Here is an 87,781-nt window from a genome sequence, read left to right as displayed (position 1 = left end):
CGGGGGGGGGGGTGGTCCACGTTTTTTTTGTTTTTGTTTTTGGGCCGCGGGGGGGCGCCTTTGCTGTGGGGGGGGCCCCGGGGGGGGGGTTACCGCGCCCCGGCCCCGGGCCCGGACTCGTTCTGCGCAGCCCCACGCCCACGCCAGGTCAGGGACCGGGCAAGGGTCCGGTCTCGAACCGGGGCCGGGCCGGCGATGACGGGGCGCGGGTCAGCCGAGGCAGCCGGGGACCGGGCTCGGGCTGTTGAGGCAGTTGTTCGGGGTGTTGGCCCCCACCCGGCTGAAGCGCAGGGTCACGGTGCCGCCGTTGTTGTAGACGCCGCCCGGGTTGGTGGCGTCGGCCGCGTTGTTGCTGATGTTGCTGGCGGTCACCGTGGAGGTGCCACCGGCGGCGGCGGGCACACCGTTGGCCAGGCCGGCGCCCGTCTGCGCGGTGTTGCGGACGATACTGCTGGTGCCGACCGTCAGCACTCCGATGCTGGCGATGCCGCCGCCCGCGGTGCCGGCGGTGTTCCCGCTGAACTGCGACGTTCCGACGGTCACCGCGCCGTCGCTGACGAGGCCCCCACCGTTCTGAGTGGCGCTGTTGCCGGTGAAGACGCTCTGACCGACGGTCACCTGCGAGCCGTTGAACACGCTGAGGCCACCGCCGAAGCCGGCGTGGTTGTTCCGGATCACGCTGCCGGTGAGGTTCAGGGTGCCCCCGCCGGTGACGACGACGCCGCCGCCGGCGCCGTTCGCGACCGGGCTGCCCGTGGCGTCACCGTTGGCGAGCGTGGCCGATCGCAGGGTCAGGGTGCCGCCGTTCACCGTGAGGATGCGGAACGTCCCCGCCGTCCGGACGAGGGTGGCGCTGTTGCCGTTGACGACGATCGGAGAGGTCACGGCGGGCAGTTCGGTGGTCAGCTGGTACCTGCAGCCACGCGCCAGGTTCAGGGTGTCACCGGCGGGTGTGCTGTTGGCCGCGTTGATGGCGGCCTGCAGGGCGGTCTCGCTGCACGCCACGGGCAATGTCGCGGCCGAGGCGACAGGGGCCACAGCCATCGGGACGAGTGTGGCGGCGGTGCCGATGCAGAGCACTCTGGCGGTCCGGACGAGAGACTTTCGTGTGAGCATGTCACTCCTTTGAAGGTGTCTGCCGCGCATGCTCAGCCACGAGGATTCGTCCTGCGGCGCGCGGGCAGATGGTCGACCGAGAAGTGCCCGAGGTGTCGTCCCATACAAACTGCGCACCGATTTGCACCCTATGGCCCTTCGCGGTGCCTCTCCCAGCCGAACTCGTGTGGCAGGAAGCCGCGCAGGATGCTGGAGCGCCCGGCCGACACGCTCTGCGGGCTCCGATCCGCACCCCTGCGCGCGACCGTCCGCTCCGAGCCCGAGACCCGAGCTCACTCACAGAAGGCGCAACCCTGTGGAAAGCGCTGTGCGGGCGTAGGCTGATCCTCATGGACGACACCGGCAGCGGCGAACACCGCAGCAGCAGCGAATCGAACGGCTGCCAGGACGACCGGCTTTCCTTCGACGTGTACTCCAAGCAGTGCCCCTCGCGCACCACCCTGGAGCACGTCACCGGCCGCTGGGGCAGCCTGACGCTCGGCGCGCTGTACGAGGGCAGCCTCCGGTTCAACGCGCTGCGGCGCCGGGTCGACGGGGTGAGCGAGAAGATGCTCTCCCAGACACTGCACGCGCTGGAGCGCGACGGGCTGGTGCACCGAGAGGCCCAGCCGACCAATCCGCCCCGCGTCGACTACGAGCTCACACCGCTGGGACGGCGGGTCGCCGAACAGCTGCTCGACCTCATCCAGCTGGTCGAGGGCCGGATGTCGGAGGTCCTGGCGGCGCGCGGCCGGTACGACGAGGCCCGCGCCGGCAGCTGACGAGACCCCTACGGTCGCGGCGGACGCTGGCAGCGGGGGCAGAAGTAGCTCGACCGGTTCATCCAGGCGCGGCGCCGCATCGGCGTACCGCAGCGGTGGCACGGCTCGTCCTCGCGCCCGTAGGCGTCGAGCGAGCGGTCGAAGTAGCCGGACTCGCCGTTCACGTTCACGTAGAGGCTGTCGAAGCTCGTGCCGCCCTGTGCCAGCGCCGCGTTCATCACGTCACGGACATGGCCGAGCAGCTCGGCCGATTTGGGGCGGGTCAGGGTCGCCGTCGGCCGGTCGTAGTGCAGCCTGGCGCGCCAGAGCGCCTCGTCCGCGTAGATGTTGCCGACACCGCTGATCAGCGACTGGTCGAGCAGAGCGCGCTTGACCGTCGTGCGGCGCAGCCGAAGCGCGGTGTGGAACGCGGCGTCGTCGAAGGCCGGGTCCAGCGGATCGCGGGCGATGTGCGCGATGGTGTCGGGCAGTCCCTCAGCGGTGTTCTCGTGGAGGGAGAGGCCGCCGAAGGTGCGCTGGTCGACGAAGCGCAGTTCGGTGCCGACGGTGTCGTCGAAGCAGATCCTGATCCGCAGATGCTTCTCGTCGGGTGCGCCCTCGGGCTGTACGAGGAGCTGGCCGCTCATGCCCAGGTGGCCGAGGAGCGAGGTGGCCGCGTCGTCGAGCGGCACCCACAGGTACTTGCCGCGGCGCATGGCCGTCCCGAGACGGACACCGCCGAGCCGGGCCGCGAAGTCCGCACCACCCGCGAGATGCCTGCGGACCGCACGGGGGTGCAGGACCTCGACCTCGCCGACCGTGCGCCCGGCGACCCAGCGTTCAAGACCTCGCCGGACGACTTCGACCTCGGGCAGCTCGGGCACGGTAGCGCTCCTGACGTGGGGGCCGAAGCGCCCGGAGGACGGTTCGGAAACGGGTCGGGACAGAGAGAACCCCCCGGTGCGCAGGGCGCCGGGGGGTTCTCGGGTTCAGGCAGGAGCAACGTCCGTGGACGCCGGGTCGGCAGGGGGGTCGGCGGCCCCTCCGTCGGCAGCGGACTTCTCCGCGGCCTCCCGTGCTTCCGCGGCTGCGCTGATCTCGCGCCAGGCGGACTCGGCCGCCTGCTGCTCCGCTTCCTTCTTGCTACGGCCGGTGCCGGTGCCGTACGAGACACCACCGACGCGAGCAGCAGCAGTAAAGGTCTTCTCGTGGTCCGGGCCGGTCTCCGTGACGAGGTACTCGGGGACTCCGAGGCTCTCGCTCGCGGTGAGCTCCTGGAGACTGGTCTTCCAGTCCAGGCCGGCACCGAGGTTCGAGGACCTGTCGATCAACGGGTCGAAGAGCCGGTGAACCAGCTCCGAGGCCACGTCAAGGCCCTGATCGAGATAGACGGCACCGATCACCGCTTCAAGGGTGTCGGCGAGGATGGACGCCTTGTCCCGGCCACCCGTGCCCTCTTCACCGCGGCCGAGCCGGATGAAGGAGCCGAGTTCGAGGCCGCGGCCCACTTCCGCAAGCGCACGCGAGTTGACCACCGCGGCCCGCAATTTGGCCAGCTGGCCTTCAGGCAGGTCGGGGTGTGTGCGGTACAGCGTGTCCGTGACCACCAGTCCGAGCACCGAATCGCCGAGGAATTCGAGCCGTTCGTTGGTGGGCAGACCGCCGTTCTCGTACGCGTACGAACGATGGGTCAGCGCACGCACCAGAAGGGCGGACTCGAGGTGGTACCCGAGCCGCCCTTCCAGAAGCGTGTGGGACGAGGCTGTGTTGACGTTGTCTGCCTGCTTCTTGGCGTGGGACAACTCAGACATCGGGCCTCTCACCAGCCGCTCAGACCTCGAGGACCTGGCGCTTGTTGTACGTGCCGCAGCTGGGGCACGCGATGTGCTGCAGCTTCGGCTCCTGGCAACGCTCGCACGAAACCAGGGTGGGGACCGCAGCCTTCCACTGCGACCGGCGGTGGCGCGTGTTGCTGCGCGACATCTTCCGCTTCGGAACAGCCACGGCTACTTCTCCTGCTTCTCGTCGACGCCGGGACCGGCGCCGCCCATGTTGTCCTTCTCGCCGTCCTGAACGGTCTCGGCGAGTCCTTGCAATGCCGCCCATCGAGCGTCGACGACATCGTGGTGGTGGCCCGGATTCTCGTCCAGCCTGATTCCGCATTCGGAACACAGGCCGGCACAGGTCTCCGTGCACACCGGCTGCATCGGCAGTGCGAGCACCACCGCATCACGCAGCACCGACTCGAGGTCGAACAAGCCGTCCTCGAGGAAGAACCTGTCCTCGTCGTCCTCGGCGTCGTCGACCGGGTCCGCGGTCTTGCTGCGGTTCCGGTCATCGGCGTCAGGGTACGAGAACATTTCCTGGAAGTCCGCCTCCACCTGAAGGCTCAGCGGCTCCAGACACCTTACGCACTCCCCCTCGGCGGATGCACGGGCGGTGCCTGTGACAAGCACACCTTCCATGACCGATTCGAGGCGGACGTCCAGCTCCACCGGCGCACCTTCCGGTACACCGATGACCCCGTCGATACCGAGATCCTTGGGGGCGTCCGCCGAGCGGGTCAGCCGCTTGAGGGCACCCGGACGCCGACCCAGCTCGTGCGTATCGAACACGAGAGGGTTGCGGTGGTCGAGGTGGCCGTTCAGGGCTTTTCCTGCTTTCGAATCATGCGCATCACGCGTGGTGGGGGTGGGCCGACCGGTTCGGAGTCGAAGCGGGCAGCCGGGATCGCGGACATACGCGCGACCGAAGAGCCAGGATACTGGACACACCGCCCAGCTCCCAATCCGGCCCTGATCCTGGACCGGGACCGGACCCCCGGAAGCGCTCAGCGCTCCTGTTCGTAGCGCCGGAGCTGTTCCAGGTCGATCATGCTGGTGTCGAAGAGACTGGTCTCGTCCAGTGCGCCCTCGCCGTGCTGCTGGAGGGGCTGCTGCGGGGCCTGTACCGGCTGCTGCCAGGCGTCGTAGCCCGGCGCCGGCATGGGGACCTGGACCTGGTTCGGGTCGTAGCCCTGCTGCTGGTACCCCGCGTACGGGTCGGGCTGCTGCTGATAGCCGGCGTACGGGTCGGACTGCTGGGCCTGGCCCTGGTACGCGTCGTGCGGCTGCTCCTGGTACGCGTACGTCTGCGCATACTGCGGCTCCGGCTGCGCCTGGTACTGCGGCTCGGCGTGCTGCTGGGGCACCGGAAGCGGTTCCGGGGTGGCGATCTCGGCCAGACCGGCCCAGTGGTCCTCGTCACTGGTGTGGCCCTGGGCTCCCGCGGCGTCCTGCGCGGCGATGTGCGCACCGAGGTCGTCGGTGGCGACCCGGCCGTGCAGCTTCTGCCGGCCCCGGCCGACGGCCTCCAGGGTCTTGGCGAGCACCGCCTCGAACGCGCCGAGCTTGGTGTCCACGTACTCGTCGGCCCGGCGCTGGAGCGTGGCCGGGTCGGCACTGCGCTCGGGGGCCTCGGCGAAGTCCGGGTCCTCGTAGCCCTGCTCGTCGAAGCCCTGGCCGCGGCCGAGGAGCTTCTCTCGGCCCCGGTCGACCGAGCCGATCGTCTTGGTGAGGACGACCTCGAAGTTGGCGAGCTTGCTGTCGACGTACTCGTCGGCCTCGGCGCGGACCTCCTCGGCGTCCTTGCGGGCCTCACCGAGGATCCGGTCGGCCTCGGCCTGGGACTGCCGGGCGATCTCCGTGCCGGAAATGAGCGAACCGCGCTCGGCATGGGCGCTCTCGATGATCCGGCCGGCCTCCTGGCGGGCCTGCTCGACGAGTTGCTCGTGGCCGCCGATGACCTGCGCGGCCTGGGCGAGCGAGCCGGGCAGGGCCTCGCGCACCTCGTCCAGCATCGAGAGCAGTTCGGCGCGGTTGACCACGCAGGACGCCGACATGGGCATGGACCGGGCGTTCCCGACCGCTTCGACGATCTCGTCGAGCTTCTTCTGCACGTCCACCGTGTGCTCGCCACTCTCTACTGCCGATTGGAGACGGACGGGACGACTGTACGGCCAGTCGGCGCCCGCCCGACACCTGGAGGGCTCTGCATGGGGCCGGGCCGGGCTCGCATGCGCCGGCGCCGCTCCCCGACCGACCCGGCCCCGGGGAAAGCCCTGGTGACGGACCGTCAGTGACTCACTGCTGAGCGAGACGCTCGGTCAGTGCCTCGTGGACCAGCGGAGGCAGCAGGTGCGAGACGTCTCCGCCCCAGGTCGCCACCTCCTTGACCAGGGAGGACGACAGGAAGCTGTAGGTCGGGTTGGTCGGCACGAAGAGCGTCTCGACGCCCGAGAGCCCGTTGTTCATCTGGGCCATCTGGAGTTCGTAGTCGAAGTCGCTGACGGCCCGCAGGCCCTTCACGATCGCCGGGATGTCGCGCTGCTTGCAGAAATCGACCAGCAGCCCGTGGAAGGCCTCGACCTGGACGTTGCCGAAGTCCGCGGTGACCTGGCGGATCAGATCGATCCGCTCGTCGACCGTGAACAGGCCCTTCTTGGACTGGTTGATCATCACCGCGACATGTACGACGTCGTACAGCTTCGAGGCGCGGCCGATGATGTCGAGATGTCCGTTGGTGATGGGGTCGAACGACCCCGGGCATACGGCGCGGCGCAACTTGATTCCCTCGCTCTCCGGTCCGGTCATCGTGCGTCTTCGCACGTAGCGGCGGCGCGACCGTACCAAAGCGTTCCCTCGCCGTAGCGACGGGCCCGCAATGGCTCGAATCCCTTGGGCCAGCTGAATTCTCCGCCTCTGGTGCTGCGTTCTACCGTGACGAGCGCATCGCCCGTGAGCCACCCCTGGGCACGGAGTGTGAGCAGGATCTCGCCAAGATCGTCGTCGGTGACGGCGTAGGGAGGATCGAGGAAGACCACGTCGTAGGGATCGGCGGGCGCCGGTCCTGTCACGATCTGTTCCGCTTTGCCGGCGCGGACCTCGGCGCCGGGCAGGCCCAGGGTGCGGACGTTGTCCCGGACGGTGCGGACGGCCTTGGCGTCGGCCTCGACGAGCAGGGCGTGGACCGCTCCGCGGGAGAGCGCTTCGAGGCCGACGGCTCCCGAGCCCGCGTAGAGGTCGGCGATCCGGATGCCGTCGAGGGTGCCGAGCAGTGCCTGCCAGGTGGAGAACAGGCCCTCGCGCGCCCGGTCCGAGGTGGGGCGGGTGCCGGTGCCGGGCGGGACGGCCAGGCGGCGTCCGCCGGCCACCCCTGCGATCACGCGGGTCATGGGTGTCTGGTCCTCGGGTCGGGGGCGGCGCGCAGGGTGCTGCGGGCGCCGTGCCACCCACGATATGGCGTCGGGGCGGGCGGGGCTCCCGCGGGCGCCCGCCCTCCCCTCGCACGTCACCCCTTGTCGAGGTACTCCTCACGGTCCTTGTCGAGCAGGGCGTCGAGCGCGATCCGCAGTTCGGGCAGGTGCTCCAGGTCCGGGTCGGCGGCCACGACCGTGACGGCCTCCTGGCGGGCGGCGGCGATGACCTCCTCGTCGTCGATGACGCTCAGGACCCGGAGCGAGGAGCGGACCCCGGACTGGGCCTGTCCGAGGACGTCGCCCTCGCGCCGCTGTTCGAGGTCGATCCGGGAGAGCTCGAAGCCGTCGAGGGTGGCGGCGACCGCGGAGAGACGGGCTCGGGCGGGGCTCGCCTCGTGGGCCTCGCTGACCAGCAGGCAGAGCCCGGGAGCGGATCCGCGGCCGACGCGGCCGCGCAGCTGGTGAAGCTGGGAGACGCCGAACCGGTCCGCGTCCATGATCACCATCGCGGTGGCGTTGGGGACGTTGACGCCGACCTCGATGACGGTGGTGGCCACCAGGACGTCCACCTGGCCCGCGGCGAAGCGGCGCATCACGTCGTCCTTGTCGTCGGGGTGCATCCTGCCGTGCAGCACCTCGATGCGCAGCCCTGTCAGCGGGCCCTTGGCCAGTTGCCCGGCGATCTCCAGGACGGCGAGCGGCGGGCGTTTGTCCCCCTCCGTCTCGGCCTTCTCCTCGGCGGCCTTCTTCTTCCCCTTCTTCTTGGCGGCGTCGTCCTCGTCGTCGTCGCCGATGCGGGGGCAGACCACGTAGGCCTGGTGGCCGTTCTCCACTTCTTCGCGCACCCGTTCCCAGGCCCTGCTGAGGAAGTGGGGTTTGTCCTTGGCCGGGACGACATGGCTGGCGATCGGCGAGCGCCCGGCCGGCAGCTGGTCCAGGACGGAGGTCTCCAGGTCGCCGAAGACGGTCATGGCGACCGTCCGGGGAATGGGGGTGGCGGTCATGACGAGCAGGTGCGGCGGCTGCTTGCCCTTGGAGCGCAGGGCGTCGCGCTGTTCCACCCCGAAGCGGTGCTGCTCGTCGACCACGACCAGTCCCAGGTCGTGGAACTGCACCTTGTCCTCGATCAGGGCGTGCGTCCCGATGACGATCCCGGCCTCGCCGGTGACCAGGTCGAGCAGGGCCTGCCGGCGGGCGGCCATGCCCATCGAGCCGGTGAGCAGCACCACCTTCGTGCCCTGGTCGGAGCCGCCCAGCATGCCGCCCTCGGCCAGTTCCCCCATCATCTCGGTGACCGACCGGTGGTGCTGCTGCGCGAGGACCTCCGTGGGCGCGAGCATGGCGGCCTGTCCGCCGGCGTCGACGGTGCCCAGCATGGCGCGCAGGGCGACCATCGTCTTTCCCGAACCGACCTCCCCCTGGAGCAGCCGGTGCATGGGGTGCTCGGTGGCCAGCTCGTCGAAGATCTCCTTGGAGACCTTGAGCTGGCCGTCGGTGAGGGTGAACGGCAGCTTGGCGTCGAAGGCGTCGAGGAGTCCGCCGGGGACCGGCTTGCGGGCGACGGCGGGCAGCTGGGTGTCCGCGTATCTGCGGCGGGCCAGGGCGACCTGGAGGACGAAGGCCTCGTCCCATTTCAGCCGGTCCCTGGCGGCGGCGACGTCGGCCTTGGTCTGCGGCCGGTGGATCTTCACCAGTGCCTCGGGCAGCGGGGTGAAGCCGCGGCCCTCGCGCAGCGTGGCCGGGAGCGGGTCCACCGCCTCCTGGGCGCTGGGCAGCACGGCGTCGACCGCCTTGGCGATGCGCCAGGAGTCGAGCTGTTTGCAGGCGGGGTAGATCGGCAGCAGCTTGCCGGCGAACGCGTCGACGGCCTCGGTCGCCCCGGCCTCGTCGGCGGACTCGGCGTCCAGCAGCTGGTACGTGGGATGGGCCAGCTGCATCTTGCGGTTGAAGACGGACACCTTGCCGGCGAACATGGCCCGCCGGCCCGGGAGCAGCTCCTTGTGCGGCTTGTGGACGCCGTGTCCGAAGAAGACCAGCTGGAGCCGGCCGTGCCCGTCGGTGAGGGTCACTTCGAGGCGTTTGCCGCGGCCGCCGTTGAACGTCATCACGCGGGCGTCGTCGACCTGGGCGACGACCGTCACGTGCTCGTCGAGCGGGAGGTCGGTCAGCGCCGTGAGCCGGCCGCGCTCCTCGTACCGCCGCGGGTAGTGATGCAGGAGATCACCGACCGTGTGCAGGTCGAGGTGCTCGGCCATCACCTTCGCGGTGGCGCCACCGAGCAGCTTCTTGAGGGGTTCGTCGAACGCAGACACGCGATCCATTGCACACCACACCACTGACAGTTGTCCGCCGGGCACCACGGGACCGCTCGAAACTCCTGGTCAGAATGGTGCCCGCAACTCTAGGATCGGCTCCCACGCCTCTCGTTCGCGATCACCCGTCGAGGGATCGCCCGACCCGCGCTGTCGCCCCCCACCGGCGCTGCGACGATGACATCTGAGACCTCAGCGAATTCCGCTTCCACCGAATCCGACGCCGTCCAGGAGCCGCACACCTTCCAGGTGGATCTGCGCGGACTGGTCGACCTCCTCTCCCATCACCTCTACTCCTCTCCCCGGGTCTACCTGCGCGAACTGCTGCAGAACGCCGTGGACGCCATCACGGCCCGACGGGCCGGACAGCCGGACGCGCCCGCTCTCGTGCGGCTGTACGCCGAGGACGGCCGGCTGCGCGTCGAGGACAGCGGCATCGGGCTGACCGAGACCGATGTGCACAGCCTGCTCGCCACGATCGGCCGCAGCTCCAAGCGGGACGGGGCGGAGGGTCTCGCCTCGGCGCGCCGGGAGTTCCTCGGCCAGTTCGGCATCGGGCTGCTGGCCTGCTTCGTCGTCGCGGCGGAGATCCGGGTGGTGAGCCGTTCCGCGCGGACGCCCGACGCGCCGCCGGTGGAGTGGTGTGCCCGTGACGACGGTTCGTACACCGTCCGTACGCTTCCCGGCAGTGCGCGTCCCGAGCCGGGCACCACCGTTCATCTGACGGCCCGGCCGGGCAGCGCGGAGTGGCTGTCCGAGGAGCGGGTGCTCGCACTGGCCCGGGACTTCGGCTCGCTGCTGCCCTTCGACGTACGGGTCGGCGACGCGGCCGTCACCGAGCTGCCGGCGCCGTGGGACCGCGCGTACGCGAGCCCGGCGGGGCGGCGGGTGGCGCTGGCGCGCCACTGCCACGAGCAGTTCGGCTTCACGCCGCTCGACACGATCGATCTCGATCTGCCGATCGCCGGGATCCGCGGGGTGGCCCATGTCCTGCCGTCCGCCGTCAGTCCGGCGCAGCGCGCGGGCCACCGGGTCCATCTGAAGGGAATGCTGCTGACGGACCGGGCGGACGAGCTGCTGCCCGAGTGGGCGTTCTTCGTGCGGTGCGTCATCGACACGGACAGTCTGCGGCCCACCGCCTCGCGGGAGGCGCTGTACGCGGACGAGACCCTGGCGGCGGTACGGGACGCGCTGGGCGAGCGGATCAGGGACTGGCTCACGGGGCTGGCCGCCGGCGATCCGGAGCGGCTGGCGGAGTTCCTGTCGGTGCACCACCTCGGTGTGAAGTCGCTCGCCCGGCACGACAGCGCCATGCTGCGCACGATGCTGCCGTGGCTGCCGTTCGAGACGACGGACGGACGGCTGTCGCTGGAGGAGTTCGCCCGGCGTCATCCGGTGGTGCACTTCACCCGGACCGTGGAGGAGTTCCGGCAGGTCGCGCCGATCGCCTCCGCGCAGGGCATCGGCGTGGTCAACGGCGGCTACACGTACGACACCGAGCTGGTCGAGCGGCTGCCTTCCGCCAGGCCCGGGACGGTGGTCGCGGAGCTGGACGCGGACACGGTCACCGCACACCTGGACTCCGTCGACCCGCAGGAGGAGCTGGCGCTCGGCGCGTTCCTCACGGCGGCGCGCGCCCGGCTGGATCCGCTGGGCTGCGACGTGGCGTTGCGCGCCTTCCATCCGCTGACGGTGCCGGCGCTGCACCTGGACGACCGTTCGGCCCGCCACGAGCAGGCGCGCGCCGAGGCCGAGGAGCAGGCGGACGATCTCTGGGCGGGCATTCTGGGCTCGCTGCGCGGCAGCGCGCCCCGGGCCCGGCTCGTACTGAACCATCTCAATCCGCTGATCCGCCGGATCAGTTCGCTGGACAGCCCGGAGCTGGCGGTGACCGCGACGGAGGCGCTGTACGGGCAGGCGCTGCTGATGGCGCAGCGGCCGCTGCGGCCGGCCGACTCGGCGCTGGTGAACCGGGCGTTCCTCGGCCTGCTGGAGTGGGCCACGCATCCCGCCGCCCCGGGGCACTCCCCCGCGAACCCTGAGGAGGACGGCCGATGAGCGCCGATGTCACGACGATCCGCCAGGCGCTGCGGGACAACCAGGAGGAGCCGGAGGGGCCCGCGCGCAACGCCCGGGCGGAGCGGCTGCTGGCCGATGCGGAGCAGAGCGGGGACGCGGCGCTGCTGGTCGAAGCCCTCGTCCATCAGCTGCAGGTCTACAACTACAGCTCCGAGAAGGACAAGATGTTCGTCCCGTTCGCACGGCTGCTGAAGCTGTGGGACGAACGGCCGGGCGACTTCGACCCGTTCATGACCCACCATCTCTTCTGGATGTTCAAGTGGGTCTCCAGCTCCATGGTCGACCAGCCGCACATCCCGCTCGCCGCCATCGAGAAGTGGCAGGGCGAGATGGAGCACCGCTACCGGCTCGCCGGGCATTCCGAGCGGGCGGTGCGCCAGGGCGAGCTGGAGATCGCCCGGCATCTGGGCGATCTGGAGCGGGCCGGGCGGGCGTACACCGCCTGGCAGGCGGCGGACCGGGACCGGATGGCCAACTGCCACGCCTGCGAGCTGCACGAGCAGGGCAGCTGGCAGGCGCTGCGGGGGCTGGACGAGGAGGCGCTGGCGGCCTGGGCGCCGGTGCTGGAGGGTGAGCACGTCTGCGCGCACGAGCCGCACGCGGTGCTGGCCGCCTCCCTTCTTCCGCTCCTGCGGACGGGCCGGGCGGAGCAGGCCCGCGCGCATCACCTGCGCGGGTACCGGATGGTGCGGCCGATGGAGAGCATGCGGTACTCGGTCGCGCTGCACGTCGAGTTCTGTGCGCTGACGGGCAACGAGCCGCGCGCGCTGGAGATCCTGGCGGACCGGCCCGCGTACTTCACCGACCGCGGGAATCCCGGGAGCCTGATGGACTTCCTGGCCGTCACCGCCGTGCTGATGGACCGGCTGACCGGACTGGGGCACGGCGCGCAGTCCGTACCGGGCCCTGCCGGTACGGACTGGACCGCCGCGTCGCTGGCCGTCGAGGCCAGGGACCGGGCACTGGCCCTGGCGGCCCGTTTCGACGCCCGCAACGGCAACGGCTACGTCGGCGAGCAGGTGCGGGAACGTCTGGCACGCCGTCCGTTGCTGGACCGGCTGCCTCTGGGCGTACGGGCGGTCCGGCTCGCGGCTCCGTCCGCTCCGCCGGTCTCCGCGGTGGCGCCCGCCGCGGCGGAACCCGCGCCGGACCTGGCCGGGCTGCTGGCCGAGGCGCACCGGCTCTCGGACGCCCGGCATCCGGATGCCGGGTCCGCCTGGCGGGCGGTCGCGGAGCGGGCCGGGCAGCCCGGTGAGGCCGGCGCCCTGACGGCCCGCGACCGGGCGAACGTGGAGGACCACCGTGCGATGGACGGCTCGCTGCCTCCCGCCGAGGCGGCCGATGCCTTCCGGACGGCCGCCCGGCTGTACGGGGAGGCCGGTGACCGGGGCGAGGCCGTCGCGGCGGAGGCCAGGGGTGTCTTCCTCCGCTCGATGCAGGACGGCGCCGTCGACGAGGCGGCGGCGGAGATCGTCGGGCTCGTGGAGCGGGCTCTGGCCCTGCACGCGGAGGGCGTCGCCACGGGCCGGCAGGCGAGCGGCGTGCTGGTCTGCCGGGCCCGGGTCCTCCAGCAGCGGCTGTTCCGGGCCGTGGACGAGGAGTCCGGGGACGCGGCGGCCGCCGCCCTGGAGCAGGCTGCCCGCGAGGTGCTCGCCTTCGCCGAACCCCTGCCCGGGCGGGAGAGGGTGGCCACCCGCATCTCCGAGGCGCTGGGCTTCCTCGCGGACCTCGCGGCGCACCGGGGCGACGGTCCGGCGGCGGTTGATCTGTACACACGGGCGGCCGCCGAGCTGACCGAGGCGGAACTGCCGTGGTACGCGGTCGAGTACGAGGCCGGGGCTGCCCGGATCGCGGCGCAGCTCGACGACCACGGGACGGCGGAGCGGGCCGCGCGGGCGGCCCTGGAGCACGGAGCCGGGTCGTTGTCCGGCGCGGGGCGGAGCCGGCTGCATCTGATCCTCGCCGAAGCGCTCGGCGCGACGGGCCGGTTCGACGAGGCGGCGGAGCAGGCCCTCGACGCGGCGCACTGGGCGGACGAGGCGGGCGAGAGCGCCACGGTGGGGGTCCACGCCCGGCATCAGCTCGGCGGCTGGCTGCTCCGGCTGGGCCGGGCGGCGGAGGCCGCGGCCGTGCTGGAGGCCGTGCTTCCCGATGTCTCGGCCGAGGACCACGGGGAGGGCATGGTGGTCCAGACGCTGTGGTGGCTCGGCGACGGGCTGTCCACACTGGGTGAGCCACGGGCGGCGGCGGAACACTGGCTGCGGGCGGCGGAGATCGCGAGCGGCTGGCCGGAGCAGCATGACCACGCGATGCTCGCCCAGCTCGCCGGACAGGCGCTGTACCGGGCGGACATGAATCCGGAGGCCGAGCAGGCGTACGAGCGCGCCGGGGAGCTGTGGCGGGCGCTGGGCGACGTTCCCGCACTGGTCCGGACGTTGCGGGTGCGTGCCTGGATCGCGGTCCGTGAGGGACGGCCGGGGCTCGTCACGGCGCGGGCGTTCATGGCCGAGGCGGAACGGGAGTGCGAGAACGCGCGGCTCCGGGCCGATCTGGCGGACACGTACCGCCAGACCGCCGAACTGCTCGCCCACGCGTGCGAGGGCGAGCCGGCCGAGGCCGCGGACGATCCGGCGCGGCTGGCGTACGAGGAGGCGCTCGGCTACGCGGGCCGGGCCTCGGCGGCCTTCGCCGCCGCCGGCGAAGGCCATCTGGACCAGCGCACGGCCGCCGACCTGATGGCCGCCTGGCTGGAGGCGGACCTGGGCCGCACGGAAGCGGCGCTGGGCCGGACCGCCGAGGTCCTCGCGGCGTACGAGGGGGTGCCTGCGGGCACGGACGAGACGGCGGACGCGCGGCGGTCGGAGGTGGAGTCGCTACGGGGTTACGTGGCGGGGGCGTAGGCCGCCTCCGCCTCGGCGGCCGCTCCCGCCCCCGCCATGGCTGGGCGGCCCCGGGCGCTGTGCCTTCGCCTGGCCCGGGCGGCCCAGGCCGCGTCCGCCCTCGACTCGACCGCTCGGCACCCGCCCCCGCGCGTAACGCCCAGCGCGGTCCGGCCGTGGCAGACGCGGAGGCGTAGCGCCCAGCGCGGTCAGCCCGTGGCGGACTCGGAGGCGTAGCGCACAGCTCACCGTCCGGCCTATCCGGCTCAGGCGAAGGCACGTGTCCCCGTCCGCCCAGCCGTGGCCTGGGCGCACCGGGAGAGGTAACGCCAGGGTTCGCACAGCGCAGAGGCCCGGCCCATCCGGCCCAGGCGAAGACGGCCCCGGAGGCGTGACGCCCAGCGCGGTCCGCCCTGACGGCCCCGGAGGCGTAACGCCCAGCGCGGTCCGGCCCAGGCGGACGCGGAGGCGGATCCCTACCGCCCGACGCAGCGCCCGTGAGAGGTAACGCCAAGCTTCGCGCAGCGCGAGGCCGACCCACCCGGCCCAGGCGAAGGCGTAGCGCCCGGGGCCGTAAACCCCGGGCGTCCGGCCGAGGCGCTACGGCCCATCCGGCCGTGGCGGGGGCAGCCGGGGACGCGTAACGCCCGGGCCGCCAAGGCGTAGCGGGGCAGCCGCCACGGCGTAGCGGCCGGGGCGGGGCGGCCCGGGCGGCCCGGCGGGGCGGGCGTTACGCGGCCCCGCCCTGGCCGTGGCGGGGGCGGCCGCGGACACGTAAGGCCCGGGTGAGAAAGGCCGCCAGGGCCCAACGCCCCGGAGCCCTCCGGCGCGACGTCTCGCGCAACGCCCGGCGCGTCCGGCGCGACGTCTCGCCCTCATCGCCACGGCCCGTCCTCCAGCGCCGGACGGGCTCGTCCCGAACCCCGGTCCGCGACGGACGGCTTCGTCCTCACTCGCCGGACGGGCCTGTCCTCCGCCCCGGTCCGCTACGGAACGCTTCCGCCTCCCACGCGGGGCGGGCTCGCCGGGTGCGGCCGCCCCCGGCGGGAAACGGCCGGTGCCCGTTGGCCGGACGCCGGCCGACGGGTGGGGACGCGCCTGCGGGCGGGGCTACTCCACGCCGATCAGCAGCGGAGCGCACTGGTGGCCGCCGCGGTAGACCACCGTGTCCACCGCCAGGTAGCCCTCGCGGACGTGCTCCTCCAGCATGTCGGCCAGGGTGCCGGGGACGTCCTCCCCGAGGACCAGGGTGACCAGTTCGCCGCCTGCCGCCAGCATCCGGTCGAGGACCTTCCGGGCCGTTTCGGGCACGTCCTCGCCGATGACGGCGACATCGCCGTCGATCAGGCCCAGGATGTCGCCGGCCTGGCAGATGCCCGCCATGGTCCAGGACTGCCGTTCGGCGACGGCCAGTTCGGCGTAGCGGGTGGCGCCGGCCGCCGCGGTCATCGCGACGACGTCCTCGTCGAAGCTGCGGTCCGGTTCGTGGACGGCCAGGGCCGCGATGCCCTGGACCGCCGCCCGGGTGGGGATGAGGGCGACCCGGATGCCCTCGGCCCGGGCCTGCTCGGCGGCGGCCGCCGCGGTGTGGCGCAGGTCCCCGTCGTTGGGCAGGAGCACCACCTCGCGGGCGTGCGCGCGGCGGATGGCGTCCACGAGTTCACCGCTGGCCGGGGGCTCCCCGGGCCGCGCGAGCACCGTCGTCGCCCCGGCCTCCGCACACAGGCCGCCGAGGCCGTCGCCCGGGACGACCACGACGACGGCGCGCTGGGCGGGCTCGGGGCGGGCGTGCAGCCGGTCCGCGGCGAAGTGGGTGATCCGGATGCGGTACGGCCGCCCGGCCTCGACACCGGCCTCCACCGCCGCTCCCGCGTCGTCGACGTGCACATGGACGTTCCACAACCCGTCGCCGCCGACCACCACGAGGGAGTCGCCCAGCCCGTCGAGCCGGGTGCGCAGCCGCTCCACCGCCTCGTCCCCGGCCTCCAGCAGGTAGATGACCTCGAAGGCCGGCCCGTCCTGCGGATCGTCGCCCGCAGGGCAGTCCGCGACGGCAGCCGGAACGGGAGCGAGGGCCGGCGTCTCGTAGGTCCGTTCCGGGGCCCGGCCCGACACCGCCTCGACCAGCGCACCGAGCACCGCGACCAGCCCTCGCCCGCCGGCGTCGACGACCCCGGCCCTGCCGAGGACGGCGAGCTGCTCCGGGGTCGCGTCCAGGGCCGTCCGCGCCCCTTCGTACGCCGCCCGCACCACGGCGGGCGCCCCGGCGCCGGCCGCCACCCGTTCCGCAGCCTCGGCGGCCGCGGCGGCCACGGTCAGGACGGTGCCCTCGACCGGGTGCGCGACCGCTTCGCGGGCCGAGGCGGCGGCCCTGGTCAGTGCGAGGCACAGCCGCCCGGCGCCCGCTCCCTGGGCCAGCACCTCGGCCATGCCGCGCAGCAGCTGCGCCAGGATCGTGCCGGAGTTCCCCCGGGCCCCGATCAGCGCCCCGTGCGCCATGGCGCGGACCGCGTCGGCGGTGGAAGGGGCCGAGAAGCCGGTCTCGTGGGCGGCGAAGACGGCCTCGACGGCCGCCGCCGCGGATTCCACGGTCAGGTAGAGATTGGTGCCGGTGTCGCCGTCGGCCACGGGATACACGTTGATCGCGTCGATGGCCTCGCGTTCCCGGCCCAGTGCGTCCAGCGCCAGTGAGCACCAGGTACGCACCGCGACGGCGTCCAGGTCGTCGGCGGTCTGCGGCACCTGATGGTCCTCCTCGAAACACGTACCGGGACGGCGGGCTGCACCGCAGACTAGTGCGCGGCACCGGCTCCGGCCGACGGAAGGGGCGGGGCGGGTGCCTGTGCACCCATGGTAGTTTCGTATCTCCGACGCAGCCGTTGTATGCTGCTTCGGTTGCCCGACGAAGTCGGGAACATCCCCCGGTACCGCCACTTCAGTCAATGAATCCGGCGTGCCGGAATTCACTGTAAGTGCATCTGAAGTTTTGGAGTGACCCGTGGCTGCCAACTGCGACGTTTGCGGCAAGGGGCCGAGCTTCGGCAACAGCATTTCGCACTCGCACCGCCGTACGTCCCGTCGCTGGAATCCCAACATCCAGCGCGTGCGTGCCGTGGTCGGGCGGACGCCGAAGCGGCTCAACGTCTGCACCTCGTGCATCAAGGCCGGCAAGGTCGCGCGCTGACGTTCCCGTCGTAGCGCAGCCCTACCGGTTGCCCAAAAAGCCGGTCCACCTCGGTGGACCGGCTTTTTGCTGTGCTTCCGCGCAGGAGCCCGCGCTCCCACGCAGGAGCCCGTGCTTCCGCGTGGAAGCCCGTGCCTCCACGCGGAAGCGGGTCAGCGGTCGTCCCGCAGCCGCCAGGCGTGGTCGACCGGGCCGATCCCCGATCCCAGCGGGAAGCCCGCCATGATCGCGCCGGTGACATAGGTCTTCGCTGCCCGTACCGCCGTGGGCACGTCCTGGCCCAGGGCCAGTCCACAGGCGATGGCGGAGGCGAGCGTGCAGCCCGTGCCGTGGGTGTGGCGGTTGTCGTGACGGGGCGCGCGCAGCCAGTGTTCCTCGGTGCCGTCCGTGAGCAGGTCGACGGGTTCGCCCGGCAGATGACCGCCCTTGACGACGACCCAGCGGGGCCCGTACCCGAGCAGCGCGGCCGCGGCCTGCCGCATTCCGGCCTCGTCGGCGACCGTGATGCCGGTGAGCTGTGCCACTTCGTCGAGGTTCGGGGTCGCCACGGTCGCGACGGGCAGCAGTTTCGTACGGACGGAGTCGAGCGCCTCGGCGGCCAGCAGCGGGTCCCCGTGTTTGGAGACGCCGACCGGGTCGACGACGACGGGGGCGTCCGTATCGGCGAGGAGCGCGGCGACGGTCTCGACGAGCGGCGTCGACGACAGCATGCCGGTCTTGACCGCGCTCACACCGATGTCGTCCACGACGCTGCGGTACTGGGCCCGTACGGCCTCGGCGGGCAGTTCCCAGGCGCCTTGCACGCCCAGCGAGTTCTGCGCGGTGACGGCGGTCAGCACGCTCATGCCGTGGGTACCGAACGCCAGCATCGTCTTCAGGTCGGCCTGGATGCCCGCACCGCCGCCGGAATCGGATCCGGCGACGGTGAGCACGCGGGGCGGTACGGCGGAGGGTGCGGAGGGTATCGGCATACGCCGCAATCTACTGGGCGTCCTCGATGTCACCGAAGTGGTCCCAGCCGCTCTTGTTCGTCCAGGGCGCCCCGTCGACCGTCACCTGCGGCAGCGCGGAGGGGTTGAGGACCTCGCCGATCACCTTCCAGCGGGCCGGCAGCTTCACGTCCGGCGGGAACGTCGCGACGATCGCGTGGTCCTCGCCTCCGGTGAGGACCCACTGGAGCGGGTCCACGCCGACGGCCTGCCCGATGTCCGACATCTGGGACGGGATGTCGATCAGCCCGGAACGCAGGTCGATGCGGACCTTGCTGGCCTCGGCGATGTGGCCGAGGTCGGCGACGAGCCCGTCGCTGACGTCGGTCATCGCCGTGGCGCCGAGTCCGGCCGCCGCGGGACCCGCGTGGTACGGCGGTTCGGGGCGGCGGTGGGCCTCCACGAAGGCGCGGGGCGAGCGGAATCCGCGCGAGAGCACGGCGTACCCGGCGGCGGACCAGCCGAGCCATCCCGTGACCGCGACGACATCTCCGGGCTGGGCGCCCGCCCTGGTGACGGGCTCGTGGTTGCGCAGATCGCCGAGCGCGGTGATCGCGACGGTGATGGTGTCGCCGCGCACCACGTCGCCGCCGACCACGGCCGCCCCCGCGACCTGGCACTCGTCGCGGAGGCCGTCCATCAGCTCCCCGGCCCAGGTGACCGGGAGTTCGGCGGGGACGACGAGGCCGAGGAGCAGCGCGGTGGGCACGGCGCCCATGGCCGCGATGTCGGCGAGGTTCTGCGCGGCGGCCTTGCGGCCGACGTCGTACGCCGTCGACCAGTCACGCCGGAAGTGCCGTCCCTCCAGCAGGATGTCCGTGCTGGCCACGACCCTGCGGTCGGGAGCGGTGATGACCGCGGCGTCGTCGCCGGGGCCCAGCCGTACCGCCGGAGTGGTGGTGAGCCGGGAGGTCAATTCCCTGATGAGCCCGAACTCCCCCAACTCGCCCACGGTTCCCTTCACCGAGTCTCACCTCTCATCTATGGGGCCGGACACGCGTCCGGCCCTGCTTCAGCGGCCGGGTGTCCGGACCGTGCACCGCCCTGGCGGTCACGGGCACACCTGTCCCGCCTGTCCCCCGTCCGCGCCGCTGAGCTTGCGGTCGCGGGCCGTCACTGCTGTCGGTACTGTCAAGAGATACGTCAACTTGTGTGTTGTGTACGCCACGCTGTGGGCGTCATCCGGCCCGCAGGTCTCCCCGCGGCCCACGGCAACGCGATAACGTGGCGTCCCTTTCCCCCACATGATCCTCGTGGCCGCCCTGGAGGTTCCGTGGTACAGGCGTACATCCTTATCCAGACCGAGGTGGGCAAGGCGTCGACAGTCGCCGAGACCATCTCCAAGATTCCGGGAGTGATCCAGGCAGAGGACGTCACCGGCCCCTACGACGTGATCGTGCGGGCCCAGGCCGACACGGTCGATGAACTCGGACGCATGGTGGTCGCCAAGGTCCAGCAAGTGGACGGCATCACCCGAACCCTGACCTGTCCGGTCGTTCACCTGTAGCCCCCGTCTACGCTGGACCGGTGACATCTTCCTGCCGCCGGCTCCCCCACCCCGTGCTCCTCGGTCCGACCGCCGCCCTGGTGCTCCTGGCCGCGGTGGGCTGCTCTTCCTCGGATCCGTCGGCATCGGTCACGGTGCCCACGCCGTCCTCGGAAGCCGCAGCCTACTGCCGCGCCCTGCACAAGGAGCTGCCGCGTTCCGTGGCCGGTCTGGAGCGCACGGATCCCGCGCCCCGTTCGGATCTGACCGCCGGGTGGGGGGACGGGGCGATCGTACTGCGCTGCGGTGTCGCGCGCCCCGCGAAGATGAACGACTCACAGGCGAAGGCAACCGAGGCCGACGGCGTCAACTGGCTGCTGGAGCAACGGGAGGACGACGGCCCCAGGTTCACGACCACGCTGCGCAAGGCGTACGTCGAGGTCACGTTCTCGGAGGCGTACGCGCACGACGCGACGCCGCTGGCCGCCTTCGCCGCACCGGTCAAGAAGACCGTTCCCAGCGGTCTGTAAGGGCTGCGAGGGGGTGCGCTCCGCCCGGAGCGCACCCCCTCGGCCGTCCCGGTGCCGCTCAGCGCAGGCCGGTCGGGCGGTCCAGCGCCGCCTGGATGAGCCGGTCCACCAGCTGCCCGTAGCTGACGCCGCTCTCCTGCCACATCCGCGGGTACATGGAGATCGGGGTGAAGCCCGGCAGGGTGTTGATCTCGTTGATGACGAAGCCGCCGTCCTCGGTGAGGAAGAAGTCGGCACGCACCAGCCCCTCGCAGGAGGCGGCCTCGAAGGCCTCGACCGCGAGCCGCTGGACCTCGGCGGTCTCCTCGTCGGTCAGCGGGGCGGGCACGATGCCGGACGCCGCGTCGATGTACTTGGCCTCGAAGTCGTAGAAGTCGTGCGAGGTGACCGGCGGGATCTCGGCGGGCACGCTGGCGCGCGGACCGTCCTCGAACTCCAGCACCCCGCACTCGATCTCGCGGCCGCGCAGCAGCGACTCCACCAGGAACTTGGGGTCGTGGCGGCGGGCCTCCTCGATCGCCTCGTCGAGACCGGAGGCGTCGTCGACCTTGGTGATGCCGATGGAGGAGCCGGCCCGGGCGGGCTTGATGAAGAGCGGCCAGCCGTGCTCGCCGGCGAAGTCCGTGATGCGCTCGCGGGCACCCCCGGGGTCGCTCTCCCACTCGCGGGGGCGCACGACCAGGTACGGCCCGACGGGGAGCCCGAAGGAGGTGAAGACGCGCTTCATGTACTCCTTGTCCTGGCCGACCGCCGAGGCGAGGACACCGGCGCCGACGTACGGCACACCGGAGAGCTCCAGGAGGCCCTGGAGCGTGCCGTCCTCACCGTAGGGACCGTGCAGGACGGGGAAGACGACGTCGACCTCGCCGAGCGCCTTGGGGACCGACCCGGGCTCGCTGTAGACCACTTCACGGCTGCCGGGATCGACGGAGAGCACCACTGCGCCCTCTTCGGACTCGGCCAGTTGCGCCACGTCGGGCATCTTCCGGTCCGTGATGGCCATGCGTTCGGGTGCGTCGGCGGTGAGCGCCCAGCGGCCGTCCGTCGTGATGCCGATCGGCAGGACGTCGTACTTCGTCCGGTCGATGGCGTTCAGGACCGCACCGGCCGTGACCACCGAAATGCCGTGTTCGGAGCTGCGGCCGCCGAACACGACGGCCACACGCGCCTTGCGGAGCTGCTGCTCCGTACTCTGGGGGAGGTTCTCGCTGCTCATATCGCGATGAGCGTACCTGCTGGTACGGGCCGCGTCAGCGCGGCCGGGGCCGTCCGGGGCCGAACGGGGTCAGCTTCTCAGTGCCGTTCGGCCTTGGCGCTGCGCGCCATCAGTTCCTTGACCGCGACCATCGGCGGCTTGCCCTCGTGGACGATGCTGACGACCGTCTCGGTGAGGGGCATCTCGACTCCGTGCCGGCGGGCCAGGTCGAGCACGGATTCGCACGACTTGACGCCTTCGGCGGTCTGCTTGGTGACGGCGATCGTCTCCTGGAGCGTCATGCCGCGGCCGAGGTTGGTGCCGAAGGTGTGGTTGCGCGAGAGCGGCGACGAGCAGGTCGCCACCAGGTCGCCGAGGCCCGCGAGTCCGGAGAAGGTCAGCGGGTCGGCGCCCATGGCCACACCGAGGCGGATGGTCTCGGCGAGACCGCGGGTGATGAGCGAGCCCTTGGTGTTGTCGCCGAGCCCCATGCCGTCGGCGATGCCGACGGCCAGCCCGATGACGTTCTTGACGGCGCCCCCGAGTTCGCAGCCGACCACGTCGGTGCTGGTGTACGGGCGGAAGTACGAGGTGTGGCAGGCGGCCTGGAGACGGCGTGCGACGGACTCGTCCTGGCAGGCGACGACCGCTGCCGCGGGGCGGCGTTCGGCGATCTCCTTGGCGAGGTTGGGGCCGCTGACGACGGCGATGCGGTCGGCGGAGACCTGTGTGACGTCCTCGATGACCTCGCTCATCCGCTTCGCGGTGCCGAGTTCGACGCCCTTCATCAGAGAGACCAGGACGGTCTGCGGCTCCAGATGCGGGGCCCAGTCGGCGAGGTTGGCGCGCAGCGTCTGGGAGGGCACGACGAGCACGGCGAAGTCGGCGCCGCGCAGCGCCTCGGCGGCGTCCGTGGTGGCCCGGACCGATGCGGGGAGTTCGATACCCGGCAGGTAGTCGGGGTTGGTACGGGTCGTGTTGACGGCCTCGGCGACCTCGGCCCGGCGCCCCCAGAGGGTGACCTCGCAGCCCGCGTCGGCGAGGACCATGGCGAAGGCCGTACCCCATGAGCCGGTTCCGAAGACGGCTGCCTTCACGGGGTGCGTCACTTGGTTCCCTCTCCTTCGGCCTTGCGCCGTTGTTGTGCACGGGCCTTGCGGTGGTCGTAGGGCGCGGCGGGCGCCTTCTCGCCGCGCACCTCCTCCAGCTGCGCGGTGACCGCGAGCATGATGACCTCGGTCGCCTCGCGCAGCACGTCGGGCGTCGGCTCCAGGTCGTAGAACCGGGAGAGGTCGACCGGCGGTCCCGCCTGGACCCGGAGGGTCTTGCGGGGGAAGAGGCGGACCTTCTTCTCCGTGGCGTAGGGCGGCACCGCCAGGTTGGCGCCCCACTGGGCGACGGGGATGACCGGGGCACGGGTCATCAGCGCGACCCTCGCGGCGCCGGTCTTGCCGGCCATGGGCCACATGTCGGGGTCACGGGTGAGGGTGCCCTCGGGGTAGAAGGCAACGCACTCGCCGCGCTCGATGGCGTCGACGGCGGCCCGGAAGGCGTCCAGCGCGTTCGTGGTCTCGCGGTACACGGGGATCTGGCCGGTACCGCGCAGCATCATCCCGACGAAGGGCGTCTTGAAGAGGCCCGCCTTGGCGAGGAGCCGCGGCACCCGTCCGGTGTTGTACTGGAAATGCCCGTAGGAAAGCGGGTCCAGGTAGGAGTTGTGATTGACCGCGGTGATGAATCCGCCGTCGGCCGGAATGTGATCCATTCCCCGCCAGTCGCGCTTGAACAGAATCACCAGCGGCGGTTTCGCGATGACCGCTGCCAGGCGGTACCAGAAGCCGATTCTGCGGCGGGACACTCGGACACCTTCCTCTATGGCCTGACTGTGGAGCCGACTGCTGACCGACTACCGACGGTCAAGTCTCGCCCCAGGCCCCTGCTCTGTCGAGAACACCGTACGCCTCACCTTCGGGACCGACCCTCCGGGTTGTCGCACCGGCAGGCGAGAATAGGCGGCCATGCGCACCGAGGGGGAGACCGCCACGAACACCGACCCGACCGGCCCCTGGTCACTGGTCGTCCCGTTGAAGCCCTTGGCGCGGGCGAAGAGCAGGCTGACGCCCGCTTCCGGCGCCCTGTTGCGGCCCCGGCTCGCCCTGGCGTTCGCCCGGGACACGGTGTCCGCGGCGCTGTCCTGCCCGGAGGTCGCCGATGTGGTGGTCGTCACGGACGACACGGCGGCCGGGGCGGCGCTGGCGGCGCTCGGGGCCAGGATCGTGGCCGACGTCCCGGCGGCCGGGCTCAACGCCGCGCTCGCACACGGTGAACGCGTGGTGCGCGCGGGCCGGCCGCGGGCCGCCCTCGCCGCGCTCAACGCCGATCTGCCCGCGCTCCGGCCGGTGGAATTGTCTCGCGTACTCGAATTTTCTGCCGCTTTTCCCCGGGCTTTCGTGTGCGATGCCGCGGGAATCGGGACGACATTTCTCGCCGCCGGCCCGGGAGTGGAATTGCGCCCGCATTTCGGCGGCCCGTCCAGGGCCCGGCACCTGGCGTCGGGTGCGGTGGAGATCACGCTCTCCGGAATCGATTCGGTACGCCAGGACGTGGACACCGGCGAGGACCTGCGGGCCGCGCTGGCGCTGGGCGTCGGCCCGTACACGGCGGGACGCTGGGCCGCGGGGGTCCGGGCGGCGGACCGATAGGCTGCCGCCCATGCAGGCGACCTCGTACACGTACGACCCCGAGACCCGCACCGGCAGCGTGCTGCTCGACGACGGCACCCCGGTGGACTTCGACGCACCGGCCTTCGACGCCGGCGGCCTGCGGCTGCTGCGTCCGGGGCAGCGCGTGCGGATCGAGGGGCAGGGCGAGGGTGCCGCGCTGCGGATCACCCTGGTCACGCTGCAGACGTTCTGAGCGCCCCGGAACAGCCCGCGGGCCGGGCTCCCCGAGGGGAGCCCGGCCCGGCGCGTGTGTGAGGAGCCCTGAGGTTCCGGTCCTCACTTCTTGCGTGCAGTGGCCTTCTTGGCCGTGGTCTTGCGCGCGGTGGTCTTCTTCGCGGGCGCCTTCTTCGCCGTGGTCTTCTTGGCGGGCGCGGTCTTGGCCGCGACGGCCTTCTTGGCGGCCGTCGTCTTCTTCGCCGCCGCCGGGGTCGCCTTCTTCGCGGCCGCCGTGGTCTTCTTCGCCGCCGCGGACGTCTTCTTCGCGGTGGCCTTCTTGGCGGTGGCCGTGGCCTTCTTCGCGGGCGCCACGGCCTTCTTGGCGGTGGCGGCCTTCTTCGCCACGGCCTTCTTGGCGGTGGCCTTCTTGGCTGCGGCCTTGGCCGTCGTACGGGTGGAAGAACCGCCCGAGAGGCTGCCCTTGGGGGCCTTCTTCACGGCCACGTCGTTCTTGGGGAGCTTCTTCGAGCCGCTCACCAGGTCCTTGAAGCCCTGTCCCGCACGGAAGCGGGGCACCGAGGTCTTCTTGACCCGTACGCGCTCACCCGTCTGCGGGTTGCGGGCGTAACGGGCCGGGCGGTCGACCTTCTCGAACGAGCCGAAGCCGGTGACCGAAACCCGGTCACCTGCGACAACCGCACGAACGATCGCGTCGAGCACCGCATCGACGGCGTCCGCGGCCTGCTGACGGCCGCCGACCTTGTCGGCAATCGCTTCTACGAGCTGCGCCTTGTTCACGTCTTCCCCTTCGGAGACATCGCCCGAACGAAACTGTTCAGGCTTTTTCGCACGTTAGGCAGATATATACCGCAAATCAAACACGAAACGGGCTAATCACCCTAGTGCCGCAACGAAGTCGACCGCTGCGCAGTTCCGCAGAGTCAGTCACCTTCGGGGAATCGGCCCTCATCGAGGTCCTTCATCAACCGGTCCAGACGCCTTGCCGCATCCGGTAGATCGTGCTTTGCCGCGGCCGTGACGACCAACAGCTTCCGGTTCAGCGCCATCCGTACGCTCTCCGGGACTTGCAGTGCACGCACTCGTGAGTGCGCTTCCTTCAATTGGTCGGCGACTTGGCCGTAAAGCTTGAGTTGGCTGTCGCGTTCCATGCACCGATTGTGCCATCTGGGGCGAGTTGTCGCCCGACGGGGTCTCAACAAGCGACTGCGCCCCCTACCAGAAGGCAGGGGGCGCAGTCCGGGAAACGCGCTGCTCAGGCGTTAATTGTACGGGGCTTGTGGGCCGGCCTGGCCGCCTCGTAGGCCGCGATGTCCGGTTCGTTCTGAAGGGTGAGGCTGATGTCGTCCAGCCCGTTCAGCAGCCGCCAGCGGGCGTTCTCATCGAGCTCGAAGTCGGCGGTGACGCCCTCCGCGAGGACCTGCCGCTTCTCCAGGTCGACGGTGATCCCGGCCGTCGGGTCGGCCTCCGTCAGCTCCCAGAGGGCGTCGACGACCTGCTGGTCCAGGACCACGGTCAACAGCCCGTTCTTCAGCGAGTTACCGCGGAAGATGTCGGCGAACCGGGAGGAGATGACGGCCTTGAAGCCGTAGTTCTGGAGCGCCCAGACGGCGTGCTCGCGGGACGAGCCGGTGCCGAAGTCGGGACCGGCCACCAGGACCGAGGCACCCTTGCGCTCCGGGCGGTTGAGGACGAAGTTCTCGTCCTTGCGCCAGGCCTCGAAGAGCCCGTCCTCGAAGCCGTCCCGGGTGACCTTCTTCAGCCAGTGGGCGGGGATGATCTGGTCGGTGTCTACGTTGCTGCGGCGCAGCGGGACGGCCCGGCCGGTGTGTGCGGTGAAAGCTTCCATGATTCTCAGACTCCGGCGGGCGTACGGACGTCGGACAGGTCGGCCGGCGAGGCCAGATGGCCCAGCACGGCGGTGGCGGCGGCGACCTGCGGGGAGACCAGGTGCGTACGGCCGCCCTTGCCCTGCCGGCCCTCGAAGTTGCGGTTCGAGGTCGAGGCGGAGCGCTCGCCGGGGGCCAGCTGGTCGGGGTTCATGCCCAGGCACATCGAGCAACCCGCGTGCCGCCATTCGGCGCCGGCGGCGGTGAAGACCTTGTCCAGGCCCTCCTCCACGGCCTGCAGGGCGACCCGGACGGAACCGGGGACGACCAGCATCCGTACGCCGTCGGCGACTTTGCGGCCGTCCAGGACCGCGGCCGCGTTGCGCAGGTCCTCGATCCGGCCGTTGGTGCAGGAGCCTACGAAGACGGTGTCGACGTTGATCTCGCGCAGCGGCTGCCCGGCGGTCAACCCCATGTACTCCAGGGCCTTTTCGGCGGCGTGGCGCTCCGAGGCGTCCTCGTACGAAGCAGGGTCGGGGACGTTGGCCGACAGCGGCGCGCCCTGACCGGGGTTGGTGCCCCAGGTGACGAACGGCGCCAGTTCGGCGGCCTCGATGACCACCTCGGCGTCGAAGACCGCGTCGTCGTCCGTGCGCAGCGTCTTCCAGTACGCGACGGCCGCGTCCCAGTCCTCGCCCTGCGGGGCGTGGTCCCGGCCCTGCAGATAGTCGAAGGTGGTCTTGTCGGGGGCGATCATGCCCGCCCGCGCACCGGCCTCGATCGACATGTTGCAGATGGTCATCCGGGCCTCCATCGAGAGCTTCTCGATGGCGGAGCCGCGGTATTCGATGATGTAGCCCTGGCCGCCGCCGGTGCCGATCCGCGTGATGATCGCGAGGATCAGGTCCTTGGCGGTGACGCTGTCGGGCAGTTCGCCGTCGATGGTGATCGCCATCGTCTTCGGGCGGGCCAGCGGCAGCGTCTGGGTGGCGAGCACGTGCTCGACCTGGCTGGTGCCGATACCGAACGCGAGGGCGCCGAACGCACCGTGCGTGGAGGTGTGGGAGTCGCCGCAGACGACCGTGGTGCCGGGCTGGGTCAGGCCCAGCTGCGGGCCGACCACGTGCACGACGCCCTGCTCGACGTCGCCCAGCGGGTGCAGCCGGACGCCGAACTCCGCGCAGTTCTTGCGCAGGGTCTCCAGCTGAGCGCGGGAGACCGGGTCGGCGATCGGCTTGTCGATGTCGAGGGTCGGGGTGTTGTGGTCCTCGGTGGCGATGGTGAGGTCGAGGCGCCGCACCGGGCGTCCGGCCTGCCGCAGACCGTCGAAGGCCTGCGGGCTGGTCACCTCGTGCAGCAGGTGCAGATCGATGTAGAGGAGGTCGGGCTCACCTTCGGCGCGCCGGACGACATGGTCGTCCCAAACCTTCTCCGCGAGTGTCCTACCCATCGCTTTCCCTCCGGCCGGCGTCGTCGCCGGCCCAACTAGAGATTCGGTGCGCCCCCGTCCGGACCCCCGTGCGGGGCGGTGGCTACGGGCCGTTGTGGGGCCGCCCGTACAGGTTCGCAACTTCCCTGGAAAATTGAACTTGCGTTTCACAGAGTGAGACGGGAGTATCGTCGTATGGACAACTCTAGCGGCGTCGGCGTTCTCGACAAGGCAGCTCTGGTATTGAGCGCCCTGGAGTCCGGACCGGCCACCCTCGCCGGGCTGGTAGCGGCGACCGGGCTCGCACGACCCACGGCTCATCGGCTGGCCGTGGCACTGGAACACCACCGCATGGTGGCAAGGGACATGCAGGGCCGTTTCATTCTCGGCCCCCGCTTGTCGGAGCTCGCCGCCGCGGCGGGCGAGGACCGGCTGCTCGCCACGGCGGGACCGGTGCTCACCCATCTCCGCGACATCACCGGCGAGAGCGCCCAGCTCTATCGCCGGCAGGGCGACATGCGCATCTGCGTGGCGGCGGCGGAGCGGCTGTCCGGCCTGCGGGACACCGTGCCGGTCGGCTCCACGCTCACGATGAAGGCGGGATCCTCCGCCCAGATCCTGATGGCCTGGGAGGAGCCGGAGCGCCTCCACCGGGGCCTCCAGGGCGCCCGCTTCACGGCGACGGCGCTCTCCGGCGTACGGCGCCGGGGCTGGGCCCAGTCGATCGGCGAGCGGGAACCGGGCGTCGCCTCGGTCTCCGCCCCGGTTCGCGGCCCCTCGAACCGGGTGGTCGCGGCGGTCTCGGTCTCCGGACCGATCGAACGGCTGACCCGCCACCCGGGCCGGATGCACGCCCAGGCCGTCATCGACTCGGCCGCCCGGCTGAGCGAGGCGCTCCGCCGCACCGGCTGAGCGACGCTCCGTACCCCTTCACCCGAGGCCGCCCCAGCGTCGTGGCGGCCCCCTTCAGAACCTCACTTCGCGCCGGAACGATGCGCGAGCCGGTCCGCCGCACGGCGGCCCCGCCCCTCGATCGGCAGCGACCCGGTCGCCGCGGCCAGTCCGTACGCCGGCATATCGGCGTAGATGGACTCGTAGCCGCCCTCGGGCACCACATAGGTCTCGTGCCACAGCCCCACGTGCTGCCGGGACTTCTTCTCCTTGCGGTTGATCATCGCCCACGCCTTGCGGTGGAGCATGTCCGGTGCCACGGCGTACGCGTAGAGCTTCTCCTTCGACTCCCAGTACTGGACGACGTAGTACGTCCTCGGCGAGCCGGTCAGCAGCTGGTACCCGAGCAGGCCCCGGCTCTTGTCCCGGCCCAACTCCCGCAGCAGGCGCGGCATCGCGAGGAGGACCGGGAGCCAGTGGTGCACTCCCCGGAAATGATTGATGCGCATGCCGATCAGCAGGATCACCACCTCCCCTTCGGCCGCCGCGGTCGTCCGTCCCGGAATCGGTTTCGCAAACATGCGGGCCCCCTGACTTCGTTGGAGAGTGGAACTATCCAATGGTTGGATCGTGGCACCGCACGTGAGGCGGCGCAAGGGAGGGGACAGAATGCGGCTCTCGGAGCTGAGTGAGCAGAGCGGCGTCAGCACGGCGACGATCAAGTACTACCTGCGCGAGGGACTGTTGCCGCCGGGGCAGCGGGTGAGCGCGACACAGGCCGAGTACGGCGACAGCCATGTGCGCCGCCTGCGACTGGTCCGGGCGCTCCTCCAGGTGGGCCGCCTGCCCGTGGCCACGGCCCGCGAGGTGCTGAAGCACGCGGACGACGAGTCCCTGGGCCGGACGATCCGGCTGGGCGCGGCCCTGTGGTCGCTGCCGCACGGCCCCGAGCCCGACGAGGAGGCCCCGGAGACGGCGCTGGCCACCGCCGAGGTCGAGCAGCTTCTGGAGCGGCTGGGATGGTCGACGGCGCGGGAGATCGGCTCGCTCTCCCCCTCGCACCGCTCACTGGTGGCGTCCCTGGCCACCCTGTTCCGCCTCGGATACCCGTGCCCGGTCGACCGGATGGTGGAGTACGCACGCCTCATGCACGCGGCGGCGGTGCGCGATCTGGACCTGATGGAGACGTACCCCACACAGACGGAACAGGTGGAGATGGCGGTCGCCTCCGCGGTGCTGTACGAACCGATGATGGCGGCGCTGCGACGGCTGGCCCAGGAGGAGGAGTCCGCCCGGCGGTACGGGCTGTGAGCCGGCTCACGCACGGGCCGTGAACGGCCCGCGCACACAAGCAGAAGGCCCCTCACCGGAGTGAAGGGCCTTCGCCTGTTGCTCTGTTGTACCCCCGACCGGATTTGAACCGGCGCTACTGCCGTGAGAGGGCAGCGTGCTAGGCCGCTACACAACGGGGGCTTGGATACTGCGACTTGCTTGTGTTGCGCTGGGCTACCAGGACTCGAACCTAGAATGACGGAACCAGAAACCGTAGTGTTGCCAATTACACCATAGCCCATGGTGTTACAAGTACCCCCGACCGGATTCGAACCGGCGCTACTGCCGTGAGAGGGCAGCGTGCTAGGCCGCTACACAACGGGGGCCCTAGCGATCCTGCATCAAGAACATGGGTGCGACCCAGGTGTTCTCGCGGGAAGGATCTGTACCCCCGACCGGATTTGAACCGGCGCTACTGCCGTGAGAGGGCAGCGTGCTAGGCCGCTACACAACGGGGGCTTGTTCCTGCAACTTACTTGTCTTGCTGTCTTGCGCTGGGCTACCAGGACTCGAACCTAGAATGACGGTACCAGAAACCGTAGTGTTGCCAATTACACCATAGCCCACTGAAACGCAACCCTTGAGGGGTATTGTCTCTGTCTGCGCTTCCCGTCCGGATCTTTCGTTCCGCTTGGGCGGCGCAGGAAGAACATTACCCGAAGGTGTCCGGCGCTCCAAAACGGGTATTGCCTGACAGCAGGCCGGGCAGTTGATCGAGGGCCGTGATCCGGACGAGTTCGGGCCGTCCGCCCCGGCCGTACCGGTCCAGCCAGATGCCCGCGAGACCGGCGGCCACCGCGCCGCGGGCGTCGATGTCGGGTTCGTCCCCCACGTAGACGACCTCCTCCGGCGGCAGGTCCAGCGCCTCGCAGGCGGCCAGGAACGCCTCGGGGGCAGGCTTGGAGACGCCCAGCTCCGCCGCGCACAGGACGGTCTCGAAGCGGTCGCGCACCCCCAGCACGGTCAGCTTGTGGTGCTGCTGTTCCAGGGCGGAGTTCGACAGCACGGCGTGCCGGTAGACCCCGCTCAGCGCGTCGAGCGCGGGAACGGCGTCCGGGAAGAGCGCCCAGGCGGCCTCGTAGTGGGCGATGTGGCGCTCGAACCAGGCGTCGGCCGCCGCGTCGTCCAGCGGGCGTGAGAGGAAGGCCCTGGCCCGGTCCCGGCGCTGGCCCTGCCAGTCGGTCTCCCCGTCGGAGAACCGCTGCCAGTGGATGCGCGTGAGCCGTGCCCACGCTTCGAGGGCCTCGTCGGCGGTGGTGTAGCTCTCGGGCAGTCCCTCGGTCGCGAGATGCCGGGACATGCCGGTGGCGGCGGCCGTCGTGTAGTCGAAGAGTGTGTCGTCCACGTCCCAGAGGACAGCTCTGATCGGCATGATCCGACTCTACGCGCCGGCCACCACGGACGGACGGACCCGGCGGCCGCCGTGCGCGGCTGCCGGGCCCGTCCCTTTGCGGTCTTCCGCGTCGCTACGCGGCCAGCTTCGCCAGTGCCGCGTCGATGCGGGCGATCGTGCGCTCGCGGCCCAGGATCTCCAGGGACTCGAAGAGCGGCAGGCCGACGGTGCGGCCGGTGACGGCGACGCGGACCGGGGCCTGCGCCTTGCCGAGCTTCAGTCCGTGCTCCTCGCCGGCGGCGAGGACGGCGGCCTTCAGCGCGTCCGCGTTCCACTCGGCGGCGATCAGCTGGGCGCGGGCCGTGACGAGGAGGGCGTCGGAGCCCTCCTTCATCGCCTTGGCCCAGGACGCCTCGTCGGTCGCCGGCTCGTCCAGGAAGAGGAAGTCGACGTTGGCCGTGATCTCGGAGAGGACCGTGACCCGGGTCTGGGCGTGCGGGGCGATCTCCGCGAACACGTCCGCGTCGAAGGCCTCCGGGGCCCAGGGGGCGAACGGGGCCTGCAGCCAGGGGCCGCACGCCTCGGTGAACGTCTTCACATCCAGCTTGCGGATGTGCTCGGCGTTGATGTGCTCGGCCTTCTTGAGGTCGAAGCGGGCCGGGTTGGCGTTGACGTCCTTGATGTCGAACGCCGCGACCATCTCGTCGATGTCGAAGATGTCCCGGTCCTCGGCGATCGACCAGCCGAGCAGCGAGAGGTAGTTGAGCAGCCCCTCGCGCAGGAAGCCGCGCTCGCGATACAGGTTGAGCGAGGCCTGCGGGTCGCGCTTGGAGAGCTTCTTGTTGCCCTCGCCCATGACGTACGGCAGGTGGCCGAACTCCGGGGTCCGCTTGGCGATGCCCAGCTCGGTGAGCGCCGCGTACAGGGCGATCTGTCGCGGGGTGGAGGAGAGCAGGTCCTCGCCGCGCAGGACGTGGGTGATCTCCATCAGCGCGTCGTCGATCGGGTTGACCAGCGTGTAGAGCGGGGCGCCGTTGGCGCGGACGATGCCGTAGTCCGGCACGTTCTCCGGCTGGACGGTGATGTCGCCGCGGACCAGGTCGGTGAAGGTCAGCGCCTCGTCGGGCATCCGGAAGCGGACGATGGAAGTCCGGCCCTCGGCCTCGTACGCGGCCTTCTGCTCCGCGCTCAGGTCACGGCAGTGGCCGTCGTAGCCGGACGGCTTGCCGGCGGCGCGGGCGGCGTCGCGGCGGGCGTCGAGCTCCTCGGTGGTGCAGTAGCAGTGGTACGCGTGGCCGGCGGCGAGGAGCTTCTCGGCGACGTCCTTGTAGATGTCCATGCGCTGCGACTGGCGGTACGGGGCGTGCGGGCCGCCGACATCGGGGCCCTCGTCCCAGTCGAGGCCGAGCCAGCGCATCGCGTCGAGGAGCTGCTCGTACGACTCCTCGGAGTCGCGCGCCGCGTCGGTGTCCTCGATGCGGAAGACCAGGGTGCCCTGGTGGTGCCGGGCGAAGGCCCAGTTGAAGAGAGCCGTCCGGACGAGGCCCACGTGGGGGTTGCCGGTCGGGGAGGGACAGAAACGTACGCGGACTGGTGCGTTAACCACGCTTGATCACCTTGTTGGTGAGAGTGCCGATGCCTTCGATGGTGACGGCGACCTCGTCGCCGACGTGGAGGGGTCCGACCCCTGCCGGAGTGCCGGTGAGGATCACGTCGCCCGGAAGCAGCGTCATGGCTTCCGTGATGTGGACGACCAGGTCCTCGATGGAGCGGATCATGTCGCTCGTCCGGCCGAGCTGGCGTTGCTCGCCGTTGACGGTGGCCTGGATGGCGAGGTCGCCGGGGTCGAGGTCGGTCTCCACCCAGGGGCCCAGCGGGCAGGAGGTGTCGAAGCCCTTGGCCCTGGCCCACTGCTTCTCGCGCTTCTGGGCGTCGCGCGCGGTGACGTCGTTGGCGCAGGTGTAGCCGAAGATGACGTCCTTGACCCGCTCCCGGGGCACCTCGCGGCACATCCGGCCGATGACCACGGCCAGCTCGGCCTCGTGATGCAGCTCTTCGGAGAAGGAGGGGTACTCGATGGCGTCGCCGGAGCCGATCACCGAGGTGGTGGGCTTGAAGAAGGCGACGGGGACGTCGGGGACCTCGTTGCCGAGTTCCGCCGCGTGCTCCGCGTAGTTGCGGCCGATGCCCACGACCTTGTTGGGGAGCACCGGCGGCAGCAGCCGGACCTTGCTCAGCGGGACCTTGGTCCCGGAGAGCTCGAAGTCGGCGTACGGGATGCCCTTGATGATGTCGAGGACGAGACCGTCGGGCCCGTCGCCCTCGACCGCGCCGAAGGCGACATTGCCGTCGATGGAGAACCTGGCGATGCGCACGGGTTGCTGTCGCCCCTCACTTGCTGGGTGGCTGAAGACTGACACTCCAGGCTATCGCCTCGCCCGGCGGGGTTTGCCCCGGAAGGGGCGTGGTCCGGCGCGTGCGATCGCAAGGGGCCGAGCGCCCTGGTGGCGGAGCCACGTGGGCGTTTCGGCGACGGGCGCGCGTGCCGGGCGGCTCGACGGGGCAAACCCCGCCGGGCGGGGCGCCGGCGCTCGTGAGGGGCCGAGCCGCGTGCGTTACTCCGCGGCGGCGGTGACGGCCGCGGGGGCGGTCATGAGGATCGTGCGGCGCGGGTTGGCCGTCTGCGTCGGCAGGTCGACTGCGTGCTCCGGCTGCTGCGGCGTCTGCAGCGCTTCGGCGTCCTTGAGGTGCGCCAGCGTGGTGCGCCGGGGGTTGGCAATGTTGCGGAACATCATCGTCGTCTTCATCTGCCGTACGGACCCTGTCGGTAGGGGCGCCCCCGGAGGGGCGCCGGTTGTCGGTTTTGCCATCCCTGTAAAGCGTCAGGCTAAACATCCAATTCCCTCCGAAGGTCCGGAAGAGACGGCGATCATCCTGTGAGTTTGCTCACGAAGCGGCGGGCAATCCCGTCAATTCGGGCGGCCGGTGCGCCAGGAAGAAACGGACATTGCATCACTGAATGATCCATTCCGCTCCTGATCATGTCGACTGGGACACCGGCCCCGCCGACCTGATTCACCCTCAATCGTCCGGTTTGACAGTGAACGGTCTCCACGTCTTGTTACACCCCCATCACAACGTGTCACCCAGGTCACAGCCCGGTACCTGGGCCTTGTTGGAGATCCGGCACTGTGCTGGAATTCCACGCACCGCCGCGGGTTTCAAACCGGCGCGCAGGGGCGCTACGCAGCGCCGAGTGGCGGCGGAAAGGGGAAGAGCGCCGGTCACTCACGACCACCATGGGGCGGCACATCGCCCCACGACGCCGACACCGTTCCTTCCGTCCATGACGGGAGAACGCCTGGTCCAGAGGTTGCGACGCTAGTGCAGGGACGTTTCAAGAGGGATGGCAGCGCTGCGGCGGAACAGGAGCCGCGCGGCGGGACCGACCGCGGTTCCTCGCCCCAGCACGCCCAGAACCCCGGACCGGCCGCGGCCGGCGACAACAGCGAGCGCGACCGGCGCCCCGGCTCGACGGCGGGCGGCGGGTCCGATCCCGTCTCCGCGCTCAAGCCGCGCGGCCCGGTCAACACGGGATCGCGCGTAGCCCTTCGCAACTGGCGCATCAGCACGCGTCTGGTCTCCCTGCTCGCCCTCCCCGTGGTCGCCGCGACCACGCTGGGCGGTCTCCGCATCAACGACTCCATGAACGACATCCAGCAGCTGGAGCACATGCAGCTGCTGACGAAGATGACGAAGCAGGCGACCTCGCTGGCGCAGGCGCTCCAGGAGGAGCGCGACCGGTCCGCGGGACCCCTGTCCAACGGGGTTCCGGCGGACGACTTCAAGGTCACGGAGCCGCGGAAGAAGACCGACCGCGCGAAGAAGGCGTTCTTCACCGCGACGAACGACATCGGTGACACCGAGGGCGACGAGGCCCTGGAGAGCATCCACTCCAGCGTCCAGCAGATCGCCTCGCAGCTCGGCAGCATCCGTGACATCCGCAAGCAGGCGTATGCCAAGAACAGTCCGAGCCTCCAGACCGTCGACGCCTACAGCCAGCTGATCGCCTCGCTGCTGAGCCTCTCCCAGGACATGGCGCAGGCGACCAGCAACCCGGAGATGATCAAGCGGACCCGCGCCCTGGCGGCCTTCTCCTCCGCCAAGGAGTACGCGTCGGTCCAGCGCGCGATCATCGCCGCCGCGCTGCCGGGCGGCAACGACAAGCAGCCCCATCTCGACCGCAACGACCAGCAGTTCGGTGAGGCCGCCCTGAACAAGGAGGACGCGGCCCGCCGCTCCTTCGAGGCGATCTACACCACCACGGGCCAGAGCGCCGACGAGCTGACGTCCACGCTCGACGAGGGCCAGCCCGAGATCAAGGCGGCGGACACCTACGCCAAGAAGGTCCTCACCAACACGAACGGCATCAGCAGCCCCGGCGCCCGCCGCTCGTACATGGACTGGTACGACCAGGACTCCACCAAGATCCAGGCCATGAAGCAGATCGAGGAGACGCTCCTCAGCGACATGGAGGGCAAGGCGCGCGAGCTGCGTGACGAGTCCCAGCGCGAGGCGATCATCTCCGGTGCGCTCATCCTGCTCGTGCTCGGTGTCTCGCTGGTCGGCGCCTTCGTCGTCGCCCGGTCCATGATCCGTTCGCTGCGGCGGCTGCAGGACACGGCCACGCGCGTCGCCCAGGACCGGCTGCCCGAGCTCGTCAAGCAGCTCTCGGAGACCGACCCGCAGGACGTCGACACCTCCGTCGAGTCGGTCGGCGTGCACTCCCGTGACGAGATCGGCAAGGTGGCGGCGGCCTTCGACGACGTGCACCGCGAGGCCGTCCGTCTGGCCGCCGAGCAGGCCCTCCTCCGGGGCAACGTCAACGCGATGTTCACCAACCTCTCGCGCCGTTCCCAGGGCCTCATCCAGCGTCAGCTCTCGCTCATCTCGGAGCTGGAGTCGCGCGAGGCCGACCCGGACCAGCTGTCCTCGCTCTTCAAGCTCGACCACCTCGCGACCCGTATGCGCCGTAACGGTGAGAACCTCCTCGTCCTCGCGGGCGAGGAGCCGGGCCGCCGGTGGACCCGTCCGGTGCCGCTGGTCGACGTGCTCCGTGCCGCCGCCTCCGAGGTGGAGCAGTACGAGCGCATCGAACTGGCCGCGGTACCCGCCACCGAGGTCGCCGGCCGGGTCGTCAACGACCTCGTGCACCTCCTCGCCGAGCTGCTGGAGAACGCCACGTCGTTCTCCTCGCCGCAGACGAAGGTCCGGGTCACCGGTCACGCGCTTCCCGACGGCCGGGTGCTCGTCGAGATCCACGACACGGGCATCGGCCTCTCGCCCGAGGACCTCGCGGCGATCAACGAGCGGCTCGCGTCGCCGCCCACCGTGGACGTCTCGGTCTCCCGGCGCATGGGTCTGTTCGTGGTCGGCCGGCTGTCGCTGCGTCACGGCATCCGCATCCAGCTGCGCCCGTCCGACTCCGGTGGCACGACCGCGCTGGTCATGCTCCCGGTCGACGTCGCGCACGGCGGCAAGCAGCCCGCTCCGAAGCAGGCACCCGGCCAGCAGTCCCCCGCACCCGGTGGGCTCCTCGCCGGCGGCAACCCGCCGCGCTCCGGCCTCGAGAGCGCTCCGTCGGCCCCGGCCGGGCGGCTCGCCGCCGGTCCCGGTGGCGCGCGGGGCCAGGTCGGCGCGGGCTCCGGTCCGCGTGCGGCCCTGCCGGCCCGCGAGGGCGGCGCGAGCCGCCCGCCGAACCAGCCCGCCCAGCCGGGTCAGCCCGGCCAGCCCGGCGGCCAGCAGAACTCCGGCTTCCAGAGCGCCGGCACCGGTCCGCAGGGCCGGCAGCCGGACGCCTCGCTGCCGCCGCGTCAGGGTGGCGGGCTCTCCGGCGCCTTCGGCGGCGGTGCCCGGCTCGGCGCCCGCGGCCAGGGCGACGGCGCCCGCACGGACTCCGGCCGGCCCAGCCTGTTCGACCAGAAGCGTCCGGAGCAGAGCGGTCCCGGCCGGCAGGCGCCCGCGCCGCAGCAGGCCCGGCAGAACCCGGCCGGCCCGGGCGGCGGTTTCCCGCAGCCCGGCGGGCCCGGTCAGAACGACCGTCAGTTGCCGCCGGTCGGCGGTCCGCGTGCCGAGCTGCCGGGTGGCAACCCCCAGCCGCAGCGTCCGCAGACCCCCAGCTGGGGCAGCAACGAGGAGCCGTCCGCACCGCGGCGCTCCCCGCTCGACGCACCCCGCGGTCATGAGGAGCCCGAGTCCACCGGCCAGTTCCAGCGGCCGCTGAACCCGCCGCCGCTCAGCCCGCGTCCCCCGCTGGACAGCCGCCAGGGACCCGGCGCCACCGCCGAGTTCGCCCGCCCGGACTTCTCGGCACCGGCTCCGCAGCAGCGGCCCGCGCCGCAGGCACCGGACCCGGCGAGCACCGCGCAGTTCGCCCGCCCGGACTTCGGGCAGCCCGCGCAGGCCCAGGGTCAGCCCGCGCCGCGCCAGCGTGACCGCGACAACGGGGACTTCGGTGCCCCGCGGCCGCCCGTCGCGCCGGCTCCGAGCGCGGACTACCGGCCGGTCCTGCCGCAGCAGCCGCAGCCCGAGGCACTGCCGCCGGCCGGTCCCGGCGACGGCCGTACGCCGCTGTACGACACGCTGGAGACCAACTGGTTCCACGGTCCGCAGCAGGGCGGCCAGCAGCCGGCCGCCGCGCCGCAGGCTCCCGGTTTCCCCCAGCAGCCCGCCGAGGAGCGTCCCGCTCCCGCCGCACCGCGTCGCGGCGCGGGCGACACGGGCGCGACAAGCTCCTGGCGTGCCTCGCCGAACGACGAACTCGTCCGGCAGGCGGAGCGGGTGAAGAAGCCCGCGGCAGGCGGAATTACTACGTCCGGTCTGCCCCGCCGGGTCCCGCGTGCCAATCTGGTGCCGGGTACCGCCCAGCAGCAGAACCACCAGTCCGGTCCCCAGGTGTCGCGTGCGCCCGATGATGTGCGCGGGCGGCTGACCAATCTCCGCCGGGGCATCCAGCAGGGACGTCAGGCCAACAACGGCCCGTCGACCGGCAGTTTTCCACTCGGCCCCACTCACCAGCAGGAGCGTTAGTTGAGCCCGATGAGTCAGGCCGCGCAGAATCTGAACTGGTTGATCACCAACTTCGTGGACAACACCCCCGGGGTGTCGCACACGGTGGTGGTCTCCGCAGACGGCCTGCTGCTGGCGATGTCCGAAGGTTTCCCGCGCGACCGCGCCGACCAGCTGGCGGCTGTCGCCTCCGGTCTGACCTCGCTGACCGCGGGCGCCTCCCGGATCTTCGAGGGCGGCGCCGTCAGCCAGACCGTGGTGGAGATGGAACGCGGGTTCCTCTTCCTGATGTCCATCTCCGACGGCTCCTCACTGGCCGTGCTGGCCCATCCGGACGCCGACATCGGTCTGGTCGGCTACGAAATGGCTCTGCTGGTGGACCGGGCGGGCACTGTCCTGACCCCGGACCTCCGTGCCGAGCTGCAGGGCAGCCTGCTCCACTAGGCGGCCGTGAATCGGTGACACAGACGATCAGCCCAGATACCGCACTCATCTCTCGCCCGTCCGGCCGCTTACAGCCCCCCACCGGCCCCTTCAGACGGCAAGCCGACACCCTGCTGTCACGCCCGGAGGATTCATGACCCCGCCACCCGCCTCACCCGATCCGTACGGCGCGCTGAACCGCGCGTCGTACGAAGGTGAAGGCGACCAGCCGCTGGTCCGCCCGTACGCCATGACCGGTGGACGGACCCGACCGCGCTACCAACTCGCGATAGAGGCGTTGGTCAGCACCACGGCCGACCCGGCGCACCTGGGGACACTGCTCCCCGAGCACCAGCGGATCTGCCACCTGTGCCGCGAGGTCAAGTCGGTGGCCGAGGTCTCGGCCCTGCTGTCGATGCCGCTCGGTGTGGCCCGGATCCTCGTCGCGGACCTGGCGGAAGCCGGCATGGTGGCCATCCACCAGCCGGGCAACGGAGAGGCCGGCGGCGCGCCGGATGTGACACTGCTCGAAAGGGTGCTCAGTGGACTTCGCAAGCTCTAGTGGCGGTGCAGCCCGGGCCACCACCTCGGCGAAGATCGTGGTGGCAGGCGGGTTCGGCGTGGGTAAGACCACGTTTGTCGGTGCCGTTTCGGAGATCAATCCGCTGCGTACCGAAGCCGTGATGACGTCCGCCTCGGCGGGCATCGACGACCTGACCCACACCGGCGGCAAGACCACCACGACGGTGGCCATGGACTTCGGCCGCATCACCCTGGACCAGGACCTGATCCTGTACCTCTTCGGTACGCCCGGACAGGACCGCTTCTGGTTCATGTGGGACGACCTCGTCCGCGGCGCCATCGGCGCCGTCGTCCTGGTCGACACCCGCCGCCTCGCCGACTGCTTCCCCGCGGTCGACTACTTCGAGAACAGCGGACTCCCGTTCGTCATCGCCCTCAACGGCTTCGACGGACACCAGCCCTACACCCCCGACGAAGTCCGCGAAGCACTCCAGATCGGACCCGACACCCCGATCATCACGACCGACGCGCGGCACCGCGGTGACGCCAAGAGCGGTCTGATCACGTTGGTGGAGCACGCTTTGATGGCGCGGCTCAAGTAGGCACAAGTCGGTATTGCCGTACGACAATTGCCGTAGTCGCACGGGGGCGGACTGTGTCCTTTGACACGATCCGCCCCCGTGTTCATAACGTTTCGAAAGAGAATTACCCCAGGGTCAACACCCGACGCGCACGAGCGGTATCGCTGCGCTCACATGAGCCCCGTCTTTTGACGGGGCTCGTTCTTTATGCCCGTTTTATCTGAGGTCCGGGCCACTCGGAATCGCACATTCCGACTGTTTGGAACGCGGCCGGTAGCCGTGCTGCAATGCGACGAACTCCCGAGTAGTACGGCCCTGAACGAACCCGGCACAACGTAGGTGCCGACGCCGAGAGGTTGTTGGTCGAGTGAGGCGTAACAACGAGGGCGCGACGGCGCAGGCTGAGCGGGGCAACTTCACCCCGCCGTCGCGCGCCGCGGCGCCGTCCGCCGATGTGTCCGAAGGGATACCGGCCGGTGGCAGCACCAGTCGGCTGTCCCCGCGCAACTGGCGGGTGCCCACCAGGCTGAACGCGATCCTGCTCATCCCGGTCCTGGTCGGCCTGATCATGGGCGGCTTCCAGGTGAAGGGTTCGCTCGACACCTGGCAGGAGGCCCAGGACGCCGAGAAGACCGCGCTGATCGTGCGCGCGTCCGCCGAGTACGGCCAGGCGCTGCTCAACGAGCGCGACCTCACCGCTCAGCCGCTGCTGTCCAACCAGCGCGACTCCGAGGTCGTCACCCAGGCCCGGGCCACCACCGACGCGGCCGCTCAGAAGTTCGACGCGGCCGTCGGGGACATGCCCGGGAAGCAGGGTCTGGAGCGCCGCCTCAAGCTGTTCAAGCTGGAGGAGCCCAAGCTCCCGGAGCTGCGCAAGGCCGCCTACACCGCCGCCATGGACCCGGTGAAGACCGAAGAGGGTTACACCCAGGTCCAGCACTCCCTGATGGAGTTCTGCAACGAGCTGGGCCTCGGCACCGGAAACATCACCAGCTACGGCCGTACCGTCTACGCGATCGAGCTGGCCAAGGCTGCAGAATCGCTTCAGCGCTCCATCGGCATGCACCTTCTGGTGCGGCCCAGCCGGGAGAGCGGCAAGTTCAACGACCAGGTCAAGGCATTCGGCTCGTACAACTACCTGGAGCAGATCGCCCTCGGCGAATTCGTCTCCGGTGGTACGGAGGCCGACGCGGCCCGGCTGAGGACCGTCATGGCCGGCAAGGCGGCCGAGGGTGCCGCCAAGCTCAAGGCGGCGAAGGAGCAGGCGGACCAGGCGGGCGCGCCGTTCGTCATGCCGCCCACCATCGACGGCTCGGTCTACGACGGCATGGCCCAGGAGATCGGGCAGGGCAAGGACCCCAAGCAGCTCAAGGCCAAGGGCATCACGCCCGAGACCTGGATGGCCGCCGCCACCGCGAAGTTCGACGGCTACACCACGGTCGAGGACGAGCTCGTCGACAAGGCGGTGACCGAGGCCGCGGAGATCTCCTCCAGCGCCCGGACCGACGCCATCGTCAACGCCGCGATCGTGATCATCGCCCTGCTGGCCGCCTTCGTCCTGGCCGGGCTCGTCGCCCGCCAGATGAGCCGCTCGATGCGCCAGCTGCGTACGGCCGCCTTCTCCATCGCCGAGCAGCGGCTGCCCTCGCTCGTCGACCAGCTCTCGCGGACCGACCCGGGCCGGGTGGACACCCGTGTCCAGCCGATCCCGATCAACAGCCAGGACGAGATCGGCGAGGTCGCCCGCGCCTTCGACCAGGTCCACCGCGAGGCGGTCCGTCTCGCGGCCGAGCAGGCCATGCTGCGGGGCAACGTCAACGCGATCTTCACCAACCTCTCGCGCCGCAACCAGTCGCTCATCGAGGGCCAGCTGACCCTCATCACCGACCTGGAGAACAACGAGGCCGACCCGGACCAGCTGGAGAGCCTCTTCCGGCTGGACCACCTGGCGACCCGTATGCGGCGCAACGGCGAGAACCTCCTCGTCCTCGCCGGCGAGGAGCCCGGCCGCCGCTGGAACCAGCCGGTGCCGCTGGTGGACGTCCTGCGGGCCGCCTCCTCCGAGGTGGAGTCCTACGAGCGCATCGAGCTCTCGGGCGTGCCGGAGACCGAGATCCACGGCCAGTCCGTCACCGACCTCGTGCACCTGCTGGCCGAGCTCCTGGAGAACGCCACCACCTTCTCCTCGCCGCAGACCAAGGTGCGGGTCACCGCGACCCGGCTGCCCGACAGCCGCGTGATGATCGAGATCCACGACAAGGGCATCGGCCTCACCGCCGAGGACTTCGCCGACATCAACCACAAGCTGGCCAATCCCCCGACGGTGGACGCCGCGGTGTCCCAGCGCATGGGCCTGTTCGTGGTCGGCCGTCTCTCCGACCGGCACGGCATCCGGGTCCAGCTGCGCCCCTCGGGCGAGCAGGCCGGGACCACCTCGCTGGTCATGCTGCCGGACGCGATCACCCACGGCGGCGGCGGCGACGGGGCTCCCGCGCAGGACGACTTCACCGTCTCCTCGATCATTCCGCAGCAGCAGGCGTTCGACGCGGTTCCGCCGCAGCCCCAGATGCGTACGGCGGCGGAGCTCGGCTTCGACGACTCGCGCTACGAGGAGCCGTCCGCGGACCCCGACCGGCTCGACCCGGTGGGCCGCTCGCTGATGCGTGAGGAGCGCCGTGCGGCGCTGGAGGCGCAGACCGGTGGTGAGCGCCCGCCGTTCCCGCAGCAGGAGGAGCCGCAGCAGCAGTACGCGGAGACCCAGTACGGCGAGACCGCCTACGCCCCGGACCAGTACGTCCAGGAGCCGCAGGCCGGCGGACCGCAGGAACAGCAGTACGAACAGCCCTCGTACGAAGCCGGCTACGACCCGTACCGGGGTGACACCGGCTATGCCGGGCAGTCCGGCTACGGCGGCGGCCAGGACGGATATCAGGAGACGCAGTACGCGGACCCCCAGGCGCCTGCGCAGGCTTATGACGGCCAGTACGCCGCCCAGCCGCAGCAGGAGGAGTGGGCTGATCAGGGTACGTACCAGGGCGCGTTCGCACCGGTCGCGCAGGACGGGCCGGAATCTGTTCCGAGCGCTCCCGCGCCTTCGCAGGAACGCGTAGGCTTCGACCGTTCGGGACCCGTCCCGAACGCCGGCCACGAGCTGACCGATGCCGGTCTGCCGCGCCGCGGCGGCCAGCAGCACTGGCAGCCCACCGGCCGCGGCAACGAGCAGCCCGTCGCCGAGCAGCAGCCGGCGCAGCAGCAGGAACTGCCGCAGCGGCAGCCGGCGCCCGCCCAGGCGGACGAGGCCGGTCCCGAGGACTGGCGCTCGGCGAACGACGAGCGCTGGGAGCGGGCCGAGAAACTCCGGGAGCCGAAGGCGGGCGGGATCACCTCGTCCGGTCTTCCCCGGCGCGTGCCCAAGGCCAATCTGGTCGAGGGCACGGCCGAACAGACCCAGCAGGGCGGCCCCCAGGTCTCCCGCGCCCCGGAGGACGTGCGTGGCAGGTTGAGCAACCTGCGACGTGGCGTGCTGCGGGGACGCAACGCGGGTTCGGACACCAGTAATACCTACAACCAGGAGCGTTAGTGTGAGCCCGATGAGCCAGGCGGCGCAGAATCTGAACTGGTTGATCACCAACTTCGTGGACAACACCCCTGGGGTGTCGCACACGGTGGTGGTCTCCGCCGACGGACTCCTGCTGGCGATGTCCGAGGGATTCCCGCGCGACCGTGCGGACCAGCTGGCGGCAGTCGCCTCCGGTCTGACCTCGCTGACCGCGGGTGCCTCCCGGATCTTCGAGGGCGGTGCCGTGAATCAGACAGTTGTGGAGATGGAGCGAGGATTCCTCTTCATCATGTCCGTTTCCGATGGATCCTCGTTGGCCGTACTCGCACACCCGGACGCCGATATCGGTCTGGTTGGGTACGAAATGGCCCTTCTGGTCGACCGCGCCGGCAGCGTCCTCACCCCGGACCTCCGTGCCGAGCTTCAGGGAAGTCTTCTTAACTAGTAGACAGACAGTGCGTTTCGCGTCACCGCGCCATAGGGTGCGGTGGCGCGGACCCACTGGGATCGGGACCGGCAGGCGGAGGAGGAATCGTGGGTACACCCCCAGGCGGGCACCAGTTCAACGGTGGTCAGCGAACTCCGGGTGAGCACGGGGACAATGGTTTCGGCTTCCCCTCCACACCCGGCAGACACGGCGCGCAGCAGCCTTATCAGCCATACCAGCAGCCGCAGCAGCCCCAGCACGTCCAGGGCTCGGACTGGCCGCAGCAGCCGCAGCAGCCGCAGCAGCCCCACCGGCCGCAGCGCCCGCACCGGTACGACTCCCCGCAACAGCCCCGTATTCAGCCGGTGCAGCCGCGGCGGGCCCCCGAGCCCGCTGCGCCCGCGGCGCACAATCCGCTCGTTCGTCCGTACGCCATGACAGGCGGACGGACCCGACCGCGCTACCAACTCGCCATTGAGGCGTTGGTCAGTACGACGGCTGATCCGTCCCGGCTGCAAGGGCAGTTGCCCGAGCACCAGCGGATCTGCCGGCTGTGCATCGAGATCAAGTCGGTGGCCGAGATCTCGGCCTTGCTCTCGATCCCCCTCGGCGTTGCCCGGATCCTCGTAGCCGACCTGGCTGAGGCCGGACTCGTCGCTATCCACCAGCCCGGCGGCGACGAGTCCGCCGGCGGCCAGCCAGATGTGACACTGCTCGAAAGGGTGCTCAGTGGACTTCGCAAGCTCTAGCGGCGGAGCGGCCCGCTCCACTACCTCGGCGAAGATCGTGGTGGCAGGGGGCTTCGGCGTGGGTAAGACCACGTTTGTCGGTGCCGTTTCGGAGATCAATCCGCTGCGTACCGAAGCCGTGATGACGTCCGCCTCGGCGGGCATCGACGACTTGACCCACACCGGGGACAAGACCACCACGACGGTGGCCATGGACTTCGGCCGCATCACCCTGGACCAGGACCTGATCCTGTACCTCTTCGGTACGCCCGGACAGGACCGCTTCTGGTTCATGTGGGACGACCTCGTCCGCGGCGCCATCGGCGCCGTCGTCCTGGTCGACACCCGCCGCCTCGCCGACTGCTTCCCCGCGGTCGACTACTTCGAGAACAGCGGACTCCCGTTCGTCATCGCCCTCAACGGCTTCGACGGACACCAGCCCTACACCCCCGACGAAGTACGCGAAGCACTCCAGATCGGACCCGACACCCCGATTCTCACGACGGATGCGCGGCATCGGGCGGATGCGAAGAGTGCGCTGATCACGTTGGTGGAGCATGCGCTGATGGCCCGCCTGCGGTAGGGCCCTGGGCCCTGCCGGGCCCGGATTCACGTGAGGCCCCGTACTCCCCCGGTGGGGAGTGCGGGGCCTTTCGTGTGGTGCGCCCGGCCTCCGGCCGTGCTTTGTCCTCGATCGCCGGACGGGCTTGATGTGACCGGCGTGGGCCCTGACCGGCGGGGCTTGATGTGGCCTGCGCAGGTCCTGATCCGGCGGGGACTCGATGTGGCCCGCGCGGAGGCAGCGCGATGCGGCCGCACCTCTTCGGTGTGGCCGCATCTGTGGGGCTTGGGCGTCAGCCCTGCCAGCTGTGCGGGGCGCGGAAGCCCGGGGTGCGCTCCAGGCGGCGCCAGCCGGCGGTGTTGCGGCCGAGGCGGGCGGGGGCGTCGGCGGGCCGGGAGGCGGCGCGGGCGAGCAGGACCGCGGTGATGGCGGCCAGCTCCTCGGGGTCGGCCAGACCCTTCTCGACGCGCAGCACGGACTCGGTGGCAGTGCTCATGGGTGTCTCTCCGTCTACTCGGCAGGTCTTCGCGGGGGCCTTGCAGGGTTGCTGCGGGGCCGCGGACTACTGCGGGGGGTTGCCGTGCTTGCGGGACGGCAGGTCGGCGTGCTTGGAGCGGAGCATCGCCAGCGAGGCGATCAGGACCTCGCGGGTCTCGGCAGGGTCGATGACGTCGTCGACCAGGCCGCGCTCGGCGGCGTAGTACGGGTGCATCAGTTCGGCCTTGTACTCCTTGACCATGCGGGTCCGCATGGCCTCCGGGTCCTCGGCGTCGGCGATCTGCCTGCGGAAGATGACGTTGGCGGCACCTTCGGCGCCCATCACCGCGATCTCGTTGGTCGGCCAGGCGTAGGTGAGGTCCGCACCGATGGACTGGCTGTCCATGACGATGTAGGCACCGCCGTAGGCCTTGCGCAGGATCAGCGAGATCCTCGGCACCGTCGCGTTGCAGTAGGCGTACAGCAGCTTCGCGCCGTGCCGGATGATTCCACCGTGCTCCTGATCGACGCCGGGCAGGAAGCCGGGTACGTCCAGAAGAGTGACGATGGGGATGTTGAACGCGTCACACATCTGGACGAAGCGGGCGGCCTTCTCGCTCGCCTCGATGTCCAGGACACCGGCCAGGGCCTGCGGCTGGTTGGCGACGATGCCGACGACCTTGCCGTCCAGGCGGGCCAGCGCGCAGATGATGTTGCGGGCCCAGCGCTCGTGGATCTCCAGGTAGTCGCCGTCGTCGACGAGCTCCTCGATGACCTTGTGCATGTCGTACGGACGGTTGCCGTCCGCCGGGACCAGGTCCAGCAGGACGTCGCCGCGCCGGTCGGCCGGGTCGTCGCTCTCCACGACGGGCGGGTTCTCGCGGTTGTTCGAGGGCAGCATCCCGATCAGGTAGCGGACCTCGGCGATGCAGGTCTCCTCGTCGTCGTACGCGAAGTGCGCGACGCCCGAGGTCTCGGCGTGCACATCGGCACCGCCGAGGCCGTTCTGCGTGATCTCCTCGCCGGTGACCGCCTTGACGACGTCCGGTCCGGTGATGAACATCTGCGAGGTCTCACGGACCATGAAGACGAAGTCCGTGAGGGCGGGGCTGTAGGCCGCGCCGCCCGCGCACGGGCCGAGCATCACACTGATCTGCGGGATGACGCCGGAGGCCCTGGTGTTGCGCTGGAAGATGCCGCCGTAGCCGGCGAGGGCGGAGACGCCCTCCTGGATACGGGCGCCGGCGCCGTCGTTGAGCGAGACCAGCGGGGCACCGGCCGAGATGGCCATGTCCATGATCTTGTGGATCTTCGTGGCGTGGGCCTCGCCCAGCGCGCCGCCGAAGATCCGGAAGTCGTGTGCGTAGACGAAGACCGTGCGGCCGTCGACCGTGCCCCAGCCGGTGATGACGCCGTCGGTGTAGGGCTTCTTGGCCTCCAGGCCGAAACCGGTCGCCCGGTGCCGGCGCAGCTGCTCGACCTCCTTGAACGAACCCGGGTCCACGAGCAGCTCGATGCGCTCGCGCGCCGTCAGCTTGCCCTTGGCGTGCTGTGCCTCGGTCGCCCGGTCACTCGGTCCGCGCCGGGCCTGCTCGCGCAGTGCCAGCAGTTCCGCCACACGGCCACGGGTGTCGCTCGGCTCGCCCTGGGTTTCGTCCACAACGGTCATGTACCGACCCTACGAACCAGACCGCGAAAACCCTGCCGTCGACTCCGTACAGTCTCCTGCCCGGTTTCCTGGTGGAGCCTGACAGAAGCCTTGGGCCATGCAGGCGAAGTACCAGCCCGTACCCGTCCTCGTTTGTGGATGTTCCACAAAGGTTCACTGTGGCCTGCCGCACACTCCGGTCAGCCGGCGGGTGTCCTCGGGCTGGGCGTCCTGGACCTTCTGGATGTCCGCCAGCCTCGACCGTACCGGCTGACCGGGATGCGCCATCGTGAGCAGCACGGCCTCGTAGAACGCGTCCCGCACCGCCGCCGGCATGACGTCCGACGCGTCCAGGCAGAGCGGCACCCGCTGGTCCGCGAAGCGCCGGCTCACCTGCCGGTCGACCGTACCCGCCTTGGGCGGGACCTCGGCGTTGGCCGAGAACACCCCGCCCGTGCGGCCCCACTCCTTCTGGGCGTCCCCGGAGGCGAGCCGCCGGATCATCTCGCGGGCCGGGCCGCTCCGGCCGAAGAGCGCCGCGAAGTCGGCCGACACCTCGTGGGCCTTCACCGTATAGGGCCCGCCGGGCAGCAGCGGCGCCGAGTCGACGAAGGCGGCCCGGTCCTTGTGGTCGCCGTAGAAGGCGCGGGCGAAGGACCCCTGGTGCTCCAGGTCGCAGCCGCCGCCGAAGAGGAGCCCGGGGCCGCCGGCAGGTCCGCGGTGGTCGGCCAGCAGCATGTCGCCGGCCCGGTCCGGGTCCCGGGCGAGCATCCCGGCCCAGGTGGTCCAGGCGGCGACCACGCGGTCGTCGGTCCAGTCCAGGTCCCCGGTCGCCCAGCGCGCGTACAGGACCGGGCCCGCGCGCTGGAGGATGAGGTCCTCGATCCAGTCGCTGCCGGGCCATCCGGACGCACCGTCGTCGCCCATGCCGATGCACCAGGAGGCCAGCGGTGCGGGGCGGCGGGCCGGGGCCGGGCCGTCGCGGTACCAGACGATGGACTTGAGGTCGGCCTTGAGCGGTACCCACCACAGATCGTCGGCGCCGCCCTGCGCCCGGGGCTGCCACGGGTTGCCGTACTCCCCGGGGTCGTACAGCCCCTTCAGGGAGCGCAGCCGGCCCTCGTCCGCGTACTCGACGAGTTCGCCGACGCCCGGCAGGATCGCGATGTCGGGCGGGTCACCGGCCTGGACCTCGGCGAGCAGCACCTCGCGGGTCGCGGCCGTGCCCTGGTAGGTGTACGGGATCCCGAACCCGTCCAGGACGTCCTTGAAGCGCTGCTCCTGTGTGTCGGTCCACGGGCCGAGGATCGTCACCTCCGGTTCCGCGTCGCTGCCGCCGGGCGCCGCGAGCCCGCAGCCGGCCGCGGCCATGAACATGGCCAGGACGAGCAGGAACGCACGGGCGGGCGCGATCATCCGGTCCTCCAGTAGTCGGCGTTGAGACGCCGGCAGATACCGGCGGCCGGCAGCAGGAGGACCAGCGCGGCGCCGCCCAGCGCCCCGTAGTACGTCCAGCTCTGCCAGCTGCGGGCGGCCAGCCGGCCGCGCAGCGTGGTGGAGTTGTCGATGACGTACGTCTGGGAGCCGGCCAGGTCCGTGTGGTCGTGGGCCCGTTGCTCGATGGCGAACAGGCGGTGGCGGGCGGTGTCCAGCCGCTCCTGGGTGTGGACGGTGGCCCACAGCGGGACGACGGCGAGCGCGAGGGCCACCAGCAGCGCCGCCAGCAGCCAGGGGTCGTGGCTGCGGCCGCAGCGGGTGCGCAGCACCCACAGGCCGCTGAGACAGGTCAGGGCCAGGACGAGCAGGCCCAGTTCGGCGACGGCCCAGCCGGTGCGCTGCAGCGGTCCGAGCGAGCTGACCCGGTCCACGCGCCGCATCTGGTGCTCCTGGAGGACGTCCAGGCGCGGCACGACCCCCGTGCCCGGCCGGTCGAGCAGGGTCCTGGCCTCCGTGAACTTCTGCTGCTGCATCAGCTCGTCGTGCACGTACTTGACGGCACCGGGCGTGATGGAGGTGCTGTACGAGGTCAGCACGCCCTTGACCGTGCGCAGGACGCCGCGGCCGCGTTCCCCGTCGATCTGTACGTCGGAGAGCCGGGACAGGCCCTGGTCGGCGGCCGCCAGCTGGTTCTCGTACCGCGCTCCGGCACCGACCACCTCGTCGATCCCGTCGTCCACCGACCTCTGCGCCTCCTGATGGGCGCGCAAGAGCGCCAGCTGGGTGGCGGCGACGCCCTGGACGGCGGGGGCGCCGCGGGTACGCATCTCGCCCGCGGCGTTCTGCACCTCCCGGTAGGAGACGAGCAGGGCGGACATCGAGACGAGCGCGGACACCACCAGGACGGCCAGGTGCCGTTCCAGCAGCCGCCTGGTGCGTGAGCGGGTGCGGCGGCGGGTGCGGAAGGCGTGCGTCCACCGGGTCGGCGAGGGCATCACAGGCTCCGTCCGCAGGCGATGCAGAACCGGGCGCGGGGCCCGGCGAGATGGCGGCAGTGCGGGCACGTCACCGGCTTTCCCGTGGTGTGGCCGGGCAGTTCCAGGCCGTGGCCCGAGGCGATGTGCAGCTGCCCCCGGCGCACGGTGCCGCGGTCGACGGTCGGGCCGACCCGGACCACTCCGCGCGGGCCGTCGACGATGTCGGCCACCTGACGCACGTCCTGGAGGACCCAGGCGGCACCGATCTCGGTGGCGAGCCGGACCGCGAGGCCGAAATGCGCCTCGGCCTCGTCGCGGCTCATCGGATCGAGCGCGGCGTAACCGCGGTTGAGGGCGGTCCGCATCTGGGTGGCGGCGTTCATCGCCTGGAGCGTGCCGCCCCCGCCGCCGGTGGCCCCCGCGCCCACGGCGACCCCGGGCGGAAGCCAGCGGACCAGCAACGGGGCGATGGCGTCCCCGACGGAAACGGTGGCCAGTTGCAGCAGCACGCCGAGCGGGTCCGTGCTCGCGTCGGCGTGCACGGTGAGGAGGTAGTCGCGGGTGCCCGGCTCCCACTGGTGGGTGGGGAAGCGGGTCCGGTGCGGCTCCTCCCGGCCCGTGGCGGGTGTGAGGCGTTGCTGGCGGGGGGCCGTCTCGGTCAGTTCGACCGCGCGCACCGCCGGACGCGCGGCCACCACGACGGGCAGTTCGGGGCTGCGGACCCGGCGCAGTCGTCGCAGCGCCCCGGTGGCCGCGGGGCCGAACCGGTCGGGGGCGTGCTCGGCCGTGCCGTGCAGGCGCTCGACGACGGCGAGCAGGGGCGCGGGGTCCCAGTCGCCGCCGACCGCCAGTACGTCCGCGGTGAACGCGCCTTCGCAGGATGCGAGTTCGTCCCGGAGCGCGCCCCCGTCCCCGTCGGGCCCGGCCTCGTCCGCCGGGTCCCGGCCACTGCCGTCGGTGATCAGCAGCAGGTGCCGCAGCGGCACGGGGCGTTCGGCGAACAGTGCGCGGGCGGCGGCGAGCCAGGCCGGGTAGCCGGGTGGCGGCCGGTCGTCCGCCGCCGGGACGATCCGGCCCGCGCTGAACGCGGCGCGGCGCTTCTCCATCGCGTCGGCCAGCGCCCACCGGCCGCGCAGCGGGTAGCAGCGGGACGGCTCCCCGCTCTCGTCGGCGCCGCCCAGGACGGAGAAGGAGATCCCGTCGGGCAGGGCGCGCAGCGCGGCGGCGAGGGCCGCCGCCGCGGACTCCCGGCGTCCGGCGGCGACGTCCAGCGCGATGACGACGGCGAGTTCGACGGCGGGCACCTCGTCGCGGGGACCGATGCCGTGGGCCTTGACCCGCAGATGGGCGTCGATCCGGGTGTCGTGGTGCGGCTGCTGGTCGCGCCGGACGTCCAGGGACACCTTGAACTCCAGCCCGGACGTGGGGGCGATGGCGCCCATGGACTGCCTCCAGGGGTACGGACGGGGTACGGGCGGGTCGGGGGTACGGGGCGGCTCTCCGGGCCCTGCGGTCGGTCGTACCGGGGGCCCCTCGGCGACGACCGTCAGAAGCGGGTCTGCGGGCGGACCGCGTGGGAGAGGTCGATCAGCCGCTCGTACTCGGCCGGTCCCTGCCGCTGCCGGGCCAGCCAGCGGTAGCACTGCTCCAGCTCCGCCCGTACCGCCCGCTCCCCGGGAACCGCCGGGGGCGGCAGCCCGATCCGCAGCAGGCCGGCCCGCGGGCGCGGATCCCGGCCCGCGGCGCGGACGGCGTCGAGCTTCCACTCGTACAGCTCGGTCCGCAGCAGCCAGGCCGCCTCGTCGCCCGTGACCACCGGGGACGGTGTGCCCGGAGCCGGGGCGAGGGCGGCCAGACAGGCGTCGATCTCCGCCTCCCCGGGCAGCGGCCGGTCCCCCGTCGCGAGCCGGGCCGCCCGGATGCGGAGAGCGGCGATCCGGGCGACGGCGTGGTCGCGCGACTCGTCCGGCACCAGATCCAGGACCTCGGTCGCCGCGGCCCGGTCGCCGCGCGCCAGAGCGAGCCTGGCCAGACCCAGGGCCGCGCCGACGTGCGAGGGGTTGCGGGCGTGCACGGCCCGGAAGAGTTCGTACGCCGAGGGACCCGCCCCGGCGGGCCGGCCGTCGCCGAGCTGTTCCGCGCTGTACGCCAGCGCCAGCTTGGCCGCGTACTCGCCCGGCAGGGCCCGGTGCACAGCTGAGAAGTGCTCCAGGGCCGCTTCGAGCATCGGCTGCCGGTCGTCCAGCACATCGGCGCTGCGCAGCGCGACGAGGCCCCAGTGCCAGCTGAGCCGCCACTGGCGGACGGGCCCCGGGCCCGGTATGGCGGCGGCGGCCTGGACCTGCTCCCGGGCCGCCGCCAGGGCCTCGTCGCCGTCCTGGCCGAGCAGCAGCCGGGCGTTGTGCAGGCAGATCTCCACCGACCGCTCCCCGTGGTCCGGCTGGGTCAGCGGCTGTCCCGGGTCGTAGCTGCTGACCCCGAACCGTGCGGCCTGCGGGTCCTGCGGGTAGGGCCGGGGCACGGGCAGTCTGCGGGCGATCTCGGTCGGGGTGGGCCGCCCGGAGTCGAGGACGGGCGCCCGGGGCGTCTCGCGGCGGCCGTACAGCGGGCGGCGGAGCCAGTGCGCGTAGTCGGGTACCGAACCCAGGCGCGAACCGAGCAGTTCGGTGGACGGGGTGAAGTACGCGGAGGGTTCGGGCTGGTCGCGTTTGCCGCGCAGGGCCCGGATCTCGCGCAGCACTCCGCGCAGCTGGCCCGCCATGTCCTCGGCGGAGCCGAACCTGCGCTCGGGGTCGTGGGCCGTGGCCCGTTCCACGACCAGCCGGAACGAGCTGATGCCGAGCCCCGGCACGTCGTCGCCGACGGCCCAGCCGGCGAGTTCGGCCAGCGTGACCCCGACCGTGTGCACGTCGTGGGCGACGGTGAGAGGGCCCGTGCCGTCCGTCTCGGGTGCGGCGAACCACGGGGTGATGACGGGCGGCGGGTCCGTGGCCCCCGCCTTGCGGACGCCGCCGAGGTCGATGACCTTGATCCCGTCGAGGTGGTGGATGACGTTGGACGGTTTCATGTCCCCGTACAGGAAGCCCATGCCGTGCAGATGGGCGAGGGCCTCCAGGATCTGGCAGCCGTAGGTGATGACGTGCTCGATGTCGAGGACGAAGGCGCCCTGACGGGCCGACTCGATGACGGCCGTCAAGGTCCGGTCGCCGACGTCCTCCATCACGATGTAGCCGCCCGACACGGTGCCGTCCTCGTTGCGGGTGCTGACGAAGTCGCGGATCTGGACGATGCGTTCGTGCCGGATGGCGACCAGGCTGCGGCGCTCCTCGCCGGCCTGGGCGGCGCCGCGTTCCGCGTACCGGTTGAGGAGGCCCTTGACCGCGACGAAGTCCTCCAGGTGGGTGTCCTCCGCCAGATAGACCCAGCCCTGGCCACCGTGCGCGATGGGGCCGCGGATGCGGTACTGGTCCTGGAGCGGTGGCCCGTCCTTCGTCAGCTCGGGGCGGTAGGAGTACGCGGCGCCGCACTGCGGGCAGTACCCCTCGTCCGGCGGTGGGGCAGCCGTGTGCGGCGGGACGAGCGGGGTGCGGCACGCGTCGGCCGAGCACGTCATCACGATGCGGACCGGCTGCCCGGCGGCGGCGAGGCGCTCGGCGGGGCTGCCCGGGTCCAGCAGCGGGAGTTCGAGGAGTCCGGCGGGGCCGTGCAGCTCGGGGGCGGTGGGCAGCGGCGGCAGTCCGGGGGCGCTCTCCTCGCGGCCGCAGGTGTCGCAGTAGCCGGTCGGCTGGACGGCCCCGCCGCAGGGGGCGCCGGTGAAGCGGCGGTGCGGGCAGGGAATCCTCATCGGCGCTCCGCCGGTCCGCGTCCGGGGCGCGGGCCGGGCAGACCGGGCTGCGCGGGTCGGTCCGGCTGATCCGGCTGCCCGGGGCCGTTCGACCGGTCGAGGTCGTCACGTAACTCCCGTAACAGCTGCTTCAGTTCCGTCAGCCGGTCCTGCGGATCGGCCAGCAGTCGCAGTTCCCGCAGCCGGTGGCGGCGGGTCGCCGCGTCGACCGCGGGGCGCGGGACCAGGGAGGCCGATTCCACCATGCCCCGCAATCCGGCCCACTCCCGTTCGATGCGCTCGACCCGGCGCACCAGTACCTCGGCCCGCTCCTCCAGCGCGGGCACCAGCAACTGCCCCGCCACCTCGGCCAGTCCGGCCCCGTCGGCGCGGCGGAAGATGACGAGCAGGCGGAACCCGAGCGTCCTGACGCGTACGAGGAGCGAGACCAGCGCGACCGGGTCGGGATCCTCGTCCAGCCCGATCACGGCGAGCACGGGCCCCGATCCGGCGGGGCGGCCGCCGTCCGAACGGTCCGGGGCCCTGCCGCCCTCCAGCAGCCAGTCGCGGTAGGCGTTGCGCTGGTAGCGGGGCGGTCGCAGCTGCGCGACCAGGGTCTCGACGAGTTCCGCACGGCGGGTGGCGCCGCCCCGGCAGACGAGGTGGGCGCGGTGGAGCTGGTGCTGGAGGGCGCGGTCACGGCCGGTTCCGCGCGCGACGACCCCGAACCGCACGGCGGGTTCCTCGCCGCCCGCGAACCAGTCCCGCAGCCGCCGCTCCAGCCCCCGGTCCCAGCCGTCCGGCCCGCTCAGTTCGGCGACCAGCGGTACGAGCGAGGCGATGCGGTCGACGGGGATCATGTACGAGAACGCCAGGTCGTTCTCGACGGGCGGCGCCAGTTCCAGATCGCCGCGCCAGCTGACGACCAGCCCGACGACCTCCTCCGTCCCCGGCCGCTCGCCCCGGGTCTGGACGGCGGCGCCGCTGAACCCGGGGCGCACCACCTCCGCGTTGGTCCCGGCGTCCAGCTGTACCCAGTCGCCGTGCAGTCCGCTGATCCGGCCGCTCAGCCACATCCCGTCGTCGAAGGCCTGGGAGTAGCCGCCGATCCACACCTCCCGGCCTCGCTCCAGGCGCCTGCCGAGCGGTGCGGGCGCCGCCTGCGGGCGCGGGCTGTCCAGGGCGAGCACGGCGATGTCCTCGCCCGCGGCCCCGTCGGGGCCGGGCAGCCAGCCGTCCGGGGCGACCCGGGCGCCGACCGGCGGGATCCCGGGGCTCTCGGCGAACTCCACCCACATCCGGGCGTCCGCCTCACCGACGACGTGGGCGCAGGTCAGCATCCGGTCCTGGGTGAGGAGCACACCGGCCCCGCACACCGGTCCGTCCGCTCCGCCGCGGCGTAACCGGAGCCGCCAGTCCGCTCTCAACTCCCCCATACCGCCCGAGCGTACGCGTGCACCGGCCGTCGTTCCCAGACTCCGCGCACACTCGGGCCCCAACGGGTTACCGGACGTCGCACCGCAGGGTGGCCCCCGCCGTTCCCGGGTCCACGCCCAGCACGAGCCGCCGGCCGGTGGCGCGGACCTCGATGCCCGGGTCCGCCGAGACGACCTCGCGCACCGGCCGGTCCCAGACCACGTCGAACGGGGCGCCGCTCCGGTCGGGCCCGCTGATGCGGACGGCCGTCGTGCGCCGGCCCTCACGGACGAGGACACTGGCCGGCCCGGTCGAGGAGAGGGCTCCGGCCGCACCCGGCTGCCAGAAGTTGGCGGCGGTCAGCCCGAGCGAGCGCACGGCGACGCCCTGCACGGCGGCCGTGTTGGCGAGCACGGTCAGCCAGTGCCGGTCGGCGGCGCGGGCGGCGACGGTGCGCCGGGAGGCGCCGGGCATCAGGAGGTAGAGGTACGTGGCATCGGCGGGGTCGGTGCCGTGGTCGAGCCAGAGGGTCTGCCAGTGGCGGGTCTGCTGCTCGGTGGAGCTGGTCGTGTTGATGTCGGACCATGCGCCGGTCCTGGCCTCGCGCAGGGTGCGCAGGGCGGCGCCGCCGGGCAGCACCCAGCCGCCGTGGCCCTCCAGATGGGCCCAGCGGGGGCGTGCGCGGTCCTCCACGGTGAACGGCTGTGCGCCGTCCGGGCCCAGGTTGCGGTTGTCGACGACCGTCTCGACGGGCACCCCGTCGGCGGCGGTGATGCCCGCGCCGAGGCAGATGACCGCGTCCGCCGCGCAGAACCAGGACTTGCGGGCCTCCAGAGTGGAGCCGAGGCCCTTCACATGCTGGCCGACCGCCGCGAACTCGCCGTCGTGGGCGCCGCCGACCCACTGCACGGCGGGCTTCGGCTCGCCCCATTCGCCGCCGGCCCGGTCGGCCAGGCGCTTGGTGGAGACGGTGGTGCCGGGCAGCCGGTACCAGTCGACGGTGGGCCAGAACCAGTCGGTGTACTGGCCGCCGCCGTCCGGTCCCTGCCACCAGTAGAGCATTCCGGCCCCGGTGTGCCAGCCGCGCGGGTTCTCGCCGTTGCCGCACTCGTAGGCGCTGATCCGCTCCGAGGACATGGAGAGGTTGGCGACCCAGCCGGGGCGGCGGTGCACGGCCCGGTCCATCGCGGCGAACAGGGTGTGGCCGACGGGTTCGGGAGCGGCCGGGACGGGCGCTTCGGCCGCCGCCTGGAGCCGGGACAGGTCGGCGACGCCGAACTGCGGGGCGGCGAGGACCGGGCTGACGGTGTCCCGTTCGATCCAGCCCTTCACCATGCCGTTCCACCGGTCGCGTTCGGCGGCGGAGGCACCGCCCGCGAGCAGCGCGACGGCGGCGATCAGCCCCTGGCCATGGAAGTGGTCGCTGCGCATGATGCGGAGCTCGTCGCTCTTGAGGAGACCCCGGCTGATGGCGCGGCCGTTGACGCTGTCCATCATCAGGCCGTCGTGGATGAGCGGGGCGTAGGCGTGTTCGACGCTGTCGAGGATGATCTGGCGGCCCGGGTCGGTGACCGCCCAGGTGGATCCGGCCAGGAGGGCGAAGAGCCGGCCGAGGCCGTCGAGCATGACCTGGCCGTACGTGCCCGAGTAGGCGACCCAGGTGTGCTGGACGAACGAGCCGTCGGCGTAGAGGCCGTCGCCCTTCGTCACGTACGGGAAGACGGGCGACAGGGCGTCGCGCGCGAGCGCGGTCTTCGCGGCGTCGCGGCCGAGGATGCCGCGCAGGGCCACGGAGCGGCACAGGTCGACCCGGTTGGCGCCGGTCGAGGTGCCGCTGTAGTCGGTGAGCATGGAGTCGGGGATGAAGTGGTCGACGGCGGCGCAGGCGGCCGCGACGCGCTCCTCGCCGAGGTGGGGGCGCAGGACGGCGACGATGTCCATGAGCAGGCGGGGGCTGCCGATCTGCCACTCCCACCAGTTCCCGTACCGGGCCGTGGACGGGTTGTAGACCGTCGCGGAGAGGTGGTCGAGGCCGCGGAGGACGTCGGCGAGGAGGCCCTCGTCGCCGGTGTGGCCGGTGCCCTGCTGGGCGTACGCCTGGGTCATCGTCCACAGCCGGCCGTAGCTCCAGGTGATGCCGGACGGCGGGTCGAAGGTGTGCCCGGCCCAGAGGGAGCCGGCGGCGGGCGCCATCGTGGCGCGGAACTCCGCGGCGAGTGCGCCGGTCTCGGCCAGTTTGGCTGCGTAGGGCTCGGTGGCGGGGTCGTAGCCGGTGCCGAGCGAGAGGTCGTTCCAGCGCAGCCGGAGCGTCTCGAACTCGTCCTGCGCCGCGCGGGCCGTCGGGGCGAGCGCCAGGCCGAGTGCGGTGGCGCTGCCGGTGGCGAGGAAGGTGCGGCGGGACCAGGCTGGCAGGAGCGACACGGGGCTACCTCCGGTGGGCGCGTGGTGGGGGGCCTGCAAAGGATGGTGCGCGGAAGGGCGGGGCCGCCAGAGGCCCCGCCCTTCCCGGTGGAGCGGGGTTCAGCTTCCGCAGTGGAAGCGGGCGTTGCCCCAGTCGGCGTGGTCGTTGCCGTTGCCGTCGCCGCCGTCACCGGCGATCAGCTCGACGTACTTGGCGCCGGTGACGTCCGCCGTCAGCGACCAGGCGGTGTCGGCGGCCCTGAGGACCGGCGACTTCACCTTCTCGGTGCCGTCCGCCGTCACGGAGAACTGCACGCTTCCGGCGCTCTTCTGCACGTCGTCCACGCCCACCTCGGCGGTGAAGGAGGTGCACCTGCCGCCCAGGTAGTAGCGGATGCTCGCCGGTGCGTGGCTGCCGAGGCCCTTCTCGTACACCGTGGAGCCGATGGTCAGCGCGGTGCCGTCGCCGGTGCCGGTCTCGCCGTTGGAGAGGTCGCGCTCGACCGGTCCCCAGCCGTTCTGGGTGGCGGTCCAGTCCAGGTCGCTGGCCCAGCTGTCCGTGGTGGGCGGCGGCGGCAGGGTCCGCACCGAGGTCTGCGCACCGAGCGTCCGCCGTGCACCGCCGACCGTGTAGGCGGCCTCGGAACTCAGCGGGTACGTCCGGTACTCGGCGTCCACCGGCGGGGTGACCTGCCAGCTCGCGGTGACCTTCGTGCCGGCCGCGACGGAGTCGAAGGTGACGGCTCCGGCGGGCTCGGCCTGCCAGCCCTCGGGAAGCGTGAGGCCGACCGAGACCGCGGTGGCCGCGGTGGCCTCGTAGTTGGTGAAGCTCGCCTTCACGGTGTTGGCCGTGCCCGGCTCCAGGGTCTCGGCTGCCGGGTCGAGGCTGAGCGTGCCGCAGGCGGCCTGCTCACCGGCGGGGGCCGCGCCCAGGTCGGTCACGGTGAAGGAGTCGAGGACGAAGTCGGCGCCGTCGGGGGCGTCGCCGCGCTTGCGCAGACCGGTCCAGGTGTCGCCACAGCCCGCCGTGACGGTCTCGGTGAAGTGCCCGGTGGTGTGCTGGGCGCCGATCGCGGTGGCCCGGGTCTCGACGGAGTCGGGTGCGCCGTCCGCGGTGATCCGGTCGTAGCCGTCGACCCATTCGTAGGCGCCGGCGTGGCTGGACTGGTAGTCGTACTCGACCTTGTAGCGGTGGCCGTCGGTCATCGGGACGGTCCAGGGCGCGGTGCGGTAGACGAGTCCGGTGTTCTCCTCGTGGGCCTTGAGCGACTCCTTGCCGCCGAGCACGTCGTCGATCAGCTTCCCGTTCCAGCCGGCCTGGGTGTACGGGGCGTGCAGCTGGGAGACGCTGGTGCGGGGGTCGGTGGAGCCGCCCGCGTCGCCCTTGAGGAAGGGGCCCCAGCCCTGGTCGACGTCCTCGAAGTCCTCGTGGACGACGGTGTCCGCCTTCGTGGCCGGGGCGTTGGCGACGATGCGTACGTCATCGGCGCGGACGGTCGCCGCGCTGCCGCCCGCTGCCTCGATGCGCAGGGTGGTGCGCCCGTTCGCCGGGGCGGTGAAGTTCACCTTGGCGCGCTGGAAGTACGTGCCGTGCCAGTCGGACGCGGCGACGTAGTCCTTGGCGGTGGAGCGGTCCACGGCGACGGACTTCCCGCCGGCCGACAGGGTGGTGTGCCGGGTCTTCCCGGGCTGGACCTCGATGAGGGCGGACGCGGTGTAGCGCGTACCGGGCTTCAGTCCGCCGATGGTCTGGGTGAGCGCGGCCGTGCCGGTGCCGGAGAGCTTGGCACTGTTGCGGCCCTGGCCGTCCGTGTCGCGGGCGGTGGTGCCGGTCCTCGACCAGTCGCTCAGCCTGTTGTCGTTGAAGCCGGGGTCGTCGACCAGGGTGCCCTCGCCCCACTGGGCGTCGGCGGCCTTCGGCGCCTTGTCCGGGTAGAGGACGTACGGCTGCCCGGCCTTCGCCTTCAGCGTGATCCTCCCGCCGACGGGACGGACCGTGCCGGTCTTCACCCGGCCGTTGTCGGTCAGCTCGTAGACCGTGTACGAGCCCTTGGAGGGAACGTCCCAGGTGCTCGTACCGCCGGACTCGCTGTAGTGGTACAGCTTCTTGCCGCCGTCCCACGGGAGCAGGTAGCCGGTGCCGCTGAGCACCTTGCGGCCGTGGTCGTAGAAGGTCCGCTCGCCGTCCTCGACCGTGCCGCTCACGCCGCCGGTGAAGGTGATGTCGTTGCCGTCCCAGCGGGTGATCTTCTGCTGCTGGAGGTACTTCGCGGGCAGGTTGCGCTGCCAGATGTTGTCGTAGAAGGAGTTCCAGTCGGTCTCGCCCGTCCAGCCCTCGAACTCGTCGATGGCGCTCTGGCCGAGCACCGGGTCGTTGTTCCAGACGTCCTTCTCGCCGTTGCGGATGAACCGGATGATCTTCGAGTTGAGGCCCTTGTTGGTGGCGCCGCCGTAGTCGAGGTCGTTGGCCCAGTGCGACCAGAGCGAGCCGCGCTCGAACTTGTCGGCCCATTCGCTGGAGACGTTCCAGCCCTGCTTCTGGAGGGACTGGAGGGTCTTGTCGGCGATCCAGCCGTGCGTGTAGTAGACGTCGATGTACAGCATGCTGAGGTTGCTGTTCGTCTCGTCCCGCAACTGCTGGAAGCGCTTGGCCAGGTCACCGCTGTTGATGTCGCGGCGCTGGTCGATGTAGTAGCTCTGGTTGAGCCAGTTCCAGCCGGGCTTCGTCTTGTCGACGAGGTTCTCATCGAAGGCCTTCGCCTCCGGGTACGCCTCGGTGGCGTTGACGTGGACGCCGAAGGTGGCGCCCCACTTCCTGCCGTCCTTCAGGAGCTCGTTGAGGTCCTTGAGACCGCCGGCGCGCTTGTTGTAGTTGCCGCCGTAGTCGGGGTGGGCGGAGTCGTGGCCCTCGGAGGCGTATCCCTTGAGGAGCGCGAGCTGGCCGAGGCCGTCCGTGGACAGGGAGATTCGCTTGACGTCGTCGAGCGTGCGCAGGAAGGGGTGGGTGGCCTGGCTGGCGAAGTTGAACGGGATGTGGGTGACGACGCGGTCCGCGGTGTCCTTGCTTCCCGGGGCGACGACGCCGATGGAACGGAAGGCGACGGCGCCGTCCTGCCAGTCGACGGTTCCGTCGCCGTTGGCGTCGGGCGTGACGACGACCTTCGCCCAGGGCAGGTTGTCGCCGCTTTCCGGCTTCGGCGCGCCGTCGCCGCGGTAGGTCCACTGGCCGGACCAGACGCCGACCCGGGTGGAGCCGTCGTCCGCCTTGCGGGCCTGGTGCCAGAAGCGGGCGTCGTCGCCGCCGGTGGCGCCGGACGGCTTGTCGTACGAGGAGTTGGACTCCACGGCGGCCGCGAGCGATCCGGTGTTGAGAATCGCGTAGGTGCCGCCGACCGGTGCCGCGTCGGCCTTCGTGGCGTCGGTGACCTTGGCGAAGACGTCGGCGGTCCTCGTCGAGTCGGGGTCGAGCTTCGTGAAGGCGGTCGCGGCCCCGGTGTCGGTGCTCGCGACGGAGACGAGGTCGTGGCCGGGGATGTCGATCGTGCCGACCCGGAACGCCTCGGTGTCGCGGACCGCGGTCACCTTGAAGGTGGTGGTCCGTCCGGAGACGGAGAGCGAGGCGTCGATCTCGACACCGGGCAGACCGGCGAAGACCAGCGTGTAGCGGGCGGCCGACGCGGTGATCTCGGGGGCGCCCTTGAGCTGCACCGGGTGGGCGGTGCCATTGAGGGTGACGGCGGTGACCGGCCGGGTGCTGCCGGACAGTGCGGCCCCGGTGGCGCGGTCGGTGTACGAGAGGACGCGCGGGAAGTCGTCTGCTACGGCGACGGCGAGCTGCGCCGATCCGATGACGGGCGCGTCGGCCGGGACGGCGGATTCGGCCGCGGCGGAGGCGGGGGCGGCGGCTGAGGCGGGTAGGGCGGTCCCGGCCAGAGCCAGGACGGCTGCTGTGGCGGCGGCTGCGGCGCCCACCGAAGTAAATCTTGGCGACATGTGCTCTGCGTAGTCGTCGTGTCGTGACACCGTCAACGACGTACGGCCCCGAGGGCCTCTCCAGTCCAACAACCGTGCCGCGTAAGTCCAAGTCCGTGTGCGCAGGTCATGGCGCCCGCCGTGTTCAGTTCCTGATCACGGCAACGCGCCGATTTCATCGCTGCCCCGCCAAATACCGGCCACCTGCGTCGAGTTGTGAAGACTTCCTTCTTTTGAGAGCGCTCTCAGTCGCAAGTCTTGACGCCCGTCCCGGCCGTCGCGAGAGTGGTGCGCACCGCGGACGCCCCCGTTCCGTCTTCCCTCACGACCACCCCGTCCGCGGCCCCCCACAGACCCGGAGCCGCCCCATGATTTCGCGCAGAATGTTCCTCTCCGGCGGCGTCGCCGCCTCCGCGACCGCGCTCACCTATCCCCTCTGGGGAAGCGCGCTGAGCCCGCACGCGTCGGCGTCCGCCGCGACCTGCGAACTGGCCCTGGAGAACCGCTCGCTGCCCGGCCGGGTGAACGCCTACGTCACCGGCCACGAGCAGGGCACCGACCGCTGGGTGCTGCTGCGGCCGGACGGCAGCGTCTACCGCCCCGACTCCCCCGCCGCGCCGCAGACCCCGCTCCCGGTCGACTGCGCCATCCCGCTGAACGCGGCGGGCGGCGCCCCGGTCGTCCTGACACTGCCTCAGATGTACGGCGCCCGGGTCTACTTCGTCCGGGACGACACCCTGGACTTCTACCTCAACCCCGGCCCCGCCCTGGTCGAGCCGGCCTTCGCCACGTCCACGGACGCGAACTACGGGCGCACCTGGTCGTTCTGCGAGTTCACGTTCAACCCGCAGCAGCTGTACGCGAACATCAGCTACGTCGACCTGGTGACGGCGCTGCCCATCGGCCTGAGGCTGGAGGGCGACGCCACCCATACGGTGGCCCCGCTCCCCGACGGTGCCGTACAGAAGATCGCCGACGGCCTCACCGCGCAGGCCGCCGCCGACGGCCAGCCGTGGGACCAGCTGGTGACGCGGGGCTCGGACGGCAGCGTGCTGCGGGTCATCTCGCCGCAGAACCTGATGGCCCCGTTCTTCGACCGGCCGGACCAGATGCCGTTCCGCGACCTGTTCACCGCGCAGATCGACGAGGTCTGGGAGAAGTACCGCTCGACCGATCTGCGGATCGACCTCCAGGGCGGACGCGGCGTCTTCACCGGGCGGGTCAGCGGCGACACCCTGACGTTCAACGGCGGTCACACCTTCACCAAGCCCGTCTCCAAGGACATCTTCACCTGCAACCACGGGCCGTTCACCAACAATCCGGGCGACTCCGACGACAAGAAGGGCCTGCTGGCCCGGCTCGCGGCCGGCTTCAACCGGTCGATCATGCTCAGCCACCCGGACCAGCCGAACGGCACTTCGGTGGCGGACTACTACCAGGGCGCGGTGACCAACCACTGGTCGCGCATCGTCCACGCCAACAGCCCGATCGGCTACGCCTTCCCGTACGACGACGTACGCCCCGACGGCGAGCCCGATGTCTCGGGCGCCGCGAATGACGGCAACCCGAGGCGCTTCACGGTGACCGTGGGGTCCTGAGTCCGCCCCGGTCCGCGCCCCCGTCCTCCGCAGCCGGCCCGGCGGACGGGGGCGCGGGGCGCGTTCCCCGGGTACGGTCCGGTCCGTCACGGGAGCTGCCCGAGCCAGGCGGTCAGCAGGCGGTTGACCTCGTCGGGGCGCTCCTGCTGGATCCAGTGGCCGCAGCCGTCCAGCAGGTGGGAGGCGGTCAGAGCCGGGAGCGTCGCGGGAAAGGCGTCGATGGCATCGGCCATCCACGTCGTGGAGGCGTCCAGCGCACCGCCGATGAAGAGGGACGGCTGCGTGACCGGGGCCCCGTCGAACCGGGCGAGGTCCTCCCAGTCACGGTCCATGTTCCGGTAGCGGTTGAGGGCCCCGGTCATTCCGGTGCGCTCGAACTCCCCGGCGTAGAAGTCGAGATCGTCCTCGCTCAGCCATGCGGGCAGCACGCCGGCCGGGAAGCGGTCCCGAAGACGGCCGCCGTCGCGGGCCACGAAATGCGGATCGGGCTCGCCCGCCGCGGGCATGGTGTCGGCGGACAGGGCCGCGTAGAAGCCCGCGAGCCAGCCCCGGACATCGGGTTCCATCTCCGCCTCCGCGCGGCCGGGCTCCTGGAAGCGGGAGACGTAGAACTCCTGCTCGGGTCCGCCGATCCCGCCGAAGACCTCGGTGGGGCGGGGGCCGCCGCGCGGTGCGTAGGGGACGCTCAGCAGGGCGACGGCGCGGAAGACCTCCGGGTGGAGCAGGGCGGAGGCGGCCGCGATGTTGGAGCCCCAGTCGTGGCCGACGACCACCGCGCTCTCCTCCCCGAGGGCGCGCACGACGGCGACGTTGTCCGCCACCAGGTCGAGCATCCGGTAGGCGTCGACCGCGGCCGGCCCGGAGGAGCGGCCGTAGCCGCGCACGTCGATCGCCGCCGCCCGGTACCCGGCGGCGGCGAGGGCCGGGAGCTGGCGCCGCCAGGAGTACCAGGACTCGGGGAAACCGTGAACGAGCAGGACCAGCGGGCCGGTCCCCTGCTCGACCAGGTGAAGGCGCCCGGCCGGGGCCTCGACGACGCGGTGGCGAAGGCCTGCGGACAGCTCGGACGGCATGGGTCTCTCCTCGGTTCACGGTCGGACGCGGCTACCCGTCGATCATGCGGCGGCGCGGCCCTCGGAGGCGAGCAGCCTTGCCGCGCTGGCAAACTTGCAGACGAGAGGCATGGGATCGGCGCGACCGGAGGAGGCCGGACGGAAATGGCGGACGACGGGACGGCTGCCGCGATGGCGGCCATGGGCCCCCGGCTGCGGGCCGCGCGCGAACACCGGGGCGCCACGCTCACCGGCGTCGGCCGCGCGACCGGCATCTCCCTCAGCACGCTGTCGCGCATCGAGACCGGCCGGCGCAGGCCCACCCTGGAGGTGCTGCTGCGGCTGGCGAAGGAGTACGGCGTCCCACTGGACGAGCTGGCAGGCCTCTCCCCCGGGCCCGGGCCCCGCGTCACCGCGTCGCAGCGCCTCGGCGACGACAAGGCGGTGCTACCGCTGACCCCGTACGTCGGGGGCCTGCACGCGCACAAGCACGTCCTGCCGCCCGTCGAGGAGCCGTCGGAGCGGCCGCGGCAGATCTCCCACGACGGATACGAATGGCTGTGCGTCCTGTACGGGCGGCTCTGGCTCGCACTCGGCGAGCAGGACCTGATCCTGGCCGCCGGAGAGGTCGCCGAGTTCGACACCCGCACCGCTCACGGGGTCGCCAACGCCGGATCCGGCGGGCCGGTCGAATACCTGGTCATGTTCGGGCCGCAGGGCGAGCGCCTGCGGCAGCGCACCCCGCCGGCCCCGGGCCGCGGAGCCCGGTAGCCCGCGGCCCGAGGGCCGGGAGCCCGCCGGGCTCCCGGCCGGAGCCGCGGGAGCCTTCCGGCGCCCCCGCGGCTCCGGGCCACGAACCGTGCGGCGCGGGTCAGCAGCCGCCGCAGTTGTAGTACGTGACGTCCCAGTGGTTGCCCTCGTCCGCGTAGACGTTGCCGGAGCCGGACTTGTACTGGGGCGCGCCGTCACCGCGCACACCGATGTAACTGAACACGCCGTGCACGTAGTTGGTGAGACAGGTGGTCTTTCCGAAGTCGAGCTTGTAGCCGTTCCAGTGCGAGTACGTGCCGCTCGCGTGCCCGGTCTCGGTGCCACCGGTGATGTTGAGTGCGCAGCCCGTGGCGCTCTTGAGGGTCTGGGCACCCTGGGCGGTCGCCAGATTGAGCTGGTCGAACGACGTGCAGGTGGAGACGTTGCGGTTGGAGCAGCCGCCGGAGGACGACCAGGTGACGCCGGACGAGCTGAATCTGGCGGTCGCCTGGCTGTGGGTGAGCTTGGTGACGGCGTAGGCGTCCGTCGTGCCGGCGACGACACCGATTCCGGGGGCGAAGAGGACGCCGAGCACGAGGGCGAGGGCGGTCAGGACGGGGCGCAGCGTCATACGGGACACCATGGGGAGACTCCTCCTGTGCATGACAATGGGGCAGGAAGGATATTGCCCGAGTTCTACGCGCGTCCGCCAGAGGGCCGTCGGTGACGGTCACGTGAATACACCGCGCCCCGAACCCGCACCGCCACCGCCTCCCGTAACAGTCCGGGTCGCGGATGTTGAACTTTGAACAAGATGGGTCTACAGTGAATCTCGTTGAAGGTTAAACAACAACTCGAGCCCCGCTCGATCACGTCCCCGAGGAGGAGCCATGGCTCTGTTCAACCGCAAGAACAACGACGCCCCCGCCGCCACCACCGTCGCCGTCGACCCGGCCCTGGCCGCCCTCACCGGCGACTACGCGATCGACCCGGCCCACAGCAGCATCGGTTTCACCGTCCGTCACGCGATGGTCACCAACGTGCGCGGCTCCTTCGGTGAGCACGAGGGCAGCCTGAAGCTGGACGGCAGCGACCCGGCCAACTCCGCCGCGACGATCGACGTCAAGATCGCCAGCGTGGACACCGGCATCGCCGACCGTGACGGCCACCTGGTCAGCGGCGACTTCTTCGACGCCGAGAAGTTCCCCCTCATGACGTTCCGCTCGACGGCCGCCGAGCAGCTGGGCGGCGACAAGTACCGCGTCACCGGCGACCTCACCATCAAGGACGTCACCCGCCCGCTCGCCATCGACCTGGAGTTCAACGGCTCCGCGACGGACGTGTACGGCAACGAGCGCGTCGGCTTCGAGGGCAGCGCGGACATCCTGCGCTCCGACTGGGGCCTGACGTGGAACGCGGCGCTGGAGACCGGCGGCGTGATGGTCAGCGACAAGGTCAAGCTGAACTTCGACATCTCCGCGATCAAGGCCGCGGCCCCGCAGGCCTGACCTCCCGGGGACACCCCGTACCGAGCGCGCCCGCCTTCCGCCCCTTCCCGGGGAGGACGGCGGGCGCTCGGCGTGTGCGCGGCGGCGGCTGCCGAAGACGTCGGCAACCGCCGTACGACGGCCGACGCTCGGTTGCCGGACGGTCGTACCGCCCGAACCGCCGGGCGGTCGCCGGATGCCCCGTCGGGGTCACCAGGTCAGCCCATGCTCTTGGCGCCGTCGATCGACTCCCGGATGATGTCGGCGTGACCGGCGTGCTGAGCGGTCTCGGCCATGATGTGCATGAGCACCCGGCGCGCCGACCACCGCACGTCGCCCTCGAACCACGGGGCCTTGGGCAACGGCTGGGTGGCGCCCAGATCGGGCAGGGCGGCGATCAGCTCGTCGGTCTGCCGGGCCACCTCCGCGTACTCCTCCAGCACACCGGCCAGCGTCTCGCCCGGCAGCATCCGCATCTCGTCGGCCCGCTGCGCCCAGTCGGCCTCGGTCATGGCCGTGAAGTCCGGCATGACCGACGGGCCGTCCACGATGAAGCGCGCCCAGCTCCGCTCGGCGCCGGTGACGTGCTTGATGAGACCGCCCAGACACAGCTCGCTCACCGTGGTGCGCAGCCCGGCCTGCTCGTCGGTGAGGTCACGGGTGGTGAAGCGGAGGAAGTGCCGGTGGTTGGCCAGCATCTCCAGCAGATCGGCGCGCTCGCCGGTCGGGGCCGGGGCATCGGTCGCCTTGCTGATGGTCATCTCGCTGACAGTCATGATCCCTGCCTTCTGTGTGTCCCTGTTCCGCCGTCGAGAGACACGTTAGGAGCCCTATAGGTCAGCTCCTGACCTGATCGGCGCGCGCCCGCAGGCCGTGCGCGGCACGTGTCCGCGCGGGGCCCGACCGCGGCTGCCGGGCGCCGGGCGGCCCGCGATCACACCGGGAGGAACGGCTCCGTCAGATGCGGCGTCGCCACGTGCAGCGTGGTGGCGGTCCCGCGGCTGAGCATGCGTTCCCTGGACGACCTGGCCGTCTCCGGGTCGATCTCGTGCGCGTACGCGAGTTCGGGGTGGAGCAGTTGGAGCGCGTGCACCAGGAGGTCGCCGGTGATGAGCGCCAGCTCGGGCCCGTCGGCGACCAGCACGCTCTGGTGCCCGGGCGTGTGGCCGGGTGTGGCGACGGCGCGCCCGGCGCGCAGTGGCGTGTCCCCGTCGAGGAGCCGGAGCCGGCCGGCCGCCGCGAGAGGGTCGGTGAGGGCCTCACGCAGCTGCGGGTTGAGCGCGTCGATGGCGTCGAACTCGGCCCGCTGGAGCAGGTATTCGGCGTTCGGGAAATAAGGGCGGCGCGCGGCAGCGCTCCCGGGCGGAGGTGCGCCGCCCGCCGTACCTCCTGCCGAGGGGACGGCCGCCTCCGTGACGACCGCCCACCCGACGTGATCCGTATGCAGATGCGTGAGCACCACGGTGTCGACCTCGGCCGGGTCGATGCCCGCGGCGGCGAGCGACTCGGGGAGCACGCCGGGCACGGGTGCCCACGAGGCGGCCGGGCTGTCCGCCGGGCCGATCCCCGCGTCCACGACGGTGACGCCCTGGTCGCCGCGGATCGCGAATGCGCGAAACCTCAGCCGCCAGCGGCCCTCGGCGTCGACCGCGTCCGGGTCGTAGCGGTCGGCCTCGGCCCACTGGGCGGCTGTGGCCCCGGGAAAGGCCTCGGCGCGCGGAGCGAAGAACGGGCCCTCGCCGTCGGCGAGGGCGATGATCTCGGTCGAGCCGATCCGAAGGCGCGGAACGCTGAGGGGCATGACCGCGATCCTGTCATGCCCGGATCCACTCCCGGCGGCCTTTCGGAAACGACGGGTTCCGGGGGGTCACGCTCCCCGCCGGACCGTTTCCGCCGTCAGAGCCGCCGGACCTTCAGCGCGTTGTCCGTACGGGTCGTCGGGTTCCCGTCCGGGTCGTTCTGGACGCGCTCGTGCTCCGCGCTGACCAGTACCTCCCATTCCCCGTCGGGAAGTTCGAGCGAGGCGAGCACCTCGTCCGTGGTGGGCAGCTCCATGTCCGCGTGGTCGTGTTCCCAGGCCGGGAAGCCGGCGTGGCCGACGATCAGGAGCACGCCGCCGGGGGCGACCGCGGCGGCGGCACGGCGCAGGATCCGCTCGCGCGGCAGGTCGCCCATGGAGTGCAGGAACTGGGCGGAGACCAGGTCGAACTCGCCCTCGGGGAACGAGACCCCGAGGTCGTGGAACTGCCAGTCGATGCGGTCGGCGATGTCCGCGTCCGCCGCGTGCTCGGCGGCCCGGCCCAGCGCGACGCGGGAGATGTCGGTCGCGGTGACCCGCCAGCCCCGGCGTGCGAGCCACACCGCGTCGGCGCCCTCTCCGCACCCGAGGTCCAGGGCGCGCCCCGGCGCCAGGCCCTCGACCTCGCGGACGAGCGCGGTATTGGGGTTGCCGCTCCAGATGCGGTGGCTCTCCCGGTAGCGCTCGTCCCAGAGTTCGGCGTCGGACGAAGCGGTGTTGTCCGTGGTCATCGTGTCTCCTGCAGTCCGTGGCGACGGTTTCCGAGGGCCTTCTCGCAGACCTGGCGCTCGGCCTCGGCCGAGAAGGGTGCGCGGCGGGCCCCGACCGCGCGGCGGGTGTCGTCGGCGACGAGGTCCGCGTTGATGGCCCCGCCGGCCTTCAGCCCTGCGGCGGCGGCTGTGATGACCTGGTCCATCAGGCTGGCGACGTTACCGGCCACCCACACTCCGGGCACCTCCGTGGCCCCGGCCGGGTCGGCCGCGATGTACGTGCCGAGGGTGTGCCCGCCCATCTCCATGGGAGTGGCGCGCAGCCCGAGCCCGTCGAGCACTCCGGAGCGCGCGGTGAACCGGGGCTGGACGACGACGTGATCGCGCGGCACGACCCGTCCGCCGGCCAGCCGTACCCCGGTGAGACGGTCACCGGCCGCCTCCAGACCGGTCACCTCGCCGTCCACCACGGCGATGTTGCGCGCGGCAAGCTGCTCGTACTCGTCGTCGCTCGGCTCCGGGCCGTCGTGGAGGAAGAGCGTGACGTCCGCGCTCCACTGCCGCCAGAGCAGGGCCTGGTGAACGGCCATCGGGGTCAGCGCCACCACGCCGATCGCCGTGTCACGGGCTTCCCAGCCGTGGCAGTACGGGCAGTGCAGCACGTCCTTGCCCCAGCGCTCGGCCAGCCCCGGGACCGGCGGCAGCTCGTCCACCAGCCCGGTCGTGACGAGCAGCCTGCGCGCCCGGACGGCTGCCCCGTCCGCGCGCACGACCCGGAATCCGGCCCCGCCCGGCAGCCGCTCGGCCGAGGTGACCTCGCCTTCGACGACCTCGACCCCGTACTCGGCCACTTCCTTGCGGCCGATGGCCATGAGTTCCGAGGGCGGGGTGGACTCGCGGCCCAGGTAGTTGTGCACATGGGACGCGGGGGCGTTGCGCGGGCTGCCCGCGTCGATCACCAGCACGGAACGCCGGGCCCGCCCCAGGGCCAGCGCCCCGCTCAGGCCGGCGGCCCCGCCACCGATCACCACCACGTCGTACGTCTGCGTCGTCATGTCGCTCATGCGAAACACCTCCATCTACGGGAGATGGTGGACGCCCGGCTCACATTCGGCAAAGATCCTTGCCGGAGTAGCAAACCCGCGCCGGACGGCCCTGCCCGGACTCCGCTCCCCCACCCCCGGGCACCGGCGATCGCCGACACCGGCAACAGGCCCCGCCCGCCGCCCGCGTCGGGCGAGGGCCGGTTCGCGCCCGCCGCCTCGCCATCGCGCCGTCGTGCGCCTCGACGCGGAGCCCGCCGTCAACGTGCTCCCGGAAGAGGCGGACACGGGAACAGGCATGCGCACGCTCAGAGGTGGCCGTCCAGGAACTCCCGTACCTCGGCCGTGGTCATGGGCCCCGTGCCCTGCGCCACCGCCTCTCCCTCCTTCAGCAGGACGCAGGACGGGGCTCCGGTGATCCCGTACCGCTCGGTCGCGGCCGGACAACGCGTGATGTCGGCGCGGACGGTCGTCAGGCGGCCCGCGTACGCGTCGGCGATGCCGCCCACGACGAGGTCCATCACCCGGCAGGGCTCGATCGCCTTGGGCCATGTCCCCGTGAAGTAGGCGAGGACCGGAAACGCGCTCATCCCGAGGATGAAATCGAACTCCGCGTCCTCACGGGGGCGGTGAACCCGCTGCGCCATGGAAGCTCCTGACCTTGCGTTCCGTCATGTCATCTCCATCATCCCCGGCGCGGCGCCTCACACCGGCCGGTCACCCCGCCGCGCACTTGGGTCCGCTCGTTCCGGGACAACGCCCCGACGGGTCTCCCGGAGCCAGGTCCGGGCGCCGGCGCGGTCGTGTCCGTGGACGGTCGACGCACGCGTCAGTCGCCCCGCAGACCGACCGCCAGCGTCAGTTCGAGGACCCGGTGCGGCGATGCCAGATCCGGAAACAGATCCCGCAGCTGCGACATCCGGTACCGGACCGTCTGGGGATGGACGAACAACGCCGCCGCCACCTCGTCCCGCCTGCCCTGGTGCAGCAGCCACGCCCGCAACGTCTCCTCCAGCCGCCGTGCGGTCGCGACGGGCAAGGTTCGCAACGGGGCGAGGGCCCTGGCCCGCAGGTCCGCGAACGCGTCCGCGTCGGCGCTCAGCACCAGCTCGGGCAGGTGGTCCTCGGTGTCGCGGATAGCGGAGGAGAGGGAGCGCGCGCGTACGGCTCGCGCGTACGAGGCGGACGCCCGCGTCCATGGCCGGGCCGGGCCGACCACGGCGGTGCGGTCGGTCAGCTGCCGCACGAGACGTGGCCGGTCGGCATCCGGGACGAGCAGCACACCGGTGGCGTCCGGCAGATCGTCGAGGACGAGGGTGCTCGGGTCGAGCGTGCGGTAGGCGGGCCGGGCCTGGGCGGCCGGGAGCAGGACCGCGGTCAGCGAGTCCGGGGGCTGCCACCCGGCTCGTTGGACAGCGGCCACCAGCACGTCCGGGCTCGCGCCGGCGAGGAGGTCGCGGGCCAGGTGTTCCAGGTGGCGTTCGTGGGCCCTGCCCCGGGCGGCCAGTTCGTCGGCGTGGCCCGCGGCGCTCGCGGCGGAGAGCTCGTCGATGTAGGCGAAGGTCAACTCGGCGAACTTGGCGACCTCGGCGGCGGGCAGACCCGCGGGTACGGCACCCGCCGCCAGGCATCGCCAGGCCACGCGGGCGCCGACGCGGTAGGCGCCGAGCAGGGCGTCCATCGAACGGCCGTCGCGCACCTCGCCGCGGCCCAGCTCATAGGCCGCGTCACCGGCGTCGCCGCCTGTGGCGTTCCCGCTCGCGAGGTCCAGGTAGTGCCCCAGGGTGGTGCGGACGGCACGGCGGATGGTGCCGCCCATACGGCCCGAAAGGGCGTTGGCATAGGGCGGCACCTCGTCGATGATCGCCTGCACGATCTCGTCGGCGGTGGTCTTCAGCGCGGCCCGCAGTGCGGTGACCGTCTTCTCGTCCAGGGCCAGTTCGCTGGCCCTCTGGATTGCATGGCTCACTTTTTTGTTCCCTGCGAACAATTCAGTCGACCAGATTTACGTCTTGTGGTCAGGACTTTACGCCTTGGGGCGCAGCAAGCTGGAGCCATGACGAGTACAGCCCTCCGCAGCAGGGCGTGGAAGCTACTGGAGATGGTCACGACGCCGCTGTTGCCGTCCGACTACCTCGACCTGGCCAGCCCGCTGCGTGCGGGCGCCGACCTGCGTGGGCGCATCGAGGCCGTGCGGCCCGAGACGGGTGACGCCGCGACCATCGTGATCAGACCGGGGCGGGGCTGGCGCGGCCACACGGCCGGTCAGTACGTGCGGATCGGGGTCGACGTCGACGGGGTGCGCCTGTGGCGTGCCTACTCCATCACTTCGCCGGCACACCGCCGGGACGGCCGCGTCACGATCACCGTGAAGGCGATCCCGGACGGCAAGGTCAGCAACCATCTGGTCCGCAGGGCGAAGCCGGGCACGCTGATCCAGCTCGACCAGCCCGCCGGTGACTTCGTGCTGCCGCGGGCCAAGCCCGCCAAGGTGCTCTACCTGACGGCCGGAAGCGGCATCACGCCCGTGATGGGCATGCTGCGCGACACCGAGCTCGACGACGTCGTCATGATCCACTGCGCGCCGCAGCCGCAGGACGTGATCTTCCGCCACGAACTGCATGACCTGGTCGCGGACGGGAAGCTGCGGCTCACCGAGGTGCACACCGACACGGACGGCACGCTCGACATCGCCCGTCTCGGTGAACTCGTGCCCGACTGGACCGAGCGCGAGACCTGGGCCTGCGGGCCCGCGGGCCTGCTCGACGCCGCCGAGGAGCACTGGAGCGAGCGCGGCCTGCGGGAGCGCCTGCACACCGAACGTTTCCGCCCCGGCATCGTCGTCGCCGGCGACGGCGGCGAGGTCACGTTCAGCGTCACCGGCAAGACCGTCGAGGCGGACGGCGCCACGCCGTTGCTGGACATCGGCGAGGAGACCGGCGTGCTCATGCCCTCGGGGTGCCGCATGGGCATCTGCTTCGGGTGCGTCACTCCGCTCAAGGCGGGCGCCGTCCGCGACCTGCGCACCGGCGAGATCACCGAGGCCGAGCCGGGCGTCCTCATCCAGACCTGCGTGTCCGCCGCGGCGGGCCCTTGCGACATCGAACGGTAGGAACACCTTGACCGCCATCGACCCCACCGCCCACCTGACCGCGGAGCAGATCGAGGAGCTCGGCCGCGAGCTGGACGCGATCCGCGACGAGGTGATCGCCGGCCGCAGCGAGAAGGACGCCGCCTACATCCGCAAGGTCATCTCGGCGCAGCGCAAGCTCGAGCTGGTCAGCCGGGGCGTGCTGCTGTTCTCGATCTTCCCGCCCGCCTGGCTGATAGGCACCGCCGGACTGTCCGTCGCGAAGATCATGGACAACATGGAGATCGGCCACAACATCCTGCACGGCCAGTGGGACTGGATGCGGGACCCGAAGATCCACTCCACCACCTGGGAGTGGGATCACGTTGCGCCGTCCGAGCAGTGGAAGCACTCGCACAACGAGCTGCACCACACGTACACCAACGTGATCGGCAAGGACAACGACCTCGGCTACGGCATCATGCGCGTCGACGAGGACCAGAAGTGGCACCCGCTCCACCTCGGCCAGCCGCTGTGGAACTTCATCAACGCCTGCTTCTTCGAGTACGGCATCGCGGCCTACGACCTGGAGCTCGGCAGGAACCTGAGCAAGCACCGCCGGAAGAACCCGGAGTTCCGCGCGCGGGCCAGGGCCGTGGGCCGCAAGATCCGCAAGCAGGTGCTCAAGGACTACGTGATCCACCCGCTGCTGTCGGGCCCGTCCTTCCTCCCCACGCTCGGCGCCACGTTCACCGCGAACCTCGTCCGCAACATCTGGACCCACTCGGTGATCATGTGCGGGCACTTCCCGGAGGGCGTACAGGTCTTCGAGCGCCGGTCGATCGAGGGCGAGACGCGCGGCCAGTGGTACCTGCGCCAGATGATGGGCTCGGCGAACATCAGCGGCAGCAAGGCCATGCACTTCATGACCGGTAACCTCTCGCACCAGATCGAGCACCACCTGTTCCCGGACCTGCCGAGCAACCGGTACGCCGAGGTCGCGGTGAAGGTGCGCGCGCTGTTCGAGAAGTACGAACTGGACTACGTCACCGGGCCGCTGCCCAAGCAGGTGTTCTCCGCCTGGCACAAGGTCTTCCGGCTCTCGCTGCCGAACAGGAAGCTTCCCGCGGTCCGGACGCCGGACCGCGAGCGGGAGCTCGTCGCGGCCTGACCCCGTCCCGGGTGCCCGGAAGAGCGGATCCTCCTCCGGGCACCCGGCTCGACGCCCTAGAAGAACCCGAGTTTCCTGGGGCTGTACGAAACAAGAAGGTTCTTCGTCTGCTGGTAGTGCTCCAGCATCATCCGGTGGTTCTCCCGGCCGATGCCCGACTGCTTGTATCCGCCGAAGGCCGCGTGGGCCGGGTAGGCGTGGTAGCAGTTCGTCCAGACCCGGCCGGCCTGGATGGCGCGGCCCGCCCGGTAGGCGGTGTTGGTGTCGCGGGTCCATACGCCGGCGCCGAGCCCGTACAGCGTGTCGTTGGCCAGGGCGATTCCTTCGTCGAAGTCCGAGAAGGACGTCACGGCGACGACGGGGCCGAAGATCTCCTCCTGGAAGACCCGCATCCTGTTGTCTCCCTCGAAGACCGTCGGCTGGACGTAGTACCCGCCCTCCAGCTCACCGCCGTGCTCGACGAGCTGGCCGCCGGTCAGGATCTTCGCGCCCTCCTGCTGTCCGATCTCCAGGTACGAGAGGATCTTCTTCAGCTGCTCGGTGGAGGCCTGTGCGCCGATCATCGTGTCGGTGTCCAGCGGGTGCCCGGGCACGATCTGTTCGGTACGGGCGATGCCCGCCGCGAGGAACTCGTTGTAGTGACCGCGCTGGATCAGCGCCCGCGAGGGACACGTGCACACCTCGCCCTGGTTGAGGGCGAACATGGTGAAGCCCTCCAGCGCCTTGTCCCGGAAGTCGTCGTCCTGCGCCCATACGTCGTCGAAGAAGAGGTTCGGCGACTTGCCCCCCAGCTCCAGCGTGACGGGCTTGAGGTTCTCCGAGGCGTACTGCATGATCAGCCGCCCCGTCGAGGTCTCGCCGGTGAAGGCGATCTTCGCGACCCGGGGGCTCGACGCGAGCGGCCTGCCCGCCTCCGCGCCGAAGCCGTTGACGATGTTGACGACGCCCGGGGGAAGCAGGTCCGCGACCAGGTTCATCCAGACGTGGATCGACGCGGGGGTCTGCTCGGCCGGCTTGAGGACCACCGCGTTTCCGGCGGCCAGTGCGGGGGCGAGCTTCCAGACGGCCATCAGGATGGGGAAGTTCCACGGGATGATCTGGGCGACCACGCCCAGCGGCTCGTGGAAGTGGTAGGCGACGGTGTCGTCGTCGATCTCGCTGAGCGAGCCCTCCTGGGCGCGCAGGGCGCCGGCGAAGTACCGGAAGTGGTCGATGGCCAGCGGGATGTCCGCGGCCAGCGTCTCGCGCACGGGCTTGCCGTTCTCCCAGCTCTCGGCGACCGCCAGTTCCTCCAGATGCTCCTCCATGCGGTCGGCGATCCGGTTCAGGACGACCGCGCGCTCCCCCGCCGGCACGGCGCCCCAGGCGGGGGCCGCGGCGTGGGCGGCGTCCAGGGCGCGCTCGACGTCGTCCTCGGTCCCGCGGGCGATCTCCGTGAAGGGACGGCCGTTGACGGGGCTCGGGTTCTCGAAGTACTCGCCACGGGCCGGCGCGACGTAGGCGCCACCGATCCAGTGGTCGTAGCGGGACTCGTACGAGACGATGGCACCCTCGGTGCCCGGCGCGGCGTAACGGGTCATCTCTGTGGCCTCCCGGATCCGGTACCGCCCTCCGTTGGACGGCCCTCGGCGTGAGGCTAGGCAGCGCTACGTTGCAACGCCGTTGCACGGGACAGCCCTTAGGGTGTCCGGATGCCTGAGCCTTTCGATCTCCGCGTCGAGATTCCCGCAGCCCTCACCGATCCCGCGGCGGCCTGGCGGTTCATCGAACGGTTCGCCGCGCGTCTCGGCGCGCCGGTCGGGCCGGACGACGGCTTCCCGGAGTCCGGCCTTGCCGCTGCCGAACAACGACTCGGGCTGAGACTGCCGCTGGCCGTGCGGGAGTTGTACGGCAGGTTCGGTCGCCGCCACGACCTGCTGAGCGGATCGAGAACGCTCCTGCCTCCCGAGGAGCTGGAGGCGGACGACACGGCTCTGATCTGGCAGGTGGAGGCGTTCTGGCTGTACCAGGTCGCCGTGCCGCTCGACCGGCTCGCGGAGGCGGACCCGCCCGTGCTGATCGACGGGAGTTCACCGGCCTACGACGACTGGGAACCGTACGCCGACCGCTTCTCCGCCGCGTGCGTGGAGACGGTGATGTCGGAGAACTCGCTGTGCGGCGACTGGGGCGGGTGGCGCCGGGAGTGCCTGCCCTCCGACACCGCGGTCCTGGACCGGTCCCTCACCCGCGTACCGCCCCTGATCTCCCCGGGCGGCCGGGACAACGCGGACCGCTGGTACGCGGGCGCCGACGTCCTGGTCCACCTGGACCGCTCGGACGAGAGGTCGGAGTCGGGGTGGCTGTACGTCCGCGCGCTGACGCGGGAGGCGTGGGACGGTTTCCGGACCGTGTGTCCGGGGGCGTGGACCGAGACGGTGGGCGGCTGAGCAGCCGGGCAGCCGGGCAGCCGGGCAGCCGGGCAGCCGACGGAGGCTGCCCGGCGAGGCGGGCGGCGGCCTCGCTCCCTCATGCGCGCTGCTCCGCGTCGAGCGCCCGGGCCCTTGCCAGCAGGGCCGCCCGCCGCTCCGGGGGCGCTGCCCGGGCGAGCGCCCGCCAGACGGGGAGGTCCTCCGCGCCCCAGGGGCGGTACGCCCAGTCGGCGAGCAGCGCCGGGTCGCCGCGCGCGATCAGCGCGGCACGCAGCTGGCCGGCGAGCCGGTGGCGCAGCCGGACGACCGCCGGTGCCTGCGAACGCGGCAGCAGGGGGCCCGCGTAGGCGCCGAGCGCCGCCGCCACGGCCCCGGACTCCAGCCTGCGCGCGACGGTCTCGAAGTCGGCGTCCACCGGCGTGCCCAGCCGGTACGGGCGCGAGCGCAGCAGACCGGGTCCCAGGAGCCGCCTCAGCCGGGCGAGTTCGGCCCTCATCGTGACCGGGGGGACGGACTCGTCCTCGTACAGTTCGATCAGCAGCTCGTCCCCGCCCAGGCCCTCCGGGTGGAGGGCCAGTGTCACCAGGATCTCGCTGTGGCGTCGGCTGAGGCGGATCGTGCGGCCGTTCAGGACCAGGAGCGCCTCTTCGCTGCCGAGTGCGTGGAGCTGCGCCGGAGCACCGGCGGACGGCGGCGCGACCAGGGCGAGCTGGGACTCGGCGGCGCGTGCCACGGCCTGGACGAACGCCAGGCTGTGGGGGTGTGCGAGCCCGTTCCCGCCGGTGATGTCGACGGCGCCGAGCACCCGGCCCGTGTGCGGGTCGTGCAGTGGGGCCGCCGCACAGGTCCACTGCTGGACCGGCCGGAGGAAGTGCTCGGCGGCGAACACCTGGACCGGGCGGTCGACGGCGAGTGCCGTGCCGGGGGCGTTCGTACCGGCCACCGACTCGGCCCAGCGGGCACCCTCCACGAAGTTCATCCGCTCCGCACGCCGGCGGGCCCGTGCGTGCCCCTCGACCCACAGCAGCCTGCCGTGCTCGTCGCAGACCGCGAGCAGGTGCTCGCCGTCCATGGCGTAGGCGCCCATGAGTTCGCGGATCAGCGGCATGACGTGGGCCAGGGGGTGCGCGTCCCGGTACGGCCCGAGTTCGTCCGCGCAGAGCTCGACCAGTGCGGCGCCGTCCGGGCTGACCCGCGCCCGGGCGGAGCGCTGCCACGACTGGCCCACCACGGCGCGCACCGGTGACGAGAGCCGGCCGTCGGAGGTGAACACGTCGTGGGCACGGCGCAGTTCACCGAGTCGCTCGCCGGGGTTCGCGTCGGCGGCCAGAGCCACCCAGGGGTCCGTCAACGCGCCCTCCCGTCCCACGGCGGCCTGTTTCCCCATCGTCGGCGCAACGGGCGTCCGCGACAACCGGCGTGCGGGGGCCAATCGGGGTCAGCGGGAGGGCGGGATCAGCCAGGACGGCAGCAGGGCGGTCGCGGCGGAGACGAACAACTGCCTGTCGCGCGGGGCGGGCAGCGAGAGCCAGGCCTCGACGATGCCTGCCTCGCCGTGCGCAATGAACCGGCTCGCGGCCTCGACGCGCCAGGCGAGCGGGCCGTCCTGTCCGGGCACGGCCTCCGGGTTGCCCTCCAGGAGGGTGGAGACCGAGGCGGTGAAGTGCTCGACCATCAGATGGTGGAGAACGGCGCTGCGGTGGCCCACCAGGCCGACGGTGTAGAGGGCGTCGTGGCGTTCCAGATGGTCGAGCAGGACCCCCGAGGACCGCGCCCAGATCTCGTGCACCGGCAGCCGTGCCGCCAGGTCGGTGATCCAGACGGCGCGGACCCGGTCCAGCTCCTCGTACAGCACCTGTTCCAGGACCGTCGCGGGGCTGTCGGCGTGCTTGTAGAAGGTGGTGCGGTTGACGCGCGCCTCGCGCACCAGGTCCGCCACCGCGATCTCCTCCACGGGGCGCTCCGACGCCAGGCGCAGCACGGCCTCCCGCAGCCGGTCGCGGGTACGACGCACCCGGACGTCGAGCGGGGGCGCCTCACCGGCTGCCGGGTCCGCCGGTCCGTGGCCGTCGGCGGGCTGGGTAAGCGGCTGGTCCACTGGCTCTCCTGACACGGTCGAAGCCTATCGCAACGCCCTCACATGCACTTATCAACAAGTGTCTCTTTTCTTCTCGGCGATCCGGTGCCACAATCGAGAAAGTGGCAGAGCGGCCCGATATCCCATAAACCGGGCATGCCACGACCGTGCCCGGACCGGTGCTCACCGAGCCCGCCGGACCTCGCGCGGCCTTCTCCTCGGCGCCGCCGCACCCGGCGATGCCGATGGTTCGGACGAAAGAAGCAGCATCATGAAGGCATCCGTCACCAAGGGCCTGGGCCAGGGATTCGTCGTCGAGGACATCGACATCGCGGACCCGGTCGGGCAAGAGGTCCGCGTCCAGGTGCAGGCGTCCGGCCTGTGCCACTCGGACCTGAGCGTCGCCACGTTCCTCGGCGGCGAGTTCCCCGTCGTCCTCGGGCACGAGGTCGCCGGTGTGGTCACCGGGACCGGGCCGCAGGTCACCCAGGTCAAGGCCGGCGACCATGTCGTCGGAAGCCTGATCCAGTACTGCGGCTCCTGCGTGAACTGCCTCAGCGGCCGCACGCACATCTGCCTGCGCCCCGAGGCCACCCTGCGCACCCCGGACCAGGCCTCCCGCCTGAGCTGGAACGGCACCCCGGTGGCCCAGGGCATGGGGCTCGGCGGGTTCGCCCAGGAAGCCCTCATCCACGAGAACCAGCTCGCCGTCATTCCCCGGGACATGCCGTGGGCCCCGGCCGCACTGATCGGATGCGGCGTGCTCACCGGCGCCGGCGCCGTCCTCAACAGCGCCGACGTCCGGCAGGGCGACACGGTCGTCGTCATCGGCGCCGGCGGCGTGGGCATGAACGCGGTCAGCGGTGCCCGGATCGCCGGGGCCGGCACGATCATCGTGACCGACATCGAGGACGCGAAGCTGGAGCGCGCCAAGGCGTTCGGCGCCACCCACGTGGTCAACTCCCGCTCCGTCGACCCGGTCGAGGCCGTCCGCGACATCACCGGCCGGGGCGCAGACCACGTCTTCGACTTCGTCGGCGTCCGCCCCGTCACCGCCCAGGGCATGCAGATGCTCGGGAAGGGCGGCGGGCTCTACCTGATCGGCGTCGGCGCCAACGACGCGGGGATCGAGGTCTCGACGCTGTCCGCGCTGGGCAACTCGCAGAAGGTGCAGGGCGTCTACATGGGCTCCTCGAACCTCAAGCGCGACATCCCGTTCTACGCCTCGATGTACCTCCAGGGCCGGATGAACCTCGACGACCTGGTCTCCAAGGAGATCGGGCTGGCCGACATCGAGCAGGGCTACGAGTCGCTGAAGGACGGGACGACCGCGCGCGTCGTCATCACCGACCTCTCCTGACCCGCGCGGACTCCGGCGGCCGCGCGCCGGGGGCGTACGGACCTGTCCGTACGCCCCCGGCGCGGTGCCGGGCACGCTCGCCCGTCAGGGACGCTCGCCCGGACCATGCCGGACGAGAGGCCCTGACGGGCAAGAAGCCCTACAACCCGGCCCGCAGCGCGTGGACGCGCGCGGCGGCGGCGTCGAAGGCCGCGCCGTCGAGCCCGCCGGACGCCAGGGCGTCGCTCAGGGCCGTCACCGCCTCGTCCCCCTGGGAGACGCTGCGGGACGAGCAGAGCACCAGGTCCATGCCCGCGGCGGCTGCCGCCACCGCGCGCTGCGACGTGCTGCCGAAGGACTGGAGGGCGCCGGCCTCCAGGGCGTCGGTGACGGTGACTCCGGTGTAGCCGAGCCGGTTGCGCAGTTCGCCGACGACGGCCGGGGACAGACCGGCGGGTCGGTCGGCGTCCAGGGCCGTGTAGACGGCCCAGGACAGCATCACGAGCCTGACGCCGGCCGCGATGGCGTCCCGGTAGGGCGCCTCGTCCACGCTGCGCAGGGTGGCCGCGGACGTGGTCAGGGTGACGGGGCGCAGGTCCGTGTTCTGGGTCGCGGACGCGGGGCCGAGGCCGGGAAAGTGCTTGGCCGTGGCGGCGACGCCTTCGCCCTGCTGGGCGGTGATGAAGGCCGTGCCGCAACTGGCCACCGCCGCGGCCGACTTGCTGTACGAGCGCTCGTACTGGTCGGTGAAGTCGCCGTTCTTGCGGTAGACGTCGAGGACCGGGGCGAGGTTGACGTTCATGCCGATGCCCGCGAGGTTCATCCCCGCGCCGCTGCCGGTGAAGCCGGCCCACTGCCCCGGGTCGGCGGAGGCGCCGACGTCCTTGGCGGACATGACGGGCTCCCCCGGCAGCCGGCGGACCACGCCGCCCTCCTGGTCGGTCATCAGGAGCAGCGGGGCCTGCACGGGGGACGAGGCGTGCGCCGCGTTCATCGACTGGACGACGCTCTCGATCTGGCTCAGGTTCTCGATGTTCTCCCCGAAGAAGATCACGCCGGCCGTGCGCCCTTCCCTGATGGCGCTCATCAGGGAAGCGGGAGGCGTGAGCCCGGGGTAGGAGTGGATGACGCACTGAGCGGCGCGCTGCTGCGGGGTCAGGGCGGCGGCCCACGGGCGTGAACCCTCGGGCCCGCGTACGGCCGCTGCAGTGCCGGCCATCGGCGCCAGCCCGCCGGCCAGGGCCGCCGCTCCGGCGATCAGCGCGCCGCGCCTGCTGAGGGGTGGTGTCGAGCCCATGACGTGCTCCTTCGTTGACGGTCGTGAAACCGGGCCGGGCCCTGGAGGGAGCGTGCGGGCCGGAGCGGCCGGGGTACGGCTGCTCCGGCCCGCACGTTCCTCACGCGGGGGTCATGCCCGGGAGAGAGCAACGATGTCCGGCGTTCGCCGTCACGGGGTGTTGTTGGCGAGCGCCAGCAGGCGGGAGCGGTCACCGCTGAAGCGGTCGCGGTCGACGTTGCCCGAGACGCCGTTCACCGCGCCGGTGGAGGTGTACTGCCAGACCGTGTAGTACGGGAAGCCCGAGGGGATGCTGGGGGTGCCGGTCGTCCAGTTCGCGACCCACAGGGGGCTGAGGGCGGACATACCGCTCCAGCCGCCGGTGCAGGTGTTCCACCAGCTCGGGCTGGTGTAGATCACGACGTCACGGCCCGTGCGGGCCTTGTACTTGTTGTAGAAGTCGAGGACCCACTGCCGCATGGATGCCTGGGAGTAGCCGTAGCAGGTGCCCTCGATGTCGAGGACGCCGGGAAGCGTGAGGTTGTCACGGGACCAGGCGCCGCCGTTGCTCGCGAAGAAGTCGGCCTGCGCCGCGCCGCCGGAGACGTCCGGGCGTGCGTAGTGGTAGGCGCCCCGGATCACACCGGCGTTGTAGGCGTTGAGGTAGTTGGCGCTGAACGTCGGGTCCTTGTACGTCAGGCCCTCGGTCGCCTTCATCCAGGAGAACTCGATGCCGGCGCCGCGGACCGAACTCCAGTTGATGGAGCCCTGCCAGCTGGAGACGTCGATGCCCTCGGGGTTCGCCTTGAGGTTCGCGTCCGCCCGGGCCCCGAGGTGCAGATGGCGGGTGTCGGGCTTGAAGTTCTTGCTGTCCTGGATGTAGCCGACGCCCATGTATCCCTGGCCGTAGGGCACGGGACCGTCCGGCACGGGCGCCGCCGACGCGGCGGGGGACATCAGGCCGAGCAACAGCGCGACGCTCGTGCCGACGACACCGGCCACGGTGAGTCTCTTGGCGGATTCGAGGGAGATGCTCCGGGGGAACATGGGGGCCTCCTGCTTGTGGGGGGATGTGGTTCCACGACGTTCTACGCGCGTCCACTTGTCGGGAACACGACATAGTCAGCCACAGGAGCACACGCGGGGTAAATAGTTTTCCGCCCCCGTTAGTGGTCCAGACCTCTCACCGTCCCCGGTGAGCTGCGCAAACCGCCTGCGCCTGAAAGAAGTTTTCCCGGCCCGGCGGGCACGCCCGCACGCTCAGGCCGCGCCGCGCGTGGCCGCCAGGTGGACGCGGCGCGTCGGGATCTCGTCGTCGTACGCCTCGCGGACCGCGCAGTCGTCGACGCAGAAGCCGGCCCTCCCGGCCGCCGAGCGGAGCTCGTACGCCGTGAACTCCGCCCAGTACACCCGCAGATCACTGCCGAGCGGATCGTCGGCCACCCCGTCCGCCACCCCCTCCTTCGCCACGATCAGCAGCTGCCCGCCGGGACGGAGCGCCGCGGCCCAGGCGGCGAGGGTCGTGGCCAGTTGCCGCTTCGGCTGGTCGTGGAGCGAGTAGGACGAGACCAGCCCGTCCAGCCGCTCCCCCGCCCCGGCGACGTCCCGCTGGTCCATGACCACGAACCGGCAGTCCGGCTTCTCCCGCCGCGCGAGGGCGACGCAGCGCGGCGACAGGTCGATGCCCAGCACGTCGAGACCGTGGGCGGCCAGCAGCGCCGTCACATGGCCGCAGGGCCCGCACCCGGCGTCGTACACCCGGCCGCCCGGGCCGACCCGCCCGGCGAACGCGCGCAGGGCCTCGCGGTCGAAGGGCTTGCCGTCCAACTCGTCGCGGAAGAGCCCCAGATAGTGGTCGGCGCGCGCGTCCCACGTACGACGGACATCGGCGGCGCTGCCGGGCTCCGGCACGGGCGCGGGATCGTCCAGCATGGTCACAAGGTAGTGAGGCGGCGTCCGGAGGCGTGCCCCGGGGTCCGTCGGCATCCGAGCGGCGAGGATCCGCCGGCGGCCACCGCCCGACGGGCCCGGCCCAGGCGCGGCGCCGCGGACCGGCATCGAGGTGGAACTCGATCACCGTCGCCTCAGTTCATCCAGGTCCCCAGCGCTTCAGGACTCTGGCGGTATGTCACGCCAGGGACCGTCGCGCGGCAGGCGGAGGCCTGGCCCGCTCCCACTCGATCGAGTGGACGTGCGCGGCCACAGCCGCGATTCAGTGATTTCTGACGGACCCAGACGCGATCATGCGGCGGTGATCTCAACCAACCGGACGGCACGCCGTCCCAAGTACCCGTTCCTGGCCGGGCTCGGCTCACTCGCCGTACTGACGCTGCTCCCGGCGCTCCCCGCCGAGGCCGCACCGGCGGACGACGCGTCGCCGCCGGCCGCCGGGTTCGCCTCGCCCCGTGAGGTGACGGCGGCCGAGCGCAGGACCGCCGCGTATCTCGACGCCTCGCAGGGCAGGCCCGGGCGCCTGAAGGCCTTCTTCGAGGCACTGCCCAAGGGCGGCGATCTGCACAACCACCTGTCGGGTGCGGCCTCGACGGAGTATCTGATCAAGCTCGCCGCCGAGCGGGGCCTGTGCATCGACGCGACGATGACAGCCGTCGCGCCGCCGTGCGGTACGGGCACCCGGCCCGCCGCCGACGCGCGGACGGACGCGGAGTTCCGGCAGCAGATCATCCGGGCCTGGTCCATGCAGGACTTCCCGGCCGACCAGTCCGGGCACGACCACTTCTTCGACACGTTCGGCAAGTTCGGCCTGGCGACGTGGGACCGGGGCAAGCTCCTGGCCGATGTCGCCAACACCGTGGTGAAGCAGAACCAGTTCTATCTGGAGACCATGGTCACCCCGGCCTCGGACAGCGCCAAGAAGCTTGCCGACGCGGTGGGTTACGACGCCGACCTGGCCGCCTTCCACCGCAAGCTCCTGGCCGGCGGGCAGCTCGACCGGGTCGTGAACGAGGCGGTCAAGGAGGCCGACGACGCCAACGCGCAGTTCCGGGAGACCGCGCACTGTGACACGAACCGCCCCGACCCCGGCTGCCGGCTGCCCGTCCGCTGGATCTCCCAGGTCTCCCGGGGAAGCTCCCCGGCGCGGGTGTTCACCCAGATGGCGATCGGCATGCGGCTGGCCGAGCGCGATCCGAGGTTCGTCGCGGTCAACCTCGTACAGCCCGAGGACTGGGACAGCTCGCTGAGCAACTACAGCCTCCAGATGCGGATGCTGCAGTACCTGCGCGGCCAGTACCCGGACGCCCACCTCACCCTGCACGCCGGTGAGCTGGCCCCCGGCCTGGTCAAGCCGGAGGACCTGACCTTCCACATCCGTGAGGCCGTCCTCGTCGCCGGCGCCGAGCGCATCGGACACGGTGTCGACCTGGTCCACGAGGACGACTGGCGCAGGCTCGCCCGGACCATGGCACGGCGCCAGGTCGCGGTCGAGGTGCCGTTCTCCAGCAACAAGCAGATCCTCGGCATCGCGGGCGACGACCACCCGTTCAACGCCTACCGCCGCTACGGCGTCCCCGTGGTCCTGTCCACCGACGACCCGGGCGTCTCACGGATCAACATCAGTCACGAGTACCAGTACGCCGCCAAGACGTACGACCTCGGCTACACCGAGCTGAAGGACCTGGCCCGCGCCTCGCTGGAGTACGCCTTCCGCGACGGCCGCAGCCTGTGGGCCGCCGGCTCCGCCCCCTCCGGCTACCGCACCGTCTCCGCCTGCGCCGGCAGCCGGCCCGGCGACGTCCGCCCGGGCGCGCGCTGCGCCCGCTACCTCGGCGACAACCCGAAGGCCGCGACCCAGTGGCGTCAGGAGACGGCGTTCGCCGCCTTCGAGCGCGCGCACTCCGGTCGCCGCTGATCCGAGGCCCGGCGGTTCGCCGAGGGGTGCGGGGCCGCGGCCCCGCACCCCGTTCAGCCCTTCGCCGCCGTCCGGTACGTGCACACCCGCACGCCCGCGTCGCTGGTGGTGTGCGATACCAGCTCCAGGGTGCGCAGCCCGCCGTCCGCCGGGAAGATCGACTTACCGCCGCCGAGCAGCACCGGCATGATCACGAGCCGGAGTTCGTCGACGAGCCCCTCACCGAGCAGGCTGCGTACGAGCGTGGGGCTGCCCATGACCAGCAGGTTGCCGCCGTCCTTCGCGCGCAGCTCCTCGATCCGCCCGGCGAACTGCTTGCCGGGGATGCGCTCGGTGTTGTTCCACGTCAGGTCGTCGTCGCCCAGGGTGTCGGTCACGACGTACTTCGGAATCGCGTTCATCCGGTCGGCGAAGGGGTCCCCGGCCCGCTCGGGCCACGCCGCGGCCATCGTCTGCCAGGTACGGCGGCCGAAGAGCAGTGCCTCGGCGGAGCTCATCGCGCTGTCGAAGGCGCCGCCCACCACCTCCGGGTCGAAGAAGGGGTGCGACCAGCCTCCGTGGGCGAAGCCGCCGTCCGTGTCCTCCTCGGCACCGCCCGGCGCCTGTACGACGCCGTCCAGGCTGATGAACTCGCTGATGACGATGCGCATGTGAGCAGCTCCTCGGATACCGGTCAGGTGTACGGGAGAAGAGACTGCCACGCGGTCCGAAAGTCATCGCCGACGCAGCGCCCGCGGCCTGGAGACTTCCGCCGCAACGGACCCGGCCCGGACCCTCCTCAGAAACTCCCGCCGCCGAAGTCGCCGCCCCCGCCGAAGCCGCCGCCGTCACCGAAGCCGCCGCCTCCGCCGTCGCCGAAGCCGCCGCCGAAGCCGGACGAGTCGAAGTCGGATCCGGAGAAGTCGCCGCCGGAGTAGTCACCGCCGCCGAAGTCGCCGCCGCCGTACTCCGCCGCGTACGCCGGTGTGGAGAGCATCGAGCCGAGCATCGTGCCCACCAGCAGCCCCGGAAGCAGGCCGCCGCCGAAGTAGCCGCCCGCCCAGGGGCCGTAGGCCGGTCCGGCCTCCCAGTACGGGCGCCGGCTGCCGTCGCCCATGTCGACGGTGCGGCTCATCGGGTCCTCGCCGCTCCGCAGCCGTACCTCGTCGGCGCCGCAGACCGGGACCTCGCGGGCCGTGCCGCCCGACGGGGTCCACCGGACGTCGGCGACCGAGGGTCCGTGGCGCGGGTCGAAGAAGCAGGGCGGGCGGCGGGCGGGGAGCTCTCCGCCGGCGCGGCGCGCTTCGAGGACGGCCAGCGAGTAGCGGCCGTCCTCCAGGGCCTGGGTCACCCCGCGCACGTCGGAGGGGTGCTGTGCGTGATCCATCCGCGATTTCGCGCTCTCGTACGAGTCGAGGGCGCGTTCGTAGTCGGCCCGCATCGTGTCGTCCGCGCCCGGCTCCGCGGGGTGGAAGTCGAGCCGTTCCAGGGTCTCGCCGTAGGCCGTGATGTCCTCGTCCACGACGACCCGGAGCTTGTCCAGCGCCGCCTGTTCCTCGGCCTCCTTGCGCTTCCGGTTGCGGCGCACGATCGTGTACGCGCCCGCGCCGCCGGCGACCACCACCGCGCCCAGGACGATCAGCCCGGCGCCTGCCGAGCCGCCGTCGGACGAGGAGCCGCCCCAGGAGCTGGGGGCGCTGCCCCGGGCCTGCTCGACGGCCCGGTCGACGAACGCGTTCAGCTGGGTCGCGGCGGAGGTGTCCACGCCGGGGGTCTTCACGGCCGCGGTGAGGTTCTGGACCGACTGCCGTGACATCACCTGCGGGTCGGCGCCCGCGTTGAATCCGTCGCCGAGGCGGATCGCGTAGACGCCGGTGATCCCGGTGTCGGTGCGCAGGGTGCGCAGCACGCTGTCCTCGGGGAAGGCGGAGTTCTGCGGCAGCACGGCCACGAAGACCGGCTTGTCCGCGTCCTTGATCTTCTTCGTCAGGGCGTCGGCCTGGCCCCGGGAGAGCTGGCCGGCCGCCGCCGGATCGACGTACACCGGACTCTTGCGCAGGGCCTGGGCGACCTCGTCGACGCTGGAGGCGGTGGTCGCGGCGGTCGCGGCGGGTGCGGTGGTCACGGCGGGGGCCGCGGGTGCGGCGGGGGCCAGGAGCAGGGCGGCCGCCGACAGCAGAAGGAGAAGTCCCGCGAGGAGCGCCGGGACCAGAAAAGTGGGGAACGGCCTGTTCCGCATGGTTCCAAGTTAACCCAAAAGAGTGTAAAGCGCGGGCGGGCGGCCGACCTCGCCGCCCGCCCGCCTGTCTCAGACGGCCCGGTACGCCGCCCTCAGCTTCGCCACCGCACCGGTCAGGTCACCCGTGAGCAGCAGATGGTCGGCGTCGGCGAACGGCTTGGAGACCTTCTCCGTCAGCTTCCCGCCGGTCTTCTGCTGGACCAGCAGCCGGGCCTGGCCGACGATGGTCCGGCCCACGTCCGTCCGGGCCAGGCCGGTCCGCTCCGCGACCTGGGCGGCCAGCGCGAGCGCGCCGAGCGTGAGCTCGCCGCCTGCCGGGGGCTTCTTCAGCGTGGTGAGGCCCCAGCCGTACGGGAACTGCGGGTCGTACGCCGCGTCGCCGACGTTGATCGGGAGCTGCGCCTCGGACTTCGGCCAGGTCACCGGAAGCTGCCCGGTG

General features: G+C 71.6%; 76 protein-coding genes and 5 tRNA genes (1 of these 81 running past the window's edge). 26 read left to right on the top strand and 55 right to left on the bottom strand.

Annotated elements, in window-relative coordinates; genetic code table 11:
• Positions 1 to 210 precede the first annotated feature (210 nt).
• Positions 211 to 1,116 (bottom strand): hypothetical protein, encoded by a 906-nt coding sequence (locus ACIQMX_RS29680; protein WP_402482639.1) that lies wholly within the window; start codon positions 1,114 to 1,116, stop codon positions 211 to 213.
• Positions 1,117 to 1,445: 329 nt separating this feature from the next.
• Here ACIQMX_RS29680 and ACIQMX_RS29675 point away from each other — a divergent pair, with 329 nt between their 5' ends.
• Positions 1,446 to 1,877 (top strand): winged helix-turn-helix transcriptional regulator, encoded by a 432-nt coding sequence (locus ACIQMX_RS29675; RefSeq protein WP_402482636.1) that lies wholly within the window; start codon positions 1,446 to 1,448, stop codon positions 1,875 to 1,877.
• Positions 1,878 to 1,885: 8 nt separating this feature from the next.
• On the opposite strand, the gene mutM is transcribed toward ACIQMX_RS29675, so the two are convergent.
• From mutM to recG, 8 genes are all read right to left on the bottom strand, one after another.
• Positions 1,886 to 2,740: a bifunctional DNA-formamidopyrimidine glycosylase/DNA-(apurinic or apyrimidinic site) lyase gene (mutM, locus tag ACIQMX_RS29670; protein ID WP_363067666.1), complete on the bottom strand. Its 855-nt coding sequence runs from the start codon at positions 2,738 to 2,740 to the stop codon at positions 1,886 to 1,888.
• Positions 2,741 to 2,845: 105 nt separating this feature from the next.
• Complete coding sequence (rnc, locus tag ACIQMX_RS29665; protein ID WP_363067668.1) at positions 2,846 to 3,667, bottom strand: ribonuclease III; 822 nt, start codon at positions 3,665 to 3,667, stop codon at positions 2,846 to 2,848.
• A gap of 19 nt (positions 3,668 to 3,686) precedes the next feature.
• On the bottom strand, positions 3,687 to 3,860 hold the full coding sequence (gene rpmF / locus ACIQMX_RS29660) for a 50S ribosomal protein L32 (RefSeq protein WP_003965982.1): 174 nt from the start codon (positions 3,858 to 3,860) through the stop codon (positions 3,687 to 3,689).
• A gap of 2 nt (positions 3,861 to 3,862) precedes the next feature.
• Positions 3,863 to 4,471: a DUF177 domain-containing protein gene (locus ACIQMX_RS29655; protein ID WP_148022209.1), complete on the bottom strand. Its 609-nt coding sequence runs from the start codon at positions 4,469 to 4,471 to the stop codon at positions 3,863 to 3,865.
• 215 nt (positions 4,472 to 4,686) lie between these two features.
• On the bottom strand, positions 4,687 to 5,799 hold the full coding sequence (locus ACIQMX_RS29650; RefSeq protein ID WP_402482632.1) for a cell division initiation protein: 1,113 nt from the start codon (positions 5,797 to 5,799) through the stop codon (positions 4,687 to 4,689).
• A 178-nt stretch (positions 5,800 to 5,977) separates the two neighbouring features.
• Positions 5,978 to 6,457: a pantetheine-phosphate adenylyltransferase gene (gene coaD, locus ACIQMX_RS29645; RefSeq protein ID WP_363067990.1), complete on the bottom strand. Its 480-nt coding sequence runs from the start codon at positions 6,455 to 6,457 to the stop codon at positions 5,978 to 5,980.
• A 26-nt stretch (positions 6,458 to 6,483) separates the two neighbouring features.
• On the bottom strand, positions 6,484 to 7,068 hold the full coding sequence (gene rsmD, locus ACIQMX_RS29640; RefSeq protein ID WP_326657639.1) for a 16S rRNA (guanine(966)-N(2))-methyltransferase RsmD: 585 nt from the start codon (positions 7,066 to 7,068) through the stop codon (positions 6,484 to 6,486).
• A 116-nt stretch (positions 7,069 to 7,184) separates the two neighbouring features.
• On the bottom strand, positions 7,185 to 9,413 hold the full coding sequence (gene recG / locus ACIQMX_RS29635) for an ATP-dependent DNA helicase RecG (RefSeq protein ID WP_402482627.1): 2,229 nt from the start codon (positions 9,411 to 9,413) through the stop codon (positions 7,185 to 7,187).
• 168 nt (positions 9,414 to 9,581) lie between these two features.
• Between recG and ACIQMX_RS29630 the strand changes: the two genes are divergently transcribed.
• Together ACIQMX_RS29630 and ACIQMX_RS29625 are read left to right on the top strand one after the other, a co-directional pair.
• Entirely contained in the window at positions 9,582 to 11,462 is a 1,881-nt protein-coding gene (locus ACIQMX_RS29630) for an HSP90 family protein (protein WP_402482624.1), read from the top strand.
• Entirely contained in the window at positions 11,459 to 14,383 is a 2,925-nt protein-coding gene (locus tag ACIQMX_RS29625; protein WP_402482621.1) for a tetratricopeptide repeat protein, read from the top strand. The genes ACIQMX_RS29630 and ACIQMX_RS29625 overlap by 4 nt, the downstream gene beginning before the upstream one ends.
• Before the next feature lie 1,089 nt (positions 14,384 to 15,472).
• On the opposite strand, the gene ACIQMX_RS29620 is transcribed toward ACIQMX_RS29625, so the two are convergent.
• Positions 15,473 to 17,104, bottom strand: a complete 1,632-nt coding sequence (locus ACIQMX_RS29620; protein ID WP_402482619.1) for a DAK2 domain-containing protein — start codon at positions 17,102 to 17,104, stop codon at positions 15,473 to 15,475.
• 256 nt (positions 17,105 to 17,360) lie between these two features.
• Between ACIQMX_RS29620 and rpmB the strand changes: the two genes are divergently transcribed.
• Positions 17,361 to 17,546, top strand: a complete 186-nt coding sequence (gene rpmB, locus ACIQMX_RS29615; protein WP_003965989.1) for a 50S ribosomal protein L28 — start codon at positions 17,361 to 17,363, stop codon at positions 17,544 to 17,546.
• A 152-nt stretch (positions 17,547 to 17,698) separates the two neighbouring features.
• Here the strand turns inward: rpmB and thiD are convergent, their stop codons facing one another.
• Complete coding sequence (gene thiD, locus ACIQMX_RS29610) at positions 17,699 to 18,517, bottom strand: bifunctional hydroxymethylpyrimidine kinase/phosphomethylpyrimidine kinase (RefSeq protein WP_402482617.1); 819 nt, start codon at positions 18,515 to 18,517, stop codon at positions 17,699 to 17,701.
• A 10-nt stretch (positions 18,518 to 18,527) separates the two neighbouring features.
• Complete coding sequence (locus ACIQMX_RS29605; RefSeq protein WP_363067683.1) at positions 18,528 to 19,499, bottom strand: thiamine-phosphate kinase; 972 nt, start codon at positions 19,497 to 19,499, stop codon at positions 18,528 to 18,530.
• Between the two features lie 309 nt (positions 19,500 to 19,808).
• Here ACIQMX_RS29605 and ACIQMX_RS29600 point away from each other — a divergent pair, with 309 nt between their 5' ends.
• Both ACIQMX_RS29600 and ACIQMX_RS29595 read left to right on the top strand, forming a co-directional pair.
• Positions 19,809 to 20,042 carry an Lrp/AsnC family transcriptional regulator gene (locus ACIQMX_RS29600; RefSeq protein ID WP_028802415.1) on the top strand — a complete coding sequence of 78 codons (234 nt, stop codon included), beginning with the start codon at positions 19,809 to 19,811 and terminating at the stop codon, positions 20,040 to 20,042.
• Positions 20,043 to 20,062: 20 nt separating this feature from the next.
• Positions 20,063 to 20,551, top strand: coding sequence for a DUF3515 domain-containing protein (locus ACIQMX_RS29595; RefSeq protein WP_402482612.1), 489 nt, complete (start codon positions 20,063 to 20,065; stop codon positions 20,549 to 20,551).
• 58 nt (positions 20,552 to 20,609) lie between these two features.
• Here ACIQMX_RS29595 and ACIQMX_RS29590 read toward each other — a convergent pair whose 3' ends face one another.
• From ACIQMX_RS29590 to ACIQMX_RS29580, 3 genes are all read right to left on the bottom strand, one after another.
• On the bottom strand, positions 20,610 to 21,767 hold the full coding sequence (locus ACIQMX_RS29590) for a D-alanine--D-alanine ligase family protein (protein WP_363067687.1): 1,158 nt from the start codon (positions 21,765 to 21,767) through the stop codon (positions 20,610 to 20,612).
• Between the two features lie 77 nt (positions 21,768 to 21,844).
• On the bottom strand, positions 21,845 to 22,855 hold the full coding sequence (locus ACIQMX_RS29585) for an NAD(P)H-dependent glycerol-3-phosphate dehydrogenase (protein ID WP_363067689.1): 1,011 nt from the start codon (positions 22,853 to 22,855) through the stop codon (positions 21,845 to 21,847).
• Positions 22,852 to 23,604, bottom strand: coding sequence for a lysophospholipid acyltransferase family protein (locus ACIQMX_RS29580; protein WP_363067691.1), 753 nt, complete (start codon positions 23,602 to 23,604; stop codon positions 22,852 to 22,854). Before ACIQMX_RS29580 ends, ACIQMX_RS29585 begins: the two co-directional genes overlap by 4 nt.
• A 160-nt stretch (positions 23,605 to 23,764) precedes the next feature.
• On the opposite strand from ACIQMX_RS29580, the gene cofC reads away from it, so the two are divergent.
• Positions 23,765 to 24,448 carry a 2-phospho-L-lactate guanylyltransferase gene (gene cofC / locus ACIQMX_RS29575; protein WP_363067693.1) on the top strand — a complete coding sequence of 228 codons (684 nt, stop codon included), beginning with the start codon at positions 23,765 to 23,767 and terminating at the stop codon, positions 24,446 to 24,448.
• 10 nt (positions 24,449 to 24,458) lie between these two features.
• Entirely contained in the window at positions 24,459 to 24,662 is a 204-nt protein-coding gene (locus ACIQMX_RS29570; protein ID WP_219571306.1) for a hypothetical protein, read from the top strand.
• An 83-nt stretch (positions 24,663 to 24,745) separates the two neighbouring features.
• On the opposite strand, the gene ACIQMX_RS29565 is transcribed toward ACIQMX_RS29570, so the two are convergent.
• From ACIQMX_RS29565 to leuC, 4 genes are all read right to left on the bottom strand, one after another.
• On the bottom strand, positions 24,746 to 25,423 hold the full coding sequence (locus ACIQMX_RS29565; RefSeq protein WP_363067695.1) for an HU family DNA-binding protein: 678 nt from the start codon (positions 25,421 to 25,423) through the stop codon (positions 24,746 to 24,748).
• Positions 25,424 to 25,566: 143 nt separating this feature from the next.
• Positions 25,567 to 25,794, bottom strand: coding sequence for a hypothetical protein (locus ACIQMX_RS29560; protein ID WP_363067697.1), 228 nt, complete (start codon positions 25,792 to 25,794; stop codon positions 25,567 to 25,569).
• A gap of 104 nt (positions 25,795 to 25,898) precedes the next feature.
• The gene (gene leuD, locus ACIQMX_RS29555; RefSeq protein WP_363067699.1) at positions 25,899 to 26,492 is read right to left on the bottom strand and encodes a 3-isopropylmalate dehydratase small subunit; all 594 of its coding nucleotides are present in this window, start codon (positions 26,490 to 26,492) and stop codon (positions 25,899 to 25,901) included.
• A gap of 5 nt (positions 26,493 to 26,497) precedes the next feature.
• Entirely contained in the window at positions 26,498 to 27,922 is a 1,425-nt protein-coding gene (gene leuC, locus ACIQMX_RS29550) for a 3-isopropylmalate dehydratase large subunit (protein WP_363067701.1), read from the bottom strand.
• Positions 27,923 to 28,096: 174 nt separating this feature from the next.
• Between leuC and ndgR the strand changes: the two genes are divergently transcribed.
• Positions 28,097 to 28,813: an IclR family transcriptional regulator NdgR gene (gene ndgR / locus ACIQMX_RS29545; RefSeq protein ID WP_003966003.1), complete on the top strand. Its 717-nt coding sequence runs from the start codon at positions 28,097 to 28,099 to the stop codon at positions 28,811 to 28,813.
• A 62-nt stretch (positions 28,814 to 28,875) separates the two neighbouring features.
• Here ndgR and ACIQMX_RS29540 read toward each other — a convergent pair whose 3' ends face one another.
• Positions 28,876 to 29,373, bottom strand: coding sequence for a DUF4188 domain-containing protein (locus ACIQMX_RS29540; protein ID WP_402482603.1), 498 nt, complete (start codon positions 29,371 to 29,373; stop codon positions 28,876 to 28,878).
• An 88-nt stretch (positions 29,374 to 29,461) separates the two neighbouring features.
• Here ACIQMX_RS29540 and ACIQMX_RS29535 point away from each other — a divergent pair, with 88 nt between their 5' ends.
• Entirely contained in the window at positions 29,462 to 30,103 is a 642-nt protein-coding gene (locus tag ACIQMX_RS29535) for a MerR family transcriptional regulator (protein WP_363067705.1), read from the top strand.
• A gap of 89 nt (positions 30,104 to 30,192) precedes the next feature.
• Here the strand turns inward: ACIQMX_RS29535 and ACIQMX_RS29530 are convergent.
• The 9 genes from ACIQMX_RS29530 to ACIQMX_RS29490 form a co-directional block, all read right to left on the bottom strand.
• Positions 30,193 to 30,265 (bottom strand) — tRNA-Glu (locus tag ACIQMX_RS29530).
• 28 nt (positions 30,266 to 30,293) lie between these two features.
• Positions 30,294 to 30,365 (bottom strand) — tRNA-Gln (locus ACIQMX_RS29525).
• A gap of 12 nt (positions 30,366 to 30,377) precedes the next feature.
• Positions 30,378 to 30,450 (bottom strand) — tRNA-Glu (locus tag ACIQMX_RS29520).
• 60 nt (positions 30,451 to 30,510) lie between these two features.
• Positions 30,511 to 30,583, bottom strand: a tRNA-Glu gene (locus ACIQMX_RS29515).
• A 35-nt stretch (positions 30,584 to 30,618) separates the two neighbouring features.
• Positions 30,619 to 30,690: transfer RNA gene (locus ACIQMX_RS29510), tRNA-Gln, on the bottom strand.
• Between the two features lie 86 nt (positions 30,691 to 30,776).
• A complete protein-coding gene (locus tag ACIQMX_RS29505; protein ID WP_402482600.1) occupies positions 30,777 to 31,496 on the bottom strand; it encodes an HAD family hydrolase in 720 nt (239 codons plus the stop codon).
• A 94-nt stretch (positions 31,497 to 31,590) separates the two neighbouring features.
• Positions 31,591 to 33,063 (bottom strand): glutamate--tRNA ligase, encoded by a 1,473-nt coding sequence (gltX, locus tag ACIQMX_RS29500; RefSeq protein ID WP_402482597.1) that lies wholly within the window; start codon positions 33,061 to 33,063, stop codon positions 31,591 to 31,593.
• Positions 33,056 to 33,832 carry a fumarylacetoacetate hydrolase family protein gene (locus tag ACIQMX_RS29495; RefSeq protein WP_148021035.1) on the bottom strand — a complete coding sequence of 259 codons (777 nt, stop codon included), beginning with the start codon at positions 33,830 to 33,832 and terminating at the stop codon, positions 33,056 to 33,058. Before ACIQMX_RS29495 ends, gltX begins: the two co-directional genes overlap by 8 nt.
• Positions 33,833 to 34,072: 240 nt before the next feature.
• Positions 34,073 to 34,264 carry a hypothetical protein gene (locus ACIQMX_RS29490; protein WP_363067711.1) on the bottom strand — a complete coding sequence of 64 codons (192 nt, stop codon included), beginning with the start codon at positions 34,262 to 34,264 and terminating at the stop codon, positions 34,073 to 34,075.
• Between the two features lie 577 nt (positions 34,265 to 34,841).
• On the opposite strand from ACIQMX_RS29490, the gene ACIQMX_RS29485 reads away from it, so the two are divergent.
• The 8 genes from ACIQMX_RS29485 to ACIQMX_RS29450 all read left to right on the top strand — a co-directional run bounded on the left by ACIQMX_RS29485 (position 34,842) and on the right by ACIQMX_RS29450 (position 45,348).
• The gene (locus ACIQMX_RS29485; protein WP_402482594.1) at positions 34,842 to 38,546 is read left to right on the top strand and encodes a nitrate- and nitrite sensing domain-containing protein; all 3,705 of its coding nucleotides are present in this window, start codon (positions 34,842 to 34,844) and stop codon (positions 38,544 to 38,546) included.
• Entirely contained in the window at positions 38,547 to 38,969 is a 423-nt protein-coding gene (locus ACIQMX_RS29480) for a roadblock/LC7 domain-containing protein (protein ID WP_003966009.1), read from the top strand.
• Positions 38,970 to 39,102: 133 nt separating this feature from the next.
• A complete protein-coding gene (locus tag ACIQMX_RS29475; RefSeq protein ID WP_148021032.1) occupies positions 39,103 to 39,510 on the top strand; it encodes a DUF742 domain-containing protein in 408 nt (135 codons plus the stop codon).
• On the top strand, positions 39,491 to 40,072 hold the full coding sequence (locus ACIQMX_RS29470; protein WP_073738725.1) for an ATP/GTP-binding protein: 582 nt from the start codon (positions 39,491 to 39,493) through the stop codon (positions 40,070 to 40,072). Before ACIQMX_RS29475 ends, ACIQMX_RS29470 begins: the two co-directional genes overlap by 20 nt.
• 346 nt (positions 40,073 to 40,418) lie before the next feature.
• Positions 40,419 to 43,631, top strand: a complete 3,213-nt coding sequence (locus ACIQMX_RS29465; protein ID WP_402482590.1) for a nitrate- and nitrite sensing domain-containing protein — start codon at positions 40,419 to 40,421, stop codon at positions 43,629 to 43,631.
• 10 nt (positions 43,632 to 43,641) lie between these two features.
• Positions 43,642 to 44,055 (top strand): roadblock/LC7 domain-containing protein, encoded by a 414-nt coding sequence (locus ACIQMX_RS29460; RefSeq protein ID WP_018551717.1) that lies wholly within the window; start codon positions 43,642 to 43,644, stop codon positions 44,053 to 44,055.
• An 89-nt stretch (positions 44,056 to 44,144) separates the two neighbouring features.
• Positions 44,145 to 44,786 carry a DUF742 domain-containing protein gene (locus tag ACIQMX_RS29455; protein ID WP_402482588.1) on the top strand — a complete coding sequence of 214 codons (642 nt, stop codon included), beginning with the start codon at positions 44,145 to 44,147 and terminating at the stop codon, positions 44,784 to 44,786.
• The gene (locus ACIQMX_RS29450) at positions 44,767 to 45,348 is read left to right on the top strand and encodes an ATP/GTP-binding protein (protein WP_014048542.1); all 582 of its coding nucleotides are present in this window, start codon (positions 44,767 to 44,769) and stop codon (positions 45,346 to 45,348) included. The genes ACIQMX_RS29455 and ACIQMX_RS29450 overlap by 20 nt, the downstream gene beginning before the upstream one ends.
• Before the next feature lie 271 nt (positions 45,349 to 45,619).
• On the opposite strand, the gene ACIQMX_RS29445 is transcribed toward ACIQMX_RS29450, so the two are convergent.
• The 9 genes from ACIQMX_RS29445 to ACIQMX_RS29405 all read right to left on the bottom strand — a co-directional run bounded on the left by ACIQMX_RS29445 (position 45,620) and on the right by ACIQMX_RS29405 (position 61,498).
• A complete protein-coding gene (locus ACIQMX_RS29445) occupies positions 45,620 to 45,823 on the bottom strand; it encodes an acyl-CoA carboxylase subunit epsilon (protein WP_363067720.1) in 204 nt (67 codons plus the stop codon).
• A gap of 66 nt (positions 45,824 to 45,889) precedes the next feature.
• Positions 45,890 to 47,473 carry an acyl-CoA carboxylase subunit beta gene (locus ACIQMX_RS29440; protein ID WP_363067722.1) on the bottom strand — a complete coding sequence of 528 codons (1,584 nt, stop codon included), beginning with the start codon at positions 47,471 to 47,473 and terminating at the stop codon, positions 45,890 to 45,892.
• A 153-nt stretch (positions 47,474 to 47,626) separates the two neighbouring features.
• A complete protein-coding gene (locus ACIQMX_RS29435) occupies positions 47,627 to 48,868 on the bottom strand; it encodes a carbohydrate ABC transporter substrate-binding protein (RefSeq protein WP_363067724.1) in 1,242 nt (413 codons plus the stop codon).
• Entirely contained in the window at positions 48,865 to 49,884 is a 1,020-nt protein-coding gene (locus tag ACIQMX_RS29430) for a hypothetical protein (protein ID WP_402482585.1), read from the bottom strand. The genes ACIQMX_RS29435 and ACIQMX_RS29430 overlap by 4 nt, the downstream gene beginning before the upstream one ends.
• Entirely contained in the window at positions 49,884 to 51,308 is a 1,425-nt protein-coding gene (locus tag ACIQMX_RS29425) for a hypothetical protein (RefSeq protein ID WP_402482582.1), read from the bottom strand. The genes ACIQMX_RS29430 and ACIQMX_RS29425 overlap by 1 nt, the downstream gene beginning before the upstream one ends.
• A 104-nt stretch (positions 51,309 to 51,412) precedes the next feature.
• The gene (locus ACIQMX_RS29420) at positions 51,413 to 53,710 is read right to left on the bottom strand and encodes a tetratricopeptide repeat protein (RefSeq protein WP_363067730.1); all 2,298 of its coding nucleotides are present in this window, start codon (positions 53,708 to 53,710) and stop codon (positions 51,413 to 51,415) included.
• Complete coding sequence (locus ACIQMX_RS29415) at positions 53,707 to 55,125, bottom strand: serine protease (RefSeq protein WP_363067732.1); 1,419 nt, start codon at positions 55,123 to 55,125, stop codon at positions 53,707 to 53,709. The genes ACIQMX_RS29420 and ACIQMX_RS29415 overlap by 4 nt, the downstream gene beginning before the upstream one ends.
• 67 nt (positions 55,126 to 55,192) lie before the next feature.
• A complete protein-coding gene (locus tag ACIQMX_RS29410; RefSeq protein ID WP_402482578.1) occupies positions 55,193 to 57,526 on the bottom strand; it encodes a polysaccharide lyase 8 family protein in 2,334 nt (777 codons plus the stop codon).
• A 99-nt stretch (positions 57,527 to 57,625) separates the two neighbouring features.
• On the bottom strand, positions 57,626 to 61,498 hold the full coding sequence (locus ACIQMX_RS29405; protein WP_402482575.1) for an endo-alpha-N-acetylgalactosaminidase family protein: 3,873 nt from the start codon (positions 61,496 to 61,498) through the stop codon (positions 57,626 to 57,628).
• A 347-nt stretch (positions 61,499 to 61,845) separates the two neighbouring features.
• On the opposite strand from ACIQMX_RS29405, the gene ACIQMX_RS29400 reads away from it, so the two are divergent.
• The gene (locus tag ACIQMX_RS29400) at positions 61,846 to 63,075 is read left to right on the top strand and encodes a glycoside hydrolase family 64 protein (protein WP_402482572.1); all 1,230 of its coding nucleotides are present in this window, start codon (positions 61,846 to 61,848) and stop codon (positions 63,073 to 63,075) included.
• Positions 63,076 to 63,161: 86 nt separating this feature from the next.
• Here the strand turns inward: ACIQMX_RS29400 and ACIQMX_RS29395 are convergent, their stop codons facing one another.
• Positions 63,162 to 64,148 carry an alpha/beta fold hydrolase gene (locus ACIQMX_RS29395; RefSeq protein ID WP_402482570.1) on the bottom strand — a complete coding sequence of 329 codons (987 nt, stop codon included), beginning with the start codon at positions 64,146 to 64,148 and terminating at the stop codon, positions 63,162 to 63,164.
• 144 nt (positions 64,149 to 64,292) lie between these two features.
• Between ACIQMX_RS29395 and ACIQMX_RS29390 the strand changes: the two genes are divergently transcribed.
• On the top strand, positions 64,293 to 64,898 hold the full coding sequence (locus ACIQMX_RS29390) for a helix-turn-helix transcriptional regulator (RefSeq protein WP_363067740.1): 606 nt from the start codon (positions 64,293 to 64,295) through the stop codon (positions 64,896 to 64,898).
• 100 nt (positions 64,899 to 64,998) lie between these two features.
• Here ACIQMX_RS29390 and ACIQMX_RS29385 read toward each other — a convergent pair whose 3' ends face one another.
• Positions 64,999 to 65,520: a hypothetical protein gene (locus ACIQMX_RS29385; protein ID WP_363067742.1), complete on the bottom strand. Its 522-nt coding sequence runs from the start codon at positions 65,518 to 65,520 to the stop codon at positions 64,999 to 65,001.
• A gap of 247 nt (positions 65,521 to 65,767) precedes the next feature.
• On the opposite strand from ACIQMX_RS29385, the gene ACIQMX_RS29380 reads away from it, so the two are divergent.
• Positions 65,768 to 66,385 carry a YceI family protein gene (locus tag ACIQMX_RS29380; protein ID WP_363067744.1) on the top strand — a complete coding sequence of 206 codons (618 nt, stop codon included), beginning with the start codon at positions 65,768 to 65,770 and terminating at the stop codon, positions 66,383 to 66,385.
• A gap of 197 nt (positions 66,386 to 66,582) precedes the next feature.
• Here the strand turns inward: ACIQMX_RS29380 and ACIQMX_RS29375 are convergent, their stop codons facing one another.
• The 6 genes from ACIQMX_RS29375 to ACIQMX_RS29350 all read right to left on the bottom strand — a co-directional run bounded on the left by ACIQMX_RS29375 (position 66,583) and on the right by ACIQMX_RS29350 (position 71,884).
• Positions 66,583 to 67,140 (bottom strand): DinB family protein, encoded by a 558-nt coding sequence (locus tag ACIQMX_RS29375; RefSeq protein WP_363067746.1) that lies wholly within the window; start codon positions 67,138 to 67,140, stop codon positions 66,583 to 66,585.
• A 158-nt stretch (positions 67,141 to 67,298) separates the two neighbouring features.
• Positions 67,299 to 68,165, bottom strand: coding sequence for an MBL fold metallo-hydrolase (locus tag ACIQMX_RS29370; protein WP_402482565.1), 867 nt, complete (start codon positions 68,163 to 68,165; stop codon positions 67,299 to 67,301).
• Between the two features lie 95 nt (positions 68,166 to 68,260).
• A complete protein-coding gene (locus ACIQMX_RS29365) occupies positions 68,261 to 68,893 on the bottom strand; it encodes a class I SAM-dependent methyltransferase (RefSeq protein WP_402482562.1) in 633 nt (210 codons plus the stop codon).
• Positions 68,890 to 69,927: an NAD(P)/FAD-dependent oxidoreductase gene (locus ACIQMX_RS29360; protein ID WP_402482811.1), complete on the bottom strand. Its 1,038-nt coding sequence runs from the start codon at positions 69,925 to 69,927 to the stop codon at positions 68,890 to 68,892. The genes ACIQMX_RS29365 and ACIQMX_RS29360 overlap by 4 nt, the downstream gene beginning before the upstream one ends.
• A 296-nt stretch (positions 69,928 to 70,223) precedes the next feature.
• Positions 70,224 to 70,562, bottom strand: coding sequence for a thioredoxin domain-containing protein (locus tag ACIQMX_RS29355; protein ID WP_363067754.1), 339 nt, complete (start codon positions 70,560 to 70,562; stop codon positions 70,224 to 70,226).
• A 182-nt stretch (positions 70,563 to 70,744) separates the two neighbouring features.
• Complete coding sequence (locus ACIQMX_RS29350; RefSeq protein ID WP_363067756.1) at positions 70,745 to 71,884, bottom strand: helix-turn-helix domain-containing protein; 1,140 nt, start codon at positions 71,882 to 71,884, stop codon at positions 70,745 to 70,747.
• Positions 71,885 to 72,016: 132 nt separating this feature from the next.
• On the opposite strand from ACIQMX_RS29350, the gene ACIQMX_RS29345 reads away from it, so the two are divergent.
• A complete protein-coding gene (locus ACIQMX_RS29345; protein ID WP_363067994.1) occupies positions 72,017 to 73,027 on the top strand; it encodes a ferredoxin reductase in 1,011 nt (336 codons plus the stop codon).
• Positions 73,028 to 73,034: 7 nt separating this feature from the next.
• Positions 73,035 to 74,156, top strand: a complete 1,122-nt coding sequence (locus ACIQMX_RS29340) for a fatty acid desaturase family protein (RefSeq protein ID WP_402482558.1) — start codon at positions 73,035 to 73,037, stop codon at positions 74,154 to 74,156.
• A 56-nt stretch (positions 74,157 to 74,212) separates the two neighbouring features.
• On the opposite strand, the gene ACIQMX_RS29335 is transcribed toward ACIQMX_RS29340, so the two are convergent.
• Positions 74,213 to 75,736, bottom strand: coding sequence for an aldehyde dehydrogenase family protein (locus tag ACIQMX_RS29335; RefSeq protein WP_363067760.1), 1,524 nt, complete (start codon positions 75,734 to 75,736; stop codon positions 74,213 to 74,215).
• 111 nt (positions 75,737 to 75,847) lie between these two features.
• Between ACIQMX_RS29335 and ACIQMX_RS29330 the strand changes: the two genes are divergently transcribed.
• Entirely contained in the window at positions 75,848 to 76,582 is a 735-nt protein-coding gene (locus ACIQMX_RS29330) for a hypothetical protein (RefSeq protein ID WP_402482555.1), read from the top strand.
• 79 nt (positions 76,583 to 76,661) lie between these two features.
• On the opposite strand, the gene ACIQMX_RS29325 is transcribed toward ACIQMX_RS29330, so the two are convergent.
• Both ACIQMX_RS29325 and ACIQMX_RS29320 read right to left on the bottom strand, forming a co-directional pair.
• The gene (locus ACIQMX_RS29325; RefSeq protein ID WP_402482552.1) at positions 76,662 to 77,915 is read right to left on the bottom strand and encodes a GAF domain-containing protein; all 1,254 of its coding nucleotides are present in this window, start codon (positions 77,913 to 77,915) and stop codon (positions 76,662 to 76,664) included.
• A gap of 87 nt (positions 77,916 to 78,002) precedes the next feature.
• The gene (locus tag ACIQMX_RS29320; protein ID WP_402482549.1) at positions 78,003 to 78,662 is read right to left on the bottom strand and encodes a TetR/AcrR family transcriptional regulator; all 660 of its coding nucleotides are present in this window, start codon (positions 78,660 to 78,662) and stop codon (positions 78,003 to 78,005) included.
• A gap of 250 nt (positions 78,663 to 78,912) precedes the next feature.
• On the opposite strand from ACIQMX_RS29320, the gene ACIQMX_RS29315 reads away from it, so the two are divergent.
• On the top strand, positions 78,913 to 80,001 hold the full coding sequence (locus tag ACIQMX_RS29315) for a zinc-binding dehydrogenase (RefSeq protein WP_363067768.1): 1,089 nt from the start codon (positions 78,913 to 78,915) through the stop codon (positions 79,999 to 80,001).
• 139 nt (positions 80,002 to 80,140) lie between these two features.
• On the opposite strand, the gene ACIQMX_RS29310 is transcribed toward ACIQMX_RS29315, so the two are convergent.
• The 3 genes from ACIQMX_RS29310 to ACIQMX_RS29300 form a co-directional block, all read right to left on the bottom strand.
• Positions 80,141 to 81,277 (bottom strand): glycoside hydrolase family 3 N-terminal domain-containing protein, encoded by a 1,137-nt coding sequence (locus ACIQMX_RS29310; protein ID WP_402482547.1) that lies wholly within the window; start codon positions 81,275 to 81,277, stop codon positions 80,141 to 80,143.
• 150 nt (positions 81,278 to 81,427) lie between these two features.
• Positions 81,428 to 82,303 (bottom strand): GH25 family lysozyme, encoded by an 876-nt coding sequence (locus tag ACIQMX_RS29305; protein WP_363067772.1) that lies wholly within the window; start codon positions 82,301 to 82,303, stop codon positions 81,428 to 81,430.
• 213 nt (positions 82,304 to 82,516) lie between these two features.
• On the bottom strand, positions 82,517 to 83,188 hold the full coding sequence (locus ACIQMX_RS29300; protein ID WP_402482544.1) for a class I SAM-dependent methyltransferase: 672 nt from the start codon (positions 83,186 to 83,188) through the stop codon (positions 82,517 to 82,519).
• A gap of 319 nt (positions 83,189 to 83,507) precedes the next feature.
• Here ACIQMX_RS29300 and ACIQMX_RS29295 point away from each other — a divergent pair, with 319 nt between their 5' ends.
• Complete coding sequence (locus tag ACIQMX_RS29295; RefSeq protein ID WP_402482541.1) at positions 83,508 to 85,124, top strand: adenosine deaminase; 1,617 nt, start codon at positions 83,508 to 83,510, stop codon at positions 85,122 to 85,124.
• Positions 85,125 to 85,177: 53 nt separating this feature from the next.
• Here ACIQMX_RS29295 and ACIQMX_RS29290 read toward each other — a convergent pair whose 3' ends face one another.
• The 3 genes from ACIQMX_RS29290 to ACIQMX_RS29280 all read right to left on the bottom strand — a co-directional run.
• A complete protein-coding gene (locus tag ACIQMX_RS29290) occupies positions 85,178 to 85,774 on the bottom strand; it encodes a dihydrofolate reductase family protein (protein WP_402482540.1) in 597 nt (198 codons plus the stop codon).
• Between the two features lie 128 nt (positions 85,775 to 85,902).
• The gene (locus tag ACIQMX_RS29285) at positions 85,903 to 87,342 is read right to left on the bottom strand and encodes a hypothetical protein (protein WP_402482537.1); all 1,440 of its coding nucleotides are present in this window, start codon (positions 87,340 to 87,342) and stop codon (positions 85,903 to 85,905) included.
• A gap of 69 nt (positions 87,343 to 87,411) precedes the next feature.
• Positions 87,412 to 87,781, bottom strand: the final stretch of a protein-coding gene (locus ACIQMX_RS29280) for a glycoside hydrolase family 3 protein (RefSeq protein ID WP_402482534.1). It continues 2,708 nt past the right edge of the window; only the last 370 of its 3,078 coding nucleotides appear in the window; its start codon lies off the right edge, out of view — the gene reads right to left on this strand; the stop codon is at positions 87,412 to 87,414.

It is taken from the genome of Streptomyces sp. NPDC091416, from assembly GCF_044756845.1.
Lineage (GTDB): Bacteria > Actinomycetota > Actinomycetes > Streptomycetales > Streptomycetaceae > Streptomyces.
Note: the sequence above shows the minus strand (reverse complement) of the source record. Positions and strands in the feature narration are given on the sequence as shown.

What these genes read in the sequence shown, in the direction of transcription:
- ACIQMX_RS29680 (WP_402482639.1), bottom strand. Translation starts at nt 1,116, where the DNA reads ATGCTCACACGAAAGTCTCTCGTCCGGACCGCCAGAGTGCTCTGCATC.
- ACIQMX_RS29675 (WP_402482636.1), top strand. Translation starts at nt 1,446, where the DNA reads ATGGACGACACCGGCAGCGGCGAACACCGCAGCAGCAGCGAATCGAAC.
- rnc (WP_363067668.1), bottom strand. Translation starts at nt 3,667, where the DNA reads ATGTCTGAGTTGTCCCACGCCAAGAAGCAGGCAGACAACGTCAACACA.
- rsmD (WP_326657639.1), bottom strand. Translation starts at nt 7,068, where the DNA reads ATGACCCGCGTGATCGCAGGGGTGGCCGGCGGACGCCGCCTGGCCGTC.
- recG (WP_402482627.1), bottom strand. Translation starts at nt 9,413, where the DNA reads ATGGATCGCGTGTCTGCGTTCGACGAACCCCTCAAGAAGCTGCTCGGT.
- ACIQMX_RS29630 (WP_402482624.1), top strand. Translation starts at nt 9,582, where the DNA reads ATGACATCTGAGACCTCAGCGAATTCCGCTTCCACCGAATCCGACGCC.
- ACIQMX_RS29625 (WP_402482621.1), top strand. Translation starts at nt 11,459, where the DNA reads ATGAGCGCCGATGTCACGACGATCCGCCAGGCGCTGCGGGACAACCAG.
- thiD (WP_402482617.1), bottom strand. Translation starts at nt 18,517, where the DNA reads ATGCCGATACCCTCCGCACCCTCCGCCGTACCGCCCCGCGTGCTCACC.
- ACIQMX_RS29590 (WP_363067687.1), bottom strand. Translation starts at nt 21,767, where the DNA reads ATGAGCAGCGAGAACCTCCCCCAGAGTACGGAGCAGCAGCTCCGCAAG.
- cofC (WP_363067693.1), top strand. Translation starts at nt 23,765, where the DNA reads ATGCGCACCGAGGGGGAGACCGCCACGAACACCGACCCGACCGGCCCC.
- ACIQMX_RS29570 (WP_219571306.1), top strand. Translation starts at nt 24,459, where the DNA reads ATGCAGGCGACCTCGTACACGTACGACCCCGAGACCCGCACCGGCAGC.
- ACIQMX_RS29560 (WP_363067697.1), bottom strand. Translation starts at nt 25,794, where the DNA reads ATGGAACGCGACAGCCAACTCAAGCTTTACGGCCAAGTCGCCGACCAA.
- leuD (WP_363067699.1), bottom strand. Translation starts at nt 26,492, where the DNA reads ATGGAAGCTTTCACCGCACACACCGGCCGGGCCGTCCCGCTGCGCCGC.
- leuC (WP_363067701.1), bottom strand. Translation starts at nt 27,922, where the DNA reads ATGGGTAGGACACTCGCGGAGAAGGTTTGGGACGACCATGTCGTCCGG.
- ndgR (WP_003966003.1), top strand. Translation starts at nt 28,097, where the DNA reads ATGGACAACTCTAGCGGCGTCGGCGTTCTCGACAAGGCAGCTCTGGTA.
- ACIQMX_RS29540 (WP_402482603.1), bottom strand. Translation starts at nt 29,373, where the DNA reads ATGTTTGCGAAACCGATTCCGGGACGGACGACCGCGGCGGCCGAAGGG.
- ACIQMX_RS29535 (WP_363067705.1), top strand. Translation starts at nt 29,462, where the DNA reads ATGCGGCTCTCGGAGCTGAGTGAGCAGAGCGGCGTCAGCACGGCGACG.
- ACIQMX_RS29505 (WP_402482600.1), bottom strand. Translation starts at nt 31,496, where the DNA reads ATGCCGATCAGAGCTGTCCTCTGGGACGTGGACGACACACTCTTCGAC.
- ACIQMX_RS29490 (WP_363067711.1), bottom strand. Translation starts at nt 34,264, where the DNA reads ATGAAGACGACGATGATGTTCCGCAACATTGCCAACCCCCGGCGCACC.
- ACIQMX_RS29475 (WP_148021032.1), top strand. Translation starts at nt 39,103, where the DNA reads ATGACCCCGCCACCCGCCTCACCCGATCCGTACGGCGCGCTGAACCGC.
- ACIQMX_RS29460 (WP_018551717.1), top strand. Translation starts at nt 43,642, where the DNA reads ATGAGCCAGGCGGCGCAGAATCTGAACTGGTTGATCACCAACTTCGTG.
- ACIQMX_RS29445 (WP_363067720.1), bottom strand. Translation starts at nt 45,823, where the DNA reads ATGAGCACTGCCACCGAGTCCGTGCTGCGCGTCGAGAAGGGTCTGGCC.
- ACIQMX_RS29440 (WP_363067722.1), bottom strand. Translation starts at nt 47,473, where the DNA reads ATGACCGTTGTGGACGAAACCCAGGGCGAGCCGAGCGACACCCGTGGC.
- ACIQMX_RS29435 (WP_363067724.1), bottom strand. Translation starts at nt 48,868, where the DNA reads ATGATCGCGCCCGCCCGTGCGTTCCTGCTCGTCCTGGCCATGTTCATG.
- ACIQMX_RS29430 (WP_402482585.1), bottom strand. Translation starts at nt 49,884, where the DNA reads ATGCCCTCGCCGACCCGGTGGACGCACGCCTTCCGCACCCGCCGCCGC.
- ACIQMX_RS29425 (WP_402482582.1), bottom strand. Translation starts at nt 51,308, where the DNA reads ATGGGCGCCATCGCCCCCACGTCCGGGCTGGAGTTCAAGGTGTCCCTG.
- ACIQMX_RS29420 (WP_363067730.1), bottom strand. Translation starts at nt 53,710, where the DNA reads ATGAGGATTCCCTGCCCGCACCGCCGCTTCACCGGCGCCCCCTGCGGC.
- ACIQMX_RS29415 (WP_363067732.1), bottom strand. Translation starts at nt 55,125, where the DNA reads ATGGGGGAGTTGAGAGCGGACTGGCGGCTCCGGTTACGCCGCGGCGGA.
- ACIQMX_RS29405 (WP_402482575.1), bottom strand. Translation starts at nt 61,498, where the DNA reads ATGTCGCCAAGATTTACTTCGGTGGGCGCCGCAGCCGCCGCCACAGCA.
- ACIQMX_RS29400 (WP_402482572.1), top strand. Translation starts at nt 61,846, where the DNA reads ATGATTTCGCGCAGAATGTTCCTCTCCGGCGGCGTCGCCGCCTCCGCG.
- ACIQMX_RS29395 (WP_402482570.1), bottom strand. Translation starts at nt 64,148, where the DNA reads ATGCCGTCCGAGCTGTCCGCAGGCCTTCGCCACCGCGTCGTCGAGGCC.
- ACIQMX_RS29390 (WP_363067740.1), top strand. Translation starts at nt 64,293, where the DNA reads ATGGCGGACGACGGGACGGCTGCCGCGATGGCGGCCATGGGCCCCCGG.
- ACIQMX_RS29385 (WP_363067742.1), bottom strand. Translation starts at nt 65,520, where the DNA reads ATGGTGTCCCGTATGACGCTGCGCCCCGTCCTGACCGCCCTCGCCCTC.
- ACIQMX_RS29380 (WP_363067744.1), top strand. Translation starts at nt 65,768, where the DNA reads ATGGCTCTGTTCAACCGCAAGAACAACGACGCCCCCGCCGCCACCACC.
- ACIQMX_RS29375 (WP_363067746.1), bottom strand. Translation starts at nt 67,140, where the DNA reads ATGACTGTCAGCGAGATGACCATCAGCAAGGCGACCGATGCCCCGGCC.
- ACIQMX_RS29370 (WP_402482565.1), bottom strand. Translation starts at nt 68,165, where the DNA reads ATGCCCCTCAGCGTTCCGCGCCTTCGGATCGGCTCGACCGAGATCATC.
- ACIQMX_RS29365 (WP_402482562.1), bottom strand. Translation starts at nt 68,893, where the DNA reads ATGACCACGGACAACACCGCTTCGTCCGACGCCGAACTCTGGGACGAG.
- ACIQMX_RS29360 (WP_402482811.1), bottom strand. Translation starts at nt 69,927, where the DNA reads ATGACGACGCAGACGTACGACGTGGTGGTGATCGGTGGCGGGGCCGCC.
- ACIQMX_RS29355 (WP_363067754.1), bottom strand. Translation starts at nt 70,562, where the DNA reads ATGGCGCAGCGGGTTCACCGCCCCCGTGAGGACGCGGAGTTCGATTTC.
- ACIQMX_RS29345 (WP_363067994.1), top strand. Translation starts at nt 72,017, where the DNA reads ATGGTCACGACGCCGCTGTTGCCGTCCGACTACCTCGACCTGGCCAGC.
- ACIQMX_RS29335 (WP_363067760.1), bottom strand. Translation starts at nt 75,736, where the DNA reads ATGACCCGTTACGCCGCGCCGGGCACCGAGGGTGCCATCGTCTCGTAC.
- ACIQMX_RS29330 (WP_402482555.1), top strand. Translation starts at nt 75,848, where the DNA reads ATGCCTGAGCCTTTCGATCTCCGCGTCGAGATTCCCGCAGCCCTCACC.
- ACIQMX_RS29315 (WP_363067768.1), top strand. Translation starts at nt 78,913, where the DNA reads ATGAAGGCATCCGTCACCAAGGGCCTGGGCCAGGGATTCGTCGTCGAG.
- ACIQMX_RS29310 (WP_402482547.1), bottom strand. Translation starts at nt 81,277, where the DNA reads ATGGGCTCGACACCACCCCTCAGCAGGCGCGGCGCGCTGATCGCCGGA.
- ACIQMX_RS29305 (WP_363067772.1), bottom strand. Translation starts at nt 82,303, where the DNA reads ATGTTCCCCCGGAGCATCTCCCTCGAATCCGCCAAGAGACTCACCGTG.
- ACIQMX_RS29300 (WP_402482544.1), bottom strand. Translation starts at nt 83,188, where the DNA reads ATGCTGGACGATCCCGCGCCCGTGCCGGAGCCCGGCAGCGCCGCCGAT.
- ACIQMX_RS29290 (WP_402482540.1), bottom strand. Translation starts at nt 85,774, where the DNA reads ATGCGCATCGTCATCAGCGAGTTCATCAGCCTGGACGGCGTCGTACAG.
- ACIQMX_RS29285 (WP_402482537.1), bottom strand. Translation starts at nt 87,342, where the DNA reads ATGCGGAACAGGCCGTTCCCCACTTTTCTGGTCCCGGCGCTCCTCGCG.